This is a genomic window from Novosphingobium profundi (assembly GCF_020524485.1).
GTDB classification, from domain to species: Bacteria; Pseudomonadota; Alphaproteobacteria; order Sphingomonadales; family Sphingomonadaceae; genus Novosphingobium; species Novosphingobium profundi_A.
The window spans coordinates 56,891-172,233 of the sequence record NZ_JAIVLF010000007.1; the positions used below are offsets into that span (position 1 = coordinate 56,891).

98 protein-coding genes, 2 tRNA genes and 1 pseudogene (1 of these 101 cut by a window edge) are annotated in these 115,343 nt (G+C 66.1%); 50 read left to right on the forward strand and 51 right to left on the reverse strand.

Translation table 11 applies throughout. From position 1 onward, the window contains the following. Positions 1-187 precede the first annotated feature (187 nt). From LC060_RS19070 to LC060_RS19095, 6 genes are all read left to right on the forward strand, one after another. Positions 188-3,031 carry an EAL domain-containing protein gene (locus LC060_RS19070; protein WP_226638299.1) on the forward strand — a complete coding sequence of 948 codons (2,844 nt, stop codon included), beginning with the start codon at positions 188-190 and terminating at the stop codon, positions 3,029-3,031. 136 nt (positions 3,032-3,167) lie between these two features. Continuing rightward, entirely contained in the window at positions 3,168-3,968 is an 801-nt protein-coding gene (cobA, locus tag LC060_RS19075; RefSeq protein WP_226638300.1) for a uroporphyrinogen-III C-methyltransferase, read from the forward strand. Then, positions 3,965-4,261, forward strand: coding sequence for a DUF2849 domain-containing protein (locus LC060_RS19080; protein WP_226638301.1), 297 nt, complete (start codon positions 3,965-3,967; stop codon positions 4,259-4,261). The genes cobA and LC060_RS19080 overlap by 4 nt, the downstream gene beginning before the upstream one ends. Continuing rightward, positions 4,261-5,895, forward strand: a complete 1,635-nt coding sequence (locus tag LC060_RS19085) for a nitrite/sulfite reductase (protein ID WP_226638302.1) — start codon at positions 4,261-4,263, stop codon at positions 5,893-5,895. The genes LC060_RS19080 and LC060_RS19085 overlap by 1 nt, the downstream gene beginning before the upstream one ends. Then, positions 5,888-6,322, forward strand: a complete 435-nt coding sequence (locus LC060_RS19090) for a DUF934 domain-containing protein (RefSeq protein ID WP_226638303.1) — start codon at positions 5,888-5,890, stop codon at positions 6,320-6,322. The genes LC060_RS19085 and LC060_RS19090 overlap by 8 nt, the downstream gene beginning before the upstream one ends. Before the next feature lie 28 nt (positions 6,323-6,350). After that, the gene (locus LC060_RS19095) at positions 6,351-7,163 is read left to right on the forward strand and encodes a phosphoadenylyl-sulfate reductase (RefSeq protein ID WP_226638304.1); all 813 of its coding nucleotides are present in this window, start codon (positions 6,351-6,353) and stop codon (positions 7,161-7,163) included. Positions 7,164-7,239: 76 nt separating this feature from the next. Here LC060_RS19095 and LC060_RS19100 read toward each other — a convergent pair whose 3' ends face one another. Then, positions 7,240-7,533, reverse strand: coding sequence for a hypothetical protein (locus LC060_RS19100; RefSeq protein ID WP_226638305.1), 294 nt, complete (start codon positions 7,531-7,533; stop codon positions 7,240-7,242). 344 nt (positions 7,534-7,877) lie between these two features. Between LC060_RS19100 and LC060_RS19105 the strand changes: the two genes are divergently transcribed. Next, positions 7,878-9,086 (forward strand): MFS transporter, encoded by a 1,209-nt coding sequence (locus tag LC060_RS19105; protein ID WP_226638306.1) that lies wholly within the window; start codon positions 7,878-7,880, stop codon positions 9,084-9,086. Between the two features lie 83 nt (positions 9,087-9,169). On the opposite strand, the gene putA is transcribed toward LC060_RS19105, so the two are convergent. After that, positions 9,170-12,808, reverse strand: a complete 3,639-nt coding sequence (putA, locus tag LC060_RS19110; RefSeq protein WP_226638307.1) for a bifunctional proline dehydrogenase/L-glutamate gamma-semialdehyde dehydrogenase PutA — start codon at positions 12,806-12,808, stop codon at positions 9,170-9,172. Positions 12,809-12,906: 98 nt separating this feature from the next. Here putA and LC060_RS19115 point away from each other — a divergent pair, with 98 nt between their 5' ends. The 6 genes from LC060_RS19115 (at position 12,907) to asnB (ending at position 19,013) form a co-directional block, all read left to right on the forward strand. After that, positions 12,907-13,377, forward strand: a complete 471-nt coding sequence (locus tag LC060_RS19115) for an Lrp/AsnC family transcriptional regulator (RefSeq protein WP_226638308.1) — start codon at positions 12,907-12,909, stop codon at positions 13,375-13,377. A 410-nt stretch (positions 13,378-13,787) separates the two neighbouring features. Further along, positions 13,788-14,357: a hypothetical protein gene (locus LC060_RS19120; RefSeq protein WP_226638309.1), complete on the forward strand. Its 570-nt coding sequence runs from the start codon at positions 13,788-13,790 to the stop codon at positions 14,355-14,357. Continuing rightward, on the forward strand, positions 14,347-15,771 hold the full coding sequence (locus LC060_RS19125; protein ID WP_226638310.1) for a sodium:solute symporter family protein: 1,425 nt from the start codon (positions 14,347-14,349) through the stop codon (positions 15,769-15,771). The genes LC060_RS19120 and LC060_RS19125 overlap by 11 nt, the downstream gene beginning before the upstream one ends. Further along, positions 15,771-15,893 carry a hypothetical protein gene (locus tag LC060_RS20990; protein ID WP_264191994.1) on the forward strand — a complete coding sequence of 41 codons (123 nt, stop codon included), beginning with the start codon at positions 15,771-15,773 and terminating at the stop codon, positions 15,891-15,893. Before LC060_RS19125 ends, LC060_RS20990 begins: the two co-directional genes overlap by 1 nt. After that, on the forward strand, positions 15,890-17,011 hold the full coding sequence (locus LC060_RS19130) for an aspartate carbamoyltransferase (RefSeq protein WP_226638311.1): 1,122 nt from the start codon (positions 15,890-15,892) through the stop codon (positions 17,009-17,011). Before LC060_RS20990 ends, LC060_RS19130 begins: the two co-directional genes overlap by 4 nt. A 58-nt stretch (positions 17,012-17,069) precedes the next feature. Next, positions 17,070-19,013 (forward strand): asparagine synthase (glutamine-hydrolyzing), encoded by a 1,944-nt coding sequence (gene asnB, locus LC060_RS19135; protein ID WP_226638312.1) that lies wholly within the window; start codon positions 17,070-17,072, stop codon positions 19,011-19,013. A gap of 6 nt (positions 19,014-19,019) precedes the next feature. Here asnB and LC060_RS19140 read toward each other — a convergent pair whose 3' ends face one another. From LC060_RS19140 to fdhD, 10 genes are all read right to left on the reverse strand, one after another. Next, a complete protein-coding gene (locus tag LC060_RS19140; protein WP_226638313.1) occupies positions 19,020-20,243 on the reverse strand; it encodes an MFS transporter in 1,224 nt (407 codons plus the stop codon). 105 nt (positions 20,244-20,348) lie between these two features. Beyond that, positions 20,349-21,632: a Zn-dependent hydrolase gene (locus LC060_RS19145; RefSeq protein ID WP_226638314.1), complete on the reverse strand. Its 1,284-nt coding sequence runs from the start codon at positions 21,630-21,632 to the stop codon at positions 20,349-20,351. A gap of 130 nt (positions 21,633-21,762) precedes the next feature. After that, complete coding sequence (locus LC060_RS19150) at positions 21,763-22,170, reverse strand: TadE/TadG family type IV pilus assembly protein (RefSeq protein ID WP_226638315.1); 408 nt, start codon at positions 22,168-22,170, stop codon at positions 21,763-21,765. Continuing rightward, positions 22,167-22,655 carry a TadE/TadG family type IV pilus assembly protein gene (locus LC060_RS19155; RefSeq protein ID WP_226638316.1) on the reverse strand — a complete coding sequence of 163 codons (489 nt, stop codon included), beginning with the start codon at positions 22,653-22,655 and terminating at the stop codon, positions 22,167-22,169. The genes LC060_RS19150 and LC060_RS19155 overlap by 4 nt, the downstream gene beginning before the upstream one ends. After that, positions 22,652-23,911, reverse strand: coding sequence for a TadE/TadG family type IV pilus assembly protein (locus LC060_RS19160; protein WP_226638317.1), 1,260 nt, complete (start codon positions 23,909-23,911; stop codon positions 22,652-22,654). The genes LC060_RS19155 and LC060_RS19160 overlap by 4 nt, the downstream gene beginning before the upstream one ends. A gap of 229 nt (positions 23,912-24,140) precedes the next feature. Beyond that, a complete protein-coding gene (locus tag LC060_RS19165) occupies positions 24,141-25,811 on the reverse strand; it encodes a flotillin family protein (protein ID WP_413465141.1) in 1,671 nt (556 codons plus the stop codon). Positions 25,812-26,246: 435 nt separating this feature from the next. Continuing rightward, positions 26,247-26,861, reverse strand: coding sequence for a YqiJ family protein (locus LC060_RS19170; protein WP_226638319.1), 615 nt, complete (start codon positions 26,859-26,861; stop codon positions 26,247-26,249). Next, positions 26,861-27,571 carry a hypothetical protein gene (locus tag LC060_RS19175; RefSeq protein WP_226638320.1) on the reverse strand — a complete coding sequence of 237 codons (711 nt, stop codon included), beginning with the start codon at positions 27,569-27,571 and terminating at the stop codon, positions 26,861-26,863. Before LC060_RS19175 ends, LC060_RS19170 begins: the two co-directional genes overlap by 1 nt. Before the next feature lie 57 nt (positions 27,572-27,628). Further along, positions 27,629-28,849, reverse strand: a complete 1,221-nt coding sequence (locus LC060_RS19180; RefSeq protein ID WP_039392609.1) for a toxic anion resistance protein — start codon at positions 28,847-28,849, stop codon at positions 27,629-27,631. Positions 28,850-28,944: 95 nt separating this feature from the next. Beyond that, the gene (fdhD, locus tag LC060_RS19185) at positions 28,945-29,784 is read right to left on the reverse strand and encodes a formate dehydrogenase accessory sulfurtransferase FdhD (RefSeq protein WP_226638321.1); all 840 of its coding nucleotides are present in this window, start codon (positions 29,782-29,784) and stop codon (positions 28,945-28,947) included. A gap of 276 nt (positions 29,785-30,060) precedes the next feature. Here fdhD and accD point away from each other — a divergent pair, with 276 nt between their 5' ends. Genes accD through LC060_RS19205 form a run of 4 tightly spaced genes read left to right on the forward strand, consistent with a single transcriptional unit; the run spans position 30,061 to position 33,705 of the window. Then, on the forward strand, positions 30,061-30,909 hold the full coding sequence (gene accD / locus LC060_RS19190) for an acetyl-CoA carboxylase, carboxyltransferase subunit beta (RefSeq protein WP_226638322.1): 849 nt from the start codon (positions 30,061-30,063) through the stop codon (positions 30,907-30,909). Next, a complete protein-coding gene (accB, locus tag LC060_RS19195) occupies positions 30,906-31,370 on the forward strand; it encodes an acetyl-CoA carboxylase biotin carboxyl carrier protein (RefSeq protein ID WP_226638323.1) in 465 nt (154 codons plus the stop codon). Before accD ends, accB begins: the two co-directional genes overlap by 4 nt. A gap of 14 nt (positions 31,371-31,384) precedes the next feature. Beyond that, positions 31,385-32,734: an acetyl-CoA carboxylase biotin carboxylase subunit gene (accC, locus tag LC060_RS19200; RefSeq protein WP_226638324.1), complete on the forward strand. Its 1,350-nt coding sequence runs from the start codon at positions 31,385-31,387 to the stop codon at positions 32,732-32,734. A 20-nt stretch (positions 32,735-32,754) separates the two neighbouring features. Next, positions 32,755-33,705 carry an acetyl-CoA carboxylase carboxyltransferase subunit alpha gene (locus LC060_RS19205; RefSeq protein WP_226638325.1) on the forward strand — a complete coding sequence of 317 codons (951 nt, stop codon included), beginning with the start codon at positions 32,755-32,757 and terminating at the stop codon, positions 33,703-33,705. A gap of 18 nt (positions 33,706-33,723) precedes the next feature. Here the strand turns inward: LC060_RS19205 and LC060_RS19210 are convergent, their stop codons facing one another. After that, positions 33,724-34,629, reverse strand: a complete 906-nt coding sequence (locus tag LC060_RS19210) for an ROK family protein (protein WP_226638326.1) — start codon at positions 34,627-34,629, stop codon at positions 33,724-33,726. A 219-nt stretch (positions 34,630-34,848) separates the two neighbouring features. On the opposite strand from LC060_RS19210, the gene LC060_RS19215 reads away from it, so the two are divergent. The 5 genes from LC060_RS19215 to msrA all read left to right on the forward strand — a co-directional run bounded on the left by LC060_RS19215 (position 34,849) and on the right by msrA (position 41,861). After that, entirely contained in the window at positions 34,849-36,192 is a 1,344-nt protein-coding gene (locus LC060_RS19215) for an MFS transporter (protein ID WP_226638327.1), read from the forward strand. Positions 36,193-36,240: 48 nt separating this feature from the next. Further along, positions 36,241-37,308: a LacI family DNA-binding transcriptional regulator gene (locus LC060_RS19220; protein ID WP_226638426.1), complete on the forward strand. Its 1,068-nt coding sequence runs from the start codon at positions 36,241-36,243 to the stop codon at positions 37,306-37,308. 220 nt (positions 37,309-37,528) lie between these two features. After that, a complete protein-coding gene (locus tag LC060_RS19225; RefSeq protein ID WP_226638328.1) occupies positions 37,529-39,241 on the forward strand; it encodes an Hsp70 family protein in 1,713 nt (570 codons plus the stop codon). Then, a complete protein-coding gene (locus LC060_RS19230) occupies positions 39,238-41,022 on the forward strand; it encodes a hypothetical protein (protein WP_226638329.1) in 1,785 nt (594 codons plus the stop codon). Before LC060_RS19225 ends, LC060_RS19230 begins: the two co-directional genes overlap by 4 nt. A 191-nt stretch (positions 41,023-41,213) precedes the next feature. Next, a complete protein-coding gene (gene msrA, locus LC060_RS19235) occupies positions 41,214-41,861 on the forward strand; it encodes a peptide-methionine (S)-S-oxide reductase MsrA (protein WP_413465142.1) in 648 nt (215 codons plus the stop codon). 6 nt (positions 41,862-41,867) lie between these two features. Here the strand turns inward: msrA and LC060_RS19240 are convergent, their stop codons facing one another. Next, positions 41,868-43,043, reverse strand: coding sequence for an NAD(P)/FAD-dependent oxidoreductase (locus LC060_RS19240; RefSeq protein WP_226638330.1), 1,176 nt, complete (start codon positions 43,041-43,043; stop codon positions 41,868-41,870). Then, entirely contained in the window at positions 43,040-44,680 is a 1,641-nt protein-coding gene (locus LC060_RS19245; RefSeq protein WP_226638331.1) for an NAD(P)/FAD-dependent oxidoreductase, read from the reverse strand. Before LC060_RS19245 ends, LC060_RS19240 begins: the two co-directional genes overlap by 4 nt. A gap of 174 nt (positions 44,681-44,854) precedes the next feature. Here LC060_RS19245 and LC060_RS19250 point away from each other — a divergent pair, with 174 nt between their 5' ends. The 6 genes from LC060_RS19250 to LC060_RS19275 all read left to right on the forward strand — a co-directional run bounded on the left by LC060_RS19250 (position 44,855) and on the right by LC060_RS19275 (position 51,309). Further along, positions 44,855-45,184, forward strand: a complete 330-nt coding sequence (locus LC060_RS19250) for an antibiotic biosynthesis monooxygenase family protein (RefSeq protein ID WP_226638332.1) — start codon at positions 44,855-44,857, stop codon at positions 45,182-45,184. Continuing rightward, positions 45,181-45,594 carry a group II truncated hemoglobin gene (locus LC060_RS19255; protein WP_226638333.1) on the forward strand — a complete coding sequence of 138 codons (414 nt, stop codon included), beginning with the start codon at positions 45,181-45,183 and terminating at the stop codon, positions 45,592-45,594. Before LC060_RS19250 ends, LC060_RS19255 begins: the two co-directional genes overlap by 4 nt. Positions 45,595-45,684: 90 nt before the next feature. Further along, positions 45,685-46,902: a TetR family transcriptional regulator gene (locus tag LC060_RS19260; protein ID WP_226638334.1), complete on the forward strand. Its 1,218-nt coding sequence runs from the start codon at positions 45,685-45,687 to the stop codon at positions 46,900-46,902. Between the two features lie 239 nt (positions 46,903-47,141). After that, positions 47,142-49,274: a TonB-dependent siderophore receptor gene (locus LC060_RS19265; RefSeq protein ID WP_226638335.1), complete on the forward strand. Its 2,133-nt coding sequence runs from the start codon at positions 47,142-47,144 to the stop codon at positions 49,272-49,274. Then, positions 49,274-49,837, forward strand: coding sequence for a hypothetical protein (locus tag LC060_RS19270; RefSeq protein ID WP_226638336.1), 564 nt, complete (start codon positions 49,274-49,276; stop codon positions 49,835-49,837). The genes LC060_RS19265 and LC060_RS19270 overlap by 1 nt, the downstream gene beginning before the upstream one ends. Continuing rightward, complete coding sequence (locus LC060_RS19275; RefSeq protein ID WP_226638337.1) at positions 49,822-51,309, forward strand: PepSY-associated TM helix domain-containing protein; 1,488 nt, start codon at positions 49,822-49,824, stop codon at positions 51,307-51,309. Before LC060_RS19270 ends, LC060_RS19275 begins: the two co-directional genes overlap by 16 nt. 2 nt (positions 51,310-51,311) lie before the next feature. On the opposite strand, the gene LC060_RS19280 is transcribed toward LC060_RS19275, so the two are convergent. The 3 genes from LC060_RS19280 to LC060_RS19290 all read right to left on the reverse strand — a co-directional run bounded on the left by LC060_RS19280 (position 51,312) and on the right by LC060_RS19290 (position 55,594). Further along, a complete protein-coding gene (locus tag LC060_RS19280; protein ID WP_226638338.1) occupies positions 51,312-51,836 on the reverse strand; it encodes a VOC family protein in 525 nt (174 codons plus the stop codon). A gap of 63 nt (positions 51,837-51,899) precedes the next feature. After that, the gene (locus LC060_RS19285; RefSeq protein WP_226638339.1) at positions 51,900-53,135 is read right to left on the reverse strand and encodes an MFS transporter; all 1,236 of its coding nucleotides are present in this window, start codon (positions 53,133-53,135) and stop codon (positions 51,900-51,902) included. A gap of 38 nt (positions 53,136-53,173) precedes the next feature. Continuing rightward, positions 53,174-55,594, reverse strand: a complete 2,421-nt coding sequence (locus tag LC060_RS19290) for a TonB-dependent receptor (protein WP_226638340.1) — start codon at positions 55,592-55,594, stop codon at positions 53,174-53,176. A gap of 471 nt (positions 55,595-56,065) precedes the next feature. On the opposite strand from LC060_RS19290, the gene LC060_RS19295 reads away from it, so the two are divergent. The 5 genes from LC060_RS19295 (at position 56,066) to LC060_RS19315 (ending at position 61,242) form a co-directional block, all read left to right on the forward strand. Next, positions 56,066-56,830 carry a hypothetical protein gene (locus tag LC060_RS19295; protein ID WP_226638341.1) on the forward strand — a complete coding sequence of 255 codons (765 nt, stop codon included), beginning with the start codon at positions 56,066-56,068 and terminating at the stop codon, positions 56,828-56,830. A 47-nt stretch (positions 56,831-56,877) separates the two neighbouring features. After that, entirely contained in the window at positions 56,878-58,242 is a 1,365-nt protein-coding gene (locus LC060_RS19300) for an alpha/beta hydrolase (protein WP_226638342.1), read from the forward strand. A gap of 79 nt (positions 58,243-58,321) precedes the next feature. Next, a complete protein-coding gene (locus LC060_RS19305) occupies positions 58,322-59,074 on the forward strand; it encodes a GntR family transcriptional regulator (RefSeq protein WP_226638343.1) in 753 nt (250 codons plus the stop codon). 40 nt (positions 59,075-59,114) lie between these two features. After that, positions 59,115-60,020 carry an alpha/beta fold hydrolase gene (locus tag LC060_RS19310; RefSeq protein ID WP_226638344.1) on the forward strand — a complete coding sequence of 302 codons (906 nt, stop codon included), beginning with the start codon at positions 59,115-59,117 and terminating at the stop codon, positions 60,018-60,020. 403 nt (positions 60,021-60,423) lie between these two features. Further along, the gene (locus LC060_RS19315; RefSeq protein ID WP_039394904.1) at positions 60,424-61,242 is read left to right on the forward strand and encodes a ferredoxin--NADP reductase; all 819 of its coding nucleotides are present in this window, start codon (positions 60,424-60,426) and stop codon (positions 61,240-61,242) included. A gap of 75 nt (positions 61,243-61,317) precedes the next feature. Here the strand turns inward: LC060_RS19315 and katG are convergent, their stop codons facing one another. Further along, on the reverse strand, positions 61,318-63,501 hold the full coding sequence (gene katG / locus LC060_RS19320; protein WP_226638345.1) for a catalase/peroxidase HPI: 2,184 nt from the start codon (positions 63,499-63,501) through the stop codon (positions 61,318-61,320). A 326-nt stretch (positions 63,502-63,827) separates the two neighbouring features. Between katG and aqpZ the strand changes: the two genes are divergently transcribed. Next, entirely contained in the window at positions 63,828-64,544 is a 717-nt protein-coding gene (aqpZ, locus tag LC060_RS19325; RefSeq protein ID WP_226638346.1) for an aquaporin Z, read from the forward strand. 55 nt (positions 64,545-64,599) lie between these two features. On the opposite strand, the gene LC060_RS19330 is transcribed toward aqpZ, so the two are convergent. Further along, a tRNA-Arg gene (locus LC060_RS19330) sits at positions 64,600-64,676 on the reverse strand. Positions 64,677-64,776: 100 nt separating this feature from the next. Between LC060_RS19330 and LC060_RS19335 the strand changes: the two genes are divergently transcribed. Together LC060_RS19335 and recF are read left to right on the forward strand one after the other, a co-directional pair. Beyond that, entirely contained in the window at positions 64,777-65,589 is an 813-nt protein-coding gene (locus LC060_RS19335) for a queuosine precursor transporter (RefSeq protein ID WP_226638347.1), read from the forward strand. Positions 65,590-65,651: 62 nt separating this feature from the next. After that, positions 65,652-66,740 carry a DNA replication/repair protein RecF gene (gene recF / locus LC060_RS19340; RefSeq protein ID WP_226638348.1) on the forward strand — a complete coding sequence of 363 codons (1,089 nt, stop codon included), beginning with the start codon at positions 65,652-65,654 and terminating at the stop codon, positions 66,738-66,740. An 87-nt stretch (positions 66,741-66,827) separates the two neighbouring features. Here the strand turns inward: recF and LC060_RS19345 are convergent, their stop codons facing one another. After that, positions 66,828-67,265 carry an FKBP-type peptidyl-prolyl cis-trans isomerase gene (locus LC060_RS19345; protein ID WP_039392589.1) on the reverse strand — a complete coding sequence of 146 codons (438 nt, stop codon included), beginning with the start codon at positions 67,263-67,265 and terminating at the stop codon, positions 66,828-66,830. A 211-nt stretch (positions 67,266-67,476) separates the two neighbouring features. Further along, entirely contained in the window at positions 67,477-68,205 is a 729-nt protein-coding gene (locus LC060_RS19350; RefSeq protein ID WP_226638349.1) for an arylesterase, read from the reverse strand. 50 nt (positions 68,206-68,255) lie between these two features. Here LC060_RS19350 and LC060_RS19355 point away from each other — a divergent pair, with 50 nt between their 5' ends. Beyond that, entirely contained in the window at positions 68,256-69,005 is a 750-nt protein-coding gene (locus tag LC060_RS19355) for an ABC transporter ATP-binding protein (protein ID WP_226638350.1), read from the forward strand. After that, on the forward strand, positions 68,998-71,541 hold the full coding sequence (locus LC060_RS19360; RefSeq protein WP_226638351.1) for an ABC transporter permease: 2,544 nt from the start codon (positions 68,998-69,000) through the stop codon (positions 71,539-71,541). The genes LC060_RS19355 and LC060_RS19360 overlap by 8 nt, the downstream gene beginning before the upstream one ends. A 63-nt stretch (positions 71,542-71,604) precedes the next feature. Here the strand turns inward: LC060_RS19360 and LC060_RS19365 are convergent, their stop codons facing one another. Then, positions 71,605-72,087, reverse strand: coding sequence for an RDD family protein (locus LC060_RS19365; protein ID WP_226638352.1), 483 nt, complete (start codon positions 72,085-72,087; stop codon positions 71,605-71,607). A gap of 263 nt (positions 72,088-72,350) precedes the next feature. Between LC060_RS19365 and typA the strand changes: the two genes are divergently transcribed. The 3 genes from typA to LC060_RS19380 all read left to right on the forward strand — a co-directional run bounded on the left by typA (position 72,351) and on the right by LC060_RS19380 (position 77,778). Then, on the forward strand, positions 72,351-74,183 hold the full coding sequence (gene typA / locus LC060_RS19370; RefSeq protein WP_226638353.1) for a translational GTPase TypA: 1,833 nt from the start codon (positions 72,351-72,353) through the stop codon (positions 74,181-74,183). A gap of 268 nt (positions 74,184-74,451) precedes the next feature. Next, the gene (locus LC060_RS19375; RefSeq protein ID WP_226638354.1) at positions 74,452-75,393 is read left to right on the forward strand and encodes a LysR family transcriptional regulator; all 942 of its coding nucleotides are present in this window, start codon (positions 74,452-74,454) and stop codon (positions 75,391-75,393) included. A 396-nt stretch (positions 75,394-75,789) separates the two neighbouring features. Further along, on the forward strand, positions 75,790-77,778 hold the full coding sequence (locus tag LC060_RS19380) for a TonB-dependent receptor domain-containing protein (protein ID WP_413465138.1): 1,989 nt from the start codon (positions 75,790-75,792) through the stop codon (positions 77,776-77,778). Between the two features lie 164 nt (positions 77,779-77,942). Here LC060_RS19380 and LC060_RS19385 read toward each other — a convergent pair whose 3' ends face one another. From LC060_RS19385 to LC060_RS19415, 7 genes are all read right to left on the reverse strand, one after another. Then, positions 77,943-79,196: a glycosyltransferase family 4 protein gene (locus LC060_RS19385; protein WP_226638356.1), complete on the reverse strand. Its 1,254-nt coding sequence runs from the start codon at positions 79,194-79,196 to the stop codon at positions 77,943-77,945. A 64-nt stretch (positions 79,197-79,260) separates the two neighbouring features. After that, positions 79,261-79,809, reverse strand: a complete 549-nt coding sequence (locus tag LC060_RS19390) for a polysaccharide biosynthesis/export family protein (RefSeq protein ID WP_226638357.1) — start codon at positions 79,807-79,809, stop codon at positions 79,261-79,263. Between the two features lie 17 nt (positions 79,810-79,826). Then, the gene (locus tag LC060_RS19395; protein ID WP_226638428.1) at positions 79,827-80,906 is read right to left on the reverse strand and encodes a glycosyltransferase; all 1,080 of its coding nucleotides are present in this window, start codon (positions 80,904-80,906) and stop codon (positions 79,827-79,829) included. A 59-nt stretch (positions 80,907-80,965) separates the two neighbouring features. After that, a complete protein-coding gene (locus LC060_RS19400) occupies positions 80,966-83,203 on the reverse strand; it encodes a GumC family protein (protein WP_226638358.1) in 2,238 nt (745 codons plus the stop codon). A 34-nt stretch (positions 83,204-83,237) separates the two neighbouring features. Beyond that, on the reverse strand, positions 83,238-84,470 hold the full coding sequence (locus LC060_RS19405) for an outer membrane beta-barrel protein (protein WP_226638359.1): 1,233 nt from the start codon (positions 84,468-84,470) through the stop codon (positions 83,238-83,240). A gap of 191 nt (positions 84,471-84,661) precedes the next feature. Then, positions 84,662-86,023, reverse strand: a complete 1,362-nt coding sequence (locus LC060_RS19410) for an HlyD family type I secretion periplasmic adaptor subunit (RefSeq protein WP_226638360.1) — start codon at positions 86,021-86,023, stop codon at positions 84,662-84,664. Continuing rightward, on the reverse strand, positions 86,020-87,822 hold the full coding sequence (locus tag LC060_RS19415; RefSeq protein ID WP_226638361.1) for a type I secretion system permease/ATPase: 1,803 nt from the start codon (positions 87,820-87,822) through the stop codon (positions 86,020-86,022). The genes LC060_RS19410 and LC060_RS19415 overlap by 4 nt, the downstream gene beginning before the upstream one ends. 215 nt (positions 87,823-88,037) lie before the next feature. Between LC060_RS19415 and LC060_RS19420 the strand changes: the two genes are divergently transcribed. Then, on the forward strand, positions 88,038-89,564 hold the full coding sequence (locus tag LC060_RS19420; RefSeq protein ID WP_226638362.1) for a TolC family outer membrane protein: 1,527 nt from the start codon (positions 88,038-88,040) through the stop codon (positions 89,562-89,564). Between the two features lie 110 nt (positions 89,565-89,674). Here LC060_RS19420 and rplA read toward each other — a convergent pair whose 3' ends face one another. The 6 genes from rplA to LC060_RS19450 form a co-directional block, all read right to left on the reverse strand. Further along, entirely contained in the window at positions 89,675-90,376 is a 702-nt protein-coding gene (gene rplA / locus LC060_RS19425; protein WP_148625302.1) for a 50S ribosomal protein L1, read from the reverse strand. A gap of 4 nt (positions 90,377-90,380) precedes the next feature. Beyond that, positions 90,381-90,812 (reverse strand): 50S ribosomal protein L11, encoded by a 432-nt coding sequence (gene rplK / locus LC060_RS19430; protein ID WP_226638363.1) that lies wholly within the window; start codon positions 90,810-90,812, stop codon positions 90,381-90,383. 242 nt (positions 90,813-91,054) lie between these two features. Next, a complete protein-coding gene (gene nusG, locus LC060_RS19435; RefSeq protein ID WP_148625306.1) occupies positions 91,055-91,591 on the reverse strand; it encodes a transcription termination/antitermination protein NusG in 537 nt (178 codons plus the stop codon). Positions 91,592-91,625: 34 nt separating this feature from the next. Continuing rightward, complete coding sequence (gene secE, locus LC060_RS19440) at positions 91,626-91,820, reverse strand: preprotein translocase subunit SecE (RefSeq protein WP_039392576.1); 195 nt, start codon at positions 91,818-91,820, stop codon at positions 91,626-91,628. Positions 91,821-91,964: 144 nt separating this feature from the next. Further along, a complete protein-coding gene (locus LC060_RS19445; RefSeq protein WP_226638364.1) occupies positions 91,965-93,536 on the reverse strand; it encodes a hypothetical protein in 1,572 nt (523 codons plus the stop codon). Positions 93,537-93,710: 174 nt separating this feature from the next. Continuing rightward, positions 93,711-93,786 (reverse strand) — tRNA-Trp (locus LC060_RS19450). Positions 93,787-93,972: 186 nt separating this feature from the next. Here LC060_RS19450 and aat point away from each other — a divergent pair. Beyond that, positions 93,973-94,707 carry a leucyl/phenylalanyl-tRNA--protein transferase gene (gene aat, locus LC060_RS19455; RefSeq protein WP_226638429.1) on the forward strand — a complete coding sequence of 245 codons (735 nt, stop codon included), beginning with the start codon at positions 93,973-93,975 and terminating at the stop codon, positions 94,705-94,707. Positions 94,708-94,742: 35 nt separating this feature from the next. Here the strand turns inward: aat and LC060_RS21095 are convergent. Together LC060_RS21095 and LC060_RS19465 are read right to left on the reverse strand one after the other, a co-directional pair. Then, positions 94,743-95,204, reverse strand: a pseudogene (locus LC060_RS21095) (DUF2155 domain-containing protein); the annotation flags it as partial. Then, positions 95,186-95,587 carry an NADH:ubiquinone oxidoreductase subunit NDUFA12 gene (locus LC060_RS19465; protein ID WP_226638365.1) on the reverse strand — a complete coding sequence of 134 codons (402 nt, stop codon included), beginning with the start codon at positions 95,585-95,587 and terminating at the stop codon, positions 95,186-95,188. The pseudogene LC060_RS21095 and the gene LC060_RS19465, both read right to left, overlap by 19 nt. A 247-nt stretch (positions 95,588-95,834) precedes the next feature. On the opposite strand from LC060_RS19465, the gene LC060_RS19470 reads away from it, so the two are divergent. Then, positions 95,835-96,167 carry a glycine zipper 2TM domain-containing protein gene (locus LC060_RS19470; RefSeq protein ID WP_226638366.1) on the forward strand — a complete coding sequence of 111 codons (333 nt, stop codon included), beginning with the start codon at positions 95,835-95,837 and terminating at the stop codon, positions 96,165-96,167. Positions 96,168-96,281: 114 nt separating this feature from the next. On the opposite strand, the gene LC060_RS19475 is transcribed toward LC060_RS19470, so the two are convergent. Continuing rightward, positions 96,282-96,827 carry a regulatory protein RecX gene (locus LC060_RS19475; RefSeq protein ID WP_226638367.1) on the reverse strand — a complete coding sequence of 182 codons (546 nt, stop codon included), beginning with the start codon at positions 96,825-96,827 and terminating at the stop codon, positions 96,282-96,284. 153 nt (positions 96,828-96,980) lie between these two features. Here LC060_RS19475 and LC060_RS19480 point away from each other — a divergent pair, with 153 nt between their 5' ends. Continuing rightward, positions 96,981-98,741 (forward strand): fatty acyl-AMP ligase, encoded by a 1,761-nt coding sequence (locus tag LC060_RS19480; protein ID WP_226638368.1) that lies wholly within the window; start codon positions 96,981-96,983, stop codon positions 98,739-98,741. A 96-nt stretch (positions 98,742-98,837) separates the two neighbouring features. On the opposite strand, the gene LC060_RS19485 is transcribed toward LC060_RS19480, so the two are convergent. The 4 genes from LC060_RS19485 to LC060_RS19500 all read right to left on the reverse strand — a co-directional run bounded on the left by LC060_RS19485 (position 98,838) and on the right by LC060_RS19500 (position 102,662). Then, on the reverse strand, positions 98,838-99,278 hold the full coding sequence (locus LC060_RS19485) for a DUF2721 domain-containing protein (RefSeq protein ID WP_213502681.1): 441 nt from the start codon (positions 99,276-99,278) through the stop codon (positions 98,838-98,840). Positions 99,279-99,347: 69 nt separating this feature from the next. Beyond that, on the reverse strand, positions 99,348-100,046 hold the full coding sequence (locus LC060_RS20995) for a TonB family protein (RefSeq protein WP_319005456.1): 699 nt from the start codon (positions 100,044-100,046) through the stop codon (positions 99,348-99,350). A gap of 135 nt (positions 100,047-100,181) precedes the next feature. Beyond that, positions 100,182-101,126 (reverse strand): hypothetical protein, encoded by a 945-nt coding sequence (locus LC060_RS19495; RefSeq protein ID WP_226638370.1) that lies wholly within the window; start codon positions 101,124-101,126, stop codon positions 100,182-100,184. A gap of 138 nt (positions 101,127-101,264) precedes the next feature. Next, the gene (locus LC060_RS19500; protein WP_226638371.1) at positions 101,265-102,662 is read right to left on the reverse strand and encodes a helix-turn-helix domain-containing protein; all 1,398 of its coding nucleotides are present in this window, start codon (positions 102,660-102,662) and stop codon (positions 101,265-101,267) included. Positions 102,663-102,845: 183 nt separating this feature from the next. On the opposite strand from LC060_RS19500, the gene LC060_RS19505 reads away from it, so the two are divergent. From LC060_RS19505 to LC060_RS19525, 5 genes are all read left to right on the forward strand, one after another. After that, positions 102,846-104,438, forward strand: a complete 1,593-nt coding sequence (locus LC060_RS19505) for an isocitrate lyase (RefSeq protein ID WP_226638372.1) — start codon at positions 102,846-102,848, stop codon at positions 104,436-104,438. A 28-nt stretch (positions 104,439-104,466) separates the two neighbouring features. Further along, positions 104,467-104,769 (forward strand): hypothetical protein, encoded by a 303-nt coding sequence (locus LC060_RS19510; protein WP_039392569.1) that lies wholly within the window; start codon positions 104,467-104,469, stop codon positions 104,767-104,769. A 246-nt stretch (positions 104,770-105,015) separates the two neighbouring features. Further along, positions 105,016-107,811, forward strand: coding sequence for an EAL domain-containing protein (locus tag LC060_RS19515; protein ID WP_226638373.1), 2,796 nt, complete (start codon positions 105,016-105,018; stop codon positions 107,809-107,811). Between the two features lie 125 nt (positions 107,812-107,936). Continuing rightward, positions 107,937-108,875 carry a 1-phosphofructokinase family hexose kinase gene (locus LC060_RS19520; protein ID WP_226638374.1) on the forward strand — a complete coding sequence of 313 codons (939 nt, stop codon included), beginning with the start codon at positions 107,937-107,939 and terminating at the stop codon, positions 108,873-108,875. Between the two features lie 446 nt (positions 108,876-109,321). Continuing rightward, complete coding sequence (locus LC060_RS19525) at positions 109,322-110,656, forward strand: MATE family efflux transporter (RefSeq protein WP_226638375.1); 1,335 nt, start codon at positions 109,322-109,324, stop codon at positions 110,654-110,656. Here LC060_RS19525 and LC060_RS19530 read toward each other — a convergent pair. The 8 genes in view from LC060_RS19530 to LC060_RS19565 are tightly spaced (at most 28 nt apart) and all read right to left on the reverse strand, a layout consistent with a single transcriptional unit that may run on beyond the window. Then, positions 110,653-111,297 carry a DUF938 domain-containing protein gene (locus LC060_RS19530; protein WP_226638376.1) on the reverse strand — a complete coding sequence of 215 codons (645 nt, stop codon included), beginning with the start codon at positions 111,295-111,297 and terminating at the stop codon, positions 110,653-110,655. The genes LC060_RS19525 and LC060_RS19530 overlap by 4 nt on opposite strands. A gap of 23 nt (positions 111,298-111,320) precedes the next feature. Continuing rightward, positions 111,321-111,644: a hypothetical protein gene (locus LC060_RS19535; protein WP_226638377.1), complete on the reverse strand. Its 324-nt coding sequence runs from the start codon at positions 111,642-111,644 to the stop codon at positions 111,321-111,323. Between the two features lie 14 nt (positions 111,645-111,658). Next, entirely contained in the window at positions 111,659-112,099 is a 441-nt protein-coding gene (locus tag LC060_RS19540; protein ID WP_148625161.1) for a chemotaxis protein CheW, read from the reverse strand. Positions 112,100-112,127: 28 nt separating this feature from the next. Further along, positions 112,128-112,499: a response regulator gene (locus LC060_RS19545; RefSeq protein WP_084592158.1), complete on the reverse strand. Its 372-nt coding sequence runs from the start codon at positions 112,497-112,499 to the stop codon at positions 112,128-112,130. 16 nt (positions 112,500-112,515) lie between these two features. Then, on the reverse strand, positions 112,516-113,073 hold the full coding sequence (locus LC060_RS19550; RefSeq protein ID WP_039392561.1) for a chemotaxis protein CheD: 558 nt from the start codon (positions 113,071-113,073) through the stop codon (positions 112,516-112,518). Further along, the gene (locus LC060_RS19555; protein ID WP_226638378.1) at positions 113,073-114,098 is read right to left on the reverse strand and encodes a protein-glutamate methylesterase/protein-glutamine glutaminase; all 1,026 of its coding nucleotides are present in this window, start codon (positions 114,096-114,098) and stop codon (positions 113,073-113,075) included. The genes LC060_RS19550 and LC060_RS19555 overlap by 1 nt, the downstream gene beginning before the upstream one ends. Beyond that, positions 114,095-114,964, reverse strand: a complete 870-nt coding sequence (locus LC060_RS19560) for a CheR family methyltransferase (protein ID WP_226638379.1) — start codon at positions 114,962-114,964, stop codon at positions 114,095-114,097. The genes LC060_RS19555 and LC060_RS19560 overlap by 4 nt, the downstream gene beginning before the upstream one ends. Then, positions 114,961-115,343, reverse strand: the 3' end of a protein-coding gene (locus tag LC060_RS19565) for a chemotaxis protein CheA (RefSeq protein WP_226638380.1). 1,861 nt of this gene lie beyond the right edge of the window; the window shows 383 of its 2,244 coding nt (coding positions 1,862-2,244); the start codon falls outside the window, past its right edge — the gene reads right to left on this strand; its stop codon occupies positions 114,961-114,963. Before LC060_RS19565 ends, LC060_RS19560 begins: the two co-directional genes overlap by 4 nt.

Consider the following 115,343-nt stretch of genomic DNA (forward strand, 5'->3'; position numbering starts at 1 on the left):
AAAGATTCCGTTAGCACGACCCTATAATTGCATGCCGGGCAGCTAACCCGGTGAACCCGCAAAGCGCATAAAGCCTTGTACCCTTGCGGACTACGCGGAACGGAACCGTTATCTGCGCATTCAATGTTTACAATCCTGTAACCAGCACGCCCCTAGGTACGCTGCAAATGATTGGGGCGCATCTCACGTGTTAGCGATTCTTTCCTGCATCCAGGACCAGCATGAAGTGCGCTTCGTGATCGTGGCCGGATTGATCTGTATTCTCTCGGCCGCGACCACGGTCCTCTTGTTGCGTCACGCCCGCGAGGCAGTCCTGCGCGAACGCCTCAACTGGATTGCCCTTGCCGGGGTCTCCTCGGGCTTCGGGATTTGGGCCACGCACTTCATTGCCATGCTCGGCTACGCGCCGGGGGTGATCATGGGCTACGACACGCTCCTGACGCTGCTCTCGCTTGTCCTGGTCGTGGTCACGTCGACGCTGGCCTACGCCACCGTGATGCGCACGGGACGCCCCAACACGGCATCGATCACGCTGAGCGCCATCCTGTGCGGGAGCGGCGTCAGCGCGATGCACTACTGCGGGATGCTGGGCCTGGAACTGCCGGCCCGAATCTCCTGGGACGGGACCTATATCGTCGCCTCGATCCTCGCCTCCATACTCCCCCTCTTCCCCGCCTTTCACCTGGGTCTCAAGCGCCGCGGCACCGTCAGCTTTGCAGGCGCCGCAGCGCTTCTCGCGCTGTCCGTCGTGGCCCTGCACTTCATCGGCATGACCGGCCTCACGGTGATCCCTGCCAACCTGCCCGTCCACACCAACTTCATCTCCCCGCGAGCCATGGCCTTTGCGGTCAGCGTGATCTCGATGGGCCTGGTCGGCCTGGCCATCACCGTGGTCATCCTCGTGCGCAAGACCGAGGCCGTGATCCGCGCCAGCGAGCGCCAGTTCACCCTGCTGGTCAAGGGCATCTCGGACTACGCGCTCTACATCCTTGATCTCGAGGGAAGGGTCGCCAGCTGGAACGCCGGCGCAGAGCGCCTCAAGGGCTACACCCGCGAGGAGGCGCTGGGCCGCGAACTGGGCAGCTTCTATACCCCCGAAGACCGCAAGGCTGGCCTTCCCGAACGTGCCCTGGGGATTGCCGCGAGCACCGGCAAGTTCACCGGCGAGGGCTGGCGCATGCGCCGCGACGGAACGCGGTTCTGGGCCCAGGTCACGATCGAACTGCTCAAGGACGAGAAAGGCCGCTCGATCGGCTACGCCAAGATCACCCGCGACGTCACCCAGCACAAGGAAGCGCAGGACCGCATCAATGCGATCGGCATGCAGCGCGACGCCGCCCTTGACCATATGCACCAGGGCCTGTGCCTGTTCGACGCCGACGAACGCCTGGCGCTCTTCAACACCCGCTTCCTGGAAATGTACGATCTTGGCCCGGATGACCTTCGGATCGGCATGACGCAGGACGAGGTGATCGAGGCCGCGCGCACCTCCGGCCTTGGCCAGTCGCTGGCCCCCGATCACCTCGAAACGACCGGCAATCTCGTCCAGATGAGCCTGCGCGACCCCAGCCTGTCCCCGGTCATGGCTGAATATTCGGACAGCTTCATCGTCTCGATCGCCAGCCGCCGCCTGCCCGACGGGGGCTGGGTCTCGACCTTCGATGACATCACCAACCAGCGCAAGTCCGAGGCGCGCATCGAGCACATGGCGCTGCACGACGGGCTCACCGGGCTTCCCAACCGGACCCGCCTCAACCTGTGGCTGGAGGAATCGATCGCGACCGCCCGCCACCATGGGCGCAAGCTGGCCATCGCGGTGTTCGACCTCAATCGCTTCAAGGACATCAACGACAGCTTCGGCCACGCCTGGGGCGATATCGTCCTTGCCGAGATCGCACGCAGGCTGAACGAGACCCTCGCCGACGGCGAATTCGCCGCGCGGCTGGGCGGCGACGAGTTCGGCGCCGGCAAGATCTACACCACCGATACCCAGCTCACCGAATTCCTGCGCCGTCTCGAACGCTGCTTTGCCGAGCCGATCGAGCACGAGGGCCAGACCCTCCATTTCGGCGCCAGCATCGGCGTTTCCACCTTCCCGGATGACGGGATCGACCGCGAAACGCTTCTCAACAACGCGGATCTCGCGATGTACCGCGCCAAGGGCCAGATCGGCGAGAACGTGTGCTTCTACGAGCCGAGCATGGACGAGAGCGCGCGGGCGCGGCGCAAGCTCGCCAGTGACCTGCGCCAGGCCATCGAGCGCAACGAACTGGAGCTTCTCTACCAGCCGCAGTGCTACATCGAAGGCGGAAAGCTTTCAGGGTACGAAGCGCTCCTGCGCTGGCATCACCCGACCCGGGGCCTGGTCTCGCCGGTCGAATTCATCCCCATTGCCGAGGAAGCCGGCCTCATCCTGCCCATCGGCGAATGGGTGCTGCGCCAGGCCTGCCTGGAAGCCAGGCGCTGGGACAACGACCTGCGCATTGCGGTCAACCTCTCAGGGATCCAGCTGGTCCAACCCGACATCGCCCAGACGGTCACCCGCGTCCTGCTCGAAACCGGCCTACCGCCACGACGCCTCGAGCTCGAGATCACCGAGACCTCGATCATCTCGGACAAGGCCCGGGCCCTGCACAACCTGCGCCAGATCAAGGCCCTGGGCGTCGCCATTGCCATGGACGACTTCGGTACCGGCTATTCCTCGCTCGACACCCTGCAGTCCTTCCCCTTCGACAAGATCAAGATCGACAAGTCGTTCCTGCTCCAGTCCGACAGCAACGCGCAGGCCCAGGCCATCATCCGCGCGGTGCTCGGACTTGGCCAGTCGCTGCAGATCCCGGTCCTCGCCGAAGGGGTGGAGACAGCGGGCCACCTCGACCTTCTGGTGAGCGAAGGCTGCCACGAGGCTCAGGGCTATTTCCTGGGCCGCCCCGGCCATGCGCCAAGCCGACTTCTGGCCGAAAGCAGCCTTTCCACCGGCGAGAGCCCGCATGGCCCGCTCATCACCGCGACACCTCTCACCGCCACCTGAGGACAGGACACCGCCCCTGCCCTCAGGCCGCAAGCCTCCGAAAACGGCCCCTTTCACGGGGCACTAAAGATGCCTTTGGGCACACCCAAGGCATTCTGGCTGGCATCACCTTAGCAAGCTGGCCATGTCGGGGACCATGACCGTTCATTCCGCTCTTCCCGGCCACGCGGGGCCTGTCGGCACCGTCCACCTGGTCGGCGCCGGTCCCGGCGACCCCGACCTGCTCACGCTGCGCGCGGCGCGGCTGGTGATGGGCGCCGCGCTCATCGTCCACGATGGCCTCGTCGATCCGCGCATTCTCGAGATGGCGCGCCCCAATGCCCGCCTCGTCTCGGTCGCCAAGAGCCGTTCGCGCCACACCATGAAGCAGGAGGACATCAACGCCCTGCTGGTGACCGAAGCCCTTGCCGGGCAGGACGTGGTGCGCCTCAAGGGCGGCGATCCCTTCGTGTTCGGCCGGGGCGGCGAGGAAGCCGAAGCCTGCCGCGCAGCCGGTGTGCCGATAGAGGTCGTGCCCGGTATCTCTTCCGCGCTGGGTGCTTCGGCCGCGAGCCAGATCCCGCTCACCCACCGCGACCACGCCTCGATCGTCAGCTTCGTTGCGGGCCAGTGCAAGGGCCTGTCCGAGCAGGACTGGTCGGGCCTTGCCGGCAAGGGCCGCACGCTGGTGATCTTCATGGGCCTCGCCACGGCCGCCCAGATCAGCGAGAAGCTGATGGGCGATGGCCTGGCCCCCGATGTTCCCGTCGCCGTCATCGAGAAGGCGACCCGTTCCGACATGCGCGTCCTGCGCGCCCCTCTTGCCGGACTTGCCGAACTGGTCGCCGACCACGCCGTCAAGAGCCCGGCTCTCATCGTTATCGGCGAGGTTGCCCGCATCGAGGGCGGCCTTGCCGACCATACCATTCGCGCCATGGCGCTGGAGGCAGAGCAGTGAAGATCGTGACCGCAAATGACCTCAAGAGCGGGGCCGTCATCTGGTGGACCGGCGTGGGCTGGTCGCTCGATGTCGACGAAGCCGCCGATGTGGGGGATGATGGCGCCAAGGTCATCGCCCGCGAGGAAGGCGCGCAGAACGCCGTCTCGGCCTACGTGATCGACGCCGAGAAGGACGACCAGGGCGTGCGCCCCGCGCACATCAAGGAACGCATCCGCGCCTTCGGCCCGACGGTCCGCCTGGACCTGACGGTCAAGCCCGCCGACGCCAACGCCGTGAACTGGGTGATCTGATGTACAAGTACGACGAATATGACCAGCAGATGGTCGACACGCGCGTCGCGGAATTCCGCGACCAGGTGCGCCGCCGCCTTGCCGGTGAACTGACCGAGGACCAGTTCAAGCCGCTGCGCCTGCAGAACGGCCTGTACCTCCAGCTCCACGCCTACATGCTGCGCGTCGCGGTGCCCTATGGCACGATGAACTCGGCGCAGATGAAGGTGCTGGGCGACATCGCGGACAAGTACGACCGCGGCTACGGCCACTTCACCACGCGCACCAACATCCAGTACAACTGGATCAAGCTGGAAGACACGCCCGACGCGCTGGCCGATCTCGCCAAGGTCGAGATGCACGCCATCCAGACCAGCGGCAACTGCATCCGCAACATCTCCTCGGACCAGTACGCGGGCGCTTCGGCCGACGAAGTCGTCGACCCGCGTCCCTACGCCGAGCTGCTGCGCCAGTGGTCGAGCTTCCACCCCGAATTCCTGGTCCTGCCGCGCAAGTTCAAGATCGCGGTCATCGCCAGCGAGATCGACCGCGCCGCGATGCGCCTGCACGACATCGGCATCAACCTCGTCAGGAACGAGGCGGGCGAGGTCGGCGCCGAGTTCTACGTGGGTGGCGGCATGGGCCGCACGCCGTTCGTGGCCAAGAAGATCAAGGACTTCGTGCCCATCGACCAGATGGTCACCTATGCCGAGGCCTGCGTGCGCGTCTACAACCGCTATGGCCGCCGCGACAACAAGTACAAGGCGCGCATCAAGATCCTCGTCCACGAGCTGGGCCTTGAGGCCTACTCGAAGGAAGTGGACGCCGAATTCGCGCACCTGCTTACCCAGCCGATCGAGCCGCCGCTCGCCGAGCTGGAGCGCATCCAGGCGATGTTCGTCGACCCCGCCTTCGAGACCGGCCTGTCGGACGACCTGGACCTTTCCGATCCCGATTTCCGTCTCTGGGTGGAGCGCAACACCTTCGCCCACAAGGCGCCGGGCTATGTCATCGCGAACGTCTCGCTCAAGCCCATCGGCGGCATTCCCGGCGATGCGACGAGCGACCAGATCCGCCTGATGGCTGAGCTTGCCAAGGACTACAGCTTCGATGAACTGCGCGTCACCCACGCCCAGAACATCGTCTTCCCGCACGTCAAGAAGAGCGATCTCTACGCGCTGTGGCAGAAGCTGGAGAAGGCCGACCTCTCGACGCCCAACCTCGACACCGTGGGCGACATCATCGCCTGCCCGGGCCTCGACTACTGCAGCCTTGCCAACGCGCGCTCGATCCCGGTCGCGCAGAAGATCTCCGAGCGCTTCGGCAGCGCCGAGCGTCAGGCCGAAATCGGCGAACTCAAGCTCAAGATCTCGGGCTGCATCAACGCCTGCGGGCACCACCACGCGGGCCACATCGGCATCCTCGGCGTCGACAAGAAGGGCAAGGAGAACTACCAGCTCCTGCTCGGCGGATCGGAAGGGGCGGACACCTCGCTCGCCAAGATCACCGGCCCCGGCTTCGACGAGGACGGGGTGGTCGACGCCACCGAAAAGGCCATCGACGTCTACCTTGCCAACAAGCAGGGCGATGAGCGCTTCCTCGACACCTACCGCCGTATCGGCATGGCCCCGTTCAAGGAGGCAATCTATGGTTGATGTACAGTTCCGCTTCCGCGACGACGAAGCGGTCAACGATCCCGCCGTGACGGTCAGCGCCTTCACCGAGCAGTCCAACGCCACCGCCGTGCGCATCGAGCCCAGCGACGATGCCCGCGACCTTCTGCCCTCGCTCGACCGGCTTGCGCTGGTCGAGGTGGCCTTCCCGGCCTGGACCGACGGGCGCGGCTATTCCTCGGCGCGCATCCTGCGCGAGGCGGGCTACACCGGCGAACTGCGCGCCACCGGCGATCTGGTGATCGATATGCTGCACCACATGCGCCGCTGCGGGTTCGATGCCTTCGCCCCCGAAAAGCCGCTCAACACCAGCGATGCCGAAGCCGCCTTCGCGCGCTGGGAGAATGTGTACCAGGCAACGGTCGTCGATGGCCGTGCGCCGATCTGGGCCAAGCGCCACCCGGCGTAAGGTCCCCGCTGTCAGGAGGGAGTACCCGATGACCGAACAGAACGACACCCAAGGCCGCATCCGCGACCGCATCGAGACCGGACCTCGCTTCGTCGAGGCCGACGCGGTGCGCCTCAACCGCCTCTTCCGCGGCACCGACACGAGCGAGATGCTCGAGACGCTGCTCAAGGAAGGCATGGCGGGCGACGTGGCGCAGGTGTCGAGTTTCGGCGCGGAAAGCGCGGTGCTCCTCCACCTCGTCAGCCGGATCAATCCGAACCTGCCGGTGCTCTTCCTGGAAACGGGCAAGCACTTCCCCGAGACCCTCGCCTATCGCGACGACCTCGTGGAACGTCTTGGCCTCAAGAACCTCGTCAACCTGACGCCCGACGAAGAGGAACTGGCCAAGAAGGACGAGAGTGGCCTTCGCTGGTCCTACGACCCCGACGGCTGCTGCGAGATCCGCAAGGTCAAGCCGCTGGCCAAGGCGCTCGCCGGGTTCGATGCGACGATCACGGGCCGCAAGGCCTTCCAGTCGTCCACCCGCAAGACCCTGCCCCGCTTCGAAATCGACACCACCGACGAGCAGGGGCGCCTGAAGATCAACCCGCTGATCGACTGGAGCCCCGAACGGCTCGAGGCCTACATCCAGGAATTCGACCTGCCGCCCCACCCGCTGGTGGCGCAGGGCTATCCCTCGATCGGCTGCATGCCCTGCACCAGCAAGGTCGCGCCGGGTGAAGACCCGCGCTCGGGCCGCTGGAGGGGCTGGGACAAGACCGAGTGCGGCATTCACAAGCCCGGCGAAGACGGCAACGGCCCCGCCAGCGATTTGCCGCCCGGCTTCGACCCGGTGTTCTGAGGAACAGCCGCGCAGAATAAGAAAAAGGGGCGAGCCCGGCCTGGGCCCGCCCCTTTTTTCGTGGCTCCGGGCCTCGTCAGCCGATGCGGATGGTCTTCTTGACCTGGTTGATCTCGCCCCAGTCGGCGACTTCGACCTGCAGCGTGTCGATCACCTCGCCGCTTTCGGACTGGAGCGTGACTTCGCCGCTGACCGGCCCGCTCTCACCGTCCTTGCGGGTGAGGATCGCAGAGACCGTATGCTCGCCCGGCGTGAGGTTGGCGGCGGCCTCCTCCTCGCCCAGGTCGAGGATCTGGCCATCGACCATCAAGAGAAGATTCTGTGCATTTGCCGAACGTGCCGGCCGTACACTGATGCGCACGTCACCCATGGAAATTTCCCCTAGTACAGTTTGCCGGGGTAACTTTCCCGGCGGCAGGCCTTCCTTAGCGAGCACTTGGCCCCACCGCCAGAAGTCCCGCGCGTCCACTTGGGCGGTCTAACGGACAATTTCACATATCCTCGTTGGCAAAGGGGACTGATCTCGCCACCTCTTCTGCCATCCCCCGTGTTGGCGCAAACCGAGGGCGGACAGCCGCCAAGCCCGCATCCGGGCGATACATCACACTTGCATGCGCCACGTCGATACTTGCGCCATTTGCACCATCTGCACGCACAAAGCGCAAGGTTTCCCCCTCCAGCCCGGACCGCCTTTGCTCTATATTGCGGCGCAACATGACCGTACAGACCTTGCCCCCCTCCCAGCCGGTTCACCCGGCTCTCGTCATTCTCGCGCTTGCCGTGGGTGCCTTTGCCATCGGCACCACCGAGTTCGCCGCGATGAGCCTCCTCCCCTATTTCGCGCGCGACCTTGGCCTGACCGACCCGCAGGCGGGCCACGCGATCAGCATGTATGCGCTGGGCGTCGTGGTCGGTGCGCCGATCTTCTCGGTGCTGGGCGCGCGCCTGTCGCGCCGCACCATGCTGATCGGCCTCATGGCGATCTTCGCGGTCGGCAACGCGCTGAGCGCCATGGCCTCGAGCTATTCGACGCTGCTCCTTTTCCGCTTCCTCGCCGGGCTTCCCCACGGCGCCTTCTTCGGCGTCGCCGCCCTCGTCGCGGCCTCGCTCGTGCCCGCCAAGAAGCGCGCGCAGGCCGTCGCCAAGGTGTTCCTGGGCCTGACCATCGCCACCATCATCGGCGTGCCTGCGGCCAACCTGCTCGGCCAGATCGTGGGCTGGCGCTATGGCTTTGGCATCGTCGCGTTCCTGGCGATGGCCACGATGGCGCTCGTCGCGCTCTATGCCCCGCGCCACGGTGCCGATCCCGACGCCAGCCCTTTACGCGAACTGGGCGCCTTCAAGCGCCCGCAGGTGCTGCTCACGCTGCTGACCGGGGTGATCGGATTTGGCGGCATGTTCTGTGTCTACACCTACCTCGCCTCGACCATGATCGAGGTGACGAAGACCCCCGAAACGCTCGTCCCCGTGGTCTTGGCCGTCTACGGCGTGGGCATGACGGCGGGCAACCTGTTCTGGGCCTGGCTTGCCGACCGCGACCAGGACCGCGCCGCGATCATCGCCTTCGTGTGGGTCGCGATTGCGCTCGCCCTGTTCCCGCTCGTGGTCGAGAACGTCTGGCTGCTCGCTATCGACGTCCTGCTCATCGGCTTTGGCGGCGGCCTTGGCACGATCCTGCAGACGCGCCTGATGGACGTGGCAGGCGACGCGCAGGCGCTGGCCGCGGCCGCGCACCACAGCGCCTTCAACACCGCCAACGCGCTCGGCCCCTGGCTGGGTGGCCTCGCCATCACGGCAGGCCTGGGCCTCCCCTCCACCGGCTGGATCGGTGCCGTGCTCTCGCTCGGCGGGCTGGCCGTCTACCTCGTGACGCTCACGCTCTACCGCCGTGACCAGCGTCAGGCCGCGCTCGCCATGGCTTGAGCGGACGCTCATCGGACACCACAAGAAAGGGGCCGGAAAGCAACGCTTCCCGGCCCCTTTTTCATTCATCGTGGCAAAGCCGATCAGTCGATCATCATCAGGCTGGCGTTGCCGCCTGCCGCCGTGGTGTTGATCGAGATCGACACTTCCTCAAGCAGCCAGGCAAGACCCGGCCCCGGACGGCCCGCCGCGTGGACCGGCACGATCGGCCCGGGACGCTCGGCCATGTCGGCGCAGGCCTTCAGCAGCGCGTCCTTGCCGCCTTCGACAAGGCAGGCGGCCAGCGGCTCATCGGGTTCGGGCTTGAAGGAGGCGGCGATGCTGTCGGGCAGGCCTTCGGGAAGGTCCATACCCTCGACGCTCGCGGTGTTGCCGGTGGCCAGCACCAGCGCCATCATGCGCACGAGCCCCGAGCGGGTCTTGGGCCGCAGCAGGATGCGCCCGCGCGGATGGAGCGCGTATTCGTTGCGCTCGCCCACAGGGCCGGGCAGCTCCATCTGCACACCAAGGCGGCTTGCAGTATGGATCGCGCGGGCCTGAGCGGCACCTTCGAACCACTCCTTCTTGGCGAGCCAGCCGACGAACTCGTCGACGAGCGGCATGCGCACGCCCGAGGGCGGCAGGACCAGCGGCGCCTGCCGCACGAGACGCCCAAGGTACAAGGGGCCGCCCGCCTTGGGGCCGGTGCCCGACATGCCGCGCCCGCCGAAGGGCTGGACGCCGACGATGGCGCCGACCTGGTTGCGGTTGACGTAGCGGTTGCCCGTACGGATGCGCGAGAGGACGTGCGCCACGGTCCCGTCCATGCGGGTGTGCAGGCCGAAAGTCAGGCCATAGCCGGTCGCGTTGATCGAATCGATCAGCGCATCGAGGTTCTTGCGCTTGAAGCGCAGGACATGAAGGACCGGTCCGAAGACCTCCTGTTCCACATCCTCGACGCTGTCGATCTCGATGATCGTGGGCGCAACGTAGGTGCCCTTGGCGCAGTCCTCACCCAGATCGACCTGGTGGATCGTGTGGCCGCGCGAACGCATCGTCTCGATGTGCTCGTTGATCTTGTCGCGCGCCTCCTGCGTGATGACAGGGCCGACATCGACCGAAAGACGATCCGGGTTGCCGACTTCCAGTTCAGCGAGCGCGCCCTTCAGCATATTCAGCGTGTTGCTGGCGATCTCGTCCTGGAGGCACAGGATGCGCAGCGCCGAGCAGCGCTGGCCCGCGCTGTCGAAGGCCGAGACGATGACATCGCCCACGACCTGCTCGGCAAGCGAGGTGGAATCGACGATCATCGCGTTCTGGCCGCCGGTTTCCGCGATCAGCGGGATCGGGTGACCCTCGTCCGAAAGACGGGTCGAAAGCTGCTTCTGGATCAGGCGCGCCACTTCGGTGGAGCCGGTGAACATCACGCCTGCCACTTCCGGCTGCTCGATCAGCGCGGCACCAATGGAGCCGTCGCCGGGCAGAAGCTGGAGCGCGTCGCCCGGAATCCCCGCCTGGTGCAGGATGCGCACGGCTTCGGCCGCGATCAGCGGGGTTTCCTCGGCGGGCTTCGCCAGCACGGTGTTGCCCGCGACCAGCGCGGCCGCCACCTGGCCTGTGAAGATCGCCATCGGGAAGTTCCAGGGGCTGATGCAGACCACCGGCCCCAGCGGCACTTGCGCGGCGCCGAAGGTCTGGCGCGCCTGCAGCGCGTAGTAGTTGAGGAAGTCGACCGCCTCGCGCACTTCGGCAATGGCGTTGGCCGCCGACTTGCCCGCCTCACGCATAGCAAGGCCCATGAGCACGGGCATCTCATCCTGCATGACCTTCGCGGCGCGCTCAAGGATGGCCGCGCGCTCGGAAACGGGGGTGTTGGACCATTCGCTTGCCGCCGCGCGCTTCATCGCGGCCTCGGCCATTTCGGCCGGGGTCTCGATCACCGTGCCCACGACATCGTCGTGGTCGGCCGGATTGATGACGTCCTTGCCCTCACCCTCGGCGCCATCGGCCGCGGCCTGCCAGGGGTGGGCCACCGTTCCCGCGAGCTTGATGGTGAGATCGGCCAGCACCGCATCGTCGGCAAGGTCGAGCCCGGCCGAGTTGGCGCGGTCGGGATAGATCTCGCTCGGCAGGTCGATCTTGTCGTGCTTGCCCGCCGGATCGTCGAGTTCGAGGAGCGATTCCACCGGGTCCTCGACCAGCGTCGCGACATCCACCTTGGGATCTGCGATGCGGTTGACGAACGAGGAGTTCGCCCCGTTCTCGAGCAGGCGCCGCACGAGGTAGGCCAGCAGCGTCTCATGCGTGCCGACCGGCGCATAGATGCGGCAGGGACGCGCCAGATTGTCCTTGGAGACCACGTGCGAATAGAGCGCCTCGCCCATGCCGTGAAGGCACTGGAATTCGTACTGCTCGACCGTGAAGGTCTCCGGCTTCGCCATGTGGTAGATGGTCGAGAGCGTCTGCGCATTGTGGGTCGCGAACTGCGGGTAGATCTCGTCCGGCGCGGCCAGCAGCTTGCGGGCCGAGGCGATGTAGGCGACGTCGGTGTGGCGCTTGCGGGTGAAGACCGGGAAGTCGGACTGCCCGTCGACCTGCGCGCGCTTGATCTCCGCGTCCCAGTAGGCGCCCTTGACCAGACGCACCATGATGCGCCGGTCGGCGCGCCTGGCCAGGTCGATCAGCCAATCGATCACCTGCGGGCAGCGCTTGCCATAGGCCTGGACCACGAAGCCAAGGCCATTCCAACCGGCCAGGTCCTTGTCGAGCGCCAGCGATTCCAGAAGGTCCAGCGAAAGCTCAAGGCGATCCGCCTCTTCGGCATCGATGTTGAAACCGATGTCGTAGCCCTTGGCGAGAAGCGCCAGTTCCTTGACGCGCGGGAGCAGTTCATCGACCGCCCGGCCCGCCTTCATGCGCATGTAGCGCGGGTGGAGGGCGGAGAGCTTAATCGAGATACCGGGGCCCTTGTAGACGCCCTTCCCCTTGCCCGCCGCGCCAATGGCGTGGATCGCGTTCTCGTAATCCTCGTAGTAGTCCTTGGCCGCCTTGTCCGTGACCGCCGCCTCGCCCAGCATGTCGTAGCTATAGCGGAAACCCTTGGCTTCCAGCTCCTTGGCGCGCTTGATCGCCTTGGCAATGGTCTGTCCGGTAACGAATTGCTCGCCCATCATGCGCATGGCAATGTCGACGCCGCGGCGCACAACCGGCTCACCGGCGCGGCCGATCAGGCGGTTGAGCGCGCGCGCCAACCCCTGATCATCGACGCTGCCGTCGATGCCGCCATAGAGCTTGCCCGCCACGACCAGGCCCCAGGTCGCCGCGTTGACGAAGAGCGAGCGGTCCCCGCCCATGTGCTCGCGCCACTGGCCCTTGCCGATCTTGTCGCGGATCAGCGCATCGCGCGTGTCGTCGTCAGGGATGCGCAGCAGCGCCTCGGCCAGACACATCAGCGCCACGCCCTCCAGACTGGAGAGCGAGTACTCGTACATCAGCGCGTCGACACCGCCCAGCTTGGCCTGCTGCTTCTGCTTGGCGCGCAGCATCTCGACCAGATCGGCCGCGGTCTTGCGGATGGAATCGCGCATTTCACCGGGGAAGCTCGCCGCCTCGATCAGGGGGGCCATCGCTTCGCCCTCCTCGCGTCGGCAGGCTCCGGTGACCGCACGTCGCAAGGCGCTGGGCTCGCGCACGGGTGGGGCGAAGGAGGCGAAGGGCGTGTGCTTGGTTTGTGTCGCGGTCATGATCCCAGATTATCTTTTTTGCAGTTGGCAGTCTGCCTTTTCGGCGTCTATTTCCAAAGCGTCTGGGCTAAAGTTTAGTTTCATCTTGGGCGATTTGGATGGTCAGAAAAACGTTTGCAGGCGATCTGGACGAGGTGGATCGCCGAATTATTGCGGTATTGCGCGAAGATGGGCGCAAAACCGTCACCGATCTGGCGCGCGAGGTCGGTATCTCGAAAACCCCCTGCCAGATCCGCATGCGGCGGCTGATCGAGAGCGGTGTGATTCGCGGCTTTCAGGCCGTCGTCGATCCCGCGACCCTGGGCCTCGATCACATCGCCTTTGTCGAGATCGGCCTTGCCAGCACGCACGAGAAGGCGCTCACGGACTTCAACGAGGCGGTGCGGCGCATCCCCGAGGTGGAGGAGTGCCACATGATCGCGGGCAGCTTCGACTATCTGCTCAAGGTGCGCACGCTCGACATGCGCCGCTATCGCAAGGTCATGGGCGAGAAGATCACCAATCTCCCCCATGTCGCGACGACCTCCACCTTCGTGGTCATGGAAGCGGTAAAGGAAGTGCACGGCTAGCCTGGCCTTGTGTGCGAATCGGGTCCGCGTGGGCACGTCCCACCGGGCCTGACACGAGCCAGGCCAGATCCCGGCGACGCAAAATGCCTGCCGGGAGGGCGCGCGCGTGTCTTGGCGGCGAACATGCCTCCTGCCCCGCCCCCATGCGGGAAGCCCCTTCACATCACGCCCGCGTGCGCTCGCCAATGCTGCAGCCCAGCATGGATGAAACGCACCGCAAGCTGCCACAGGCTAATGAATAATCGGATTACCATATGAGCAAACATCCGCACCGCAGCGAATACTATTGAACATAGCACCAATCTCACAATTCCACGTATGACGCCGAAGTAACATAAATGTAATGACACCATTACGGACGACTTAGGGTTCTTTTAGAAGACCGCATCTGCTAGGGGCGCGTTCCGCATTTGGGGGAACCAGCCAGAGAACCGACACCACGGTCGGCGGATGGGAAGAGAATTATCCTTGCAGGCAGGACCAGACCGCCGGGCCACCCAGGTGGTCTCCACCCGCGCCCGTACCGGCGCATCCTTGCACGCGCAGCCCGCGCGCTTCTGACGCTCATCGGCACGCTCGCGCTTGCCCTCTCGGGCACGTCGGCCACCTCGGCCGACGCGCAAGGCAAGGCACCCGCCTTCACGCACGAAGAGGCACTGGCCAGCGACAACGGCTATACCACGCTGGAATGGGACGCGGAGCGCCCGGTCGTGGTGCGTCAGGCCTCCACCCCGGCCATGAGCGCAGCGCGCACCATCTTCGAAGGGACCGGCACCCGCCTCTTCGTCAGCGGACTGGCCGATGGCGACTACTATTTCACCATCGCCGATGCCGCGCCGGGGGCCGCACCCTCGCCCCCGCTGCACCTGGCGGTCACGCACCAGTCGCTCTCCCGTGCGCTCTGGCTGACGGCTCTGGGCGCGCTGGTCTTCGCGGCCACCGTCTTCGTCCTGATCCGCGGGGCTCGCCGTGAGCGTTGAACAGGCCCTTCTTCCGCCCTGGCTTGGCTGGACGCTGCTGCTGGGCTTCTCGGTGCTGTGGATCGGGCTTGGCGTCTACTGGGGGCGGCGTAACAAGAGCTTCGAGGACCATGCCCTGGCCGGGCGCAACATCGGCCTTGCGCTCGGCTCGGCGACAGCGGCGGCGACCTGGATCACCTCGAACACGACGATGCTCGCCCCGCAGATGGCGCTGCAGCTGGGCGTGTGGGGGATGCTCGCCTATTCAACCGCCTCGCTCGGCCTGTTCCTCTTCGCGCCCATGGCCGGGCGCATCCGCCAGCTCATGCCGACCGGCTACACCAGCGGCGACTTTTTCCGCCTGCGCTATGGGCGCGTGGCCTGGGGCATCTTCCTCGCCTTCACGCTGTTCTATTCGCTCACCTGGCTGGTCTCGATGGCGATGGCGGGCGGCATCCTCCTCAACACGCTTTCGGGCATTCCCTATGGCTGGGGGATGAGCGTGATCCTGGCCGTGTGCGTGGCCTACACGATGCGCGGAGGTCTGGGCGCGGTCATTGGCACCGACTTCATCCAGAGCCTCATCATCATCATCGGCATCGTCGTGGTCGGCATTGCCGTCCTTGCGCATGTGGGCGTTGAGGAAATCCACGCCAACCTTTCGCGCGAGCGGCCCGAGCTTCTCAACGTGCTCTTCCCCGCCGCCCTCATGGCGATCTTCAACAACCTGCTCTTCGGCCTTGGCGAGGTGTTCCACAACAACGTGTGGTGGAGCCGCGCCTTCGCCTTCCGCGAGGGCGTGGCGGGCAAGGCATTCGCGCTGGGCGGGCTGATCTGGTTCCCCATTCCCTTTGCCGCGGGCTTCATCGCGCTGGCCTCGGGCGCGCTCGACGTGCCTGTCCCCAGCGCCGACATGGTCGGTCCGCTGGTGGTGGCCAAGGTCCTGGGCCTTGGCGGCGCGGTGGGCATCTTCGTCATCGTCTTCTGCTCGCTCGCCTCCTCGATCGACAGCCTGCTGGCGGCCACCTCGGACCTTCTGACCGAGGACGTCTACCGTCGCCTGCTGCGCCCCTCGGCCAGCCCGGAGACGCTCAAGGCCTCCGCGCAGTGGATCACGCTGGGCCTTGGCCTTTTCACCTGGCTGGTCTGCCTGCCGCGCATTGGCACGCTCGCTTCGGTGCTGTTCTTCGCAGGGCCGCTGGTAGGCGCGATGATCTGGCCCATCGTCACCGGCCTCTACTGGCGCCGCGCCACCCCAACAGGGGCAGTGGGCGGCATGCTGCTGGGCGCCGGTATCGGCCTCGTCAGCTACTTCGCCATCGGTTTCTACGTCGCCTCGCTCGTTGCCACGGCCGTCTCGATGGTCTGGGTGCTCGCCTGCGCGCTTCTGTCCCGCTCCCGTTTCGACTGGAGCCAACTGCGAGAGGCCTCCTGATGACCTTCTCAAGTTCCTTCCTGGCCCTGCTGGTCTACGGATCGCTGGGCTGGTGCATGTTCACCGCGCTCGGCCTCGCCGCCCTGCTCATCCGCGACATCCGGCGCGGAGAGATCTGGTGAGCCGCGACGTTTCCCCCGCCTCGCACGTCTGCCACGCGCCGGTCATCGTCAAGCGACCGGGCAAGATCGGCAATTGCCCCAACCCGGCCGACTACATCGCCAACGCGCCGCAGATCCGCCGCGCCGTGCTCGACCGGCTGCGCGGCCAGTCCGTCCTCTCCGCCGCGCTGTTCGACAAGGACCTCCTGACCGAACTCGCGAAGTTCGCCGCCTATCTCCAGCTCAAGCGCTTCGAGGTGGGAACCGCGATGAGCGACAAGATCATGGCCGCCGCCTTCTTCGAGCCCTCCACCCGCACGCGCCTCTCCTTCGAAAGCGCGATGCTGCATCTGGGCGGCAAGACGATCAGCGTGGCCGATGGCAAGACGACCGGCGTCGCCAAGGGCGAATCGATGCGCGACATCGGGCAGATGTTCAATTCCTACGCCGATGTCGTGGTGGTGCGGCACACCGAGCAGGCCGCCCTGTCCGAAATGTGCGAGTACCTGCGCGTGCCGCTCATCAACGGGGGCAACGGTTCGGACGAGCACCCCACCCAGGCGCTGGCCGACTGGTACGCGCTCCTGAAATGGCGCCCCGAGATCACCTTCGGCCGCCTGCCCGAGGAATTCCGCCTCAACATCGGCATCATCGGCACCCCGGGCAACATGCGCACGGTCAAGAGCTTCCTGATGCTCGCCCTGCTCTTCCACGAGAACATCAACCGCATCACCATCTTCTCCGAGATGGCCGATCCCTTGGGCGAGGAACTGCGCGAGCTGACCAAGAACAGCCCGATCACCATCGGCTTCTCGCAAAGCCTGACGCAAAATCTCGAATACCTCGACGTCATCTACATGAACGCCATTGCCTATATCGGCGATGGCTACCGCTTCTTCGCCGACGCCTTCTCGCTCTCGTCCGAGAGCCGGATCAAGCCCGACACGGTGATCCTCCACCCGCTGGCGCGCGGGCTCGAACTCGACGTCAGCCTCGATGACACCCCCCACAACCTCTACTTCAACCAGGCCGATGGGGCCGTGTGGATCCGCCAGGCGCTGCTCCTCGCGATCTTCGGGCGGGTGGCCGATGTCGTGCCCCCCGACATGCTCGACAACGAGCCCCTCCCCAATACCTGAGTGCCCAGCGCCTGAGCGCCCCGCCCCAGCCAACACCCAAGCCAAGGAAACTCCCCATATGTGCGGCATTGCCGGTCTCTGGACCCCAGCGGGCTATGACCAAGACACGCCCCGCCACGCCGAGGCGATGGCCGACCAGTTGGAACATCGCGGCCCCGACGGGCGCGGCTTCCATTTCGATGCCGCAAACGGCCTTGCCATGGCGCACACGCGGCTCTCGATCATCGGCCTTGCCGCCGGGGACCAGCCGCTCCATGGTCGCCGCGACGATGGCACGGACGGGCTCGCCGCCTCGGTCAACGGCGAGTTCTACGACTACAAGCGCCTGCGCGGCCTGTTGCGCACCGACGGCTTCCAGTTCTCGACCAGGTCCGACAGCGAGATTGCGCTGAAACTCTACGCCAAGCACGGCCTCGATTTTGTCGAGCACCTGCGCGGCGAATTTGCCTTTGCCCTGTTCGACGAGGAGAGGCAGCGCCTGATCCTGGTGCGCGACCGCTTCGGCATCCGCCCCCTCTTCGTTCACCACGGGCCGCGCGGGATCGTCTGGGGCAGCGAGATCAAGGCCCTGCTCGCCCACCCGGACGTGCCCCGCGATGTCTGCCCCAAGGCGCAGCTGCACCAGATGATGCAGGTCATGGTGCCGGGGATGACGCTCTATCAGGGTATCCGTGCGGTGAAGCCGGGCACCATGCTCATCATCGAGAAGACAGGCGATGGCGTGTCGGTGCGCGAGGAGCGCTACTGGGACGCCAATTTCCCGCACGAAGGCGAGCACGACGTCAAGAGCGATGACGACCACATCGAGGCGGTGCGCGCGGCGCTGGTCGAATCGATCACCTTCCGGCTCGAATCCGACGTTCCGGTCGCCTGCTACCTTTCAGGCGGGATCGACAGCTGTTCGATCCTGGGCATGGCCGCCGCGATCCAGCAATCGCCGGTCAAGGCCTTCACCATCTCCTTCGACGATGCCCGCTACGACGAGGCCCATATCGCGACCGAGATGGCGCAGATGGCGGGCGCCGATCAGGATATCCTGAAGCTCAAGGCCGAAGACCTCTACGGGGCCAACTTCGAGGACGCGATCCGCTATTCCGAGCGGACCTTCTACAACACGCTGGGCGTCGCCAAGATGCTGATGAGCAAGCACGTACGCGAGGTCGGCTACAAGGTCGTCATCACCGGCGAGGGTTCGGACGAGCTGTTCGGCGGTTATGCCCAGTTCAAGGCCGACCTGTTCCTGCACGATCCCGAATACGCGGCCACTCCGGCGGCGCAGGAGATGCGGGAGAGGAATGCGCTGTTCTCGGGCTCGGTTCTGGCCGAGGAGACGATCAGTCATCCGGCCTTCGAAGAGGTCATGGGCTTTACCCCCAGCTGGATCCAGCCCTGGATGCTCACCCTTGAACGGGTCAAGCCGCTGCTCTCCGAGGAGTTCAAGGCGAAGCTGGGGGACTACGACCCCATCGCCGCCATCGCGCACAGCCTTGATCCGGCCATGCTGGAAGGCCGCCATGTCCTCGACAAGGTGCAGTATTCCTGGATCAAGACGATGCTGGAGGGGCAGATCCTGAACTGGGGCGGGGACCGCGTGGACATGGCCAACAGCCTCGAGAGCCGCCCGGCCTTCCTCGACCACCACGTGGCCGAACTTGCCATGCGCATCCCCCCGCAGGTGCGCGTGCGCGGCGGCGTCGAGAAGTGGGTCGTGCGCGAGGCGATGAAGCATGTCCTCCCGCGCGTCCTTTACGAGCGCGAGAAGTTCGCCTTCATGGCGCCGCCCGCGCACACCGATGCGAAGAAGACCGCCGAGATCGACAAGCTGATCGCGCGCTGGCTATCGCCCGAGCGCCTGGCCGCCAAGGGCCTGTTCGATCCCGCCAAGCTGGGCGCGGCGATCGCGGACACCCGTGCCTCGGACGACCACGCGCAGAACACGCGCATGGACATCATCCTCAACCACGCCATCGGCCTTCACGCGGTGGAAGAGCTTCTGGCCTAGGCGTCCTCAGCCCTCCAGCGCCTCGGCGCCGACCGGATCGCGGTAGGCGCCGAGCGTTGCGATCAGCGCGACGACGACGACAAGCGCAATGGCCGAGGCGAGCAGCGCGAAGTGGTAGCTACCGGTCACATCGACCGACCAGCCAAACGCGGCCGGGCCGAACGCGGCGCCAAAACTGAACATGCCCAGCACCACGCCATAGGTCGCGCCGTAATTGCGCAAGTGCGCATAGCGCCCGGTGAAGTAGGCGAGCATGTCGACCTCGGCGCCCGCAGCCAGGCCCAGCATGAGCGCGGCGGCCGTCACCGGCCCGCCAAAGGCGAGCAGCAACGCGGCCACCACCGGCGAGAGCAGGAACAGCGCGGCCACGAACGGCGCGTGAAAACGGTCGAAGAGATAGCCCACGATCACGCGGGCGAAGATCACGGCAATGCCGATCTTGGCGGCGACCTGCGCGGCTTCGGCGGCTGGCATGCCCCGGTCCACCACCATGGGCACCAGATGGACGATGAGCCCGGCGACGAAAAAGCCCAGAAGCACGGCGATGCCCACGATGGTCAGCGTCTGGCGGTTGACCTCGAACCGGCCGCGTACCTTGGGCTCGGCACTCGCCGCTGGAGCCGGAGCCTTTTTTTCGCGCGGCATGAGGAGGCTCACCGGAAGGCCCACGACAAGGATCGTGGCACCCATGGCGAGCGCCGCAGTGCGCCAGCCGCTCGAGGCAAAGATCGGCCCCAGCAGCGCAGGCGCGAGGAAGGCGGCGAGCCCCGAGCCCATCAGCATGAGGCCGAGCGCAAGCCCACGCCCGGCATCGAACCTGGCCGAAACTGCACGCGCCCAGATCGCGGGCGTCGTGCCGCATCCGGCGAGACTGACCAGGAGCCACAGCCCCCACCACATCGCCACCGAATCCCCGGCGCGCGAGAGGAGCACGAAGCCGATGGGCGCCGCGATATAGCTGGCAATCGCGATCATGCGCACGCCGTAGCGGTCCGCGAGGCGCCCGACGATCGGCGCGGAGAGGAAGATGCCCAATTGCTCGAAAGTGGCCGCGCCCGAAGCCGCCGCGCGGCTCCAGCCGAACTCTTCCTGCACTGGCGTGACAAAGAGGCCCAGGGCATAGAAACCGATGCCCATCATGCCCACGCCAATGGCAAGCCCTGCGGCCACCACGGTCAGCCAGCCTTCTGCAAATTCGCGCCGCACGGCGCCGGAAAGGGAACCACTCATCCCGGCACCTTGTCGCAGCGCAGCATCAAGGGCAAGCGCTCCCTGCCCGCGCTGCTCGCTGGGCGGTCAGGGACGATTGGTCAGGAGGCGGGCGCTCCCAGCGCGTCAGACCCGCTCGGTCTGCCCGGCCTCTTCCAGCGCGCCCTCGTTGCAGGCAAGCTCGCACACGCATTCGTAGAGAAGCCGCGTGCCGCGCTCGCAATCGACCCAATGCGTCCATTCATCGGGCGCGTGGCTCACGCCCTTTACAGACGGCACGAAGAACAGCCCCGCGCGCGAATGCTCGCAGAAAAACTGCACATCGTGGCCGGCGCCCGAGGGCATGATCTTGTAACTGTAGCCCAGCTCCTTCGTCTTGCCCTCGATCAGCGACATAAGCCCCGTGTCGCAATAGGCCGGGGCCAGCCAGGACATCTGCTCGTATTCGAAGTGCAGCTTGTTGCGCCGCGCGATGGCGGCCAGCACCCGCTCGCAGGCGCTCGCCAGCGCCTTCATCTTTTCGTGGTCGAGGTCGCGCCCGACAATGGTGAAGTCGACCTCGCCCGGCACCGTGTGCGGGAAGCCGGGCTTGCAGTTGACGTGGCCGATGGTGATGCGGCTCTTGCCGGTGCCTTCCTCTTCGATGATGCGCGGGATCTCATGCGCGAAATCGGCCATGCCCATCAGCGCGTCGGCGCGCATGTTCATCGGCGCGGTCCCGGCGTGGTCCGCCTTGCCGATGAGGCGCACCATCCATTTGAAGACGCCCGAAATACCCTCGACGATGCCGATGGTGGTCTTCTCGGTATCAAGGACCGGCCCCTGCTCGACATGAAGTTCAAGGTAGGCCCGGATCGTCTCGGGCGGGCGGTAGGCGTGCATCGCGCGCGAGGGGTCGAGCCCGGCCTCACGCATGGCATCGACCAGTTTCACGCCGCGCTCGTCCGCCGCGGCATCCAGCCACTCACGCGTCAGGTGCCCGGTCATCGCCTGGGCGCCCAGCATGCCCCCGAAGCGCCCCTCCTCCTCGGCGGTCGCGATGACTTCGACCGGGTAGAGCGGCTCAATTCCGTTCGCCTTCATCGTGCGCACGACCTCGAGCCCGGCAACGACGCCCAGGACCCCGTCGAACATGCCGCTCGCGGGCACGGAATCGGTGTGGGAAGCGATGATGACGGCGGGAACGTCCTCGCCCCGACCGGCCGGATCGAAGCGGCCAATGGCATTGCCCGCCCCGTCCATGCGGTGGCTCATGCCCAGCTCTGCAAAGCGCGCGCGCAGCCATTCGCGCACCGCCATGTCCTCTGGACTGAAGCCCTGTCGATAGACGCCCCCATCGGCCTCATTGAAGCCGAAACGCGAAATGGCGGTGATGTCCCGCTCGATCCTCTCGATGCTGACGCTGGGCACGTGCGTCTCCCTTGTCCGGTATGGGCGGCGCGGATTGCCCACGCTCTGTTGGCGGGGAGACTAGACGCCACCACGGGGACGGGGCAAGCCGGGGAAACTGCAGCGCAAGGGACGAAGCCCTGCGGGTGCCTCAGCTCTGAACGTAGGAGAGAACCGTCTCGTTCAGCGAGATGGGATCAAGCTGCATGAACGGCACGACGGGTTCGAGCTGGTACTCGATCGCGATCTTGTCGAACTGCGCGCCGTCGCTGATGCCTCGCTCCAGAGCAATGCGCACGATGCCATCCTCGTTGAGGCCCGCCATTTCCTTGCGCACCTTGTCGGAGACCTGACGCTCGGTCGCGTCGGGATGGACGTTGGCGTAACGCACGCCCTCGCCCGCCGCATGACGGATCGCGCCGGTTGCCTGAAGCACGAGCGCAAACTGCAGGATGCCGATCATGAGCGCGGCCGCCACCGGCATGGCGAGGGCAAACTCGATGACCGAGGCGCCTTCACGGTTCGCGGCGAGGCGCTTCAAGCGGTGCAGGATCTTCACTGAATGCGCTCCAGACTGGTGCCTTCAAGGGTAATCGTCGAGCCCAGGACCTGCGATCCGAACAAGCTCGCCAGCTTCGACCAGTCGAACTGCATCTCCACCGTCTTCTCGATCGAGACCTGAACGTAGCGCGCCGATTCCTCGCCCGCCGCGCAGTAGGAATCGAACTGGTCCTTGCGCACCCCGTCACATTCGAGGAAGAGCTCGGCCGTCACCTGCCCGGCCTCGACATCGGCCGCGGCCATTGCCTCGGTGACGATATAGCTTGTGTCCGAACTCTGCGGACGCTTGGCGAGCACGAAGTCGGTGGTGCGCTGCGCGGCCAGTTCGACATCGATGCGCGCTACGACGAAACGCGAGACTTCGACCATGCCCGCCAGCACCATGAGCAGCAACGGCAGGACCAGCGCCAGCTCGATCACGCTCGCCCCGCGCCGGTCATGGCGCAGCGCGGCCAGAGCCTGGCGCAGGCGGACCATCCTCATTCGACCACCTTCACAACCGGGGCGGTGAGATCGAGGTTCGCATAGTCCACGGTGCAGTTGTTGTTGAGCGAGGATGTGCCGGCGAAGGTCACGTGGTTCGCGACAAGCAGCAAACACTCGGCCGACTGACCCGAGTTGCCGGTAAAGCGCACATCGCCATTGGGCATGTAGATGACACCGGTGAGGTCCAGCTCGCTACCGCCTGCAAAGTTGCTCTCACTGCTGGAGCCGATCTGGTCCTGGAAGAACAGGACGTTCTTCCAGGTCGGGCTCTGCGCCGCGCTGGGCGCGGTCAGGTCCATCGTCGCCCCGCCCGTGATCTTGACGAAGGCCGCGTTGCCCGGGCCGCCCCCGGTCAGGACAAACGTCACGCCGTCGCCGCTAACCGTTGCCGAACTCGCGACGTCCAGGCTGCCCCCGTCGATGATGTAGGTGCCGGGCGAAAGGGTCGTGTTGCCCTTCAGCGTCATGCCGTTGCAATAACGCCCCGGCGAAAGGGTCACGACGTCCTTGGGATTGTTGGAATACTTGGTGCGGGTGCAGCCTTCCGGTTCGCTAGGAACCTGGAGGTCGCGCCCCGCCAGCGGGTCCTGGATCGGCAGACCATAGGGCTGGAGGATCGCATCTTCGGGAATGTTGCGCGAGCTGGCATCGATACCGCCCACCGCGTGGAAGGTCGGCGCGTTGATCCAGCTGGTCCCGGTCAGGTCGATCGCGGCCTGGATGCCCGAGTTCGCGCCAACACCGCAGCCCAGATTGACGTCGGCGGTGCCCACCGCGCGCACGCCCATGCCGGTCGGGGCCAGCGCAATCACGCAGTATTCGCCCTCATCGGTGCGCGTGGCGACCGCACGCGCGCGAATGGTCGGCGCCACGTCGAGGAAGACGCTGGAGAACGGCAGCTTCTGACTGGTCGTTGCAATGACCTCCACCGCGCCCGTGTCCCCCGTATAGGCACCCGAATACGGTGGACTGCTGATCCGCTCGATGAGGACGTTGAGAGTGTTGTCCGCGTTGCGCCCGATTTCCTTGCGGGCCCCCGGCTCTGCGCCTTCGGCCTGAAGCATGCTGAGCGCGCCCGCGCGCGCGCCCGCATCGACGGCCTGCTGCAACTGGCGCTTCCACAGGTACCACTGCGCGGTATCGACCGCGAGACCTGCCGCGCCGATCAGGGTCACGAAGCCGATGCCGGTGAAAGTAAGAATACTTCCCGAGCGATCGGAGCGCAGGCGGGTCAGGAATGCCGGGTAAGGCATGGCGGTTCGCGGCTTTCGACTGTTGCAATCGAAATCACCCAAGCGCCCGCAAAGATAAGATCTTCAAAACTTACTTGGTTAATTTTGCAGAAACCACCCTATTGCGCTGGTGCGCCTTCCGGATTTCCATGTTTTAACTCCAATCAGCCCAAACGCGACAAAGTCCGGCCGGGTTCCCGCCCGGCCGGACTTTTCAAGAAGGGCAGACGATTCGCCCCTCTGCGGTAGATCAGCCGATTGTCGTGGGACGATAGGCCCCCTCGGACGATCCCGCCGGCTCCGCGCCGTCGTTGTCGGCCCCTTCCGGAGCGGCCGGGACGGGCATCACGCCTGCGCCCTGGACCATGTTCGAGAGCGTCGAGCCATCAAGGCCCAGCTCCTTCATCAGCCCGTCGATCATCGGCGCCTGCGCGCGGTAGGCAAGCGCGGCGCTGACCGCGTCGCTGGCGAGGTTGCCCGAGCCACCGACCGGAGCCCCGGCTCCGCCCACAGCGCCTGCGCCACCCTTCTGGGTGAGACCGTCGACCTGGACGATCTTGATCGAGTCGATCGCTTCGAGCGGCTTGGCGCTCTCACGCACGACTTCGGGCAGGACCTTCAGAAGCGCCATCTTCATCTGGAGCGAAATCTGCTCCGAGGAGAGGATGTTCGCCGCCTCGTTGATCGCACGCTGGCCAGCCGCTTCGACGTCCATGCGCACGCGCGCAGCTTCGGCCTTGAGCTTCTCGGCTTCCGCCTCACCCTCGGCTTCGCGGCGCACCGCTTCGGCCCGGTTGAACGCGGCTTCCTTTTCGGCCTCGGCCTCCACCTTGATGGCGATGGCCTGGCGTTCGGCTTCCTTGGCCGCCTCGATCAGCTCGATCCTCTTGAGACGCTCGGCCACTTCGGTCTCGCGGCTGGTCGTGACCTGCTCCTCGGCGGCAACCGCCTTGGCGCGGGCCTCGTCGGCCTGGCTCTTGGCCTGGCTTTCCTCGCGGCTCTTGTTCTGGATCGCGATCTGCTGCTCCTGGCGGGCGAGTTCGACGGCCTGGGCCTGCGCGATCTGCGCCTCCTGGATGGTGCGGTCGGCCTCGATCTGGCGACCATCGACCTGCTGCTTGGCCTCGATCCGGGCCTCGTCCGATTCCCGGGTGCGCTTGGCCTGCTCACGGGCAATTTCCGCCATCTGCTCGGCGCGGCGCATTTCCACCTCGCGCTCCTGCTCCAGGCGTGCAAACTCGTTGTCGCGCTGAATGGTGAGCGACTGGCGGTCGGCCTCCAGGTTCTTGGTCTCCATCTGGACCCGGGTGTCCTGCTCGATGTCGTTGCGCGTCTTCTTGCGCAGCTCGATCTGCTCGGTCAGCTTGGTGAGGCCTTCGGCGTCGAACGCGTTGTTGGCGTTGAAGTGCTCGATGGAGGTCTGGTCGAGCCCGGTCAGCGAGACCGATTCCAGCTCCAGGCCGTTCATCGCAAGGTCCGAGGAGGACACCTGCTGCACCTTCTGCACGAAGTCGGCGCGCTGCTCGTGCAGCTGGTTCATCGACATGCCCGCCGCGACCGAGCGCAGCGCGTCGACGAACTTGCCCTCGACCAGGTCCTTCAAGGCTTCAGGGTGCATGGTGCGCGCGCCCAGCGTCTGGGCGGCCATGGCAATGGCGCCGGCATCCGGGCGGACACGCACGTAGAACTCAGCCTTCACGTCGATGCGCAGGCGGTCGAGCGTGATGAGCGCGTCCCCGTTCTTGCGCTCCACGGCCAGACGCACGGTGTTCATGTTGACCGGCATGGTCTCGTGGAAGACCGGCAGCACCAAGGCGCCACCGTTCATCACGACGCGCTCGCCCCCCACGCCCGTGCGCACGAACGCGATTTCCTTGCTCGCCCGCTTGTACAGGCGCGCCATCACAATGCCGATCGCCATAAGCGCCACGACAACCGCACCGACCAACACGGCGATGCTGTAAAGCCCCGTCATTTCACTCTCTCCTTGAGCGGGATGCAGCGGATGGCCCTATGCCCCGCTCTTGAATTCATCCCAACTCAACCGCGCACGCGAAGACGCGGCTGAGCTCAAATGACTTCAATTTCGCATGCCTGCCAAGGCTATGTGGATAAAACACGGATCCAGGAAAGTTGCGCGCCACGCGCCGATCCGGTTTTTATGTGGTGGTGGCATCAAGCCCCTTCAAAGGCGATGCACATAGTCCAAACTCCTGGAAACAACGCTGCGGACAGCCCTTCGCCCCGCTCTCACAATTCATTGTTTCCCTTGGGACTTACATAGCGAAATCGCGATATGTTGCCTAGGAAAACCGGATTGTTGCGAGTCGATTGCAGGTAGCGCCCTGCGCGGCGCTCACCCCAGCCTGGGCAGGTAGTGGTCGCCGCGGGCGATGGCCTTGAACAGGTCGCCCTCGCGCCGCACGATAAGAACACGCTCGCCGGTGACGAAGGTCTGTCCGGCGTTGTCCGGTTCGAGCATGACGTGGTGGACCTGCCCGAAATGATCGAGGACCTTCGCCCGCGCGGGCGAGCCGGGCCTTGCCGTGCCGACCACGATCTCGCCTTCGCGCCCGACCAGCGAGGATCGGTCGATGGCCGAGGTCTCGTCGCGCGGCAGGAGGCGTGCCAGCGGACGCGAGAGCCCGCCCGTCAGCGGCAGCGCCGCGATGCCTGTGACCGGGCCGACCAGCCAGGGCGTCCAGGCCCCTCCGGTCAGCCCCGCAAGAAGCTCCTGCGCGCACAAGCCGAGGATACCAAAGACACTGAGGAGAACGGTCAGCCAGACCATGAAGGGTACCCGGCCCAGCCCGACCAGCGAGAGGAGGCCGGAATCAAGGTCGATATCGGCGTCCGCGTCCCCTTCGAGCGCATCGGCGAGGCCGAAGACCTGCACGAGCGCGAGGACAAGGACGACACCCAGCGCGGCCGAGAACGGCAGGTTCTCCCCCGCCGTCAGGAAGTCCGGCATCAGCCGGGATCCCTTGCGTCGATGTACTTGGTTTCGAGGAACCGGTTGCGCGTGGCCAGCGCGTCGACGTCGTTGCGCGAGAGGTCCTCGCTCATCGCCTCGATCTCATCGGAGATGACGCAGAGGCCGTCGATCAGCTGCTCGTTGGGCGACAGGCCCGAGGTGCCGGGCTTGGCGCGCAGCGAGGGCGGAATGCGGGTGTAGCTGTCGACCAGGCTGGGCAGGTGCTCGGAGAGGAGCTTGCGCACCTCGTGGGCGGCGGGCCCTGTCTCCTCCATGGTGGCGAGCTGGGGCGCGAGCTGCTCCAGATGCACGCCAATCATGTCGATGGCATCGACCGCCGCATTGGGGAGCGCGCGGCGCTTGCCCTCCAGCCAGATCTCGGTCGAGCCCGCCAGTTCAGCGAGTTCGGTCGCGTGCAGATCGCCCGCGCGCGTGCGCGGCGCGGAGGGGTAGATCGCGAGCAGGCAGAAGACGACGAAAGCGAGCAGCGTCACCAGAACCGTGGTCGCGAAGGTCAGGCCGCCCAGGATCAGCGCGGTCGTCAGCGCGGCCACGAAGATCGCGCCTACGGCCAGCACCGCGCGGCGCAGGCGGCGCAGGCGAAACGCCCAGCGCTCCTTCTTCGCGGTGTAGAGGCGCGCGGCGCGCTGGCGGCGCGCAGCCCGGACGATCTCCTTTGAAACCCGGCGCGCGGGCACCTGTGCCATGTCTCTCGTTCTCTCCTGCTGTCGTTACATGAGGACCCCTTGCAGGGCCTCCCGGCCTTACTTCTCGTCGAGCGCTTCCAGAAGGTTCTGCGCGGCCTTGGTATCGCCCTCGGCCAGCCCCTCGCTCTGGCCCTGCGCGCGGGCGATATAGGCCTTGGACCGGTCGATCTCCCCTTCGAGCGAGGTCACCGTCTGCTTCATGGAATCGAGCGCCTTGACCTTGAAGGTGTCGATCGAGTCCATCGTGTCGTAGATGTTCTGGAAAGCGCGGCTCAGCGTCTCCAGCGGAATGGTCGCGCTCGCAGCCTGCTCGTGGATGCGCGCGGTGTTGTCCTTCATCATCTGGCCGGTGCCCTCGATGATGTTGGCGGTCGTGGTGTTGAGCGCGGTGATCTGATCGAGAACGAGCTTCTGGTTCGCCATCGCCTGCGCCACGGTAACCGCGGTACGCAGCGCGCCCACGGTCGTGGTCGAGGCGCGGTCGACGCCCTTGATGAGCTCGACGTTGTTCTTCTTCACAAGGTCGAGCGCAAGGTAGCCCTGCACCGAGACCGCCATCTGCGTGAGCAGGTCCTGCGTGCGCTGGCGCACGTAGAACAGCGCGCTCTCGCGCACGGCCTTGGCCTTGGCGGGATCGCTGTGATCGAGATCGGCGGCCTTCTCCTCCAGCGCCGTGTCCAGCGCCTTGGACATCCAGATCATCTGTTCCAGCTTGCCCAGCGAAGCCCACAGGTTCTGGCGCTCGACGTCGATGGCCGCGTTGTCCATCAAAAGCTCGTCCTTGCCGTTCTGCAAACGGGTGAGGATCGCCGAGATATGCCCCTGCGCGCTCTGGTAGCCGTCGAAATAGTCGCGCAGCTTCGATCCGAAGGGAATGATGCCGAAGATCTTGCGCTTGGAGAGCAGGTCACCCTTGGTCGAGGGATCGAGGTCCTCGACCGTCTTTCTCAGTTCGGCCAGATCCGCGCCCACGCCGCTGTCGCGATCCATCGCGCGGATCGGGCGGTCGAGGAAGCGGTTGGAATGCCCGGCCGCCTCGGAGATCTCCTTGCGGCCCATGTTGGTGATCTGGTCGACGCGGCGGCCGAAATCGGGCGAACTGGCGTCCTGCGAGACAAGATCGGAGACGAATTCGTCCACGCGCACCTGCAGCTTGGACTTCTGCTCCTCGTTCACCGGCACGAGCCCGGCGGCCTTTTCAGCCTGCACGGTGGGCACGGGATCGGGCGGCGTCAGCTTGAGTTCGTCAGCCACAGCCGTGTCGGTCGTGCTCGCCATTCGTGAAAGTCCTTGTCCTGCATCTTACCCGGTACTGGACAGACAAGGTAGGTTTGGGCGCCCGTCTCTACAAGAAAAACCGAAAGCTGAGCGCCCTAGTCGTCGATGAAGGGGCCATGGCCGTCGACCTGCGTCATCAACATGGAATCGCCGCGTGCCACGACGCACAAGGTCAGTCCCGCCGCCTCGGCACGCCGCACCGCGAGATCGGTCGGCGCCGAGATCGTGACGAGGAGCCCGCAGCCCGCGCGCACCGTCTTCTCAACGAGTTCATAGGAGCAGCGCGAGGTCATGACGATAAAGCCTGCGCCCGCATCGCACCCCTCGCGCGCCAGCGCTCCCACCAGCTTGTCGAGCGCATTGTGGCGCCCGACATCCTCGCGCACGAGCAAGACCTCGCCCTCGCTCGTACAGAAGGCCGCCGCGTGGGTCGCGCGGGTGGCCTGTCCCAGCACCTGCCGTTCGCGCATCGCCTCCAGCGCCTTGCCGACAGCAGCGCGCGAAAGGCGTAAGGTCGGCTCCAGCACGGGGAGCGGGCGCAGCGCGGTCTCGATCCCGTCCATCCCGCAGATGCCGCAGGAGCTGTCCCCGATGCGGCGCCGCGCGCGCTCTAGGACCGGGCCGAGGCACTCGGACGGAAGGCTCACCCGCGCGACCATGCCCTGCCCCCAGGCGCCCTTGTCGACACGCGACAGCGCGATCTCGCCCACCTGCTCGGCCCGGGCCAGCCCTTCGGCCATGAGGAAGCCGGTCACGAAGTCCTCCAGATCGAGCGGCGAGGCCATCATGACGGCAAAGGCAATGCCGTTGATCTCGATGGCAACGGGGCATTCGATGGCCAGAAGATGCCCTCTGGCGCCTTCCGAAATCGGCTCTTGTGTGTAATCTGCACGCACAAGGAGCGCCTCAAGCGTGCCCGGGACGCCCTCGCTCATGGCCACAGGCTCCCTGCCGCAGCGATCAGAAAATGGCCGAAATGCATGGTTTCATCGCAATCTGCATACGCGTTTTCCACGGGCGAATCCCGCTCTGCGAGGCCCATCGTGCCAATTTGGCTTGCTTGGCGCTGTGGACTTACCCTAAACGGGCGCGCCAGATAAAGGGTCGATGGGCATGCCCCGCGGATTAAGATATGGCATTACCCGCATTCGCGGCGGCGTTTCCCACCCGACCGGACAAAGATTTTTCGCAAGAGATTGGTTGAACCCTACATGAGTTGGCTGAGCAAGGTCCGCAATTCGCTTTCGAGCCTGAACAAGCGTGACACCCCCGACAACCTCTGGATCAAGTGCCCGAGCTGCGGCGAGATGCTCTTCACCCAGGAGTTCGAGGCCAACCTCTCGGTGTGCCCGCGCTGCGAGCACCACGGGCGCATCACCGCCAAGGCCCGCTTCGAGCAGATCCTCGACGCCGGCTTTACAGTGCTGCCCACGCCCGAGGTGGAAGAAAACCCGCTGAACTTCCGCGACACCAAGAAGTACTCGGACCGCCTCAAGGCCGCCCGCGCGGCCAATCCCTATCCCGACGCGCTGACCAACGCCTCCGGCACGATCGACGGCCACAAGGCTGTGCTCGGCGTCCAGGACTTCAAGTTCATGGGCGGCTCGATGGGCATGGCCGTGGGCGAGGCTTTCGTCGCAGGCGTTGAAAAGGCGATTGCGCAGAAGTGCGGCTACATCATCTGCACGGCCGCGGGCGGTGCGCGCATGCAGGAGGGTATCCTCTCGCTCATGCAGATGCCCAAGACCACGGTCGCCACGCGCCGTCTTGCGGCTGCGGGCCTCCCCTACATCGTCATCCTGACAGACCCCACCACCGGCGGCGTGACCGCGAGCTACGCGATGCTCGGCGACGTCCAGATCGCCGAGCCCGGCGCCCTCATCGGCTTTGCCGGCCAGCGCGTCATCCAGGACACGATCCGCGAAAAACTTCCCGACGGCTTCCAGCGCGCGGAATACCTCCACGACCACGGCATGGTCGACATGGTGGTGCACCGCAAGGACCTCAAAGGCACGCTGGCACAGCTCCTCGGATACCTTGAACGAAAGGAAGCCCAGTGAATATCGACAGCGCCCTTGTCCGCGAGCTCGCAGAGCTCCTTGCGGAAACCGGCCTCTCGGAAATCGAGGTGGAGGACGGTGAACGCAAGATCCGCGTCAGCCGTCAGATGATCCAGCAGATGAGCGCGACGCTCCCCCCGGTGGGCTATCCCGCCGAGGCCCCGGCCGCTCCTGCCGCAGCTGCGCCGGCCGCAGCCGCCGCGCCCGCACCGGCGCCCGAAGCCCCCGTCGATGCGGTCAAGTCGCCGATGGTCGGCACCGCCTACATGTCGGCCGAGCCGGGCGCTGCGCCCTTCATCTCGGTCGGCCAGTCGGTCAAGGAAGGCGACGTCCTCCTCATCGTCGAGGCGATGAAGGTCATGAACCAGATCACCGCGCCCAAGTCGGGCACGATCAAGGCGATCCTCGTCGACAACCAGCAGCCGGTCGAATTCGACCAGCCGCTCGTGGTGATCGGCTGAGGTAGAGCGTTTCCATGGCCATTAAACGCCTCCTGATTGCCAACCGCGGCGAGATTGCGCTTCGCATCCACCGCGCCGCCCAGGAAATGGGCATCGAGACCGTCGCGGTGCACTCCACCGCCGACGCCGATGCCATGCATGTCCGCCTTGCCGACCATGCCGTGTGCATCGGTCCGCCGGCCGCCAAGGACAGCTACCTGAACGTCGCCGCGATCATCTCGGCCGCCGAGATCACCGATGCCGACGCGATCCACCCCGGCTACGGCTTCCTTTCGGAGAACGCCCGCTTCGCCGAGATCGTGGAAAGCCACGGCATCAAGTGGGTCGGCCCCAAGCCCGAGCACATCCGCACGATGGGCGACAAGGTCGAGGCCAAGCGCACCGCAGGGGCCCTGGGCCTGCCGCTGGTGCCCGGCTCGGACGGCGCGATCGAGGACTTCGACGAGGCGCGCAAGCTGGCCGAGGAAATCGGCTACCCGGTCATCATCAAGGCTGCCTCGGGCGGCGGTGGCCGCGGCATGAAGGTCGTGAACTCGGCCGAGGAACTGCAGAGCCAGATGGGCCAGGCCCGCTCGGAAGCGGCCGCTGCCTTCGGCGATGCGACCGTGTACATGGAAAAGTACCTCGGCAACCCGCGCCACATCGAATTCCAGGTGTTCGGCGATGGCGAGGGCAACGCGGTGCACCTGGGTGAGCGCGACTGCTCGCTCCAGCGCCGCCACCAGAAGGTGCTCGAGGAAGCCCCCTCGCCCGTCATCACCCCCGAGGAACGCGACCGCATGGGCGCGATCGTCTCCAAGGCGATGGCCGACATGGGCTACCGCGGCGCGGGCACGATCGAGTTCCTCTGGGAAAAGGGCGAATTCTACTTCATCGAGATGAACACCCGTCTCCAGGTGGAACACCCCGTGACCGAGGCGATCACCGGCGTTGACCTGGTGCGCGAGCAGATCCGCATCGCCGATGGCCAGGCGCTCTCGTTCACGCAGGACGCGATTGAGTTCAAGGGCCACGCCATCGAGTGCCGCATCAACGCGGAAGATCCCTGGAACTTCACGCCCTCGCCCGGCAAGGTCTCGAACTACCACGCCGCAGGCGGCATGAACGTGCGCGTCGATAGCGGGCTCTACGCCGGCTATTCGATCCCGCCCTACTACGATTCGATGATCGGCAAGCTGATCGTCTCGGGTCGCAGCCGCGCGGGCGCCATCATGCGCCTCAAGCGCGCGCTGGGCGAAATGGTGATCGAAGGCCCCAAGACCTCGATCCCGCTGCACCAGGCCCTGGTGGAGGACCCCGAGTTCAACGAGGGCGAATACACCATCAAGTGGCTCGAGGAGTGGCTGGCCAAGCGCGCCGGCTAAGCGAAAGCATGACCAAACCGATGAAATCCTACCTGGACTTCGAGAAGCCGATTGCCGAACTGGACACCCGCGTGGCCGAGCTGCGCGCGACCCAGGACGGCAGCAGCGACATCGACATCGAGGCCGAGATCGCCAAGCTCGCGGCCAAGAGCGAGGCCATGCTCGCCTCCACCTACGGCAAGCTGACGCCCTGGCAGAAGACCCAGGTCGCCCGCCACCCGCTGCGCCCGCATTTCGTCGACTACGTGGAGATGGCCTTCACCGACTTCGTGCCGCTGGGCGGGGACCGCCTCTATGGTGAGGATTGCGCGATCCTGGGCGGCTTTGCCCGCCTCAATGGCCAGCGCGTCATGCTCATCGGCCACGAAAAGGGCAACGACACGGCGAGCCGCGTCAAGCACAACTTCGGCATGGCCAAGCCCGAAGGCTACCGCAAGGCAATCCGCCTGATGGAGATGGCCTCCAAGTTCGGCCTGCCGGTCGTCACGCTTGTCGACACCGCAGGCGCCTTCCCCGGCATCGAGGCCGAGGAACGCGGCCAGGCCGAAGCCATCGCCCGCTCGACCGAGGCCTGCCTCGCGCTCGGCGTACCGATGGTCGCAGCCATCGTCGGCGAAGGCGGCTCGGGCGGCGCGGTCGCCATTGCCGCGGCCAACAAGGTGCTCATGCTCGAGCATTCGGTCTACTCGGTGATTTCGCCCGAGGGCGCCTCCTCGATCCTGTGGCGCACGCCCGAAAAGGCCGCCGACGCGGCCACCGCCATGAAGGTAACGGCGCAGGACCTCCTCGAACTCAAGGTCATCGACGGCATCGTCGAGGAACCGCTGGGCGGCGCTCACCGCGATCCGGCCCAGACCGCGAAGGCTCTGGCCAGCGCTATCGAGAAAGAACTCGCCAAGCTGTCCAAGCTCGGCGCCGAGGCGCTCGTGCGCCAGCGCGAGGAACGCTTCCTCGCCATCGGCTCGCTCTGAGAGCGGATCTGAACTGATCTACCCCGCGTGCCCGGGCCGCTGCGCAAGCGCCCGGGCCGCGATTTCGAGGGCCCCTGTCGGCCCCGCATCGTCTCCCAGCGCCGGCAGCACGATCCGCTGCGCCAGAACGGCGGGCGTCGCATCCTCCAGATAGCCGCACAGCAGATGCGGGACATGGTCGATTGCGCGTGCCAGCAGATGCCGCTGGCGATGGGTGCCCCCTCCCCCCACGATGATCCGCTGCGGCGCCAGTGTCAGCAGCAAGTGGACGAGCAGTTCGGCAAGATCCTGCGCGATCACCTCCCAGCGCGGATCGTGCGCGGGCACCTCGCCCGGATGGCAGCCCAGCCGCGCGGCGAGCGCAGGCCCGCTCAGCAGCCCCTCCACGCAGTCCCCGTGAAAACGGCAGGCGCCCGCAAAACCGTCCCCGCGCGCCCGGCGCAGGCGCAAATGCCCCAGTTCGGGATGCAGGCTGCCATGGACCGGATGCCCCTCGACCAGCACGCCGCCCCCGATCCCTGTGCCGATGGTGACATAGACAAGGCTGGTACAGCCCTTCCCCGCCCCATGCCGGTATTCGCCAAGCGCCGCGCCGTTGACGTCGGTGTCGAGTCCGACCGGGCAGCCCAGTTCCTGCGCAAAGGGCGCAAGCACCTCCGCCCCGCTCCACCCCGGCTTCGGGGTTGCCAGCATGCGTCCGAAATCGGCTGCGGCGCAATCGAGACGGATCGGGCCGAAGCTCGCAATCCCCAGCGCATCGAGCGCCCGCACGTCCTGCCAACCGGACAGAACCTCAAGCGCCTCTTCCAGAGTGGCTTCGGGATCGCGGGTCGCGAACTCGACGCGCTCGTCGATCCGCCCAGGCTGTCCCAGCACAACGACCGTCTTGGTCCCGCCCAGTTCGATTCCCGCCAACCTGTGCACGCGCCTTTTCCTTCCTGAACCGCCTCCGCCGCCCTGTGCGATTGGCTCGTAATCGGAGCCAAACACGTAGCTCTACGGAGCCTCGCCCGCACCAGACCTTGGTAGGCAATAACGATTGTAGCCATCGCACAGGCCGCGAGGGGAAGCAAAATGCGGGCAGGGCCACCACACGGGCCAGGCAGATCGTTTCAAGGTCCGGCGCGGCCCGATGGCCGTGCGATGGCCGACAGCGCGAGCGGGGCCCAGGGAAAGACCCGGCTTTCGCTTGCCCGTATCGTCGAACTGAACCTGGGCTTCTTCGGCCTGCAACTGAGTTTCGGCCTGCTGGTCGCCAACACCTCGCCCATCTTCCGCAGTCTCGGCGCCGAGGGAGGCGAGCTCCCGCTCCTGTGGATCGCGGGCCCCGTGACCGGAATGCTCGTCCAGCCCCTCGTCGGCGCGCTCAGCGACCGGACCACCTCGCGCTTCGGACGGCGAACGCCCTTTCTGGCGGCGGGCAGCGTGCTCGCCGCGGCCAGCCTGCTCGCCATGCCGCTAGCCCCAGCACTCTGGGTCGCGGTCGCCCTTCTCTGGGTGCTCGACACGGCCAACAACCTGGTGCTCGAACCCTACCGCTCAACCGTCGCCGACCGCCTGCCTCCCGACCAGCTGCCGCGCGGCTTCCTCGTCCAGAGCGCCTTTACCGGCGCCGCGCAGACGCTGGCCTACCTCCTGCCCTGGGCGCTCGCCGCGCTCATCGACCACCGGCTTGTCGATGCCAACGGCGTGCCGCTGACCGTGCGCATCGCCTTTGGCGCAGGCGCGGTGATAACGCTCTCCACGATCCTCTACTCGCTGCTGCGCGTGCCCGAACCCAGCCTCTCCCCCAACGAACGTGAGGCGCTGGTTCGGCTGCCCCGCCGCCCGCTCCTTGCCGAAATCTGGACGGCGCTGCGCACCATGCCCGCGCCCATGCGCCGCCTGGCGCTTCCCATGCTGTGCCAGTGGTACGCGATGTTCGTGTTCTGGCAGTTCTGGCTCGACGCCATCGCGCGCCGCCTCATGGGCACCCACGACCCGGCTTCGGACGCCTACCGCGAGGCAATCCTGCTCACCCAGCAGTTGGGCACGCTCTACAACGCCATCGCCTTTGCCGCCGCGCTCGCCCTGATCCCCCTCCTGCGGCGCTGGCCGATCCGCCCCGTCCATGCGAGCTGCCTTGCCCTGAGCGGCCTCTCCATGCTCCTTCTGGCCCGTGCCGGATCGGTGACCTCGCTGGCGCTCGCCATGGTCGGCATCGGGATCGGCTGGGCCGCCCTCATGGGCAACAACCACGCCCTGCTCGCACGCTGCCTGCCAGCGCACCGGATCGGCATCTACATGGGCCTGTTCAACCTCTTCATCGTGGTCCCCATGCTCGCCGAGACCGTGACCATGCCGCTACTCTACCGCCACCTGCTGGGCAGCGAACCATCGCAAGCGATTGTAATGGCGGGATTCATCATGATGGCCGGAGGCTTAACCATTTTTCTATCGGGGAACCCCAGCGTTTCCGCCTTTTTGCGACAGAATCGCAAGAAATAGCGTCGCGTATCTATCCGACTGACCAATAGGGTGCTACAAATGCCCACGATGGTGGAAAAATTGAGGAACGAGGCCGAGGCGGATTCTTCCGAACTCGCCCTCACGGAAGAGATCGAGGTGCGCACTCTCGCCGACCTCGCTCGCCTGGCGGGCGTTTCGGCGGGCACGGTGTCGCGGGCGCTGGCCGGCAAGGCGCTGGTCAATGCCGAGACTCGTGAGCGGATCCAGGCGCTGGCCCGCAAGCACGGGTTCCGGCCCAACCAGATGGCCAGCAAGCTGCGCTCGCGCCGCACCGGTGTCATCGGGGTGGTCATTCCCCTGGGGCACGACAAGCGCCAGCATATTTCGGACCCCTTCTTCCTGACTCTGCTGGGCGCCCTTGCCGACGAACTGACCGAGAGCGGCTATGACCTCATGCTCAGCCGCGCGATCCCCGACCAGACGAGCGACTGGCTGGAGCGCATGACCGGTTCGGGCATGGTCGATGGGGTCATCGTGATCGGCCAGTCCAACCAGTTCGAGACGATCGAGCGGGTGGCCCGCCACTACCCGGCCATGGTCGTCTGGGGCCATCACCGCGAAGGGCAGATCCACTGCTCGGTGGGCAGCGACAACTTCGAGGGAGGACGCCTCGCCGCCGAGCACCTGATCAAGAGCGGCGCGCGTCGTCTCGCGTTCCTGGGCAGCACGGTCGGCATCGAGATCGCCAAGCGCTTCGAGGGCACGCTGTCCGCTGCGCGCGCGGCGGGCCTCACCGTCACCCATCTCCCGGTCCACATGGCCCACGAACAGGTCTTTGAAGAAGTCTCTTCCGCGCTCGGTTATGGTAGCGGTATCGAATTCGATGGCATCGTGGCTGCCTCGGACCTCATCGCGATGTCGGCCCTGCGCGTCCTGTTCGAAAACGGGCACCAGGTTCCCGCCGAGGTGCAGGTGATAGGCTTCGACGACCTCCCGCTCGCCGCGCAGACCTTCCCACCGCTTTCCACCCTGCGCCAGGAGATACAGACCGGCGCACACCTCATGGTGGAGAAGCTCAAGGCACGGATCGCGGGTCAACCGGCGCCAAGCGAGGTCATGGCCCCCACGCTCATCCTCCGGGATTCTACGCGTTAGTTTGTAGAGCAAGTCTCGACGCCCCATTTTCGGGCCGCGCTCACCGTTCGGCGTGTCTTCCCGGCATCGCTTCGCGGTAATCTCGTCCGCAAGGGCAGACCATGCCTTCCGGTGTCGGGCGCCCCACGCTAGACAGCCTTGAGCAGGCGCCGCCCCGGATGGGCTCGACGCCGCACGGACCCCATGAGCAGGAATTGCCAAGACCCATGTTCGACGTCGCATGCTGATCGGGATTGACCTCGGGACGACCAACAGCGCGGCAGCGATCTGGCAGGACGGGACGGCTCGGCTGATCCCGGCAGGCGCCGATGGCGCGCTGCTGACCCCGTCGGCGGTAAGCTGTGACGCGGCGGGCGCGACCTGGGTGGGGACGCCCGCGCGCGACCGCCGGGCAGCCCATCCCGCCGACACCGCCACCAGCTTCAAGCGCGCCATGGGCACCAACACCCTGTTCCACCTTGCGGGCCGCGAATTTCGGGCTGAGGACCTCTCCGCGCTGGTCCTGCGCGCGCTTGTCGAGGATATCGCCGCCGAGACCGGCACCCGCCCCACCGAGGCGGTCATCACCGTGCCCGCCTACTTCAACGACCGCCAGCGCAAGGCCACGCGTCAGGCGGGCGAGCTGGCCGGGCTCACCGTACGCCGCCTGATCAATGAACCGACTGCCGCCGCGCTTGCCTTCGGCCTTCAGGACAAGGGCGACCGCGAGCCTTTTCTCGTCTTTGACTTGGGCGGGGGCACCTTCGATGTCTCCATTGTCGAGATGTTCGAGGGCATCGTGGAAGTGCGCGCCTCAGCGGGCGACAACCGCCTGGGCGGGGATGACTTCGACCGCGCGCTGATCGCGCTCGCCGCCCCGCGCCTCGATCCCGACGGACGCCTTGCCGCCCTCCCCGAGACACGGCGCGAGGCGCTCCTCGCCCGCGCCGCCGAGCGCTGCCGCAAGGCGCTTTCCAGCGCCGCTAAGGCCGAATTCACCGTCACGCTCGATGCCAAGACGCAGCTCTCCCTCCCTATCGGACAGGACGAGTTCGAGGCCGCCTGCGGCCCGCTCCTCGACCGGCTGCGCGATCCCATCGTGCGTGCGCTCCGCGACAGCGACATCGCCGCACACGACCTCTCCGAGATCGTGCTGGTGGGCGGGGCGACCCGCATGCCCGCCGTGCGCAAGGCGATCACCCGCCTCTTTGGCCGTTTCCCCAACGCCGCCGTCCACCCCGACCACGCGGTGGCGCTTGGCGCGGCGATCCAGGCGGGCCTGGCCGCACGCGATGCCGCCCTCGACGAGGTGCGGATCACGGACGTTTGCCCCTACACGCTGGGTGTCGAAGTGGCCGAGCCCAGCCCCAATGGCGGTCTCCTGAAGGGCCTGTTCTCCCCCATCATCGAGCGCAACACGCCCGTACCCGTAAGCCGCGTGCAGTCCTACTCCACGCTGTCGGACGGGCAGAAGCAGATCGAGTTCGGCATCTACCAGGGCGAGGCGCGCGAGGTCGCGCGCAACATTCGCCTGGGCGAAATCCGCATTCCCGTGCCCGCGCGCCCGGCGGGCGAAGTCGATGTCGACGTGCGCTTTTCCTACGACAGCTCAGGTCTTCTCGAAGTGGACCTGCACATCCCCCTCGACGACAGCCGCCACAACCTCGTCATCCTGGATGAGGAAGATCGCGAGGGGCCCGAGAGCCTGGCCGCCCGGCGCGAGGCGCTCGCCGCGCTGAAGTTCCACCCCCGCGAAGACGCGGCCAACATGGCGCTGCTCGCGCGCGCCGAACGCTGCTACGAAGACCATATCGGGCCCGTCCGCCAGAATCTGGGCCGCGCGATCAGCCGGTTCACCGGTATCCTCGACACCCAGGAACCCCGACTGATCGCCGAGGCCAGAGACCGGCTCAGCGCGCAGCTTGACGCCATCGAGGGCAGTGCCCCGCTATGAGCGAGACCTTCCCCTGGTCGGTGCTGGGCATCGCCCCGACCAGCGACCGCAAGGCGATCCGCAAGGCCTATGCCGCCGCCGTCAAGGCCATGGACATTGACGCCGAGGTCGACGCCTATGCACACCTTCGCAGCGCGCGCGACCAGGCGCTGGCGCTGGCCAGGGAAACGCCCGTGGACGCCGTTTCGCCGCTGGCCTTGCGCGACGTGTCCGAAGACGGTGGGGATCCGCTGCCGGGGGATGAGGGCGCTTCCTCGTCCAGCTCGGGGTTCTGGCCGCTGGCCGCCCCGCGCCTGCTGCGCCCGCTGGGCGAAGGCTCGGTCCGCACCGCACCTCAAACGCCCGAGCCTGCCCCAGGGCGCCCTTGCTTCGAGACGATCTTTCCCGACGCCCCGGCCGACACGCCGATTGCCGCCACGCTGGAGCTTGGCCCGCACCAAAGCCTCGCGGCGCCCACCCTTTCCGGTTACGGAGAGATCGAGGCCGCGCTGGGTCTGATCCCGGGACAGACTGCTTGCGAACGGCTCGAGGCCGTGCTCACCGAAAGCGACGATGCCGAACTGGCCGAGGCCGAACGCATCGTCGCACTGCGCGCGCTGCAGGCCGCGATCGGTGAAGCCCGTTCGGAAGGGATCGACCGGCAGGAGCAGGTTGAAGACTGGCTGGCGGGTCTTCTCGCCACCCACTGGCCGCGCTCGGCTCCGCTGCTCGAAACGGCAACGCAGGCATTTGGCTGGCACGAGGAGTGGCATCGCTTCGATGCGCGTCCTGCCGTGCGCTTCATCGGCGCGCGCCTTCGCGGTGCGCGTTTCCGGGCCCGCGTGGAAGACCCCGGGCACCGCTACCACGCCGCCTGGCGCGAGCTGAACCGCAAGGGGCCCGCCGGCCCCTTCCGCTGGCTGCGCGCCTCGCGCGATGATGTGCAATTCGTGCTTTCGGGCCTGCGCGCAAATTTCGCGCACCTGGAAGACGAGCTGGACCCGCGCCGGATCGCCTCGTGGAACCGCCCGGTAATCTGGCCACGCGTGGTCCTGGGCCTGTGCTGGCTCGCGCTTCTTGCCAATCTGCTGGGCCTGTCCTGGCCTTTCGTATCCCCGGCCTACGAGCTGCCCGATGGCACCCAGATCGAGCTTGCCGAGGACGGTCCGGGCCCCACGCTTTTTGGCGAATACCTCGAGACCGCGGTGGCCGAGAGCCTGGGACAGGGCCATGACTTGGCCTGGCTCTGGGACCGGGACGCCGAACTGGCCCGGCGCATCGTCGCGCAAGTGCGCGCCAGCCTGGACAGCGGAGGCGGCGCGGAGGGGGCCACCCGCGCGGCCGTCAACCTTGTGCGCGCAGCGACTCACGCAAAGGGCCACACCCTGAGCGGAGAGGCGCGCGAGGCCGCCATGCGCCTGCGCCTCGATCAGTTGCGCGCCGCCCGCGAGATGGCCCCGGCCACCTGCCTCACCCTGCTCCACGACGGGCAATTGCCCCAACAGGCGTCGGCTTTTCCCGAGCCGCTGCGGGCGCGCGAGCGTGCCGCGGCCGCGCGCCTTGCCGAAACCCCGCTCCCACCCGAGAACCCGGGCGAGGAGGATACCTCGGTTCCCATTCCCGGCGCTCTCATCGACGCGATCATCGCGCGCACGGGCCTTCCCGACGCGGCCGTGCGCGAGGCCCTGCAGAACGAGGGCGAGGATGCGCCCCGATGCGACGTGGCGATTGCGCTTCTGGCGGCGGCACTGGACTGGGACGGCGAACCCGCCACCCGCGAGGCGATCCTGCGCGCGCTCTGATCTGGCCCAAGGTTCCGGGCCAGATCCACGGCGCCGGAACACCTGTCGGGAACGCACCGGCTCGTTTTCACGTTCCCTCCCCATAGCCGCGCCGCGCGGCCGCAAGCGGGAGAGTGGACGTGACACCATCGCCGAGACCGCCGGAACGGGAGCCCCCCCGCGAAGCCCGCCCCTATGCGCTCTCGCTCGCTCTGCCCGCGACCTGCCTGCTGGCGCTTGCCGGAGCGGCCGTTTTCACCTTCCGCTCCAGCGCTACGGCGCAGGACCTGCCGCCCCCACCGCGTGAGGCGGGCCCGGTCCCCAGCGGCCTCCAGACCGCGGTCTTCGCCGGCGGCTGCTTCTGGGGCGTGGAAGCCGTGTTCGAACATGTAAAAGGCGTGCGCACAGTCACCTCGGGCTATGCGGGGGGCACCCGCGCGGACGCCAAATACCGCCGCGTCGCCAGTGAGAAGACCGGGCACGCCGAAGCCGTGCGCATCGTCTACGACCCCGAGGAAGTGCGCTATGGCCAGCTCCTCCACGTCTTTTTTGCCGTCGCCCACGACCCCACGCAGCTCAACCGCCAGACACCCGATGTCGGGCGCAGCTACCGCTCGGCGATCTTTCCCCAGACCCCGCTGCAGCGGCAGATGGCGCGCAGCTACATCGCCCAGCTCGACAGCGCGGGCACGTTCGGACGCAAGATCGCCACGAAGCTGGAACAGGGCGCGTTCTACAAGGCCGAGGACGTCCACCAGGACTTTGCCCGCAAGAACCCGCGCAACGCCTATATCGTGCGTTGGGACAAACCCAAGGTGGCCCGGCTCAAGCGCGAATTTCCCGCACTCTACACGCGCTGAAGCCGCTCAGATCGCCTCACCGGCCGCGAACCCGCTCGCCCAGGCCCACTGGAAATTGTAGCCGCCCAGCCACCCGGTGACATCGACCGCCTCGCCAATGGCGTAGAGCCCGGGGACCTTGCGCGCCTCCATCGTCTTGGAGGAGAGCCCGGCGGTGTCGATACCCCCTGCGGTAACTTCCGCCTTGGCAAAGCCTTCCGAGCCGTCCGGAACAAAGGGCCAGCGCGCAAGCTGCGCTTCGGCCTTGTCCAGCGCCTTGTCGGAGAGGTTGCCCAGTTCTCCCGTCAGCGCCAGCCGTTCGGCCAGTGCCTGAGCAAGACGGTCGGGCAGCGACTCGCCCAGCACCTTGCGCAAGGCGACCTTGGGCCGCGCGCGCTTGGCGGCCTTGAGCCAGCCGCTCTCCTGTCCCGGCAGGAAGTCGATATGGACCGTATCCCCGCGCTGCCAGTAGCTGGAAATCTGGAGAATGGCCGGGCCCGAAAGGCCCCGGTGCGTAAACAGCGCCGCTTCGCGAAAGGCAGTCTTGCCGCAGGTCACGACGACTTCGGTCGCCACGCCCGAAAGCTCGCGGAAGAGCGCCTCGTCGGCCGGAAGCGTCAGCGGCACCAGCGCGGGGCGCGGCTGGACGACCTTGAGGCCGAACTGGCGCGCCAGATCATAGGCAAAGCCCGTCGCCCCCATCTTGGGGATCGAGGGCCCGCCCGTCGCGATCACGAGCGAAGGGGCCTGTGCCTGGGCCGCGCCATAGCGCACCGTGTAGCCCTCGTCGCTGCGCTCCACGCTGGCAACGGCATCGCCGCAGTGGACCGTGACATCGCCCCTGGCGCATTCCTCCAGCAGCATCTCGACGATCTGCTTCGCGCTGCCATCGCAGAACAGCTGGCCCAGCGTCTTCTCATGCCAGGCGATCCCGTGCGCCTCGACCAAGTCGAGGAAGTCGCGCGGAGTGAAGCGGCTCAGCGCCGACTTCGCAAAGTGCGTGTTGTTCGAGAGGTAACGCTCTGGAAGCGTGTCGATATTGGTGAAGTTGCAGCGCCCGCCGCCCGAAATCAGGATCTTCTTGCCCGGCTTCTCGGCATGGTCGAGGACGAGCACGCGCCGCCCGCGCAAGGCGGCCACGCGCGCGCAGAACAGGCCCGCCGCGCCTGCCCCCAGGACTATCGCATCGTAGGTATCGCTCACGAGGTGGCCGTCTCCGCCGCCCCGACAAGATCGAGCGCCAGCGCCTCGGCGACACGGATGCCATCGACCGCGGCCGAGAGGATGCCCCCTGCATAGCCCGCGCCCTCGCCCGCCGGGTAGAGCCCGCGCGTGTTGAGGCTGTTGAAGTCGCGCCCGCGTGTGATTCGCACGGGCGAAGAGGTGCGCGTCTCGACCCCGGTCAGGACGACATCAGGGTGGTCATAGCCCGGCACCTGGCGCCCGAAGACAGGCAGCGCCTCGCGGATTGCCTCGATCACGAAATCGGGAAGGCACTCGGCCAGGTCGGTCAGGTGGACACCGGGCTCATAGCTCGGGGTCACGACGCCGAACTCGCGCGACGGCTTTCCTTCGAGGAAGTCGCCCAGCTTCTGGCCCGGCGCCTTGTAGTTCGAGCCCCCGGCCTTGAACGCCAGCTCTTCCAGACGGCGCTGGAGCGCCACGCCCGCCAGCACGTCGCCGGGGAAGTCCCGCTCGGGGCTGATGTCGACGACGAGGCCCGAGTTCGCGTTGAACTCCGCGCGCGAGTACTGGCTCATGCCGTTGGTGACGACGCGCCCCTCTTCCGAGGTCGCCGCCACCACGCGCCCGCCCGGGCACATGCAGAACGAGTAGACGGTGCGCCCGTTCGAGCACTTGTGCGAGAGCGCGTAGGCCGCCGCGCCCAGGATCTTGTTGCCCGCGTTGGGCCCATAGCGCGCGGTGTCGATCCAGCCTTGCGGGTGCTCGATGCGCACACCGATCGCAAAGGGCTTGGCCTCCACGTGAACACCCGCCTTGTAGAGCACCTCGAAGGTGTCGCGCGCGGAGTGGCCGACCGCCAGGATCACGTGGCTCGCGGGAAGGAACTCGCCCGTGGAGAGATGCAGGCCACAGATCTTCTGGACGCCGTCCTGTCCGGTTTCCAGTTCGAAATCATCGACCCGCGTGCTGAAGCGGTATTCGCCGCCCAGCTTCTCGATCGTCTCGCGCATCGACATCACCATGGTGACGAGGCGGAAGGTGCCGATATGGGGGTGGGCCTCGGTGAGAATATCCTCAGGCGCGCCCGCCTTCACGAACTCGGTCAGGACCTTGCGGCCCAGGTGGCGCGAATCCTTGATGCGCGAATAGAGCTTGCCGTCCGAGAAGGTGCCCGCGCCGCCCTCGCCGTACTGGACGTTGCTTTCGGGATCGAGGACAGACTTGCGCCACAGCCCCCAGGTGTCCTTGGTGCGCTCGCGCACGGCCTTGCCGCGCTCGACGATGATCGGCTTGAAGCCCATCTGCGCGAGGATCAGCCCGGCAAGCAGGCCGCACGGGCCCGCCCCGATCACCACCGGGCGGGGCCCGGAATAATCGGCCGGGGCCTTGGTCACGAACGTGTAGCTGGTGTCGGGCGTCCTGCGCACATGCGGATCGTCGGCAAAGCGCTCGAGGATAGCCGCCTCGTCGGCCAGTTGCAGGTCGAGAGTGTAGATGAGCTTGATGGCGTTCTTGCGGCGCGCGTCGTTGCCGCGCCGCGCAATGGCGAGGCGCTGGAGTTCGCCCGCAGACAGGCCAAGGCGCGCGATGACGGCTGCCTCGAGGTCCTCGCTCGCATGGTCGAGCGGCAGGGCAAGGTCGGAAAGTCGGATCATGGCCGCGCCATAGACGCCTTTGCGCGCGGGTGCCATCGCAAGATTGCCTATGTACCGGCGCGGGAAGGCAGGCGGGCGCCTCGTGCGGGAGAAGACTCAGGGCAGGACATTGCGTCCCCTTTCGAGAGCGTGCGTCATGGGATAAGGCCCGAACCCAGCCAAGGAGGTACGATCATGTTCATCGCGATGAACCGTTTCCAGGTGCTGCGGGGCGAGGAAGAGGCCTTCGAAGCGCTCTGGACAAACCGCAAGACCTATCTCGACGAAGTGCCTGGATTTGAGGGCTTTCACATGCTGCGCGGCGAAGCGGCGGACGATCACACGCTCTATGCCTCGCACACATTGTGGCGCAGCCGCGCCGATTTCGAGGCGTGGACCAAGAGCGAAGCCTTCCGCAAGGCGCATTCGCAGGCCTCGGAAAGCAAGCCCAAGTACCTGGGGCCGCCCCGTTTCGAAGGCTTCGAGACGTTCCTGGCCGTGCCGGCCGGAGGCGAAGGCGCATGAGCGAGGAGACCGCAGGCCAAGACCAGCCGATCATCGAGCGTATCGGCGGCAAGGCGGTCATCGACCGGCTGGTCGTGCGCTTCTACGAGCGCATGGACACGCTGGAGGAGGCGCAGCCCTTGCGCGCACTGCACCCGGCCGATCTCACCTACACGACCCTCATGCTCCAGAACTACCTCACCGAATGGCTGGGGGGACCGCCCCTCTATTCGAGCGAGAAGGGCCATCCCCGCATGCGCATGCGGCATATGAAAGTGCCGATCGGCAATTCCGCGCGCGACCAGTGGATGCTGTGCATGAACGGTGCGCTTGACGAATGTATCTCCGACGCGCCCGCCCGCGAGGCCATCCGCAACGCCATGGCCAAGCTCGCCGACTGGATGCGCAACACCGAGGACACCCCGGCCTGAGAGCGCCAGAGAAGCTTTTGTTAACAGTTAGGACTATCTGCAAATAAGACTTGCCAATTGCCGTACAAATTCGGCAGAAAATGATTTGCAATGGCAACCCTGGCACTCTCCCCCCACCCCACGCAGGACCGCCTGATCACGGCTGTCCTGAACCAATGGCAGATTGAAGGCTCCGCGGGCATCTCGGCCCGCCGCCTCGCCGCGCTTGCCGATGTGCCGGTCTCCTCGATCTACCATCATTTTGATTCGCTTGAAGAATTACAGGTCTGCGCGCAGCAGCGCGCACGCCATGAGGCCGAGAACTGGTGCGCCGCACTGCTCGAGGCGATCGGCGATTTTCCCGCCAGCCCCGAAGCGTTCGGCGGCTTTTTCGCGCATGTGATCGACGCCTGGTGCGAAACGCAGCGCCATCTCGCCTTTGCCTGGCGCGAATGCGATTCCGTCCCCGATACCGAAGACCTCATTCATGGTGAGGCCCAGGCCTGGCAGCGGCTCTGGTACAAGTTCTGGCGCGAGGCCTGCGCCCACTTCCAGGTGGCTCACGGCCACGTGATCACCAAGCGCATCTTCGATACCGAGAGCATGTTTCACCTGATGCGCTGGCACCGCGCCATTGACCAGGCCGCGCTGGGCGAACTGGCGCGTACGCTGGGCAGCTGGCTCGCGGGCACTCCGCCACCGCCGACCCCCTGGCGTGACCATACCCGTGCGCTCGCCTTGGAGACGATGCCCGCGCTTCCCGAGCGTGACGAGACGGCCCGGCGCATCGTCGTGGCCGCGCAGCAGGTCCTGGCCGAGGGAGGGAGCCCCCACCTCACCCACCGCCGCGTGGCCCGCCGCGCCGAGTTGACGCTGGGCACGGTATCCCACAAGTTCCCGACCAAGTCGGAACTGCTGGGAGCCGCCTTTGAAGGCGCCTACAGCGCAATGGTCGACAAGCTCGACCCGCGAAGCTTCGCCTCTGCTGATCTCGACGCCGTGATCCACGCAATGGCCGACAACATCTCCAGCGCCACGCGCGAGAGAGCGCGCAACGAGCTGTTCCTCGCAGTTGCCCGCGACCCGGCCCTGTCCCATTTCGGCCGTCAGTTGCGCTACTTGCGTGGCCGCACCGGCCGCGGCCTGCTGCAATCGCTGGTGGGCACCCAGCGCACGATAACCGCAACCGAAGGCGCGCTGTTCTCCGACTTCACGCTAGGCCAGGTTCGCCGTCACGCGCTGTTCCCGTCCTACGACACCTGCGACCAGATCCGCGCCGAGTTCGTCGATCTCCTCGCTCTTTTCGAGCGCCCCTCCCCCGACGCCTGACGGCGTTTCCGCGCGCCCGATCCACCGCCCCGCGCCGACATGCACCGGCCCCGAACGGCTGCCGGTCTTGCGCCTTCGACACGGGTGCATCCGCGCCTGAGCGCCCCCCATCCCGAACCGCCATGTCCGGCACGGCTTGACAGTGAGCCAGCGCGTGCTAATTCGCGGCAATAAAGTTAATGCAACTCATTCTCATTATAAGGACTCGAGCAATGGCCGCGATGCGTGGGGCACATCTGTTGAAGGAATCTGCAAAGGAGGTGCGTCGCTGCGGCCGGTCACCGCTTCTGCGCAGCTGCGCCTTCGGCGCGCTTGCCACCTTTGCCGCCCTCAGCGCGACGAGCGCCCGGGCCGAGAATGCCGACGCCGACGCCGCCCCTGGCGACAGGATCATCGTGACAGGCGCCGTCCAAGACGACTACACGGTGGACGACCAGTCGACCTCGACCCGCCTCGATCTTTCGCTGCGCGAGACCCCGCAGGCGACCACGGTCGTCTCGCGCGCGCAGATCGAGGACTTCAACCTCGACACGATCAACGATGTCCTGCTGATGACCCCAGGCGTGAACGTCGAACGCGCCGAGACGACGCGCACCTATTACAACGCGCGCGGCTTCGACATCATCAACTTCCAGTACGACGGCGTGGGCCAGCCGCTGCCCTCCGGCCTTCAGATCGGCGCGGTTGACACCGCCACCTTCGAGCGCGTCGAGGTCGTGCGCGGCTCGAGCGGCCTGACTTCGCTGACAGGCAACCCGTCGGCCGCGGTCAACTACGTGCGCAAGCGTGCGCGCCGCGAGACCGGCGGCCATGCGAGCCTCGCCTACGCCCGCTTCGACCGCGTGCGCGGCGATGTCGACGTGAACATGGCCCTGACCGAGGACGGCGGCGTGCGCGCGCGCTTCGTGGGCGCCTACGAGGACGGCGAGAGCCATCTCGATTTCTACCACGATTCGCGCCTGACGCTCTACGGCACGCTCTCGGCCGATTTGGGGCCCCGCACGGTCGCCACCGTCGGTTACGGCTGGCAGGAGAACGATCCGACCGGCGTGACCTGGGGCGGCGTTCCCTTCCTCGATGCGAACGGCGACATGCTTGAATACGACCGCTCGATCACCACGGCCCAGCCCTGGTCCAGCTGGCATTCGATCAGCCGCGACCTGTTCGGCGACATCACCCACGACTTCGGCAATGGCTGGGAGGGCAAGGTTTCTGTCTTCCGCCGCGTGCGCACGATGGAGGCGGAACTCTTCTACCTCTACGGCGCGCAGGACGAGGACGGCAACGGCCTCTACTCCTGGCCGGGCGCCTACATCGACCGTCACACCCAGACCACGTTCGACGCGCACCTGACGGGCAACTTCACCCTGTTCGGGCGCAGCCACGACCTGGTTCTGGGCGCGAACTACGGCGAGGCGCACCTGCGCGAGGACGAGGCCGATGCGCCCGCCCAGACGAACCTTCCGCTCACTCCCGACGAAGCCTTCGGCGGCACTTTCGCGCGGCCCGACTTCGGCGAGTACAGCCTCCAGGCCGCCTACACGACCAAGACGTACGGCGGGTACGGTACGCTGCGTCTCTCGCTGGCCGATCCGGTCCACCTGCTCCTGGGCGGCAACGTCACACGCACCGAGCGCGAGGGCCAGTCCTACGGCACGCCCAACTACTTCGCCAAGACGCGCTTTCTGCCTTTCGCTGGCCTGACGGTCGATCTCACCGGCTCGCTCAGCGCCTATGCGAGCTACGCGACGATCTTCAACCCGCAGATCAACATGCGTCGCGACGGCTCGGTCCTCGACCCCCTCGAGGGCAAGACCTACGAGGCCGGGATCAAGGGCGAATGGCTCGACGGGCGCCTCAACGCCGCCATCGCCGTCTTCAAGACCGACCAGCAGAACGTGGCCGAGGCAACCGGCGAGCTCGTCGAGAACTCGGTCCAGAACGCCTATATCCAGGTCGACAATTCCTCGCGCGGGGTCGAGTTCGACGTCTCGGGCGAACTCCTGCCGGGTCTCCAGCTCACCGGCGGCTATGCCTATGTCGATATCGAGGACAAGGACGGGATCGACGCGCGCACCTTCATCCCGCGCCACACCGTGCGTCTCAGCACGGTCTACACTCCGCCCGTGCTCGAAGCGCTGCGCCTGGGCGGTTCGGTGCGCTACCAGAGCCGCATCACCAACGATGGCGTGGTCCAGGACGAATACGCGGTGGTCGACCTGATGGCGCGCTACCAGTTGACCCGCAATATCTCGCTCGGGTTCAACCTCGATAACCTCACCAACGCCAAGTACTGGCAGAGCATCCAGTTTGCGCAGGGCCTCTACGACGCGCCGCGCACCTGGCGTGGCACGCTTGGCGTCAGCTTCTGATGGCCTCGGCGTTTCTCCTGTCGACCGGCTTCGTGCTCTCTGCGGGAGGCCCTGTCCTCCTGCGGATGGGCTGGAACGGCCCGCGCCCTGCGGTCGCGCTGGGCTGGGCGGCGCTGGGCTTTGCGCTGGTCCTGACGCTGACGGCAGGCGGCGCCTGGGGCCTTGCGGTGGGGGCGACACTGGCCTCTCTGGTCGCGCTTGGTCTTCTTGCCGTGGCGGCCCTGCGCAGCCCGGCTCCGGCCCGCGCCCGGGCGCCGCGCGAACCCGCAGCGCGCCGCGCGCCGCGCCCAAGCCTGCCGGATATCGCGCGGCGCACCGGCATCTTCCTCATCGTCGCCCTTGCCGATCTTGTCGCCTCGCTGGCGTTTGGCTGGGGCGCACAGCGCCTGGCCTGGCTGTCGGGCATGGCCGAGGCCGACGCCCTGATCGTGGGCCTGTTCGCCCTGCCGCTGTGCTGGGCGCTTCTGGCAAGCTGGCAATTGACCCGCATTCGCATCACCGACATGCTCCTGGCCGCACTTGGTGTGGCCATCGCCGGAGGACTTCCATGGCTGACGCTGTAAATCCCGCTGCTCCCAAGGAGGGCTTCGTCGCCCGCGCGCTCAAGGGCCACGCCGCGCTCGGACTGCTCACGGGCGCGCTGCTCTATCTCGTCTGCCTCTCCGGCGCGCTGGCGGTATTCCAGCAGGACCTCCAGCGCTGGGAGGAACCCGGCGCGGCCGAGATGACTTCCATTTCGCCCGCGGCCGTGCAGCGCGCGATCGAGGGCACGCTCGAACGCCAGGGGAAGGCCACCGACCATGCCTATGTCCACATGCCCACGCGCGGCCTGCCCCGCACCGTGGTCACCACCGACAACGGCGCGAACTATGTCGATGCGCAAGGCAACTACGACCGGCCCGAAGCGCACGCCTGGACGCAGTTCGTGCTCTATTTGCACTATTACCTGAACCTGCCCGCGTTTTGGGGGATCATGGTGACAGGCGCGCTCGGCGCGATGCTGGTGGCCGCCGTCGTCACCGGTGTCCTGGCCCACCCGCGCATCTTTCGCGACGCGTTCCGCATGCGCCTGCGCGCCCAGCCCCAACTTGCCCGCGCGGACCTGCACAACCGTTTCGGCGTCTGGCTCCTCCCCTTCATCGCCGCGCTCGGCTTTACCGGTGCCGTCATCGGGCTGGGCCAGCTCGTCTTCTACACCGCCGCGCAGGAGCGCCACGGCGGCAACCTCGAAGAGGCCTTCGCCCCGATCTTCGGCGAACACCCGCTGCACGATCCCGCGCCCGCCCCCGTCGCACGCGCCGACCGCGCGCTGGAATGGATGGCGCAGAACCACCCGGACCTTTTCGTCAGCTATGTCACCATCGAGGAGACCGCCACGGCGGGGCAGCAGATCTCGGTCCTCGCCGAGCATCCGCGCCGCCTGATCTACGGTGAGAACTACCTCTTCGATGGCAAGGGCAACTTCAAGAAGACGCTTGGCCTTGCCGACGGCGCGCTGGGCCAGCAGGCCGCCGCCTCGGTCTACAAGCTGCACTTCGGCACCTATGGCGGTATTCCCGTGGAACTGGCCTACCTTGTCTTTGGCCTTGCGCTGTGCGCAATCATCTCGACCGGCACCACGCTGTGGCTGATGAAGCGGCGCGCGCGCGGCCTGCCCTCCCCCCGCCTGGAGGCGGTCTGGGCGGTGACGATCTGGGGGAGCCCGATCCTGATGACAGGGGCCTACTGGCTGCGCGTCGTGGCCGGGCCGCAGTTGCCCTTCGCCGCGCTGTTCTGGTCAGCGCTGGTGCTGGCCACGATCCTGGCCGCCCTGCGCCCAGCGCTGGCACCCTCGCCCACCTTGCGGCGGGTCTTGGCCGCCATGCTGGCGCTGACAGGGATCGGCCACGTGATCTTTGCAGGCCCCCTGCCCATGGGCTCGCTGCTGATCGATGCCGCGCTTTGTCTGGGCGCGCTCGCGCTCGTTGGCCCCGAGGCCCTGCACCTGCGGCGCCGGGAGCGCGCGGGCCAGGCGCACCTTGCGGCGCAGAGCTGAGATCAGGTCGCGTAGTCGAGCTCGGGGCGCGTGCGCTCCTGCTCGGCCGGGTCGGTCTCGACGAGGTTGATCAGGACCCCGTCGGGATCGCGCAGGCACACCTCAAACTGGGCGCGGTGCTCCATCGCGAACGTCTGCGGCTCGGGCGCCCAGGTCGCGCCCAGCGCGCGCAAGCGCTCCATCGTGGCGAGGATATCGGTGACGTAGAAGACCAGCGCCACCTCGCCGATGCGCGCAGGGCCGGTGGGTGCGGGAAGTTCCTCCTGCGCCGTGCCGTCAGCCAGCTGGAACAGACCGACCATGCCGTAGTTCGGCCCCGGCCGCTTCAGAATGCAGATGTCGAACGGGCGCGGATCGTCGAACCCCAGGATCGCGGTCGCCGAAGGGTGCGCAAGGCGCGCCTCGATGTAAGTCTCCGACAGGCCGATGGCCCGGTAGAAGGCCGCCGATCGCGCAATATCGCGCACGAAGATCGTGGACCGGATCAGCGCGGAACTGGGAAGGGATGGCTGGATCGGTGTCGTCATGCGCGTAGGCCTCGCCTCGTGATCTTCGGGTGAAGTCAGGAGGCTAGGCCCAGGCCCTTGAAATCACACGTCCCGGCGGGAGAGCTGTTCACGCCCCGGATAACGCCCAAGCGCCAGCAACGCCGCGCCGCCGATGGCAAAGAGCACGATAGCGACCGTCAGCATGAGATCGTAGCTGCCGGTCGTGTCGCGCACATAGCCATAAAGCATGGGCGAAATCGCCGAACCGATGCCGAAGGGCGCGTAGAGGAAACCATAGATCCGCCCGTAGTGGCGCAGGCCGAAATAGCGCGCGGTCATGAAGGCCACGATGTCGGTCTCGGTCCCGGCCGCAACACCGATCAGGAAGCCACCAAAGAGAATGAGCGGAAAGCTCGTGCTGGTGCCCATGAGCAGGTAGCAGGCAATCGCGGGCAGCAGCATCGCGGGGAATGCCACACCCGGCGCCCAGAACCGGTCAAAAAGGTAACCGATGCCAAGGCGCCCGATCAGGATGCCCAGCGCCACGCAGCTCATCACCGTCGCCGCATCGCCCGCGGTAAAGCCGTGCAGCTCGACCATCTGGGCCATGTGGATGTGTGCGCCACCATAGGAGAACGAGATCAGCAGCGTGCTGACCAGCAGGATCCAGAACTGGCGGCCGTGCATGGCCTGACGCAGCGAGAGACCCACGACATCGCCGTCGGCGGCCTGTTCCAGCGTGGCGGGGCGCTCTTCCGGGCGCGGCTCGCGAAACCAGGCGACGATGAAAGGCAGCGCCAGGAACAGAGCGAAGACGGTGGCCGCCGGAAAGGCCGCGCGCCACCCGCCCAGGTTGATCGCGAAGTTGACGAAGTGCGGCACGAACATGGCGGTCGCGCTGGTGCCCAGCAGCATGATGCCAAGGGCCAGCCCCCGGTGCCGGTCAAACCACATCGCGACCGCGCGGCTCCAGGTCACGGGCGTCGAGCCGATGGCGACAAGGCCCAGCGCAGCCCACCACATGTACCAGCCGGGCAGCCAGTCGGGCACGAAGTAGAACGAGGCAAAGACGAGAATGAAGGCCAGCATCGAGAGGATGCCGACCCGGCGCACGCCGAAGCGGTCGCAAAAGCCGCCATAGACAGGCGCCAGCATGGCGCCCAGCACACCCCACATCAGCGTGGCGGCGCTGATCTGGGTATAGTCCCAGCCGAACTCGTCATGGATCGGCCCCATGACGAGCGGCAGGACGTTGAACGGGATCGGCGAGGCGCCACACGCGGTTGCGAGGAGGGCGGCGAAGACGACCTTCCACCCCTTCTTGAATTCACTAGCCAATTGTTTTGCCTCGACGATCCTGTTTGGGTTTCAAAGTATCAGAAATTGTACCGCAGCTTGCCCATGATGGTGCGCGGCGGATTGATGTACGAATAGCCCAGATAGCTCTCGGCGTAGACCTCGTTGGTGCAGTTCTGGCAATTGACCGAGAGCTGCCACTGGTTGTCCGGCCCGTTGAGAGCGACGCCGGCATTCAGCATCCACTGCGCCTTGGCGTGCGAACCCACGACATAGCGGTTGCCCGAAGCCTCGTACGTGCCCGTGCCGGTGTCGGCATCGTAGTAGATGGTGCGGTTGGCCGACTGGACTTCCATGGCCGAACGCCAGGTCGCATCGACCGAGGGGACCAGCGAGAGATCGCCCATCGGGATCTCGTAGCTGCCGCCCATCGCCAGCGTCCAGTCGGGCGTACGGACCGGGGTGGAGATGGCGCCGCTGTCGGTCACGATGCCCACGCCGCAGCGCGAGGTGACGCCTGCAAGGCACTCGGCCTGCTGCGCGGCGACCGAGAGCACGCCGTACTCGTCGGCAACCGGCGCGTCGCGGTCGATGATGTACTTGTCGTCCTGGTAGCCTGCGGTGAGGTGCAGGTTCAGGCCAGGTGTCGGCACAAGCACGAACTCGGCTTCCACGCCCTTGTTGCGGTAGTCGGCGAAGTTGCGGGTGAGGAAGGCGATCGAGCCATCGTCACGCACGAAGCCCGCCGGGGTCTGCAGGTCCGAGATGTCCATCCAGTAGACGGTGAGGTTGGCGCGCAGCATGCGGTTGAACCATTCCGACTTGATGCCCGCCTCGTAGCTCCACACGCGTTCGGGGCCGAAGGGCAGGAATTCACCCGGGCGCGTCGCGCGCGAGGCCCAGCCCCCCGACTTGAAGCCCTTGGTGGCGCTGGCATAGAGCAGCACGTCCGGGTTGATCTGGTAGTTGATCGCAAAGCGCGGGGTCCAGATCTTGGTCTTCTGCTGGAGCGGAATGCCCGCCGCCTGGAGATTGCCGTTGTTGAGGCAGGCCGGACCGCCCGCGAAACAGGACTCGCGAAGGTCGGTCACGCCCACCTTCTTGGTCTCGTCGGTATAGCGGATGCCTGCGGTGAGCTTCAGGCGATCGGTGACATTGGCGTCGAACTGGGCGTAACCGGCCAGCGATTCGGTCGAATTCTTGAGGACCTTGTCGTCGAGCAACAGCGCAAAGGAGGACGACAGGCCGAAGATGTCGGCCGTGTTCGTGTTGTTCTTCTCCTTCATGTAGAAGCCGCCCACGACGTAGTCGAGGAAGCCGTCGAAGAGCGATCCGTTGATCTTCACTTCCTGGCTGATCTGGTCGGTCCAGATGTCGCCCAGGATGGTGAAGCCGCCGTGGGGATATCCACCCACCGCCGGATAGGGATTGGCAATCGAGGGCGCCGAACGGCCATCGTAGAAGTCGAGGCCGTACTCCATGTTCTGGCGCAGGTAGCCGGTGATGAACTCGACTGTCGCCTCCTCGGCTACATCGACCGAGAACTTGGAGGTAATGAGGTCGGTCACCGACTTGCTGTGCTGGCCATAGTCGGCCTTGTCACCCGTCACGCCCAGATCGCGGAAGACGTCCGAGGAGGCCTCGGTGTAGCCGCTGGAGGCATAGCGCCCGCTGCATTCGCTCGGATCGGCGGGATCGCAATCGAAGTTCAGGATGTTCTCGGATTCGTCGACGATGTGGGTGTAGCCGGCCGACCAGCGCACCGAATCGCTGAGTTCGCCGCGCAGCGCGAGACGCGCCCCCCAGCCGTCGATGTCGTTGAGCCGGTCACCCGTCGTCGTGTTCTTCACATAGCCGTCGCTGTCCTGCCAGTAGGCCGAAACCTTGGCCGCGAAGGTCGGGCTGAGCGGCACGTTGATCGAGCCGCGCAGGGTCTTGGCCTCGTAGGTGCCGTAGCCGCCCTCGATGAAGCCACCAATCGAATCGAACTCGGGCTGGGCCATGTGGACCGAGACCGCGCCGCCCGTGGTGTTGCGGCCGAACAGCGTGCCCTGGGGCCCGCGCAGGACCTCGATCCGGTCGATGTCGAAGGTCGAGAAGTTGTTGGCGCCCTGACGCGAGATGTAGACATCATCGACGTAGGTGCCGACCGGAGGATCAAAGGTCGCGATGGATTCGGTGCTGCCGATACCGCGGATGTAGTACGTGTTCGAGGACCCCAGGCCGGTGTTGTTCATGCCGATCATGTTGGGGATGTACTGCACGACCTGAAGCGTGCTCGTGACGCCGCGCGCATCGAGTTCCGCGCCCGAAATGGCCGAGATCGCAATCGGTACGCTCTGCGCGGTTTCCTCGCGGCGCTGTGCGGTGACGACGATCTCCGCGACCTGGGCCGCGGGGCGGCGGGCGCTCTCACTCTCCCCGTCCTGGGCAAGTGCCGGGCTCGTCATCGCGAAGAGACCGCAAAGCGCGGTGCTGGCCGTCAGTACTGCTTTCCTCATGTTCCATCCCTTTGTGTTGCGCGGCTACCGAAGTGGCCGTTCGGGCTGGCTCCACACCCTCGAAGGAGCCATTCGCGCCGGAGCGCTCGATCTGCGTCGAACTGCTCCGGATTTCCCCTACGAAGGTTCGTCCCGAGAGGCCTTCTGTCAAGCCAGAAATGGCGACACTTGACTTTTTTGGTATAAGCCCATTACAAAATTGTCACAGGCCGCACGAATCACACAAATAATCCATCTAAAGTGCTGATTTAAAGGCATTCTTATCGACGCCATCAGACAAAGCGGCGAAGCCCGAAGGGCATTCCGCAACGCTTGACAGGTGGCAATTTGTCCAGACATATCCAAGGCAGGACACCGCAAAGCGCAGGGCTCAGCCCCTATCCGACAGGCGGACATGAGATTGCCAGGTGCACGCCTGAGAGTCCGGCTCACCCAAGGCCTGACATCTGAAAAAAGGGAGACCGTCGACCGATGAACAGCCCCGCCTCCACCCCCGCCGGTTCGGCCAGCGCGGCCTTTACGCCGCTCCCGCGCCGCCGCGGCCGGATCAACTATCGCAAGGTCGACGAGACCACGCCCTGGGGCTTCGAGGACTGGGACATCACGCTCGGCGCCGATGGCATGCGCACCCTCACCTCGCACTGCGAACTCGCCATTGCAGGTGACATCGTCGTGCGTGACAGCGTGATCTCGGTCCACGCCGACTTCCACCCTTGCGAGGCCTACGTGCGGATCATGAACAAGGGGCTCCTGACGGGCAGCGGCTGGTTCCGCTTCACCGACACCGAGGCCCATTGCGAGAGCTATTCGCAGGATCTGGGGCGGGTCAGCCAGACCATCGAGATCCAGCGCCCGATGCGCGGCTTTGGCCTTCACGCGGTACAGTCCGATGGATGGCTGGCCGCCACCTTCCCCTTCGAGAAAGGCGTGGGCCATGTCGAGTTCAAGGGCCGCAACCTGATGCACAGCCTGCATCACCTGGGCGCCACCGGCCCGAGCCTTGCCACCACCACTTCGGGCTTCGAATTCATGGGCGTGGAGGAAGTGACGGTCCCGGCCGGCACCTTCACCTGCAACCGGGTGCGCCTGCGCGGCATCGTCAACGACCATCCGCCCTACGACATGTGGCTGAGCCGCGACGCCGACCGTCTCTACATCAAGGGCGAGGCGCAAGGGTACCTCGCCTCGGTCTTCGAACTCGTCGAATTGGACGGCGCGCCGCTCGGCGACGCCTGAGCCCCAACCTGCCCTCTCGCCTGAACCAACCGAAAGATCCCGCTTCCATGGAAATCACCCGCCACTTCGTCGATGTCGGCTCCCGGCGCGTCCACTACCGCCGCTGCGGTACAGGCCCCGTCGTGCTCATGGTCCACCAGAGCCCGCGCTCCTCGACCGAGTACGAGGCGCTGATGCGTACCTGGGGCGCGAACTTCACCTGCATTGCGCCCGACACCCCGGGCTTTGGCCAGTCCGATCCCCTGCCCGACGCCGATGCCACCATCGATGACTTCTCCGACGCGCTGGTCGACCTGCTCGACGCGCTGGGGCTGGAGAAGGTCGCGGCCTACGGCTTTCACTCGGGCGGCACGATCCTGGTCAACACGCTCAAGCGCGCGCCCCAGCGTTTCACCGCGCTCGCCATCGGCGGCTACGCGATCTGGACCGAGGAGGAGAGCAAGGCCTTTTCCGAAAGCTACCTCCCGCCCTTCCAGCCAAGTGGCTACGGCGAACACCTGACCTGGCTGTGGAATCGCATCCTGGAACAGACCTGGTTCTTCCCCTGGTTCGACACCCGCAAGGAGGCGCGCATTGGCGTCGCCCATGCCGATCCGGTGCGCGTGGATGCCGTGATCCGCGAGATGCTCGATTCGGGCGATGCCTACCGTGTGGGCTATGGCGCGGTGCTGCGCGCCCCGCGCGAAGTGCCCGGCCCTGACGACGAGACCCGCCCGGTCCTCATCCTCGCCTACACCGCCGACGTTCTCTACGAGCACATCGACCGCCTGCCCACCCTTCCCGCCCAGTGGGAGGCGCGCAAGGTCGCCACACCCGCCGACCAGCAGGACCAGCATATCGCGCACTTGGGCGCCCACGCCTGCCCGCCCCCGGCGCGCTTAGGCGAATGCGCGGACGAAGGTTTCCTGGCTCTCTCCTGCGAGGGCTTTTCGGGGCGCCTGCACTGGCGCGGCCGCAGAGATGCCGGCAAGCCGCTCGCGATCCATGCGCCGGGCAGCTCGCTGGAACTCCTCGACACGACCTCGGCCTGCGCCATCGATCTGCCCGGCCACGGCCTCTCGGACGACTGGAGCGGCCCTGCCCCGACCGACCGCGCCAGCTGGATGGCGGTGATCGAGGCGGCTCAGGAGGCCCTGGGCTGCGGCGAGATCCTCCTGCCGCCCGCCCCGCTCGGCGATCCCGAGGCGCTGTTCCCCGACCTCACGCCCGATCGCTTCGGCGCCTACCTCACCCGCGCCTGGTCGATCGTGCGTGCGGGCAAGATGTTTGCGCCGTGGTACGAGGCCAGCGCGGCAAACGCGATCGACTTTGCCCCCGAGGCGCTCGATCCCCAGACCTTGCGCATCGAGCACCGCGCCCTTCTGCGCAGCCGCGCCGCGAAGGCGTGGGCAAGTGCCTGCCAGAACGTGTAAAGATACAGCGCATGCAGGTATGGGGGCGCTTGGACAGGCGCTCCCAGCGCCCACTATCCGATTTGACCAGGGAGAGACCGTGAGCAAGAGGCAGGCGCCACGTTACGAACAGCTCGCCGACGAACTGCGCCGCGCGATCCGGTCCGGCCAGTTCGACACGGATGCGACCTTTCCCACCGAGAACGCGCTGTGCGAGCACTATGGCGTCAGCCGCTTCACCGTGCGCGAGGCGCTGCGCTGTCTGCAGGGAGACCGGCTGATCTCGCGCCGACGCGGCTCGGGCACCGTGGTGGAACCACGCAGCGTGCGCGAGAGCGCACGCTTCCAGGCCTATTCCAGCCTCGATGCCAGCCGCCAGTACGCCGCCGATGCGCGCATGACACTGGCCCGAGACGGCGAGGCGCTCCTGCCACGCAGTCTGGCCGCCTTCGTCGAGCCGCAGCACACGGCCCTCCACAAGAGCAAATGGGCGCGCCTGCGCGGCCTTCGCACCCAGGGCGGCGGGGATGACCGCCCGGTCGCCGCGATCGAGGCCTACGTGCGCCCGGACCTGGCGCATCTGCTGACCCGCGTCGATCTCGATTCTCTCGCGCTCTTTCGCCAGCTCGAAAGCCACGGCGACTTCACCATCGGCCGGGTCATCCAGCAGATCGCCTCGGTCCCGGCCAGTATCGCCATGGCCAAGGCGCTGGAGATTCCGCGCCGCACTCCCTGCTTGCGAATTGTGCGCGTCTACCACGACAGCGACGGCGTCCCCTTCGAGATCACCAACACCCACCACCCGGGCGAGGCTTTCTCCTATTCCATGGTGATCGAGCCCGAACAGACCTGAGACTGGCCCCATACTGGCCCACCCCTGCAAGGAGACATCCATGACGGCCGTTCGCCGCCGCTACGTCGATGGCCGTTTCGGCCAGGTCCACGCCCGGATCGCACAGCCTGTCAGGGACTGCGGCCAACGCCCGCTCCTGCTCATCCACATGAGCCCGATGACGGGCCGCATCTTCGAGGCGCTGACAGCCGAAATGGGCGAGGACCGCCTGAGCGTCGCCTTCGACACGCCCGGCTATGGCCAGTCCGATGCCCCGGACACGCAGCCCACCATCGAGACCTACGCCGCGGCGCTGGGCGAGGCGATGGACGCGCTCGTCCCCGATGGCCGCTTTGACATCCTGGGATATCATACAGGTTCGCTGACCGCGACCGCGCTGGCCGCGCTCAGCCCTGCCCGCGTGGGCCGTCTCGTCCTCATCGGCGCGCCGCTCTTCACCCCGCAGGAACGCGCCACCTTCAAGAGCTACTACGGCCCGACGAGCCCGAGCGCGGACGGCGAGCACCTGGCAAAGCGGTGGCGCGGTTTCGTCCACCACTACCAGCGCCCCGGCATGAGCCTGGACGAGGTTGCCGAACACTTCGAGGAGGCCATGACCGGCGGTGCCAACGCCTGGTGGGGCCATGCCGCGGCCTTCGACTATGATCTGGAAGCGGCCCTCAAGGCCCTCGCCCACCCCACGCTCATCCTCAAGACGGGCGATGACCTTGCCCGGCAGACCGAGCCTGCGCGCCACCTTTCGCCGCACATCGACATGCTCGACTTGCCCGGTTGGGGCCATGGCTTTGCCACCACCCACGCCCGGGACGTCGCGGGCGTGCTGCGCGCCTGGCTCGATGCCGAAAGCCGAGCGGCACGGGCCGCCGTAATGGACGCCCCGGCCCCGGCTTCTGCCCTTGGCCCGATATGGCCCCCGCCCGAGGCGGGAAGCTTCGCGCCGGAATGACCCCGAGCCGAAACTTGCGACCGATTCGCAAAAGTGTCGTATCTTGAAGACCCGCCCCCGCTTCGATGCCTCCCGGACGGCCCGGCCCGCGCACCATTTTTCGCACCTGCAGAACCATGGCTCGCGCCCCAAAACTGTCACTTTCCCGCGAGTTGCACACTACGTGTTAGAAAACTTTGACCCGCGCCAAGCAAATTTCGACCCCGCCACGTCTGGCCATATCTTGACCGAGGGGCCAAGTTACGCTTGACGCACGCCACACGAGATGGGTCGTGTCCCGCTTCGCCCGGAGGCTGCGGCGGCGTGGCCCGACCACGCCGCAGACGCCGCCAGGCGGGGACCTCCCGCTCCCGGCGCGCCGAGCGAGTTAACGAATTTTGCGCATACCGAGGAATTTGACACGATGAGCGAACCCACTGCCGAAGCCCCGGTAACTCTCGAACCCACCAAGGCGCTGAGCGTCGAGACGGTCAACTCGGTCCATCACTGGAACGACCGCCTCTTCAGCTTCAAGATCACGCGCCCCTCGACCTTCCGTTTCCGCTCGGGCGAATTCATCATGATCGGCCTGATGGACGACAACGGTCGCCCGCTGCTGCGCGCCTACTCGGTCGCCAGCCCCGCCTGGGACGAGGAACTCGAGTTCCTCTCGATCAAGGTCCAGGACGGCCCGCTGACCTCGCGCCTGCAGAAGATCCAGCCCGGCGACCAGATCTTCCTGGGCCGCAAGCCGGTCGGCACGCTCGTCACCGACGCGCTTCTGCCGGGCAAGCGCCTGTTCTTCTTCTCGACCGGCACCGGTCTTGCTCCCTTCATGTCGCTCGCGCGCGATCCCGACGTCTACGAGATGTTCGACCAGGTCGTCTGCGTCCACGGCGTGCGCCAGGTGAGCGACCTTGCCTACCGCGAAATGCTTGAAGCGCGTCTCGCCGAGGACCCGCTGGTGGGCGAAGAGGCGGTGGAGAAGTTCCACTACGTCCCCTCGGTCACGCGTGAGGAATTCCACACCACCGGCCGCATTGGTGACCTCATCGAGAACGGCCGCCTGTTCCAGGGCCTGGACGGCGATGCCAAGCTCAACCCGGAGACCGACCGCATCATGCTGTGCGGCTCGATGGACATGATCAAGGGCCAAGCCGAGTACCTCGAAAGCATCGGCTTTACCGAGGGCTCCAACTCCAAGCCCGGCGACTTCGTGATCGAGCGCGCCTTCGTCGACTGATACCGTCTCCATGTACCCGAGACACGAAAAGGGCCGCAGCGATGCGGCCCTTTTTTGTGTTCCGCGACGATCCGATCAGGTGAGGTCGAAGCGGTCCGCGTTCATCACCTTGGTCCAGGCCGCCACGAAGTCCTCCACGAACTTCTGCTGGTTGTCGTCCTGCGCGTAGACTTCGGCGTAGGCGCGCAGGATCGAGTTCGCGCCGAAGGTGAGGTCGAGTTCGCTCGCCGTCCACTTGGTCTCGCCCGAGGCCCTGTCGATCACGGCATAGTTGCCGTCTTCCATTTTCTCCCAGCGATTGCCCATGTCCACGAGGTTCACGAAGAAGTCGGTGCTGAGCACGCCCTCGCGCTCGGTAAACACGCCCAGCTCGCTGTTGCCATGGTTGGTGCCGAGCACCCGCATCCCGCCCACGAGCACGGTCATTTCCGGCGCGGTCAGCCCCATCAGCTGGGTGCGGTCGAGCATGAGTTCGGCCGGGCTCACCGCAAAGTCGGCTTTCAGCCAGTTGCGGTAGCCATCATGCACCGGCTCGAGCGGCTCGAAGCTCTCCGCATCGGTCTGCTGTGCGCTGGCGTCGCCCCGTCCGGGTGTGAAAGGCACCTCGATCGGGAAGCCCGCGGCCGCGGCGGCCTGCTCGATCGCGACGTTGCCTGCCAGCACGATCGTATCGGCAAGACTTGCCCCGACCGAGTCCGCCAGCGAAGCAAGCACCCCGATCACCCGGCCCAGCCGCTCGGGTTCGTTACCCTCCCAGTCCTTCATGGGCGCCAGGCGAATGCGCGATCCGTTTGCGCCCCCGCGCATGTCGGAGGCACGGAACGTGCGCGCGCTGTCCCAGGCCGTCGACACCAGCGCGCGCGTGGTCAGGCCACTGCCCGCGATCCATTCCTTGAGCGCGGCGACGTCATAGTCGGTGGGGCCCTGCGGCACCGGGTCCTGCCAGAGCAGCTCCTCGGCCGGAACGTCGGGGCCGAAATAGCGCGCCCTTGGCCCCATGTCGCGATGGGTGAGCTTGAACCAGGCCCGCGCGAAGGCGTCCTTGAAACGTGCCGGATCGGCCCGAAAACCTTCCATGATGCGCCGGTAGTCGGGGTCCACCTTGAGCGCCATGTCCGCATCGGTCATGATCGGGTTGTGGCGCTTGGTGGGATCGGCGACGTCGAGCGGACGATCCGCCTCATCAATGGAAACAGGCTCCCACTGCCAGGCCCCCGCCGGGCTCTTGGCCAGCTCCCATTCGTGATCGAAGAGCATGTCGAAATAGCCCATGTCGAAGACCGTGGGATTGCTCGTCCAGGCCCCCTCAATGCCGCTGGTGATCGCGTCTGGCCCAACGCCGGTGCCGCCCGGATTGACCCAGCCGAACCCTTGCGCCTCCACGCCCGCCGCCTCGGGCTCGGGGCCAAGCGCGCTGGCATCGCCATTACCGTGGCACTTGCCCACGGTGTGCCCGCCTGCCGTGAGCGCGGCGGTCTCCTCATCGTCCATGGCCATGCGCGCGAAGGTGACGCGCATGTCGTGCGCGGTCTTCATCGGATCGGGATGGCCGTCCACCCCTTCGGGATTGACGTAGATGAGCCCCATCATGACCGCGGCCAGCGGGTTCTCCAGGTCCCGCTCGCCGGAATAGCGGGTGCCCTCGCTGCCGCTCGGCGCCAGCCAATCCGTCTCGCTCCCCCAGTAGGTATCAATTTCGGGCGCCCAGATGTCTTCGCGGCCAAAACCGAAGCCGAACGGCTCCAGCCCCATCGTCTCATAGGCGATCGTGCCCGCCAGGATCATCAGATCGGCCCAGCTGACCGCGTTGCCGTACTTCTTCTTGAGCGGCCAGAGCAGACGCCGCGCCTTATCGAGGCTGACGTTGTCGGGCCAGGAATTGAGCGGAGCGAAGCGCTGGTTGCCCGTCCCCCCTCCGCCGCGCCCGTCGGCGATGCGGTAGGACCCGGCCGAGTGCCAGGCCATGCGGATCATGAGCCCGCCATAGTGCCCCCAGTCGGCAGGCCACCAGTCTTGGCTGTCGGTCATCAGCGCGCGCATGTCCGCCTTCAGCCCCTCGATATCGAGCGATTTCAGCGCCTCGCGGTACTCGAAGCCCGCGCCCATCGGGTTGGTCTTGGTGTCGTGCTGGGCCAGGATCTCGAGCTTGAGGGCCTGGGGCCACCAGCCCGTGCTCGAGGTCCCCGCCGAGGTCATGCCTCCGTGGACGACGGGGCACGTGCCCCCCTTGGCGGTGTCGGTGGGCGTGCTCGCGTTCATCGCATCGTGCTCCTCTCGTGGTCCGGACGCATCTCGAAGGCCGCTCGGCCCGGTGCGCCCTCTTGCTGGACACCACGCAGCCTATGCCCGTCTGCCCCCCGGCTCAAGGGCACACGCACGCGCCGCACTCTGGACCGGTTGCGCCCTCGCCTGCCATTGCGGAAAACCCCAAGGAGGGCAGCGCACGGCCCCGGCCTCCCGAGGCCTGCGGACAGGTCCACGCACCGCGTGCGTAGAAATCTCCCCGACACCTCAGGCCTATCCACGAGAGCGCATGGCTAACACCCCCTTAAGATGAGCGCCTTCACGACAGGGAAGGGACTGCCATGCTGCGCACACTGGGTGCCGAATTGTTCGGAACATTCTGGCTCGTCTTCGGAGGGTGCGGCGCGGCCGTCCTCGCGGCGGGCTTCCCCGACCTGGGTATCGGCTTTGCCGGGGTCGCCCTCGCCTTCGGGTTGACCGTGCTGACCATGGCCTACGCCGTGGGTGGTATCTCGGGCGGGCATTTCAACCCGGCGGTCTCGCTCGGCCTTGCCATTGCGGGCCGCTTTGCCTGGAAGGACCTGGTACCCTACTGGATCGCGCAGCTGCTGGGCGCGATTGTTGCGGGCGCCGTCCTCTACGCCATCGCCTCGGGCCAGCCGGGCTTTACCGCAGGAGCCTTTGCCTCGAACGGCTTTGGAGACCTCTCGCCCGGTGGCTATTCGCTAAGCGCCGCGCTCCTCGCCGAGATCGTACTGACCGCCGGTTTCCTGATCGTGATCCTGGGCGCCACTTCGGCCTATGTGCCGGGCGGCTTCGCGCCCATCGCCATCGGACTTGCGCTCACGCTCATCCACCTCGTTTCGATCCCCGTCACCAACACCTCGGTGAACCCGGCCCGTTCGACGGGCGTTGCCCTCTTCGCCGAAACCGACGCGCTCGCCCAGCTCTGGCTGTTCTGGAGCGCCCCCATGATCGGCGCAGCGCTGGGCGCGCTCATCTGGCGCTTCATCCTCACCCCGGGCGATGCGCTGGCCAACATCGGCGGCGAGACCTGAGCCAGTTCCTCTCGCGAGGTATAAAGAGCCCCGCATAGGCGTGATGAAAGGGAAATGGCGCGCCCGGCAGGGTTCGAACCTGCGGCCCCAAGCTTAGAAGGCTCGTGCTCTATCCAGCTGAGCTACGGGCGCGCACATCAGGGCTCATAGCGCGCTTCGGGCTTTGCGCAAACCGCCTGAGGCGTGCAATCAACGCTTTGTTTGGGGGGAAAGGCAGGTTAGGCAAAGCGCCATGGCACAGGCGCATCCGCAAGCATCCACCTCCTCGAACCTCACCCGTATCGACGGGAAGAGCGGTGGGCGGCGCCACTTTCGCTATTTCGACTACGCGATGGCCGCCTTCGTCGCGATCCTGCTGCTCTCCAACTTGATCGGCGCGGCCAAGCTGACCACGGTCGAGGGTTGGACCTTCGGGGCAGGCATCCTGTTCTTCCCCGTCAGCTACGTGCTGGGCGACGTGCTGACCGAGGTCTATGGCTATGCCAACGCGCGGCGCTGCGTGTGGGTGGGCTTCTTCGCGCTGATCTTCATGGCGTTCATGAGCTTTGTCGTCGTCGCCATGCCCCCGTCGGCCGACTGGGGCTGCGCGGCGAGCGCCGATCCGCTGCTGGCCGACGTCGTGTCGGCCACCAACCCCGGCACCGTGTGCCAGTCCACCTACGTCTCGGTCTTCGGCAGCACCTGGCGCATCGTTGCTGCCTCGGTCGTGGCCTTCTGGGCAGGCGAGTTCGTCAATTCCTACGTCATGGCCAAGATGAAGGTGTGGACGAAGGGCCGCCACATGTGGATGCGCACGATTGGCTCGACGGTTTTCGGGCAGGCGATGGACAGCGCGATCTTCTACCCGGTCGCGTTCCTGGGCGTGTGGACGGGCCAGTCGATCCTTGTCGTCATGCTCACCAACTGGGCGCTCAAGGTGGTTTGGGAGGCCGTCCTCACCCCGCTGACCTACCTCGTCGTCGGCTGGCTGAAAGCGCGCGAAGGTGTGGACGTCTTCGACGACAACCTCGACTTCTCGCCGTTTGCCAAGACCGACGCGGTCTGAGCGCGCCATCACAGGGCGCCTCTTGGCAAGCCGGGCCCGAACCGGCTAGGCCCGCGCGGCCCATGCTCGACCGCCTGTTCCTCTCCCGATTTCGCAACCACGGCGAAACCGTCCTTTCGGGCACGGCGCAGTTCAACCTGCTGGTCGGTGAGAATGGCGCGGGCAAGACCAATGTCCTGGAAGCCATCAGCCTGATCGCACCGGGGCGGGGCCTACGCCGGGCAGGTCTTCCCGAAATCGCAGCCCAGGACGGGGGCGGCGGCTTTGCCGTCAGCGCGGACCTGTGCGTGCCGGGCGCGGCTCCCGTGCGCCTCGGGACAGGCACCGCGCCGGAAAGGCCGACCCGGCGGCTGGTTCAGGTCAACGGCGCCAACGCGACGGCCACGAGCCTTGCCGAGTGGCTCTCCATCGGCTGGCTGACCCCGGCGATGGATCGCCTCTTCACCGAAAGCGCAGGCGGACGGCGGCGTTTTCTCGACCGGCTGGTGCTGGCTCTTCGCCCGGCCCATGCCGGACACGCGGCCCGGCTGGAAAACGCGGTTCGCGAACGCAACCGCATGCTCACCGATCCGCGCACGCCCGACCCCTGGTGGCTCGACGCGATCGAGCTCCAGATCGCCGAGGCGGGAAGCGCCGTCGCGCAGGCCCGCGCGGACCTCATCGCCCAGCTGGACGCGGTCCTGGCCGCACTCCCCGACGCGCCCTTTGCCCGGCCCGCCCTCACCTACCGCCCCGGTGGCCCGATTGCGGCCGAGGCGCTGGCCGAGGCCTTGCGCGAAAGCCGCCCGCGCGAACGCGCGGCCCAGCGCACGCTGACCGGGCCCCACCGCGACGAGCTGGAGGTGATCATGGCCGCCAAGAACCAGCCCGCCGCGGACTGCTCGACCGGGGAGCAGAAGGCCATGCTCATCGCCCTTGTCCTAGCCCATTCGCACCTTCTCGAGAGCGGCGGCGAGACGCGCCCGCGCCTGCTGCTGCTCGACGAGGTCGCCGCGCATCTCGATCCGGTGCGGCGCGAAGCGCTGTTCGACCGGCTTCGCACGGGCTCTGCCCAGGTCTGGCTGACCGGCACCGAGACCGCGCCGTTCGGACCGATCCTGGAGGAAGCCGCCGTCTGGCACGTGCGCGAAGGCACCGCGACGCGGATGTAACCCGGCCCGGGCACGAAAAAGGCCCGCCCGGCGCTCCCCTTGCGAAGAGGCCGAGCGGGCCTTTTCAACCGGCCAAGCCGGATCGAATCAGGCGGCGGCCTTGATCTCGACCAGGGTCAGGCCGAAGTGCAGGTCTTCGCCCGCGAGCGGGTGGTTGCCGTCGACCTTGACCGCCTCTTCACCGATCTCGGTGATGACGAGGTTGACGGTCGAGCCGTCCTGCTGGCGTGCGGCGAGCTCCATGCCGATCTGCGGCTCGGGCTCGGCGGGCAGGTTGCTGCGCGGGATCTCGACGATCATTTCCTCGCGGCGCGGGCCGAACGCGTCGGCGGCAGCGATGGTCACCGACTGCTCGGAGCCCACTTCCATGCCGATCAGCGCAGCTTCCACCTGCGGGAAGATTTCCGAACCGCCGATGGTGACCGTCTGCGGGCCTTCCTGCTGGGTGCTGCCGACAACCTGACCGGCATCGGTGCGAACTTCAAAGTTGATGAGCACGGTATCGCCGCTCTTTGCGCTCTGCATAGATATTCCTTCGGGATAATTCGTTCCGACGCGCCGTGCCCTCCAGGCCCCCCGCGCATCGCTCGTTCGGCGCTGTGAAACACGCGCCAGCTTGGCCCCAAGAGTCGCAGACCTGTGCCTGCGCGTCAACCGAAGTGGCCGGACGGCGCCCCGGGGCGCCTCTTGGGACAGGCTATCTGGGGCCTACCTCCCGATCTTCAAGCGATCTTTTTCAGCCGCCTTCCGCAGCGTCCTCACCCTCGTCCTCGACCGGAGGCAGCGCGCGCGTGACATCGTCCAGCGTGGCGCTGACGATGGCATCCACGCCCAGAGCGGTGGGATGGACATGATCGTCCTGCATGAGGTCGGGCTTGTCGATCACCGACTGGAGGAAGAAGGGCACCAGCGTCACGCCCTCCTCCTGCGCGATCTGTGGGTAGATCGGATTGAACTGCTCGGCATAGTCCATGCCCAGGTTGGGCGCGGCCAGCATGCCCAGAAGCACCACCTCAATATTGTCGGCCTTCAGGCGCGCGACGATCTCTTCGAGGTTCCTGCGGGTCTCCTCGGGGGGAAGCGAGCGCAACATGTCGTTGCCGCCCAGGCTGATGATGACGAGCTCGGGCTTTTGCGGCTGGCTCTCCAGCGTGAAGTCGAGCCGCGCGAGGCCGGCCGCCGTGGTGTCACCCGAAACGCCCGCGTTGGTGATCCGCGCGTTCACGCCGTGCGCGCGCAGCGCCTGCTCCAGCCGCTCTGGATAGCTTTCGCCATCGTCCAGACCATACCCCGCCAGCAGCGAATCCCCGAAGGCAAGAATACGCCGTTCCGGCCCCATCACCGGCATGGCCGCCCCGACATCCCCCACTCCCGCACTCGCCGGAGCCGAGCTGGGCGCGGGATCGCCGCAGGCCGAAAGCAGGACGAGGGGCAGCAGCGGAACCACGAAATTCAGACGGCGCAAGGACTTCTCCATATTCGGCGGGCTTGTGAAATGCGTAAATCTCCCCCCATATGGGAGCCGTGACCCGATCTTCCCACTCCCCGTCCGACAATTCCCCCGCCCCCTCGCCCGCGATACACGCGCGGGACCTGCGCCTGACGCTGGGCCAGAGTGCGAGCGCGGTCGAGATCCTCAAGGGCATCGACCTCACCGTTCCTGTGGGCCAGACGCTGGCGCTGCTGGGGCCCTCGGGCTCGGGCAAGTCCTCGCTGATGTCGGTCCTCTCGGGCCTCGAGCGCGCCAGTTCGGGCGCTTTGCAGGTCGCAGGCGCGGACTTCGCCGGAATGGAGGAGGACCAGCTCGCCCGGGCCCGTCGCGGGCGCATCGGCATTGTCCTTCAGGCCTTTCACCTGCTGCCCACGATGACCGCGCTCGAGAATGTCGCGACGCCGCTCGAACTCGCCGGGATCAGCGACGCCCACGAACGCGCCGAAGCCGAACTGGCGGCGGTCGGCCTTGGCCATCGCCTCGGCCACTACCCGGCCCAGCTTTCGGGCGGCGAGCAGCAGCGCGTGGCAATTGCCCGCGCGCTGGCACCGCGCCCCACGCTCGTCTTCGCCGACGAGCCCACCGGCAACCTCGACCAGGCAACCGGCGAGAGCATCGTCGAACTGCTCTTCGCGCGCCGTGCCGAGGCGGGCGCAACGCTCGTCATCATCACCCACGATGCCAGCCTGGCGCAGCGCTGCGAGCGCATCGTCACCATTGGCGATGGCGTGATCGCCCACGACAGCTTGCCCGCGTTCGCGCCCGATGTCTGAGCCCCCGGTGTCTGCGCAAACGTTGCCCTGGGCGACTGCCTGGAAGATCGCCCGGCGCGACCTTCACGCGCGTTTCAAGGGTCTGCGCCTGCTCCTCGTCTGCCTGTTCCTGGGGGTCGGGGCGCTTGCCGCCATCGGCACGCTGACCGGCTCGATCGAGCGCGAGCTGACCAGCCGGGGCCGCGAAGTCCTGGGCGGGGACATCGAACTGCGCATGTGGCAGCGCGCCCTGACCGAGCCCGAGCGCACGGCCCTGCACGAACTCGGCACGGTGTCGGAAGGCACCCGCATGCAGGCGATTGCCCGCAAGGGCGATCTCACCGCCCCCGTCGCCCTCAAGGCCGTGGACACGGCCTGGCCCCTCTACGGCACGCTGGCCCTTGCCGATGGCCGCGACGTGGGCGCGCCGCCCGCAGGGACCTCATGGATTGCCCGGGGCACCGCCGCACGTCTGGGCCTTGAGATCGGCGACAGCTTTTCGCTTGGCGGCGAGACGGTCCGGGTCGGCGGGATCATTGCCAGCGACCCCGAACAGCTCTCCGAGGGCTTCGCGCTGGGCGACCTCGCCATCGCGTCCGCCGACCTGCCGGCCAAGGCCAACCTCACTGCGCCGGGCGCCATGTACCGCAGCGCCGTGCGCGTACGCTTCGATGCACCCTCGCGCGATGCCGAGACGACGGCCGAGGCCCTGACCGAAACCTTCGGGGAGGACGCCTTCCAGGTCCGCACCCACGAAGCTGCCTCCCCCTCCACCGCCCGCTTCGTCGAGCGCATGGGCCAGTTCCTGATCCTCGTGGGCCTTGCCGCGCTGGTCATCGCCGGGATCGGTATTGGCGGCGGCGTCTCCTCCTACCTCGAGGCCCGGCGCTCCTCGATCGCCACCTTGAAGGTCCTTGGTGCCACCAGCCGCGACATCGCACGCATCTACCTCCTGCAGGTGGGCAGCGCCGCGCTTGCTGGCAGCCTTGCAGGCCTTGTAGCCGGCGTCGCGGTCACCCCGCTTCTCGCCCGCGCGCTGGGCGATCTCCTCCCGGTCGACACGGGCACCACGATAGACCCCGCGGCACTTGCGACAGCCGCCGCGTACGGCCTTCTTGTCGCGCTGATCTTCGCCGCGCCGCCGCTGGCGCGCGCGCGCAGTTTCCCGGCCATGGCGCTGATGCGCGCGGGCGTCGCCCCCTTGCGCGCGAACCTGCGCACGTTCGCGCTTCCCGTGGGCCTTGGCCTTGCCGCCATCGTTGCGCTCGCGCTTGTCAACGCCGCGCAGCCGATGGTGACGCTCGGCTTCCTCGCAGGATCGGCGCTGCTCCTTGGCCTCCTCGCGGCACTGGGCCTTGGCATCCGCACGCTGGCCGCCCGCCTGCCGCGTCCCGGCGATCCGATCCTGCGCGCCGGACTTGCCAACCTCTCGCGTCCCGGCGCACAGACAGGCGCGCTTGTCACCGCGCTGGGCTTCGGGCTTTCGGCCTTCGTCCTGATCGCCGCGATCCAGACCAGCCTTGATGGCAACATGCGCACCGCGCTTCCCGACCGCGCGCCCGACTACTTCGTGCTCGACATCCCCAAGGCCGGAGCCGAGGATTTTCGCGCCACTGTCGAACGCACGCTGCCCGGCTCCAGCGTCCGCATCGTGCCCAACCTACGCGGCCGGGTGATCGCCTATGGCCCGAAGGACGCAATGACCCGCGTCGCCGACCTCGACGAGCGCCCCGAGGGTGCCTGGGCGCTGCGCGGCGAGCGCGGCCTCACCTATGCCGAAACGATCCCCGAGGGGAGCACGGTGACGTCGGGGCAATGGTGGGCAGCAGATTACTCCGGCGAACCGCTCGTCTCGATCGACGAGGAATTTGCAGAGGCCGTGGGCCTGAAGGTGGGCGACTACCTCACCGTCAGCCTGCTCGGTGTCGAGCGCACCGCGCGTATCGCCGCGCTGCGCCGGATCGACTGGGACACGATGGGTTTCAACTTCGTGATGGTCTTCTCGCCCAACACGCTGGCCGATGCCCCGCATAACCTTGCCGCCACCATCGAGACCGGGGGTGAAGGCACCGCACGCGATTTCCTCCCGGTGCTGGCCCGTGAATTTCCTTCGAGTTCGGTGATCGAGACCGGCTCGCTGCTGACCCAGGCGCGGGGCATCCTCGACCAGATGACACTGGCGATCCTGGCCGCGGCCTCGGTCGCGGTGCTGGCGGGTCTTGCCGTGCTCCTGGGGGCGATTGCCGCCGCCCGCGCCAGCCGGACCTACGACAACGTGATCCTGCGCGTGCTGGGCGCCAGCCTCCGCCAGTTGCTTGTCCTCCAGATCGTGGAGTACGGCGCACTCGCGCTGGTGCTGGGTCTTGTCGCGCTGGCGTTGGGGAGCGCGATGGCCTGGGCGGTCATCACCCAGCTCTTCGAATTCGAATGGCTCCCCGACTGGCCGCGCATTCTCGCCGTCCTCGCCGCCGGGCTGGTCCTTGTCCTCGCCTTTGCGCTGGGCGGCTCACTCCCGCAGCTGCGCGCCCGGCCTGCCCGCGCCCTGCGCGAACTCTAGCTACGAAAAAGGGGGCAAGGGCGCCGTGCCCCTGCCCCCTCTTGAGGTTCGCGGTCTTTCGCCTCAGGCGAAGACGTCGGCGCCTTCGGCAACTTCACGCGGGTCGCGGGTCTTGTAGACCAGCGTGCTCGCGATCATGTCGTGCAGGCCCTGCTTGCGCTGGGTGAAGGCGACCATGATGTAGCCGATCAGCAGGATCAAGCCCGACAGGATCTTGGCGAAGTAACGTCCGGTCGCCCGGCCAAAGCTGATGCGCTGGCCATTAAGATCGGTCACGACCAGCCCGATCGCGAGCTTGCCCACCGTCGCCTGCATCTTGGAGCTTTCCAGAAGCGCGAAGTAGAGCCACTGCGCAACGAAGCTGATCAGAACCGAAGCGGCCACCATCGGGCCCATGATCAGATCCTCGTTGCCGCCCATGAGCGCCGCGTTGAAGCCCACGCCCAGCCCCAGGAAGCCGGTCACGATGGACAGGGCGATCTGCAACAGGATCGCATCGATGAAATAGGCGAGAACCCGCCACCAAAAACCGCCGTACGGCACCATAAGAGCCCCTCTCTTTTCTCAGATGACCGATTTCAAACATCGGCCAGATGACCAATTCGTCCCACGTACGGCGCAAATTTTCAAAGATTTTCGAGTGACTTTCCACCAATTCGATGCCCCCAAGGCATCGGGCTGCCCCAGTTCACTGTGCAAGGGCCGGACCCAAGATAGCTTGCCGCCATGCAACATTTCCGTTAAGGGCGCGCGGATTTTGCAGGCAATCGTGCCCCGCAATGCGCCCCTCTTATTTTGAAGGCCTCCGCATGTCCGCCCCGCTTCCCTTGCGCAATATCGCAATCATTGCGCACGTCGACCACGGCAAGACCACCCTCGTCGACCAGCTCTTCCGCCAGTCCGGTACCTTCCGTGACAACCAGCGCGTCGAGGAGCGCGCCATGGACTCGAACGACCTCGAGAAGGAACGCGGGATCACGATTCTCGCCAAGCCGACCTCGATCGAGTGGGAAGGCCTGCGCATCAACATCGTCGACACCCCGGGCCACGCCGACTTCGGCGCCGAGGTGGAACGCATCCTCTCGATGGTCGACGGCGTTGTCCTGCTCGTCGACAGCTCGGAAGGCGCGATGCCGCAGACCAAGTTCGTGACCGGCAAGGCGCTGGGCCTGGGCCTCAAGCCCATCGTCGTCGTCAACAAGATCGACCGTCCCGACGGCCGCGCCGACGAAGTGCTCAACGAAGTCTTCGACCTCTTCGTCAGCCTCGATGCCAACGACGAACAGCTCGACTTCCCCGTCCTCTACGCCTCGGGCCGCAACGGCTACGCAAGCGATGACATCGAAGCGCGCGAAGGCACGCTGGAGCCGCTGTTCAAGCTCATCCGCGACCACGTCCCGGCCCCCGACCTCGACGTCGACGCGCCCTTCTCGTTCCTCGCCACGCTGCTCGACCGCGACAACTTCATGGGCCGCGTCCTCACCGGCCGCGTCCAGTCGGGCGTGGTCAAGATGAACGACCCGATCCGCGCCATGGACCGTCAGGGCAATGTCATCGAGACCGGCCGTGCGTCCAAGCTGATGACTTTCCGCGGCCTTGACCGCGTTCCCGTCGAGGAAGCGCGCGCGGGCGACATCATCGCACTTGCCGGCCTTGAAAAGGCCACCGTCGCGCACACCATCGCCGATCCCTCGGTGACCGAACCCATCCAGTCGCAGCCGATCGACCCGCCGACGCTCGCCATGCGCTTCTCGGTCAACGACAGCCCGCTCGCGGGCCGCGAAGGCGACAAGGTAACGAGCCGCCTGATCCGTGACCGCCTGATGCGCGAAGCGGAAACCAACGTCGCCATCCGCGTCACCGAGAGCGAGGACAAGGACAGCTTCGAGGTTGCCGGTCGCGGCGAACTGCAGCTGGGCGTCGTCATCGAGACCATGCGCCGCGAAGGTTTCGAACTGGGCATCTCGCGTCCGCGCGTGCTCTTCAAGGAAGACGAGAACGGCGCGCGCACCGAGCCGTACGAAACCGTCGTGATCGACGTGGACGACGAGCACTCGGGCACGGTCGTCGAGAAGATGCAGCGCCGCAAGGCCGAGCTGACCGACATGCGTCCCTCGGGCATGGGCAAGACCCGCATCACCTTCTCGGCCCCCTCGCGCGGCCTCATCGGCTACCACGGCGAGTTCCTTTCGGACACGCGCGGTACCGGCATCATGAACCGACTGTTCGAGAAGTACGGTCCCTACAAGGGCCAGATCGAAGGCCGCCTCAACGGCGTTCTGATCTCGAACGGCAGTGGTGAAGCCAACGCCTACGCGCTCAACAACCTGGAAGACCGCGGCATCCTGTTCGTGGCTCCGCAGGAAAAGCTCTACGAGGGCATGGTGATCGGCGAGAACGCCAAGCCGGACGACCTCGAAGTGAACCCGATGAAGGCCAAGCAGCTGAGCAACGTGCGTTCGTCGGGCAAGGACGACGCGATCCGCCTCACGCCGCCCAAGGTCATGACGCTCGAGCAGGCCATTGCCTACATCGACGACGATGAAATGGTCGAAGTGACCCCGCAGTCGATCCGCCTGCGCAAGGTCTACCTCGACCCCAACGAGCGCAAGCGCATGAGCCGCAAGAAGGCTGACGCGTAAAGCCAGGCCCTGCGAGCCGACCGGCGCTTCGTGCGCCGGTCCGCTTAGAAAAACCCCCGCCCGCACCTGCTGCGCGGCGGGGGTTTTTCGTTGGTGCGCCTGATTCGCGCGTCCTGTCCTTCTCCCCCGTGGCACGCGGCAAAGGGGCAAAGGGACGCTTTGGATTCGGGCGAGCCGGGCCACTGCCACCCACCCCACATGGCGTGGCCGTTTCGGAACCATTTCCAGCCTGTAAATTCCGGCAGAGTGCTCTTGCGCAAGGGTAGGAATGACTTGCATTAGCAAGCCCATGCTCTCGCCCCACCTACCCCCAAACCAGCTCCTGGTATTGGCCTACCTGCTCAAGACCCGCAGCGTAAGCACGACCGCGCTCATGCTGGGGATGAGCCAGCCCAGTGTCAGCCGGGCCCTCGCCCGCCTACGCGAGGTTCTCAAGGACCCGCTCCTGGTGCGCTCGGGCAACCAGATGGCCCGAACCTGGCGCGGCGAGGAACTTGTCGACCGCCTGACCGACTGGGTCGCCGCCACGACCAGCCTTCTCGACGAGGCCGACTTCGATCCGGCCCGGCTCGAACGGCGCTTCCGCATCGCGACCACCGACTTCGGCGTGCAATCCGCCTGCCTGCCCGCCATGGCGCGCCTGCGCGCCGCCGCGCCCTCGCTCGCGCTTGACCTGCAGCCGCTCGGTCATGCCTCGCACCGCCAGCTCGCGCATGGCGAGATCGACCTTGCCATTTCCGGCCTCGATCACGATCCTGAGCAGGTCCACCGGAAACTCCTGTTCACCGACCACTTCGTCTGCGTGACCCGCAAGGACCACCCTCTCGCGCGCCATGGTGAGGGGCCGGTGCCCCTGGGCGACTTCCTTGCCCACCCGCACCTCGGCCTCACCGTCAGCGATGCGGAGCTTGATCGTGTCTCGACCGCACTTGGCGAAGCGGTGCGCCACCGCAAGGTCATGCTGAGCGTGCCCTACTTTGCCCTAGCACCGGACCTCCTGCTGGCCGGAGACCTCGTCACGGTCGTCCCTTCACGCCTTGTGCATGCCCGCCCCCGCCGCGACGAACTCGCCATTCTCGGCGCCCCGGAGGGCCTTGGCCCCTTCCCCTACTGGCTCTTGTGGCATGAGCGCAGCCGCAACGATCCCGGTTCGATCTGGCTGCGCGAACAGTTGCTCGCTGCGAACGCGGAGCCGGCCTCCGAGGATTGAGGGCGCATACGATCACAGAAAAAGTCGACAGAAGGAAATGCGATTCAAGGGGGCATCCCCCCTTGACCCCAAACCTGGCCACGTCATCCCTTTGGACCAAGGTGGCGCACCAGAGGTGAGGACACCGGTATGGGGAGCCAGAGGGCTACGACCCTCGGATCGCGGCTTTCGCGTGCCAGACTTTCCGGCACGGCGCGAAGGATCAGGGCATCTATCATCCCGCGCCAGAACCTGTGCCCGGGCGATCACATCCTCAGCCCCCGTCACCACAAGGCCTCCTTGCGCTATCCACACCTGAATAAGACCTATTCGCATTTGATCGTTGCGAGTGCGTCGCAGTAGTGCAAGAGCGCAACACGCGAACAATTCGCAATATCAGATATGGTGATGCCGAACGTGAAGAAGCCGATCAGTGCGCTGCGCCTCAGCGCCGCGATGTGTGGGATTGCAGCGAGCCTTGTCGCCCTTCCGGCCGTGGCCGATGACGCGGCCGACATCGGCGATCCCGGCCAGATCGTCGTCACCGCATCGACCCGCGCGCAGGAGGTGAAGGACGCCCCGGCCTCGATCAGCGTGATCACGCGCGACGACATCGAGCGCCTTCCCTACCGCGAGGTCACCGACGCGCTGCTCGAAGTACCCGGCGTCACGGTGACCACGGGCGAAGGCAATAGCCGCGACATCTCGATCCGCGGCATGTCCCCGCAGTACACGCTGATCCTCGTCGACGGGAAGCGCCTGAGCGCGCGCGAATCGCGTACCAACGGCGGCTCGATCTCCGAAGGTGGCCTCCTGCCCCCGCTGGAATCGATCGAGCGTATCGAAGTCGTGCGCGGGCCCATGTCCTCGCTCTACGGTTCGGACGCAATGGGCGGTGTCGTCAACGTCATCACCCGCGCCATTGCCGACACCTGGTCGGGCAGTCTGCGCGCCAACGGCACGATGCAGCTCTCCGACACCTTCGGCAACTTCGGCGATGCCAACTTCTACCTCTCCGGCCCTGTCACCAAGGGTGTCGGGCTCCAGGTCCAGGGGTCGCTCAACCGCCGCTCGGAAGACAGCGTGATCGGCGGCACGCCGGAGCGCCGCGACGAGAGCCTGGCCGGCAAGATCGGCTTCGAGGCTGGCCCCGACCACCGTTTCCTTGTCGAGGGAGGCTATTACAGCCAGCAGACCCTTTCCACGGTCGGCACGTCGGTCGAGGCCAACCGCGGCACCGAGGACCCGGATGGCACGATCTACGCCATGACCCAGCGCCGCTACGTCGGTTCGGTCAGCCACCATGGCGACTGGGGCTTCGCCAGCGACGACACCTACGTCCAGTACGAGGACGCCAAGCACGTCGAGGGCCAGAAGCGCATCCGCAACACCGTCGCCCAATCAATCTGGGCGATCCCGCTGCCGTCCAACAACCTGACGCTGGGTGGTTTCTACCGCAACGAGGACATGACCGACCTCACCAGCAACGGCCTCTCCGGTTCCAGCCGCACCGGCGCCTCGCGCACCAACTGGGCGCTCTTTGCCGAGAATGAGCTGGAAATCTCGGGCAGCCTCCATCTCACCGGCGGCCTGCGCCTTGATGATGACCAGCAGTACGGTACGCACTGGACGCCGCGCCTCTACGCGGTGTGGAACGCCACGCCCGAGATTACCTTCAAGGGCGGATACTCACAGGGCTTCCGGGCGCCGAACTTGCGCCAGACCCTCGTCGACTGGGGGCAGAACAGCCGCGGGGGGACGATCTACGGCAACCCCGACCTGAAGGCCGAGACCTCGCGCACGTTCGAGGCCGTTGCCATGTTCGACAGCGGCCCGCTCGAAGCCAGCGTCACGGCCTACGACACCAAGTTCCATGACCGCATCACCCGCATCACCTGCTCGCAGGCCTCCGCCTGGTGTATCGACGAGCCGCTGAGCTCGATCGGCCGTCCTCCCACGACCTACGTCAACATCGACGAGGCGCGCGTGCGCGGTATCGAGGTCACGCTGAACCTGCGCCTGACGCCGACACTGCGCCTGACCACCAGCGGCACGCTCACCGATTCCGAACAGCTCACCGGCGACAATGCGGGCCGCGCACTCAACGACACGCCCAAGGAGCAGGCCTCCGCCTCGCTCAACTGGCGCCCGGACGAACGCCTGAGCGCCTACGCCCGCGCCATCTATCGCGGCAAGGAAGCGGTCACGGAAGCGCAGATCAGCGGCACGAACGTCTTTGCCGCCTCCTACACCACGGTTGATATCGGCGGGACCTACCGCATTTCACCCGAGTTCAGCCTGCATGGCGGTATCCAGAACCTCTTCGACAAGCGGCTCGACTACGATACCTCGGGTTACGTCATCGATCCGGCCCGCCTGTGGCTGGGCGTGACCGCGCGGTTCTGAGAAGGGAGAGCCGGGCAAGGGCAAAAAGGCGACAAGGCGTCGCCCCCTAGTCGGCCTCCTCACCTCTCTCACCAAAGGCGGCTTGCCTGAAGTAAGGTCGACAGTTTGGGGAGCCCGAGGGCGTTGGCCCTCGGATCATCCTTCCTGGCTGCTCGGCCCCAAGTTCAGCCTTGCATGGCGGCTCCCAGGTCCCAAGATTCCCGCAAGACCTGTCCATAGTGCTCCAGCACAGCATCCGCCCAGCTTTCCGGGCTGTGGCACAGGTCGCGGTAGTGCGCCCGGCCAGCTTCGGAAAATTCGCGCGCAAGCGCATCGTCGGCATGCAGTTTCGCGATGCCTGCGGCGAACTGCGCTATATCCGCCGTATCGAGCGCGAGGCCAAGTCCGGCCTCTGCGATCTCTGGTCCCACCAATGCCCGCTCGCTGACAATGACGGGCAGGCCCGAGCCGATCGCCTCAAGCGCGACGAGACCGAATGGCTCCGACCAACGACTGGGCATGACCGCCACGCGCGCCTCGGCCATGGCCTTGGCCACGCCTTCGCGATCGAGCCGCCCGAGGAAGCGGGCGCCGGGATGAAGCGCACGCAAAGCGCCCTCATCGGCACCTTCGCCCACAAACGTGATCGGCACGCCCGCCTCCTTCGCCGCCAGAGCGGCGAGATCCGCGCCCTTCTCACGCGAAATACGTCCGAGGAAGAGAACCCCACGGTTGGCCTCGGTCCGCACGCGCGCATCGCAGGGCGGGGTCACCGGATTGCGCACAGCATGAAGCTTGTCTTGGGGCCAGCCCCCCTGATGAAACAACCGTGCCTGCCCAGGATGGATCAGCAGCATGCGCGCCGCGTTCGAGGCTCCCCCCAGCCAGTGTCGGCGCAAGGCTTCGCGCCCGACACGCCAGAGCTTCTGCGCCTGGGAATTCTTGTCGCAGCGGCGCACGATACACGCCCGTGACAGGGGCTCCAACGCGCAATCGCGCTCCTCCCGGTAATCGAAAAAGCCTCCATTGGGGCACGCATTGAAATAGTCGTGCGCGTGCAGGACAAGACGCCGCGCGACCGGCTTCAGGGCTGCAAAAACAGACGGTGAGAGGACCTTGGACCAGCCGTGCAGATGATAGATCGTGCCGGGCGTGTCATACATCGCAATCCATTCCCGCACGCTGCGCAGCACTGCCGGATTGTGAAGCCCCAGCCCCAACGCACCGGGCCGGGAACGCGCCAGCAAGTCCTTTCCCCCCAACGGTACGAAGGCGACATCCTCACGCGTGAAATGGGCGCCCGTATCCCCGGCAATGAAAGTGACCGGAATGCCCCGCGCCCGCAATTGCCCAATCAGCACCTGGACCAGGTGGGATGCCCCACCCAGCACTTCGCTGAAATCGTGCAGAACGACCACTCGCTCGGGCCTCACTCCCACGCCGCGTCCTCCTCCCGGAAAGAAATCCTGCGCCGACTTCAGGCAGGTGTCCAGCCTTCGCATCTCAGAAGTAGCGCGCGCCGATGCGCACCGTGTCTCCCGGCATCACCGCCGCCGCACTGGTCAGTGCGTAGGCCGTTTCCTCCCCTTCCAGCGCGTGCCGGATGTAGACCACCTTCTCGTTGGCACGGTAGGTGAAGCCTCCCGCCTTCGCGACCAGGGCATGGACCGACATGCGCTGGGCATAGCCATATTCACCAGGCCGGGTCACCTCGCCCAGGATGAAGACCGGGCGGTACTCGGCCATCGTGAGATTGACCCTGGCATCGCGGACGTATCCCCCTGCGAGCAGGGCCTCCAGTTCGGCGCGCGCCTGCGCCAAGGTCTTGCCCGTGACCGGAAAATCCCCCGCCATGGGCAGCGTGATCGCACCCGCATCGTTCACCACGTAATCCCCGCTGAGCGCTTCCTCGCGGAAGACTTCAAGGTGCAGCTGATCACCCGGAGACAAGCGGTATTCCACCACTCCCACGCTCGGAAGTTCCCGGCTGACCTGCGCACCACATCCTGAAAGCGCCAGAAGGCCCAGCGCCATCCCCAAACGAAACTGCATGATCCGTCCCCTTCCTCTCATGTCATCGCTGGCGCGGCCATCGGCCCGCGCACGCGTAGCTTCTCCACCGCAGACAGGATGCCTGCATCGAATACCTCGGGTGCAAAGCGCTGTGCGTTCGCAACGGCTGCGGCCGGATCGAACTCGGCCTCCCACCGCTCGAACCGGCTGATGGCGTCACATAGCGACTCGACGCTCTGCTCGGGGAAGAACAGCCCGGTCTTTCCGTCCACGATCGAATCCGTGACCCCGCCTTGCCCAAAGGCGATCACCGGCCTGCCGCTGGCGTTGGCCTCCACCGGAACGATCCCGAAGTCTTCCTCCGGCGTGAAGACAAGCGCGCGGCAGGTCGCATAGGCTTCCTTCAGTTCCGAAAAGCTCAGCCGCCTGCGCACCTCTACATTGGGACCGGCGCGCCGCTCGATCTCGCGCACCATCTCCCCATCACCCACCATGAGCGCGGGCACGGCCATGCGGTTGAAGGCCTCCAGCGCGACATCGGCGCGCTTGTAGGGGGTCATCTGGCTAACCCAGAGGTAGCGGTTGCTGACCTGCGACGATGGCGCGAATTCCGATACGCTGACCGGGGGATGCACGACCTCGGCTTCGCGCCCCCAGACCTTGCCCACGCGGCGGGCGATGAAACGGCTGTTGGCGAGGATCGCATCGACGCGCTGTGCGGAACTGACATCCCATTGGCGCAGGCGGTGGAACATCGCGGGCATGAGCGCCCGGCTGAGCCGCCCCGCCGCCGACTTGTAGTCCTGGTAGTGATCCCACAGATACCGCATGGGCGAATGGCAGTAGCAAAGGTGAAGCGCGTCATTGCGCGTGATGACGCCCTTGGCTGGGCCGGATTCGCTGCTGATGACAAGATCGTAGGCACGCAAGTCGAGTTCCTCGAGCGCCATCGGCATGAGCGGCAGATACTTCTGGTAGTGCTTGCGCGCGCCCGGCAGCCGCCCGATGAAGCTTTCCTGCACACGCGCCCCACGCAAGGCCTCGGACATGCGCGCCGGATCGTAGACATGGGTAAAGATATCGGCCTGCGGGAAGAGACGCAGGAGCCGCTCCAGCACCCGTTCGCCGCCCCGCATGCCCACCAGCCAGTAGTGGACGAGCGCCACGCGCCCCGAGAAGGCGGGCTGTGCGCCGCTCACCGGTAATACCCCGCATATTGCGTGTAGAAGCTGGCCGCATCGTCCCCTCCGAAGCGCACCTGCTTTTCCATGTCGACCTTGTTGAGGACAACGCCCAGGTTCTTGCGCGCCCGCGCAGGCAGCAGTCGCATCGCGGCCCTGACAACCCGGTCGGTGGTCTTGCGCCAGCCCACCACGAGCAAGGTCGCATCGGCACAGGCAATGATATCCCGCGTTTCGGCGATTGGTAGGATCGGCGGGCAGTCGAGCAGGACCACGTCATAGTCTTCGCGCAGCCGCGCGACCATCCGGGCAAAGCGCCCTCGCTCCGTCAGCCGCTCCCCCTTTGCGAAGGCCCGGGTAATCGGGACGATCCGCATTTCCGATTCCGGCTCCTCGTAGCATGGGATCGGACTGTCTTCGGCGGCCAGCGCCTCCATCAGACCGGGCTGTCCGTTGTCGAAAGCGAACATGCGGCTCAGCTGCATGCGGATCACGTCACAATCGACCACGACCACCTTCTCCCCCGCCGCAGCCAACGAGCGCCCCAGGCACGCCGAAAGCGTGGACTTGCCTTCACCCGGCACGGATGAGGCAAGAGCAATGACGCGGCCCGATCCCCCGGTCAGATAGCGCACCGACACGATCACGTTGCGCAAGGCCTCGGAGAAGGCGCCATCCGGGAAGTCGCGCACGGTATCGAGCGGCGAGCCGCTGTGCGGCTGGACGGTGGCAAAGGCCGGGATCGCGCCAAGGCCCGGCACGCTCAGGCGCTTCTCGACATCCTCCATGGTCGTGAACCCCCGGTAGGAAATCTCAGATACGATCGCCAGCAGTGCGCCCGCGAAGATGCCAGCCACCGCGCCCAGCGCCAGATTGAGCGCGAGGTTGGGCGACACGGGCAGTCCAGGCACGTTGGCCGCCGAGATGAGGCGTGCGGCCGGGCGTTCGGTACCGCTGCCCGCAACCACCTTGTTGAGCTGCTCCAGATAGCTGCGATAGAGCGACTGGGCCGCATCAGCCTCCTTCTCGAGCCCCGCCAGTTCCACCAGCGCGGTGTTGTCCGCCCCGAGCTGCGCACGCGTGCCATTGCGGCTGGCGAGCAGCGAAGAAAGACGCTGCGCGGAAGCGCGAGCCTGGGTGGACAGGGCCTGCAGCGAGCGATTGACCTCCGCTGCGATCTGCGTGTCCAGATCCGAAATCTGACGACGCACCGTGACCAGTTCGGGATTTTCATCAAAGTAGCGCTGCGATAGGTCGCGCTCACGCGTCACCAGTTGCGCGCGCTGGGCGCGCAGTGAAGCGACCACCGGGGAGGACGCGGCCGAGCCGACGTTGCCCGCTCCGCCGGCTGCCATCTGCGAGCGCGCGCTCTGCAGGGCGGCCGCGTCGCGCGCAGCCTCGGCGCGGGCGCTGGCCACCTGCTGGTTGTACGTGGAAATTTCCTGCTCCGTCAGTCCGGTCGCCGAGGACGAGATCAGGCCATTGGCCACGCGGTAGGCCTGAACCTTGGCAAAGGCGGCATTCGCCGTTTCGCTCAGTTCCGCGACCTTCTCTCGCAGGGTTTCCGCCGCCTCGGCGCTGCCGCGTGCCCGTTCCTGCAGGTCATCGAGTGTGTAGAGGCGCGCATAGGTATTGACGATTTGCGCCGTGCGCGCCGCGTCCACGTCGGAAAATTCGATGCGCAGGTTGAAGGAATTTCCCACCCGGATGACATGGATGCGCTTGATCAGATACGTGACCGCCCGCTCACGCAGAGACGCCGCGTCGATCTCCTGGCTCGCGTCTTGCCTGTCGGAGAGCCCTACCGTGCCAAGGAGGTTGTCCAGCATCGAGCGTGGTTCCAGCACGTCGGCCCGAAAGGATGCGTCCTCCTCCAATCCGGTCGCTTCCAGGACCTGACCCGCCATATCGCGCGAGCGGATCAACTGGATTTGGGTTTCCACGTCCTCGGCCCGGGTCGGCCCTTCCCGGGCCTCCCCTTCGTCCTCGGGAGCAATCTGGGTGTCGCCGGTAATCATGACGACGTCCGCGCTCGCCGAATATATGCGGGACTGCGCCGAGGTGAAGATGAGAGCCAGCATGACGCACAGGGCCAGAGTGAGTACCACGACCTCCCGGCGCCGCATGAGCATGGCGAAAAGGAAGCGTACCGAGATGGCGTCCTCGCCATCCTCCTCCCGGTAAGTCCCGGTATCCCGGGCGAGAAGCTGCGGCGGTCGGCCTTGCGGCTCGTAGAGGGCGGGCAGGTTCAAGCGACAGGCTCCCTGGCTGGTGTGTTCCATGCGGTCATGGGGTGATGGTCAGGCCCAGGCCCGCGCCGAATGCGGTGAAGGCGTTGACGAGCGGCGCTCCGGACACATGCTGGTCACGCCAGTAGATCTGCCCGGCGAGTGCGACGTGCCGGTTGATGCGATATTGGATCTGCACATCAGCGCGTACACGGCGAGCCCGCGTGGAGACGTCGCGGTAGTTGTCCCGAGCGACTTCCCCTGCGAGCGACAGGCGCAGGCGCCGCGTCGGATCGTAGAACACGGTTGCGGTGAGCGTATCTTCCAGAATGCCCGCCACATCCCTGTTGCCGCTGTTGCGGAAACGGCGTTCAGCGCGCAGCTGCATGGTCAGCAAGGGGGTGGCGTACCACTCCCCCTCAAGCTTGAAGCCAACTCCCTGAAAATCCCGGAAGTCCGGATTGTCGTAGTCGCGCACCTGATATCCCGCGGACGCCTCCACCGAAACCAGAGGCGCGATTTCGCCCTTGATCCCTGCGGTGATGGCCCCGCCACGCGAATCGCGCGCCTGATCGGGCGCGGCACGGAACGAATGGCGCGTATCGCCCCGTCCCTGCACGAAGGCAGAGAGAAACCCCGAAAGGTCGTACGCAATCCGCAAATCGGCGGACAGTGCCCGGGTATCGCGGAAGGACTGGTCGCGGGTATTCCCATCCCGCAAATCCAGATCGGTGTAGGACACACGGCGAACGCCCGCCCCTGCGGACAGCCGCAAGCGGCCAAGTTCGAACTGGAGGGCCGCGTCCCCGCCAAGACGGCGGTAGCTCACCGGCTCACGCGCATCGATGGCCGCGCCGGACGAACTGCGTGGTTCGATCTGCCGGGTAGCTTCCAGTGTCACGCCGAATTGCACATTGGTGCCGAGAGCAAAGCGGCCATTGCCGCGCGCGCCGTACGCGTCGCTGTTCTCCGTCCCCGTCCGAGCGAAACGGCGCAAGCGACCGGACAGCACCAAATTCACGCGATGCCGCGGATCATCGAGCGCGACATCAAGGCGAGGAGCCACGACCAGCGCCGCGTCACGGCGCGCGTCGGGTTCGTTGAAGACGTTGCCATCGTAGCCCCCAATGGCCGAGATTCTGGGTTCGAGCCGGAACGGGCCCACTTGGAGCGGCGTAGTCTCGAACCCGGGCTCAATCCGGTTACCCGCAACACCGGGTCGGTCCAGCGACGGTGTGCCATCGAGCGCCCATCCCGCCCCCAGGCTCTGCGCATGAAGCCCTACGGGCATGGCGACGCCCCCCATCGCAAGGCTCGCACTTCCAATCCACCATCCCCAGCGCCCCGCGACGGCGTGGCCCACCACTCCCGATGCACCGGGGCGCCTGGTACCGTCGATCCGTTTGCTGCTGGCGGGACATGCCGTCATGGCCATCGACCTTTCGGTTTCAACCTAAGAAGAATGTCCTTGAGGTATCGCACCTACTCGCGCAGCGCCCGCCGGAGTTGATCCGAAAGCGGCCTAATAATGTAGTGCAGGATCGTGCGCTCTTCGGTCTGCACGAAGACTTCGACCGGCATACCCACAGAAATACGGGCCTTCTCAAGCTTGTCGAACTCTGCATCCGAAATGGTGATAGTGACCGGATAGTACGTAGCCCCGGTCACTCGATCCAGAGAACTGTCCGCCGCGATATGCGTCACCTTGCCCTCAAGTTCGGGGGTCGTGCGCATATTAAGCGCCGAGAAGCGAACATGGGCCAAGCCGCCTGACACGACCTGATCGATATCCATAGGCCGCACTTGCGCGCGCACAACCAGACGGTCGGCTTCGGGAACGATCTCCATCAGAGGTTCGCCCGCCGGAACCACACTCCCCAGGGTCCGCACGGCAAGCTTGTCGACACGCCCATCCTGCGGAGCGCGGATTACCGTTCGCTCGGCGCGGTCGCGCGCTTCGGCCGTTTCCCTGCGGCGCTGCGCAATGGCCGCCTCAACCTGGGCCAGCTCCAGCGCCGCCTCGCTTCGCGCGCGGCTGGAGAGGCCCGCCATCTGCACCTGCAGTTCCCCGACCCGTGCGCGGGCCTGCACCAGACCGGATCCGGCCCCTTCCCGCTCGGAACGTACGCCGACCGCGGAGCGCTCCAGAGCGTTGAGGCGGTCGAGCGTGGTCAGGCGATCCGCGTAAAGTGCGCGCATCTGATCCAGTTCCTGCCGGATCAATTGCTCCTGCTCCCCCAGCGCATCCAACTGGCTGCGATAGCTGTCGGCGTCCGCACGTGTCTGGACTACGCGCGCGCGCAGTTGACCCAGCTGGTCCGCGCGGGCACGTCGCTCCAGCTCGAAGCTGAGCCGTTCGTCCTCCACCGCCTGCGCCACCCCAGGTTCGCTTGCACGTGCACGCAGTTCCTCGGGAAAATCGATGCTCCGCGCGCCCGCCTGGATCGCCCGCAAGCGCGCCGCACGCGCGACCAACTGATCGAGCTCCAATCCCGCGTAAGTGGCGAAAGCCCCCGTCACACTGTCATCCAGCCGGACCAGAGGCTGGCCCTTGCGCACCGCATCACCATCCTCGACCAGGATTGCCGCGGCCACACCCCCATAGGGATGCGAAATTTCTTTCACGTGGGTTTCCACGGTCACCGTGCCCGGCGCGATGACGGCGCCTGCCATGGGGAGCAAGGCCACGAGCCCGAGTCCGCCCACCACCAGCGCGCCGACCGTCCCCAAGCCGAGGCGGGAGAGCCGTGCCAGGCGTCGCTCCCCTCTTGCCTCTGGCGCACGTGCGAGAGGTTCCTCGCCGTGCAGCGGAACGGGATCCAGCATGGAAGAATGGACGTTCACTGGTCGAGCTCCTCTTCCATGCGCACCGTGCGCAGCGCCTGCACGGCCTCGCCGTCCGGGACATTGGCACCGGCTGCCTTGCCGGTCGTCGCCCCTTTCGCAGCATCCTTGCCCGGGCGCATGCGAGCCTCGAACTCCGCCCGCGTTTCAAAGCGTTCGATGCGTCCGCCATTCATCACCATGATGTGGCTCACCTGCGAAACGATGGCGGGACGGTGCGCGATCACGATGGCAATGCCGCCGCGCGCGCGCAGCGCCGCAATAGCGTGGGCAAGCGCGGCCTCACCTTCGTGGTCGAGATTGCTGTTGGGCTCGTCCATGACCACGAGAAAGGGATCGCCGTAGAGCGCGCGGGCCAGCGCGATGCGCTGCTGCTGCCCGGCCGACAGACCTCCTCCCCCCGGACCGATCCGTCCGTCATAGCCCCCTTCCAGGCGCACGATCAGTTCGTGGCAGTCCGCCGCACGGGCCGCCGCCAGAATCTTCTCCCGGTCTGCATCGGGCCGAAAACGCGCGATATTCTGGGCAATCGTACCCTCGAACAGCTCAATTTTTTGGGGCACGTAGCCCATGAACTGCGCGATCTGCGGCGCCGACCATTGATCCAGCGTCGCCCCATCGAGCCGCACCGCACCGCGCAGCGGGCTCCAGACCCCGCACAGCACACGCGCCAGCGTGGTCTTGCCCGACCCGCTGCGCCCGACCACGGCCAGCGCATCCCCGGCCTTCAGGGAGAAGCGCACCTCTGCAAGGGTCACCCGCTTGAGCCCCGGAGGTCCCGCGGTCAGCCCCTGTACGCGCAAAGCCTCGCGCGGGGGCTCTAGGCCCAGCGGTTCAGCTTGCGCGGGGACGGCTTCCATCAGCTCGCGCATGCGCCCCAGCGCCTGCCCGCACGCCACCATAGATTTCCACTGGGCAATCACCTGCTCCACCGGAGCCAGTGCCCGCGAGGAGAGGATCGAGCTGGCGATAATGATGCCGCCTGTCGCCTGCCCTTCGATCACGAGATAGGCGCCGAGCGCCAGGGTGGCGGACTGGAGGAACATGCGGAACGCCTTGGTCGCCCCCGACAGCGTGCTGGCGCGTGCGGAGAAGGCTTCGTTCGCGCGCAGGTATGCCGCCTCGGCCTCGGTCCACTCATCCCGGCGAGATGGCGCCATTCCCAGAGCCTTCAGCGTCTCGGCGTTGCGCAAGGTGGCCTCGGCCAGGCCCGCGCGCCGCGCGCCCGCCTTCATCGTCTCGAGCGCCAGCGGGCCAGTGGAACGGTTGTTGGCCACCATCAGCGTGACCAGCACGCCCACCCCGACCAGCGCAAGCAGCCCCAGGCTCCAGTGGAACACGCTGAGGACCGCGAGATAGACGAGGATCCAGGGCAGATCGACAAGCGCGAGAGGGCCCGGCCCCGACAGGAACCCCCGCACGGTATCGGCATCGCGAACCACCTGGGTCCCGTTGGGCAGGCTGCCACGGGAAAGCTCGAAACGGGCGAGAATGTCGAGCACGCGCCCGCTGGTCTCCTCCAGGAAGCGCGATCCGACATGGACCATGATCCGCCCGCGCACGACATCGAGTACGGCCTGGAACACGTAAGCGAGCAGCACGAGCGCCAGCAGACTGAACAGCGAGGGAAGCGAGCGACTGGGCAGGACATCGTCGTAGACCAGCAGCATGAAGAACGAACCCGAAAGCAGCAGGACATTGTAGACACTGCTGATGACCAGCACGACCGGAGCCACACGCCCAAGCCCCCTCAGGGCGTCGCGAAGGTCCTGCGAAAGGCGTTCGAACGGATTCAGCATGGCCGACCTCCGCCCAAGTATTCCTCACGCGCGTGGTGTTTCCCGCCCCCAATAGGGCCGCCCCAATCCAGTCGATTCATAGTTGCGTCCTGTCTGGAACTATCTCGCGCTGCATTAGAACAGCCCGCAACGTACACCGACACCGCGAACACCTCTGTTCCGGATTGAATAGGGGCCCGCTCGAATTTCCAGCCGTCCGACAGAAGGGATCTGCCTTGCTCCTTCGCTTGCCCTTGCGCCGCGCACCGGCCCTTTCGCTGCCATGCCTGCTGGCCCTCTCGCTCCCGCTAAGCGCCCCCCAGAGCCGGGCCGAAACGCTCGCCGAAGCGCTTGCCTCGGCCTACGCGGGCAATCCGCAACTTCAGGGGAACCGCGATCTTGTTGCCGCCAGCGACGAACTCGTGGTGCAGGCGCGCGCAGCCTACGGCCCCAGCCTGGCCCTCTCCGCGCAGCACACCTTCACGGCGGCGCGCACCCGTGGCACCGCACTGCCGGCCGAGGATCAGGGATTTGCATCCAGTGTGGAGCTATCGCTGAACCAACCGCTCTTCACATCCGGACGCCTGGCCGCCGGAATAGATGCCGCCGAAGCAACCCGCCTGTCTGCGCGTGAGGCGCTGCGTGGGCAGACCCAGCAACTCCTGCTCGACGTCGTATCCTCCTATGTCGGCGTGCGCCGTGACACCCAACTCTATGCCATTGCGGTCGAAAACTACGAACTGCTGCGAGGGCAGAACGATGTCATCGCCGCACGCTACGCCCTGCACGACTCCACCCGGCCCGATCTGGAGCAGACCGCCAACCGACTCGAACTTGCCGCCGGACGCGTGATCGAAGCGCGCGCAACGGTCGAGGCCAGCGCGGCGCGTTACCGCCATCTCGTCGGACACTATCCGCAGGACCTGGCACCCCCACCGCCGCTGCCCGCCCTCTCCACACTGGAAACGCTTTACGTGACCGCAGAAAGGTACAACCCCAACCTGACCGCCGCCACGCTGACAGCCGCAGCCTCGCGGGCCCAAGTACGCGCCGCCCGGGCCCAGATGCGCCCCCAGGTCAGCGCCTTCTCCGCCCTCTCGCGCTCACCACTCTCCCCCTATCAGAACACCGTGCGCGAGGAGGCGGTAAGCGCGGGGGTGCGGCTGACACTCCAGCTCTACTCGGGTGGTCTGCAATCCTCTGCGCTACGCCAGGCCATCGCGGCGAACCTGGCCGACCAGCAGTTCGTGGAGGAAGCCCGCCGAACCATGCGTGAGACACTCGCCGCCAACTGGAGCCGCCTTCAGGCCGCCGAGGCTTCGCTTCCCCGGTACCTGGCCGCCGTGCAGGCGGGCGAGCGCGCCGTAGACGGCGTTTCGCGCCAGGAGACCGCGGGCATCCGCACCTTGCGCGATGTGCTTCAGGTCACCAACGATCTGCTCAACGCGCGCACGGCCGCGGCCCAGACCGAAGCGGAAATCTACCTGCGCCAAGCCGCCCTTCTGCGCGACGCCGGGATCCTCTCGATTGCCACATTAACCGACCGCGCGCCCTATGATCCGGACTCGCGCATCCCCGGAATCGCGCGCTACGCGGGCCATCCGGTCCGCATCGTGATGGAGCCCATCGACCGCCTCCTTCAGCCCCGGGCCGGACGCGAAGCGCCCGTCGTGCGCGAGAACGCGGCCCGCTTCGAGTGGAGCGAGACCTTGCCCGACCCGCTCGCCCCACCTGCGCTGCGGGACGAGGAAGACATGCCCTGAGCCGCACACGCGAAAACGGCCGACAAGGACAATCCTTGCCGGCCGTTTTCGTGTTCAGAACGCGAGAGCCTTACCGAAAAGGCTCACACGATCTTATGCAAGTGGTGCGCTCAGGCGCCCTGAACCTGCGCGGTGTCGATCTTGAGGCCGGGGCCCATCGACGAGGACAGCGCGATCTTCTGGACGTACTTGCCCTTGGCGCCCGAGGGCTTCGCCTTGACGATGGCGTCGACGAACGCGGCGAAGTTCTTCTGGATGTCTTCGTCCGAGAACGACATCTTGCCGATACCGGCGTGGATGATGCCCTGCTTCTCGACGCGGAACTCGATCTGGCCGCCCTTGGCGTCCTTCACGGCCTGCGTCACGTTCGGGGTGACGGTGCCCAGCTTCGGGTTCGGCATGAGGCCCTTGGGACCCAGCAGCTTACCGAGACGGCCGACGACGCCCATCATGTCCGGAGTGGCGATGACGCGGTCGTAGTCGAGATTGCCGGCCTGCATGTCTTCCATGAGGTCTTCGGCACCAACCTTGTCGGCACCAGCGGCAAGAGCTTCGTCCGCCTTGTCGCCCTTGGCGAACACGGCGACCTTGACGGTCTTGCCGGTGCCGGCCGGGAGCGAAACCATGCCACGGACCATCTGGTCGGCGTGACGCGGATCGACGCCCAGGTTCATCGCGACTTCGATGGTCTCGTCGAACTTGGTGGTCTTGAGGTCACGCAGGGTCTGGAGCGCTTCGCCAACGGCGTAGAGCTTCATGTTGTCGCCCAGCTTCTCGGTCAGCGACTTCTGCTTCTTGGTAATCTTGGCCATCAGATCAGCCCTCCGTCACTTCGAGACCCATCGCGCGGGCCGAGCCTTCGATGATGCGGGTCGCCGCTTCCATATCGTTGGCGTTGAGATCCTTCATCTTCATCTCGGCGATCTCGGTCAGCTTCGAGCGAGCGATCTTTCCGGCCGAAACCTTGCCGGGCTCCTTCGAGCCGGACTTGAGGTTCGCAGCCTTCTTGATGAGGAAGGTGGCGGGCGGCGTCTTGGTGACGAACGTGAAGCTGCGGTCGGCGTACACGGTGATGATGGTCGGGATCGGCATGCCCTTTTCCATCTCCTGCGTGGCGGCATTGAACGCCTTGCAGAATTCCATGATGTTCACGCCGCGCTGACCCAGCGCCGGACCGATCGGCGGCGAGGGGTTTGCTGCGCCCGCGGGCACCTGCAGCTTGATGTAACCTTCAATTTTCTTGGCCACGATGGCCTCCTTTCACACTGTCGGGCCCCCACGCAGGAGCCCTCATGTTTAGCGGTGTGACGAGGGAGGAGGCATCTGCGCCTGCAGGGACCTTCGCCCTCTCCCGCCGGGAATCGCACCGGCAAAAAGCCGATCCGAAGGGCGCGCCGTTACACCACAACGCACCAAATGAAAAGGGGCGCTGTGTAGCGCCCCTCTCCTCGCCTTCCCCGCCGCACGCTGCGGCATGGGAAATGCGTCGATTACTTGCTGAGCTCCACGTGCTCGAAGTCGAGTTCGACCGGCGTCGCGCGGCCGAAGATCGAGACCGAGACCTTGACGCGGCTCTTGTCGAAATCGAGTTCCTCGACAATGCCGTTGAAGCTCGCGAAGGGGCCTTCCAGCACCTTGACCGAATCGCCGATCTCGTAATCGACGCTGACCTGCTTGCGCGGCTCGGCAGCGGCGGCTTCGGCGGCGCCGAAGTAGCGCGAAGCTTCCGCTTCACTGATCGCCTGCGGCTTGCCGTTGACGCCGAGGAAGCCCGAGACCTTGGGCGTGTTCTTGACGAGGTGGTAGACATCGTCGTTCAGGCCCAGCTTGGCGAGCACGTAGCCCGGCATGGTCTTGCGCTCGACCTGGACCTTCTTGCCGCGCTTGACCTCGGTCACCGTCTCGGACGGGACCTGGATGTCCTCGACAAGTTGCGAGAGGCCCATGCGTTCGGCCTCGGCGATGATGGCTTCCTTCACCTTGTTCTCGAAGCCGGAATAGGCGTGGATGATGTACCAGCGGGCCATGATTCTCTCTTTTGGGTCTACAGGTTCTAAGCGATCACAGGAGCGACAGCAGCGAGCTGACGACCCAGCCGAAAAGCGCGTCCACGCCCAGGAAGAACGTCGCAAGCAGCACCGTCATGATGCCGACGAAAATCGCGGTCGTCACCGTTTCCTGGCGCGAGGGCCAGTGGATCTTGCGCGTTTCTGCCTGAACCTGGCGCATGAATTCGCCGGGATTGATCTTGGCCATGTCCGTAACGCTCTCGTGTCTCTTGCCTGGTTTGCGCGAACGCAAATGAAGATAGGTTCCGTGTCTTCCGGCTAGGGCTCATCGCCGTCCCGGCCAAGGCCGGGAGGGGCGGTAAAGGTTCCTCATGTCGGAAGAGGTGCTGACTTAGCTTCCGTTCGCCGGATTTGCAAGGTCCACGGCATCGGGCAGGCGCGCAAGGAACGAATTCTCGGTCTCGTAGACGATGTGCGCCCCATCGGGCAGCGCGACGGGCTGCGAATTGCCGATGTACCACAGGTAGTCGGCGTGATTGGCCGGACGGAACTTCCTGAGGTCGATGCGCTGGTAGGACGAATAGAGAATGCGGTGGGATGGATCGGCAAAACGATAGCCCTCCTCGCGCATCGAGAGCATGTGCACGTCGGGCAGCGCGAAGTTGGAATTCTCCATCGCACTGCGCCGCACGACGGCATAGCTGCCGAAATGCTCGAAGGGACCGAAGAACCACTGGCGGCGCGGGATAGCCACGGCCGTGGCGACTCTGGCGCCCTCGGGCACGTAGTCGAGCGCCTTGATCAGGGTGCGCGCGGTCTGCGCATCGCGGTACCAGACCACCGACGTCAGGCCCGTACGCGCGACAAAAAGCAGCGAACACGCCGTCAGGAACCAGACCGGCGCCTTCGCGCGGAAATCGACCGCCATCAGGAGGATCATCAGCGCCGCGGTGCTCAGGCGATAGTCGGCATAGTCACCACCGAATATCTGGCGCGGCACGGCCATGGTAAGGCCGAACATGATAAGCGCCGCCCACCCCAGACGGCCATCAATTCGCTTCACCGCAAGGGCCGCCAAGGCCACCAGCAGGACCGCAACGAGGGTCGCGATGTCAAAGACATAGTCGTAGCTGCGCAGCGCCTTGTAGAGGATGCCCCACTTGTATTCGAGCACGCCCCAGCGCCCGTAGGACACCTTGGAGTTGGCCCCCATCCCGGCCAGCATCGGCAGGAGCGGAAATATCAGCGGCCAGGGGGCAAGGAACGGGCGCCAGTCCCGCCAGCTCGCGCGCCGGGTCCATTCGTAGCCGAAGACCATCACGCCCAGGATCCCCCAGCCCGACACGTGGCTGAGCCAGACCACGAAGCCCAGCGGGATCATCACCACCCGTCGCCAGGCCGAGCCTTCCATCTTCACCCAGAGCGCGAACGTGAACAGCGCCAGGGCCAGCGAAAGCGAATAATTGAGAAAACCCATGAGCAGCGAGGGCGACCAGATCGTCACCATGGCCAGGATCGGACCGATCCCGACTCGGCGCCGCAGCACCCAGGACACCGCGACAATTCCCAGCCCCGTCAGCGCAGGGATGGCCGCAACGATGATGCGCCCGGCCAGTTCTACGCCGAAGAGCGGCGCCAGCGGCACCATCAAGAGCTCCACACCCAGGTTCCCGGTCCACTCCCAGTGGAACAGGAAATACCAGGTCAGGAAGGGATTGCTGCCGTGCTCGAGCATGATCTTGTACCCCGCCAGGTGCGAGGGGTAGTCGGTCATCTGCGGCGTCCAGGCGACGAGAGCGGGCATCGCGGCAAAGAGAGCCAGCGCGATCCCGACCCAGAAGACAAGGTCATAGCGGGCGCGGGGCGCGCTTTCCTGCATGGATGCAGCTGCATCCCCCACGCCGGACGCGGGCATCACCGGCTCCGCCTCGGGCGAAACGTCCATCTGCGACTTGTCCGTCATATGCGAATGCTGGCCTCACTCCACGCTGCGATGGCAGGACACTGCCACACCCTCGCCCCGAATTTTGCGGTCGGGTTCCCATAATTCAGCGCGCGCAATTGGCAAGGGCGCGCACGTGGTGTGGCCACTTGCCGCCCCTCGATGGGGTGGCGTTTTTCGACGATGTGAGGAAAATGGCAGGAGTGGCAGGATTCGAACCCGCGGCCCTCGGTTTTGGAGACCGATGCTCTACCAACTGAGCTACACTCCTGCGGGTGACGGGCCCTCTAGAGCGTGCAGAGACAGATGACAAGGACCTAATTGGCCTTGCCGCAAATTCTTCGTCCGAAAGCACCCGTACACGGCTGAAAAAGGTATTTGCCCCCAGCGCCGATTTGCTAGTCTGGCCTGCGTGCACGCACCCAAGTCAGATGACATCATAGAGCCCGAGATCCTGATGCTGGCCTATCGCAGCGGGATATTTCCGATGGCCGACAGCCGCGAGGACCCCGAAGTCTTCTGGATCGAGCCACGCATGCGCGCGATCCTTCCGCTCCAAGGCCTCCACGTCTCGCACTCGCTGGCACGCACCTTGAAGCGCGACCGCTTCGAGGTGACCTGCAATGCCGCCTTCTCGCAGGTGATGGACGCCTGCGCCGCGCCGCGTGCCGTACGCCCGTCCGAACTTGAGGAGGACAGCGACGAGACCGGCGAAAGCTGGATCAGCCACCGCATCCAGCGCAGTTACGAAATGCTGCATACCCTTGGCCTCGCCCATTCGGTCGAGTGCTGGCAGCGCGACGCGCAAACGGGCGAGCGCGCCCTGGTCGGCGGGCTCTACGGGGTCGGCTTCGATGGGGTCTTCTGCGGGGAGAGCATGTTCTCGCGCACACGCGATTCGTCCAAGGTGGCCCTGTGCTGGCTCGTAGCGGCCCTGCGCCGGGGCGGCGCACAGCTGCTCGACTGCCAGTTCATCACCTCGCACCTCGCCTCGCTCGGCGCAGTAGAGATTCCGCAATCGCGCTATCTGACCTTGTTGAACGAGGCCCAGGACGAGCCGAAAACGCCGGATCAGCCTGCGGCGCTACCGCTTCCCGAGGCGTTTGCCGCGCTGCTGGAAGATGCTGGCGACGCGGAACCGTCCTCTTCGCCCGGGAAATTCATCGCGCAGTTCTTGACCCAGACGTCATAGACCGGGTGCTCGACGACGTTGAGCGCCGGCGAGTTCTTGAAGAGCCATCCCGAAAAGACCTTGTGCCAGGCTGGCTTCTCCTCGACGCTGGCCCGCTCTTCCACGAAGACCTGGACGAAGGCGCCTTCTTCCTGCGGGCGCTCCCAGGGGAGCGACTTCTCGCAGGAGGCCAGCTTCACCACGAGATTGCCCAGACGCTTGGATTCGCCCGGCTTGATCGTGATGTCCTGGGTAAGGTTGTTGCGCTTGTTGAGGATGCCGAGCGTAGCCACCCGGTCCTTGTTGGGCGTGCCCAGTTCCTGCCCTTGCGCGGCCTGCGCAGGGCCAGCCTGCATGCCCGCGATAGCCTCGGGCACTTCGGTTTCGGCGGGCGCCGGTTCAGGCGCACCGCCGCAGGCAGCCAGGGCGCCGCTCAGCAATACCGGGGGCAGGAAGCCGCAGACACGGCGATAGAGCGAAACCATAAGCCCTGAAACGCTCAGGCGTCCGGGGACCATGCCTCGTAGTCGCCGGTCGCAGCCGCGCGGCGGCCGCCACGCTCAAGCGCGCCCTGCGGACGGTAGGCGGCCACGGTGCCGGTTGCGTTGGGGGTGTAGTCCGCTTCCCAGATGCGCGCGGGCGGCAGGTGGCTTTCCGGCACGTCATCGTAGGAGTGGTGCAGCCAGCCATGCCATTCCGAAGGCACGCGGCTTGCGTCGTTCGCACCGGCGTAGATCACCCAGCGCCGCTCGTATCCCTCGGTCGTCTTGGCCTTCTTCGCACGGTAATACGTGTTACCTTGCGCGTCAGTGCCCACGTGCTCGCCATTACGCGAGGACCAGAGCGAGGTGCCGATGGTGGCGCCGCCCCACCAGGTGAAGATCTTGGACAGGATTCCCATGAGCCGCGCGTTAGACCTCTTTTGCGCGGATGCCAAGCGCCTAGCGTGTATTTGCCCCGGCTTTGCCGATCCCAATCGCGAAAGTGCCCATGCACAAAGCGCACATATGCACACTTTGCCGCACTACACGCACACCCCAGCGCGCCTTCGCGGGCGCGGCGTTTCGTTCATCTGAGGTTGGGGATCACTTGGCTTATCAGCGAGTTCCTATCCCGAACGGATCGCAAATTTTCACAGGAGAACGCTGATGCGTAACCTCATTCTCGCCGCCGCCATGACGGCTGTCGTCGCCCCCGCAACCCTCGTTGCTACCACGACCGAAGTCGCCGCGCGCGACCACCACCGCTACCACCGCACCGACAATGGCATCCGCTACTGGCGCGATGACCGTGGACGCTATCGCTGCAAGAAGTCGGATGGCACGACCGGACTTCTGATCGGCGGCGTGGCCGGAGCCCTTGCCGGACGCGCGATCGATTCGCGTGGCGACCGGACCGTGGGCACGGTGGTCGGCGCAGCCGCCGGCGCGCTCCTTGGCCGCGAAGTCGAGCGCAGCACCAGCAGGCCCAAGTGCCGCTAAGCCTTACCGAATAGAAATTCGGTAAGCCCGAAGGGGCTAGAGAAGCCGGCGTCGTGTTGTCCCTTGCACGCGCCGGCTTTCTTTATGCCCGGTCCGAAATGAGATTGGCTCTCCTCACTCGTCGAACGCTTCGGCGACCCACTCCTCGGCCGCGCGCTCATCACTTGCCTCGATGATGCGGCGCGCCACCTCCAGCCCGTGCCCCGCCCGCAGCAGCGCGGCAATGTGCTTTTCGCGCGTGGGGCGGTCCATCTCTTCCAGACGCGAGAACGGACCGAGGCGGCGCCTTCGCGCAAGAGCCAGCGCCGCCTCGCGCTGCTGCGCTTCGCCCGGCGCCATATCCTCGCGTACATCCTCATCCACCCCGGCCTGGTTGAGCGCTTCGCGCACCCGGCGAGCCCCGTAACCGCGCCGCAGCAGACTGCCCGCCTTCATGCGCGCCCAGGTCTCGTCATCGACGTAGCCCGCTTGCGCATACCGGTCCACAAGCGCGTCGAGCGGCGGCGCGTCCTCGCCTTCCCAGCCGCGTTCACGCACCTTACGCACCAGATAGGCACGCAGTTTGGCTTGCGTTGTGGCGAATCGCGCGACATAGGCGAGCGCCATTTCCTCGAGTCGAGGCAGGTCGAGCGGACGGGGATTGCGACGCTTGGCAGACATCTTGCCCTATTCGTGCCACACTCGGCGCAGAATGGGGAGTGCTTATGGACCCCTGCAAGGAGAAAACCTTGGCAATATCCGGTTCACGAACGAACCAGTAGGCCGAGGCGGACTCTTTCAGGATAGTTAGAACAGACAACGGGTTACGATATAATGAGCGACACCATCAGCATGGTGACGAAGACCGATGCGGCGCTGATCGCCACCCCGAACGAGGACGCGCTTGCGCGCCGGTTCGCGGACTTCGACACCTTCTGCGACGCCCTTGATTATGCGGCCCAGGGCCAGCGCGGCTTCAATTTCCACGATCCACGTGGAAAACTCAAACAGGTTTACCCCTTCCGCGAACTGCGCGATGACGCGCACAAGGTCGCCTACGCGCTGATCGCGCGCGGCGTGAAGCCGGGTGACCGCATTGCGCTTATCGCCGAAACCGGTGCGGACTTCGCGGCGCTGTTCTGCGCGACGGTCTACGCGGGTGCCTGGCCGGTGCCGCTGCCGCTGCCCACCAGCTTTGGCGGCAAGGACAACTACATCGAGCAGCTCTCGGTCCAGCTGTCGAGCGCGGACCCGCTGCTTCTGATCGGCCCCGACGAGATCGCCCACCTCACCTCGGCCGCCGCCGAGCGTCAGGGCTGCGGCCACGCCACCTGGGCCGATTTCGCGGCCAAGGATGCGCCTGCGACCGAACTGCCCAAGGCCAGCCCCGACGACATCTGCTACCTGCAGTACTCGAGCGGCTCGACCCGCTTCCCGCATGGCGTGGCGGTCACCCACCGCTCGCTCATGTCGAACCTGGCCGCGCACAGCCACGGCATGCAGCTCATCGAGAGCGACCGCTGCATCTCCTGGCTGCCCTGGTACCACGACATGGGCCTTGTCGGCTGCTTCCTCTCGCTGATCGCGAACCAGGTCTCGGGCGACTACCTCAAGACCGAGGACTTCGCGCGCCGTCCGCTCGCCTGGCTCGACATGATCACGCGCAACGAGGGCACCTCGATCTCGTATTCGCCGACCTTCGGCTACGACATCTGCGCACGCCGCATTTCCAGCCAGACCAGTGTCGATGAGCGCTTCGACCTCGCGCGCTGGCGCCTTGCCGGCAACGGCGCGGACATGATCCGCCCCGATGTCATGCAGAGCTTCGTCAACGCCTTTGCCCCCGCCGGCTTCAAGGCGAGCGCGTTTCTGCCCAGCTACGGCCTTGCCGAGGCGACCCTGGCGGTCACGATCATGCCGCCGGGCGAAGGCATCCGCGTCGAACTGGTCGAGGAAGAGCGCCTCTCGGGCACGCCCCGCGACCTCAGCCGCCCGGCCCGCTACCGCGCCATCGTCAACTGCGGCAAGCCCGTGCGCGACATGGAAGTCGTGATCCGCGGCGAAAGTGGCCAGGAACTCGCCGACCACCAGATCGGCAAGGTCTGGTGCCGCGGCGACAGCGTCATGCACTCGTACTTCCGCGACCCCGAATCGACGGCGGAATGCCTTGTCGATGGCTGGCTCGATACCGGCGACATGGGCTATATGGCGCAAGGCTACCTGTTCATCGTCGGCCGCGCGAAGGACATGATCATCATCAACGGCAAGAACCACTGGCCCCAGGACATCGAGTGGGCCGTGGAGCAGCTGCCCGGTTTCAACCACGGTGACATCGCGGCCTTCTCCGTCGAGACCGACGCCGGCGAGGAAGCTCCTGCCGTGCTCGTCCACTGCCGCGTCTCGGACCCGGACAAGCGCCTCGAACTGCGCGAACTGATCCGCGACAAGGTCCGTTCGATCACCGGCATGAACTGCGTGGTCGAACTGGTTCCGCCCAAGAGCCTGCCGCGCACCAGCTCGGGCAAGCTCAGCCGCGCGAAGGCCAAGAAGCTCTATCTTTCGGGCGAAATCGCCCCCTTCCAGCTGGCCGCCTGATCGCAGCCTCACGGATAGCCAACATGACAAAGGCCGGTCCTCGCGACCGGCCTTTTTTGTTGCCCGGACAAGACCTGCCACGTCCGGGCGAGCGCGTCAGATATTGCGATGCAGTTCGAGAAGATCGGCCGGAACCTGCAAGGCATCCGCCGCGACCTGGGTCTCCTGAAGGAACAGGACGAGCGCGATCAGCAGCAGGACGATGGAGACAAGGAAGATCCCGGCGGCGAGGACATGCAGGTCAAGACCGGCGAGGCCCTGAAGGAATAGCACCGCAACCGTCGAACCGATGGCGAGAGCCGAAAGCACCATCAGGCGAATCGCGCGCGTGATGATCTTGATGCGACGATCGACCAGCCGAATTTCGCGCACGATGCCATCGTGCTCTCCACCCTCCGTCTCGGCATAGAGTTTCTGCAACAGCCGTGCCCGGTCAACTACCCGCCCCAGCCGGGTGGACAGGATGTTGAGAATGTTGCCGATAGCCACCAGCACGAACACCGGAGTCAGGGCGAGTTGGATGGTTTGCGTGATCATCTGCCGCCTATCCTGCCGCTATCGGCTGTGCCCCGCAAGCGGGCTGCGACATACCTTCCCGCCAGCACGTCAGGGCACGAACCAGCGCTGCTGCCAGCGGTAGACCGCCGGGATCGGCTCGCCTGCACCATTGGTTGCCGGGCGAAAGCGGAAGCGGGCCTGCGCCAGTTCGCAGGTGATGCGGTCCGCCGCCGGATCGGGGCTGGGACGCACCACCCGGCAGCTTGTCACGCGCCCCTCGGTCCCGACGCGCAGATCAATGACAACCGAATGGCCGAGGCGCAGCTTGCGGCTCTTTCGCGGATAGTCGCGCGCCGAACTGATGTCTCCGGCGATTTTCACGGTAGGCGTGCCTCCACCACCTCCGCCCTGCCCCAGGCCACGGCGCCCGGAACCGGGCCCCAGCCCTTCGCCCGAAGCGCCGGTGCCCTCACCTGCATCCGCCGCGCCGGCATCGTCCTCGTTGCCATCGCCCGAAACTGGTGGTGCGGGGCGGGGGCGCAGGACCACGGGGGCTTTGGGCGCGGCAACCGGCCTGGCTTGCGCGCGCTCTCCAGCCTCGGCCGAAGCGCCTTCCGGCTCGGGGGCAGGGTCTGGCGCAGGTGCGGGCTCTTCAACGGGATCTTCGGGCGGTTCAGGCGGCTCCTGCGTAAACGTCACGGCCAGCCGCTCACCCGCCGCGACAACGTTCTCGGCCAGTCCGGGCGCGAACATGTTCACAACCACGAAGGCGAGCAGAACGTGCAAGCCCGCCACGACCAGAACCACCGGCAACCTAGCCCCGACAGAGGCCCGATAACCGCGAGCCTGCGCGGATATCTCGGAAGATGTACGGCGAGCGCCCATGCCCTCCCAGATAGGAAGCGCTCGGCACGAATGCCATTTCCCCTCGCACCTCGCGGCTCAGAAATACCAGACCAGCACCCCGTCGCATTGCTCGCCGCCGTGAAGAGGAAACACCACCATCGACTTGAGCCCTGCCGCGACGGCGCCCTGGGCGATAGGGTCGGTCACATCGGTGGCAAGATCTTCGTCGACGAGTGGGATCCTCTTGCGGCAAGCGCGCGCAAATGGCCCCTCATCTGTCGATACATGCGCCTGCGCATGGATGAGAGCGAGGTCACTCTCGGTCTCGCAGTACCCCGCGGCAAAGCGGAATGCAGACCCGCTCTCATCAAGGCGCCAGTGTTCGACCCGTCCTGCAACCGGAGAAATACGCGAAGAGACGAGCGTCAGCACCCAGGTTGCGCCATCGCGTGAAGGACAAGGAACCGCCATCGCCCGGTCGAAACCGGTCGGCTCCTGCGCTTCGTTGCACTGGAACCGCCCTTCGGGCGATAGCTTGGGCAGGATGACCGGCTGCCCCTGGTCCCAGGCCTTTCCCGGAACTCCATAACCGCGATGGAAGCGAAAAGTATGCGCGTCGGCCTCAAAGCATCGCGCACGACCGAAATAGCCATCTTCGAGGCGCAACTCCTCTTCCCCCTGACGGGCGCACCACAGTTCGAGAGCACCGAGGCGAAAGCGATCGTCCCCGCAGAAGAACAGGGTCACCGATACACATCGCGCGCCATCGAAGCCCGGCACCGCGACGGCGCAACTAAGCCCCTCGCTGAGCGCAGCTTCCTTGCGCACGAAGAACGAGTTGGCGAGATCCTTGATAAGGATCGGCCTCTGCTCCTTCCAACTGCGTCCCGGAAGTCCCTCCCCAAAGTGGAATTGCATGCCCCGGCTGACCCCGGCGAAATAGTCCATCTCGCCATAGATCCCCGACTGCAGATCGATCGTCGTCCCGTCGGCAGACGGCACCCAGACCTCGATCGCGCGTATGAACGGCTCGCGCTCCATCCTCTTGTGCCGCCCTCCTTCCTCCCACCGCCCGAGCGATGGCCCTCACCAGGCATGACGCCTGAGCGAGCGATACGCGAACAGGGGTAACGGAGTTTCAAGCGCCGACACCGGCGAAATGCTTAGCGACGCCGTTCGTCAGCCATCGGTGAAGGTATAGGGCTGCGCCCCGCGCCGCGTGTCATCGACCATGACATCGCGCCCGATCGGCGGTACCGAACGTGCCGCGCATTCCGGTCGGTGGCACAACCGGCACGTAACGCCGATCGGCGTCGCCTCCACGATCTCAGGCTCCATCCCCCGGGCATAGACCAGGCGGGGCGCCTCGCTTGCCGCGCAGCCCAACGCCACGGCGCGGGTGACCTGCCCTCGCCCGTACCCGTTGCCCCCGCTCGCCACCGTGCGCGCGACCGAAAAGAAACGCTCGCCCCCCGGCAGTTCAAGCCACTGGGTGTGGATCACCCGAGGCGCACGGAAGACTTGATGCACGCTCCACAGGGGGCATCCCCCCCCGTGCGCGGCGAAGGGGAAGCCCGCTCCATCCAGACGCTTGGAGACATTGCCCGCCTCGTCCAGGCGCAGGAAGAAGAACGGCACGCGCTCCTCGCCGGGCCGCTGAAGCGTGGTGAGACGATGGGCGACCTGCTCGAAGCTCGCGCCAAACAGGGCGCCCAGCGCCTCGATGTCGTAGCCACGTTGCTCGGCCGCGCGCGCGAACCTGCCATAAGGCATGAGCATCGCCGCCGCGCCGTAGGCCGCCAGCGCGCGCTGGAGGAGCACCCGCGTAGTCTCACTGGCGAAGGTCTCCACCCGCAGGATCGCCTTGATGTCGCTGCGCATCGCGGTGTGCGCGATATGGGTCGCCGTCTGGAAGGCGCGACTGGGACCATCAAGCGTGTCATCGAGCAGGAGCTGCTGGTTGTGCCGATCGAAACGGCGCAGCGCCCCCATCATGACCTCGGGCGGCAGCGCGCGCACGCGCACGCCCTTGCCCTTGAGCCATGCCTCGGCCCCGCCTGCCTGCTCGATCTCGGCGGCAAGATCCTCGGCCCGGGTATCGAGCGGATGGAAATAGTTTCGCCGCGCCGCCAAGAAGCGCTGTGCCTCCCGCACCGGTTCGTTTTCCTCGGCCCCGGGACCCGCCGCGCGCTGTTCGGCGAGCGCCTGCTGCTCGCGCGTGTAGGCACCATGAAGGCGTAGCAATGCTTCGCTCACCCCCGGAAAGCTCATCGCGATGTCCGATATCTCCAGCGCCGGCAGGTCGATATCGGCGAAGATCGGATCGCGCAGCACGTCGGACAGGCGCCGTGCATAGTCCTCGCCGTCCTCGCTTGCGAGGTCGCCGATTTCCAGACGGTAGGTGCGCGCAAGCCGCACCAGCATCTCGGCCGTGACCGGACGCTGGTTACGCTCGAGCAGCGCGACATAGCTGGGCGAGATCTCCAGATCGTCGGCCATGGCTTGCTGGGTGAGGCCAAGTTCCCGGCGCAGCCGGCGCAGGCGCGGACCGAGATATAAGGGGCGGGTTTCAGCCATGCGGGGTGGCTCCTGTGAGGGCTGTACAACTTTACAATCAAATCTTGTAAAGTTTGACAATGTCACTGCGCAAGCCATTTCACGCAAGAAAGTTTGCCCGTATCTGGAGGTCATCGCAAACAACCGCCGCTTCCAAGGCCCTTCGCAATGCAGGCCAACGGCACCATGAACGGGATGAGACCAGTGACCTACCAGAGCACGATCAGCGCCGCCGGACAGACCATCGGCAACGAACCCAACTGGAACGGCATCGAGGCCGAGTCGGTGGCGCGCATGCGCCTGCAGAACCGCTTCAACACCGGGCTCGACATCGCCCGTTACACCGCGAAGATCATGCGCCAGGACATGGCCGCCTACGATGAGGACCCAGCCAACTACACCCAGTCGCTGGGCTGCTGGCACGGTTTCATCGGGCAGCAGAAGATGATCTCCATCAAGAAGCACTTCGGCTCGACCAAGGGGCGCTACCTCTATCTCTCGGGCTGGATGGTCGCCGCGCTGCGCTCGGACTTCGGACCCCTGCCCGACCAGTCGATGCACGAAAAGACGAGTGTCCCGGCCCTGGTGGAAGAGCTCTACACCTTCCTCAAGCAGGCCGACGCCCGCGAACTTGGAGGCATGTTCCGCGATCTCGACAAGGCCCGCAAGGGCGGTGACGAGATGGAGGCCAAGCGCATCGAAACCGCGATCGACAATTACGAGACCCACGTGGTTCCGATCATCGCGGATATCGATGCCGGCTTCGGCAATGCCGAGGCGACCTACCTCCTCGCCAAGAAGTTCATCGAAGCGGGCGCCTGCTGCCTCCAGATCGAGAACCAGGTCTCGGACGAGAAGCAGTGCGGACACCAGGACGGCAAGGTCACGGTTCCGCACGAGGACTTCATCGCGAAGATCCGCGCGATCCGCTACGCCTTCATGGAGCTGGGCGTCGAGGACGGCCTGATCGTGGCGCGCACCGACTCGCTGGGCGCCGGGCTCACCAAGCAGATCGCCTATACCCGCGCGGCGGGCGACATCGGCGACCAGTACAACAGCTACCTCGACTGCGAGGAAGTGGGCACCGGTGAGGTCGGCCACGGCGAAGTCCTGATCAGCCGCGACGGCAAGCTCATGCGCCCCAAGCGCCTGCCCAGCAATCTCTACCAGTTCCGCAAGGGAACCGGCGAGGACCGCTGCGTGCTCGACTGCATCAATGCGCTTCGCAACGGCGCCGACCTGCTGTGGATCGAGACCGAAAAGCCGCACATCGGCCAGATCGGCGGGATGGTCAGCCGCATTCGCGAGGAGATGCCCAATGCCAAACTGGTCTACAACAACTCGCCCAGCTTCAACTGGACGCTCAACTTCCGCCAGCAGGTCTACGATGCATGGGAAGCGGCGGGACGTGATCTTTCGGGGTATGACCGCGCGAAGCTGATGAGCGTGGACTACGACGGCACCGAATTGGCGGCCGAGGCCGACGAGCGCATCCGCACCTTCCAGAAGGACGCGGCGCGCGAGGCGGGCATCTTCCACCACCTCATCACCCTGCCCACCTACCACACCGCGGCGCTGTCGACCGACAACCTCGCAAAGGAGTACTTCGGCGAACAGGGCATGCTCGGCTACGTCAAGGGCGTCCAGCGCCAGGAAATCCGCCAGGGCATCGCCTGCGTGAAGCACCAGAACATGGCCGGCTCGGACATCGGCGATGATCACAAGGAATACTTCGCCGGCGAAGCGGCTCTCAAGGCTGGCGGCGAACACAATACGATGAACCAGTTCGCGGCCTGACCGCCTCGCCTGGGAGAGGAGCGCGAGCATGGATATCCGCGAACACCTGAAATTGCCGAGCGGGGTAACTCTCAAACTCGCCCCGCTCGCCGATACCGAAGAACTGACAACGACCGACGCCAATCCCGGCGCGCGCAATGGAAGGAGACGTGACATGATGACTGCAACGACCACGACCGAACCGGCCCGCGCCCGCGCGGTGCTGTCCAACCAGGACTTCAAGCTGCTGCAGGATGCCTGCCTGTTCTACCTGAAGGCCCATGAGGACGATCCCATCTCGTCCAAGTACTCCGCGCTCTATCACCGCCTCGGCTCGGCAATCCGCCGCTGATGGAGCCCCCGACACCGGCGCTCCAGAACGCCGGGTCGGGAAGCCGAATTCATCGAGTTTTCCTGGGGAGGAAAGCGTGGCCCGTTCCGCAGACACTGCGGGGCGGGCCCATTTGCGTGCCGGAGCGCCCTGTCGAGATGACGGACCGTCTCTCCCGGATAGTTACGCAAGTCTCGGTTAGAGCGATCTCAAGCCCGATCCCTCTAGGCCTCGAGCATGGGCACCAGCGGCACGGATTCCCTCGATATGATCGCGATGATCGCGATGATCGCGCTCCAGCAGTCCCGGATGGACCTGATATTGCTGGCCGCCATCGTGTGCCTGATGGCTTCGGGGACGACGGTCCTGTTGCTGCGCCAAGCCCGCCGTAGCCGACAGCGCGAACGGCGCCTCTGGACCCTGGCCGCAGGCGCGGCGCTTGGCTTCGGGGCCTGGGCCAGCCATTTCATCGCGCTCCTGGGAGACGATCCTACCCACGATCACGCCCATTCGGCTGTCCTGACACTGGCCAGCCAGACCACCGGACTGGCTGCCGGGCTCCTCGCCTTGCACCTGGCCGTCCCGGGACAAACGGTACGCGCCAAGGCCATGGCGACAGGCGTGCTCTCGATCGGCTTCGCCATCATGCACTATCTGGGAGGCCTCTCGCTCCAGGTCGACGCAACGTTCCAATGGCACTTTGGCCTGGTGAGCGCCTCCCTCCTCCTGCCTGCCCTGTTCTTCTACCCGGCGCTCACCCACACGCTTGCGCGGCGGGGCCCAGGCTCGCCGTGGCCCGCGGCACTTCTGCTCGCTCTGGGAACCGCGAGCCTGCATCTGCTAGGTTCGGCGGCGCTGACACCGGGCCCCGAGCATGGCGCACTGAGCGCTCCAGCCATCCCGGCAAGTTCCCTGGCCGGATGGGTGGCCGCCGTCGCGCTGGCCATGCTCGCAGCCGGCATGGCAACCCAGCTCGTACGCAGCCAAGCTCAGGCGTCGCTGTTGCGGAGCGAGCGGCAGTTCTCCGACCTCGTCCGCTCGATCTCGGACTACGCCATTGTCCTGCTCGGCACGGACGGCACCGTCACGCAGTGGAACGAAGGCGCGCGCAACCTGACCGGCTACAGCGCGCAGGACATGCTCGGAATGCCCGTCGCGCGGCTGTTCAGCTATGGCGACCGCAGTGACGACCTGCCCGCACGCACACTCGAACATGCGCGCGAAACGGGCAGTGCCTCAGGCGAATGTCTCTACCTGCGGCGGGACGGGTCCACATTCTGGGGGCACGGCACGTTTCAGGCCACCCGCGGCCCCGAAGGCCGGCTTGCCGGATACTCCTTTGTCATGCGCGACGTGAGCGGGTTCAAGGCAGACAAGGACCTGATTGCCCAGACCTCGATGCGGCTCGACACCGCGCTGACCAACATGCACGAGGGCCTCTGCCTGTTCGATGCCGATGGCCACCTGGTGCTGTGCAACGCCCGCTTTCGCGAGCTATGGGACCTCGATGACGCCGTGTGCGAAGCGGGAACCCCGCTGGCCGAGATGGTCCGCGCCGGCTTCATGAATCCTGATGGGACAGAGCACGCCGCCCCCGCACTTGCCCAGTACCGCCAGCTCCTGAAGGAGACCTTCGCCAAACCCTCTCTCCCCCCCATCACGATCGATTTCGACGGCGCGCTGGCGGTCTCGATCGCCAACCGCGCGCTTCCTGACGGTGGCTGGGTCACCACGTGCGATGACATCACCGAGCAGCGCCGCTCCGAAGCGCGCATCGCGCACATGGCGCTGCACGACAGCCTTACCGGACTGCCCAACCGCACCCGCTTCAACCAGCGTCTTGACGACAAGCTGGCACTGGCCAAGCGCACGCAGGGCAAAGTCGCCGTGATCGCGATGGACCTCGACCGCTTCAAGGACGTCAACGACACCCACGGCCATGCTGCGGGTGATGCGTTGCTCCAGTCCATCGGCCGCGCGGTGACGGAGGGTACACTCGAGAGCGAAGTCGTCGCCCGACTCGGTGGTGACGAGTTTGCCGCGGCCAAGATATTCACCGACACTCAGGACCTCAGCGAATTCGTCAGCCGACTGCACGCCTGTATCGCGGGCGCCAACGATTGCAGGGACATCGAGGTCGGCGCGAGCCTCGGCATCGCGATCTTCCCCGACGACGGCCTCGACCGGGAAACTCTCCTCAACAATGCAGACCTTGCGATGTACCGCGCGAAGGGCCAGCGCGGCGAGAGCTGCTGCTACTACGAGGAAGGCATGGACGCCGCCGCCCGGCGACGTCGCCTTCTGGCGGGAGACTTACGCCAAGCCATTGCGCGCGGGGAACTGCATCTGCTCTACCAGCCGCAGCGCTCGCTACGCAGTGGAACGCTCAGTGGCTACGAAGCGCTGCTGCGCTGGCAACATCCCCGCCTGGGGTTCATCCCACCCGACGAGTTCATCCCGATCGCCGAAGAAAGCGGATCGATCTTCGCGATTGGCGAATGGGTGCTCGAGGAAGCCTGCCGCGAAGCCCAACGCTGGCCGGGCGGAGAGAAGGTTGCCGTCAATCTATCGGCGGTGCAGTTCTCCAAGCCCGATCTTGTCGGCACGATCCACAGGATACTCGCCGAGACCGGTCTTTCCCCGCGCCGCCTTGAGCTTGAGATCACCGAAACCGCGATCATCGAGGACAAGCTGCGCGCACTCCACTGCCTGCGCCAGTTGAAGGCCATGGGTATCGGGGTGGCCATCGACGACTTCGGCACGGGCTACTCCTCGCTCGACACGCTCCACTCCTTTCCCTTCGACAAGATCAAGATCGACAAGTCCTTTCTCTTGCTCTCCGACACAAGCGCGCAGGCCCGCGCGATCATCCGCGCCGTTCTTGCGCTGGGCAAGAGCCTCGCCATTCCGGTTCTGGCCGAAGGCGTGGAGACCGAAGCGCAGCTGCGAATTCTGGAGAACGAAGGGTGCGACGAAGCCCAGGGCTATTATTTCGGCCGTCCGGGCGGGCCACCGAGCCATCCCCGCTCCGACCTCACGCAAAAGACCGCCGTCAACACCTGACACACGATATCCCGGCACGACCACGTCTTGCAGACTGATGGCGCGCTTGATCGAGAACATGGACAGGCATCCCAACCTCGCGCACGGTGCACACCTGCCCCCTGCCTGCGAGGAGACCGTTGCCGATGAAGTCGATCGCCACCTTGACGATGAACCCGACCATCGACGTTTCCTACGACGTCGCCGAAATGCGGCACACCCACAAGATGCGCACCGACAACGAGTGGTACGCCCCTGGCGGCGGTGGGCTCAACGTCGCCCGCGTCTTCGTGCGGCTGGGCGGAAATGCGCGCTCGTTCTATCTCTCCGGCGGAGCCACCGGCCCCGCACTCGATGGCCTGGTCGACCTGCATCAACTGGTCCGTACGCGCATAGCCATTACCGGCCCCACCCGCGTCGCTTCGGCCGTGCTGGAACGCCAGAGCGGCAAGGAATACCGCTTCACCCCGCAAGGGCCGCGGATCGCGCCCGACGAATGGAATGAATGCCTCGACCGGCTCGACGAAACGGATGCCGATATCGTGGTCCTCAGCGGCTCGCTACCTCCCGGCGTCCCCGATGACTTCTACGCGCAGGCCACGAGACGCCTGCGTCGCAAAGGGATCGAAGTCGTACTCGACAGTTCGGGCCCGGCCCTCTCCCATGGCATCGCCGAGGGCGACCTGCTGCTGGTCAAACCCAGCTCGGGCGAACTGGAGAGCTACCTAGGGACTTCCCTCAGGGGAAATCCCTCTATCGCCCAAGCCGCCCGCGCCATAGTCGCAGAAGGCAAGGCCAGGCTGATGGCCGTGACCCTGGGGCATGAGGGGGCAATTCTGGCGCGGGCCGACGGTGCCTGGTTCCTCCCGGCGCTGCCGATCGAAGCGGCAAGCGCTGTGGGGGCAGGCGACAGCTTCGTCGCGGCGATGGTCTACGCTCTAGCGCGCGGCGATGATGATCTCGCCGCATTCCGCATGGGGCTTGCCGCGGGAACCGCCGCCGTGCTGCGTGCAGGCACCGGGCTTGCACAGGCCCACGACATCGCCCGCCTACTTAGACAAGTGCCTGATCCCGAACCACTATGATCTATACTGATTCGCTTTTTGCGGAAGTTCTCGCGCTTGACGCAGGTGCAGCAATTGGCCCGCTTTTCGCAAATGCAGCATGATTTTGCGATAAACCACCCACTCACTTCGCATCAGCACAATCCCTTAGGTCCAATACGGGTCATTTTGAGCGCCTGGCGCAAGCATATTTGCATTTATTGCTTTTCAGCCGGACATTTCTGTTGCACATTCCACTCGAACAGTCTTTTAGACCGAAACGAGTTTTGAAGAGGTTGGGAGAGAGCGCGCCGGGGGACACCTCCGGCGCGCCGATTTTTAAGGGGGCAAGTTTGGGGTCGAGGCACCGCCTCCCCCTCCCCCGTCTAACCCTCCCCTGTCATTCTGAAGTCAGGATTGCTCCGTAAGGCGGGCTCGGGTAGCGCAAAGCGCGCTGCACCCCACACTTCCGGAATGCCCTTCTTCCCTTGAGCCACTCTTCTACCCCACCTTCGCTGAGCGCCCAGCTCTGGTCGATCGCCTTTCCGGCCATGCTCACCAATGTGGCAACCGCCCTGTTCGGGCTGGCCGACATGTGGGCGATCGGACGACTGGGAGATCCCGCAGCGCAAGGGGCTGTCGAACTCGGCGCGAAGTTCACGATGGGCTTGCTCAACGTCTTTAACTTCCTGCGTACCGGCACGATTGCCCTGACCGCTCAAGGGTCGGGCCGCAGCGATTTCGACGCGCAGGCAACCACTCTCGTGCGCGCCCTGGCGGTAGCGCTTGGGATCGGAGTGCTGCTGATCGGTGCGATGCCGCTGGCGATCCCGGCGGGTCTCGATTTCCTCGGAGCCCATGGCACCTTGCGCGAGGAAGCCCACGCCTACGTAGCCCTACGCTACTGGGCGGCGCCGCTGTGGCTGCTCAATTGCGTCCTGATCGGCTGGCTTGTCGGCCAGCGAATGGTCCGCCATGTCCTTGCCGTCGAGATCACGACCAACGTCGTGCATGTCGCCCTCGACCTGGGGCTCGTTCTGGGAGCGGGCTGGGGCGTCGAAGGCGTGGCAATGGCAAGTCTGCTGTCTGAGGGCCTTCGCCTCGTCCTCCTGATCGGGATTGCCCTCCATCGTCCCGCATCGCGCATTGCGGCCCACCAGGTGCTTCGTGCGGAAACCTGGCAGCGCAGTGCACTTGCCCGCCTCTTCGCGCTCAACCGCGATCTGTTCCTTCGCACGCTGCTTCTGACCGGCGCCATGATGCTCTTCGCGCGCACGGGCGCGCAGGCAGGCCCCGTCACGCTCGCGGCGAACGGTATCCTGTTCCAGCTGTTCATGCTCGCCACGCTTCTCCTCGACGGCTTCGAGAACGCGGCACAAGTTCTGTGCGGCGAAGCCTACGGTGTTCGCGAAGCCCGGCGCTTCCGGCATACCGTGCGCCTCGCGCTGGGCTGGGGCGCGATCACGGGGTGCGCGCTATCGTGCATCTACCTGCTTGCCGCACCGAGCCTCGCCGACGCGTTCACCGCATCGCCGCAGGTCCGCGCCGCCAGCCAGGAGTACATCCTCTGGATCATGGCGCTCCCCGCCGTCGGCATGGCCTCTTTCGTGCTCGACGGCGTCTTCGTGGGCGCAGGCTGGACGCGCGCGATGATGGGTACGATGGCCGTGGCCCTGGCGCTCTATGTCGCGCTACTCTGGCTGCTATCCCCGTTGGGCAATCACGGCCTGTGGCTCGCTTTCACGGTGCTGTTCATTGCACGCGCGGCTGGCCAGTTCGCCGTCCTGCCGCGGCACACGAAACGGGCCTTTGCCGAAAGCTAGCTCGCCTCGCCCCGTCGATATACAAGAAGCAGGTTGTTGGCGGGCATTTCGACCCGCCGGCTGCGGGAAAACCCCGAGTTTGTGGCCAAAGCGTCCACATCGGCGAGCTGCCGCAGCCCCCAGGCCGGATCGCGCGCCTTGAGCGATTGATCGAACTCGAGATTCGACGGCGCGGTTTCGACATCGGCCTCCCGGTAGGGACCGTAGAGGACCACTGGCGCGCCTGTACTCAGCCTCTCGGCCGCACCGGTAAAGAGCCCTTGCGTCGCGCTCCAGGGGCTGATGTGCACCATATTGATGCAGACCACGGCGTCCGCACGGTCCACCGGCCAGTCGGCAGGCTGCGACGCGTCCAGCGTCACGGGTGCACGCAGGTTTGAGAGGCCTTCCTGAGCGCGCCAGGCCGCGATGGACGCACAGGCCTCGGGATCGGGGTCGGAAGGCTGCCACACGAGCCCCGGGAGCCCTGCCGCAAAATGCACGGCATGCTCACCACTCCCGCTTGCCACTTCCAGCACGAGCCCATTCCCGGGCAATTCCTCGCGCAGGAGCTCCAGGATCGGCGCGCGGTTGCGCAGCGTGGCGGGGGCGTGGCGACGTGGATCGGGCGAACCGGGATCGAGCGGCGTTGTATAACTCATGCTTCGGGCTTACCCGTTGCACATTAGTCCCACAATCCCAGCGCATCCTGCGAAGGGCCGCTTTCGATCGGTACTTCGCAGCAGGTCACGCTGTCATCCATGAACCCACAGAAACGCGAACGCAGGGCCTCGAGGCTGATACGGCGCATCTCGCTCTCACTGAAACCGGCCGCGAGTATGGCAGCCAGCGCACGCTGTTTCTGGGCGATCAGATCGATCGCCTGGAGTTCGCGCAAGTGACGCGCAGCGAAGTTTTCGTCGCGGCACAGGACTTCTCCCAGGGCTTCGACCTCGGTGCCCAGTTCGAGAAGGACATCGGCCATCGCGTTGAACTTGGGTTCATCCATTGCTTACGCTCCGCTCACGCCGCGAAGGCGACCTCTCCGGAGGCGCTCAGCGCGTTGAGGTCCAGCACCATGACCATCTGCTCCTCGATCGCAACAAGGCCCTCAAGGAAGGGCAGCACTTCGTCATAGCCCGCCGTTGGCGCGGGCTGCAGGTCTTCGGTGTTGAGGCCGACGATATCGCTCACCGAATCCACGATCAGTCCTTGCGACTGGCCGTTGACCTGGCACACGATGATCGCGTGACGCGGCGTGGCCTCGGTCGCTGGCCACCCGAGCCGGGCCGCAAGGTCCACAACGGGAAGTACCGTCCCGCGCAAATTGACGACGCCCGAGACATAATGGGGCACACGGGGCATCGGGGTCACCGGTGTCCATGCGCGGATTTCCCGTATAGCCATGATATCGAGGGCGAAAATCTGCCCCGCAACTTCGAATGTGATCAGTTCGCGGTACATGGGAGCACCTCCTTGGTGTTGCTTTGGGTTAGTGAGCCACCCGGCGCACGGCCGCGACCAGCTTTTCGGTGTCGAAGGGCTTCACGATCCACCCGGTCGCCCCCGCCGCGCGAGCCCGCGCTTTCTTCTCGTCGGAGCTCTCAGTGGTCAGAACGAGTATCGGACGGTCGCGATGGCGCGTGCCGCCACGCACCTGCTCGATGAGACCGAAGCCATCCAGACGCGGCATGTTGATGTCGGTGATCACGACATCCACCTCATTCACCGCCAACCACTCGAGCGCCGAGACGCCATCGTCCGCCTGCGACACCTCGAAGCCATTGGTGGAAAGCGCATGGTTGAGCAGCGCCCGCATGGAGGCACTGTCATCGACAGTCAGGATACGGGTATTCTTGGACATTGCGTGCCTCGCTTGGTCAAAACAGTTCGACATCGCCCCGCGGAGCCGGGCGCGCGATGGGTTGGGTACGAACTTCCACGGGAGCATCCGAGCTGGAGACAGAGCGGCAGCGGACCATCCCGGACTGCGGCCGGAAATCCACCCGGCGTGCATTACTCCCTCCCAAGTCCTCGCGGACGAGCTCGATGCGCTCGCGCAGCAGGAAGCCCCGGGCAAACTCGGCGTTGGCGGTCCCGATCTGCTGCATCCCCGAGCGGATGTTCGCGCCGCCATAGAGGTGCGCCCGCAGCCGGTCCTTACGCGCGCCGTAGTTGAGCATCTCGTTGATGAGCATCTCCATGAGGTAGACCCCGTAGTGGACGTCGACCTGGCCGCGGTCGTGGCTTGCAGGCGGCTCGGGCAGGAGGAAGTGATTCATGCCGCCAAGCTCCACCGCCGGATCGTAGAGGCACGTCGCCACGCACGAGCCGAGCACCGTGCTCAGTTCCACCCGCGCCCCCGAGCTCACCTTGAACTGCCCCTGCAGCACGGTCAGCTTCACATTCCCGTTGTTCATGAAATCAAGACCCGACATCAGGCTGCCCTATTCAGCGCATGGCGCGCGATCCGGTTGATAGGGGCGACCACGCGCGCTCCCCCCAGAGCGATGGCCGCGCGCGGCATTCCGAAGACCGTGCAGGTGCTTTCATCCTGCGCAATCGTATGCGCCCCGGTTTCCGCCATAGCCAGAAGGCCCTGCGCGCCATCCCGCCCCATGCCGGTGAGCAGTATCCCTACCGCCTCGGCGCCGACGGTCTGCGCAACCGAACCGAACAGCACATCGACGCTGGGACAATGGCCGGAGACAGGTTCGCCCCGGCGCAGCTTGGCGTGAAAGGTGCCGTTTCCCCGCACCAGCAGGTGATGATCCGGTTCCGCCGCAAGATAGACGTTGCCCGCGACCAGCGGCATGTCGTTGATCGCCACCTGCACCGGCGCCGGGCAGATCTTGTCCAGTGTGCGCGCGATGGCAGGCGCAAAGCGCGGGTTGACGTGTTGGACGATCACCGTAGGCGGACAGTCGACCGGAAACTCGCGCAGGAGAACCTGCAGCGCCTCGACGCCGCCGGTCGAGGAGCCGATCGCGATCAGCTTCGCATCGCGCCGGATCACGCGGCGGCTTTCCTCAGCAACCACGGGTGAGACACGGGCAGGCTTACGGAAGCGCACCTGCGCCGCGTCGTGGATGAGCCGCCCCAGTTCCCCGCTGTCGTTGAGCGCGAGCTTTCCCGAAGGATCGTACTTCGAATAGCAATTGACCGCCCCCAGCGCGAGCGCACGCGCTGTTACATCGTTGCCTTCCTGCGTCGCCCCGGACACGATGATGACCGGCGTGGGGCGCAGCGTCATGATCTTCTCCAGGAAGGCCAGGCCGTTCATGCCCGGCATCTCGATATCCAGCGTCACGACGTCAGGGTCGTGTTTCTTGATCAGTTCACGCGCTTCGGCGGCGTTGGACGCGGTGTCGACCACGGTAATGTCCGGCTGCTCGCTGAGGCGCGACAGGAGGATCGCGCGCATGGTGGCCGAATCGTCGACAATGAGCACACGCACCGTCATGCGACGCTCCTCTGGTAGATCGTGGGACCGACAAGGTTCAGCATGTTCATGGCAGGCCCTGTGACCCGCTCGGAATGCCCGATGTAGAGGTAACCTCCCGGCTGCAGCGCTTCGCAGAACCGCTGGACCAGCCGCTCTTTCGTCGGGTTGTCGAAATAGATCATGACATTGCGGCAAAAGATGCAATCGAAACGCCCACGGATCGGCCAGTCCCCCAAGAGATTGAGCAACCGGAAGCGTACGATTGATCGCGCGGTATCGTGAATGACCGCCTCGTCTCCACGCTCCACCACCCAGGCACTGCGCAGCGCCTCGGGCACGGGCTTCAGGTCCTTGGCGGCATACGTCGCGGCCTTGCCCGCCTCGACCGCATGAGGGGCAAGATCCGTGGCCAGAACGCGCAGATCGGCCCGCGCCAATTGTTGCCCTTCATGGCGGTCGCGCCCCAGGAGCGACATGGTGATTGACCAGGTTTCTTCGCCGCTCGAACAGCCAGCAGACCAGACCCGGACCTTGCCTCCGTCCTTGAGCGTGCGCACCAGGTGCGGACGCAGTTGGGTTTGCAGGTGCTCGAAATGGTGCGCCTCGCGGTAGAAGAAGGTGTGGTTGGTCGTGAGCGCGGCGACGGCACGGTTCAGTTCGCCCCGGTCCGCGCGCAGGCGCTGGATATACTTCCCAAAGGTAACGAGACCGCTTGCCCGGACCAGTGGCGCCAGCCGCGAATAGACCAGCATCGACTTGCCCGAGGGAAGGACGATACCCGCCGCCTCGTGCACGATCTTCGCGACTTCCGCAAAGTCAGCCGGACCATAGATATCGGGGCTGATCCCCGGTATCGCATCGGAAATTTCCAGCGTCGCGTTCACGCAGCCTGCCTCTCGTGCGAGGGCAGCGCACAAGCCACCAGGCCATCGACATCGACGATGAGCGCGACCCGGCCATCGCCCAGGATCGTGGCCCCGGCGACACCTTCGACCGGACGGAAGTTGGTTGCTAGGCTCTTGATGACGAATTGCCTCTGGTCCTGAATATCATCGACCAGCAAGGCCGCCTGGCCCGCACTCTCGGTATCGACGACGATCAGCACCCCTTCCTCGGGCGTCGTCGCGTTGCAGGCCGCGCCAAGTTCGCGGCCCAGCGTGATGACCGGGATGAACTGGCCGCGCACGTTGAGCATCTGCCGTTGCGAGCCCAGCCCCTTCACATCGCCCTCACCGGGACGCAGACTTTCCACGACGTGCGCCA

Coding starts and splice junctions, on each gene's coding strand:
- recF (WP_226638348.1), top strand. CDS start 65,652: ATGCTCGACCGCCTGTTCCTCTCCCGATTTCGCAACCACGGCGAAACC.
- LC060_RS19180 (WP_039392609.1), bottom strand. CDS start 28,849: ATGGCGAGCACGACCGACACGGCTGTGGCTGACGAACTCAAGCTGACG.
- aqpZ (WP_226638346.1), top strand. CDS start 63,828: ATGCTGCGCACACTGGGTGCCGAATTGTTCGGAACATTCTGGCTCGTC.
- LC060_RS19115 (WP_226638308.1), top strand. CDS start 12,907: ATGGTCAGAAAAACGTTTGCAGGCGATCTGGACGAGGTGGATCGCCGA.
- rplA (WP_148625302.1), bottom strand. CDS start 90,376: ATGGCCAAGATTACCAAGAAGCAGAAGTCGCTGACCGAGAAGCTGGGC.
- LC060_RS19360 (WP_226638351.1), top strand. CDS start 68,998: ATGTCTGAGCCCCCGGTGTCTGCGCAAACGTTGCCCTGGGCGACTGCC.
- cobA (WP_226638300.1), top strand. CDS start 3,168: ATGACCGTTCATTCCGCTCTTCCCGGCCACGCGGGGCCTGTCGGCACC.
- LC060_RS19470 (WP_226638366.1), top strand. CDS start 95,835: ATGCGTAACCTCATTCTCGCCGCCGCCATGACGGCTGTCGTCGCCCCC.
- accD (WP_226638322.1), top strand. CDS start 30,061: ATGAGTTGGCTGAGCAAGGTCCGCAATTCGCTTTCGAGCCTGAACAAG.
- LC060_RS19475 (WP_226638367.1), bottom strand. CDS start 96,827: ATGTCTGCCAAGCGTCGCAATCCCCGTCCGCTCGACCTGCCTCGACTC.
- accC (WP_226638324.1), top strand. CDS start 31,385: ATGGCCATTAAACGCCTCCTGATTGCCAACCGCGGCGAGATTGCGCTT.
- LC060_RS19100 (WP_226638305.1), bottom strand. CDS start 7,533: ATGGGTGACGTGCGCATCAGTGTACGGCCGGCACGTTCGGCAAATGCA.
- LC060_RS19140 (WP_226638313.1), bottom strand. CDS start 20,243: ATGAGTGGTTCCCTTTCCGGCGCCGTGCGGCGCGAATTTGCAGAAGGC.
- LC060_RS19485 (WP_213502681.1), bottom strand. CDS start 99,278: ATGATCACGCAAACCATCCAACTCGCCCTGACTCCGGTGTTCGTGCTG.
- aat (WP_226638429.1), top strand. CDS start 93,973: ATGCTGGCCTATCGCAGCGGGATATTTCCGATGGCCGACAGCCGCGAG.
- LC060_RS19545 (WP_084592158.1), bottom strand. CDS start 112,499: ATGTCCAAGAATACCCGTATCCTGACTGTCGATGACAGTGCCTCCATG.
- LC060_RS19225 (WP_226638328.1), top strand. CDS start 37,529: ATGCTGATCGGGATTGACCTCGGGACGACCAACAGCGCGGCAGCGATC.
- LC060_RS19540 (WP_148625161.1), bottom strand. CDS start 112,099: ATGTACCGCGAACTGATCACATTCGAAGTTGCGGGGCAGATTTTCGCC.
- LC060_RS19245 (WP_226638331.1), bottom strand. CDS start 44,680: ATGATCCGACTTTCCGACCTTGCCCTGCCGCTCGACCATGCGAGCGAG.
- asnB (WP_226638312.1), top strand. CDS start 17,070: ATGTGCGGCATTGCCGGTCTCTGGACCCCAGCGGGCTATGACCAAGAC.
- LC060_RS19090 (WP_226638303.1), top strand. CDS start 5,888: ATGGTTGATGTACAGTTCCGCTTCCGCGACGACGAAGCGGTCAACGAT.
- LC060_RS19255 (WP_226638333.1), top strand. CDS start 45,181: ATGAGCGAGGAGACCGCAGGCCAAGACCAGCCGATCATCGAGCGTATC.
- typA (WP_226638353.1), top strand. CDS start 72,351: ATGTCCGCCCCGCTTCCCTTGCGCAATATCGCAATCATTGCGCACGTC.
- LC060_RS19165 (WP_413465141.1), bottom strand. CDS start 25,811: ATGGCGATCGGCATTGTGATGGCGCGCCTGTACAAGCGGGCGAGCAAG.
- LC060_RS20990 (WP_264191994.1), top strand. CDS start 15,771: ATGACCTTCTCAAGTTCCTTCCTGGCCCTGCTGGTCTACGGATCGCTG.
- LC060_RS19310 (WP_226638344.1), top strand. CDS start 59,115: ATGACGGCCGTTCGCCGCCGCTACGTCGATGGCCGTTTCGGCCAGGTC.
- LC060_RS19355 (WP_226638350.1), top strand. CDS start 68,256: ATGGGAGCCGTGACCCGATCTTCCCACTCCCCGTCCGACAATTCCCCC.
- LC060_RS19160 (WP_226638317.1), bottom strand. CDS start 23,911: ATGCCTTACCCGGCATTCCTGACCCGCCTGCGCTCCGATCGCTCGGGA.
- LC060_RS19530 (WP_226638376.1), bottom strand. CDS start 111,297: ATGAGTTATACAACGCCGCTCGATCCCGGTTCGCCCGATCCACGTCGC.
- LC060_RS19510 (WP_039392569.1), top strand. CDS start 104,467: ATGGATATCCGCGAACACCTGAAATTGCCGAGCGGGGTAACTCTCAAA.
- nusG (WP_148625306.1), bottom strand. CDS start 91,591: ATGGCCCGCTGGTACATCATCCACGCCTATTCCGGCTTCGAGAACAAG.
- LC060_RS19105 (WP_226638306.1), top strand. CDS start 7,878: ATGACCGTACAGACCTTGCCCCCCTCCCAGCCGGTTCACCCGGCTCTC.
- LC060_RS19515 (WP_226638373.1), top strand. CDS start 105,016: ATGATCGCGATGATCGCGATGATCGCGCTCCAGCAGTCCCGGATGGAC.
- LC060_RS19295 (WP_226638341.1), top strand. CDS start 56,066: ATGAACAGCCCCGCCTCCACCCCCGCCGGTTCGGCCAGCGCGGCCTTT.
- fdhD (WP_226638321.1), bottom strand. CDS start 29,784: ATGAGCGAGGGCGTCCCGGGCACGCTTGAGGCGCTCCTTGTGCGTGCA.
- LC060_RS19465 (WP_226638365.1), bottom strand. CDS start 95,587: ATGGGAATCCTGTCCAAGATCTTCACCTGGTGGGGCGGCGCCACCATC.
- LC060_RS19170 (WP_226638319.1), bottom strand. CDS start 26,861: ATGCCGGACTTCCTGACGGCGGGGGAGAACCTGCCGTTCTCGGCCGCG.
- LC060_RS19175 (WP_226638320.1), bottom strand. CDS start 27,571: ATGGCACAGGTGCCCGCGCGCCGGGTTTCAAAGGAGATCGTCCGGGCT.
- LC060_RS19280 (WP_226638338.1), bottom strand. CDS start 51,836: ATGACGACACCGATCCAGCCATCCCTTCCCAGTTCCGCGCTGATCCGG.
- LC060_RS19085 (WP_226638302.1), top strand. CDS start 4,261: ATGTACAAGTACGACGAATATGACCAGCAGATGGTCGACACGCGCGTC.
- LC060_RS19290 (WP_226638340.1), bottom strand. CDS start 55,594: ATGAGGAAAGCAGTACTGACGGCCAGCACCGCGCTTTGCGGTCTCTTC.
- LC060_RS19270 (WP_226638336.1), top strand. CDS start 49,274: ATGGCCTCGGCGTTTCTCCTGTCGACCGGCTTCGTGCTCTCTGCGGGA.
- LC060_RS19365 (WP_226638352.1), bottom strand. CDS start 72,087: ATGGTGCCGTACGGCGGTTTTTGGTGGCGGGTTCTCGCCTATTTCATC.
- LC060_RS19335 (WP_226638347.1), top strand. CDS start 64,777: ATGGCACAGGCGCATCCGCAAGCATCCACCTCCTCGAACCTCACCCGT.
- LC060_RS19550 (WP_039392561.1), bottom strand. CDS start 113,073: ATGTCGGGTCTTGATTTCATGAACAACGGGAATGTGAAGCTGACCGTG.
- LC060_RS19260 (WP_226638334.1), top strand. CDS start 45,685: ATGGCAACCCTGGCACTCTCCCCCCACCCCACGCAGGACCGCCTGATC.
- LC060_RS19345 (WP_039392589.1), bottom strand. CDS start 67,265: ATGCAGAGCGCAAAGAGCGGCGATACCGTGCTCATCAACTTTGAAGTT.
- LC060_RS19500 (WP_226638371.1), bottom strand. CDS start 102,662: ATGGCTGAAACCCGCCCCTTATATCTCGGTCCGCGCCTGCGCCGGCTG.
- katG (WP_226638345.1), bottom strand. CDS start 63,501: ATGAACGCGAGCACGCCCACCGACACCGCCAAGGGGGGCACGTGCCCC.
- LC060_RS19375 (WP_226638354.1), top strand. CDS start 74,452: ATGACTTGCATTAGCAAGCCCATGCTCTCGCCCCACCTACCCCCAAAC.
- LC060_RS19405 (WP_226638359.1), bottom strand. CDS start 84,470: ATGCCCGTAGGGCTTCATGCGCAGAGCCTGGGGGCGGGATGGGCGCTC.
- LC060_RS19395 (WP_226638428.1), bottom strand. CDS start 80,906: ATGCGGGGCGGCGAACGGGTGCTGGAGCGGCTCCTGCGTCTCTTCCCG.
- LC060_RS19275 (WP_226638337.1), top strand. CDS start 49,822: ATGGCTGACGCTGTAAATCCCGCTGCTCCCAAGGAGGGCTTCGTCGCC.
- LC060_RS19155 (WP_226638316.1), bottom strand. CDS start 22,655: ATGAGGATGGTCCGCCTGCGCCAGGCTCTGGCCGCGCTGCGCCATGAC.
- LC060_RS19205 (WP_226638325.1), top strand. CDS start 32,755: ATGAAATCCTACCTGGACTTCGAGAAGCCGATTGCCGAACTGGACACC.
- LC060_RS19220 (WP_226638426.1), top strand. CDS start 36,241: ATGGTGGAAAAATTGAGGAACGAGGCCGAGGCGGATTCTTCCGAACTC.
- LC060_RS19480 (WP_226638368.1), top strand. CDS start 96,981: ATGAGCGACACCATCAGCATGGTGACGAAGACCGATGCGGCGCTGATC.
- LC060_RS19520 (WP_226638374.1), top strand. CDS start 107,937: ATGAAGTCGATCGCCACCTTGACGATGAACCCGACCATCGACGTTTCC.
- LC060_RS19555 (WP_226638378.1), bottom strand. CDS start 114,098: ATGACGGTGCGTGTGCTCATTGTCGACGATTCGGCCACCATGCGCGCG.
- LC060_RS19215 (WP_226638327.1), top strand. CDS start 34,849: ATGGCCGACAGCGCGAGCGGGGCCCAGGGAAAGACCCGGCTTTCGCTT.
- LC060_RS19495 (WP_226638370.1), bottom strand. CDS start 101,126: ATGGAGCGCGAGCCGTTCATACGCGCGATCGAGGTCTGGGTGCCGTCT.
- LC060_RS19300 (WP_226638342.1), top strand. CDS start 56,878: ATGGAAATCACCCGCCACTTCGTCGATGTCGGCTCCCGGCGCGTCCAC.
- secE (WP_039392576.1), bottom strand. CDS start 91,820: ATGGCCAAGATCAATCCCGGCGAATTCATGCGCCAGGTTCAGGCAGAA.
- LC060_RS19535 (WP_226638377.1), bottom strand. CDS start 111,644: ATGGATGAACCCAAGTTCAACGCGATGGCCGATGTCCTTCTCGAACTG.
- putA (WP_226638307.1), bottom strand. CDS start 12,808: ATGACCGCGACACAAACCAAGCACACGCCCTTCGCCTCCTTCGCCCCA.
- LC060_RS19445 (WP_226638364.1), bottom strand. CDS start 93,536: ATGACGGACAAGTCGCAGATGGACGTTTCGCCCGAGGCGGAGCCGGTG.
- LC060_RS19390 (WP_226638357.1), bottom strand. CDS start 79,809: ATGCAGTTTCGTTTGGGGATGGCGCTGGGCCTTCTGGCGCTTTCAGGA.
- LC060_RS19250 (WP_226638332.1), top strand. CDS start 44,855: ATGTTCATCGCGATGAACCGTTTCCAGGTGCTGCGGGGCGAGGAAGAG.
- LC060_RS19230 (WP_226638329.1), top strand. CDS start 39,238: ATGAGCGAGACCTTCCCCTGGTCGGTGCTGGGCATCGCCCCGACCAGC.
- LC060_RS19095 (WP_226638304.1), top strand. CDS start 6,351: ATGACCGAACAGAACGACACCCAAGGCCGCATCCGCGACCGCATCGAG.
- LC060_RS19315 (WP_039394904.1), top strand. CDS start 60,424: ATGAGCGAACCCACTGCCGAAGCCCCGGTAACTCTCGAACCCACCAAG.
- LC060_RS19415 (WP_226638361.1), bottom strand. CDS start 87,822: ATGCTGAATCCGTTCGAACGCCTTTCGCAGGACCTTCGCGACGCCCTG.